Genomic DNA, 115,343 nt, shown 5'->3' with positions numbered 1-115,343 from the left:
CCATTGAAGGACACATCGATATCGGGAGTGGAGAGCGAAACAGGACAAGAGTGTATGTAAATGAAATGATGGCAAGAATCGAATCGCTCGGAATGGAAGCGAAAATCAAGCCGGATTCCATAGTTGCCAGCAGTTACGCCAATCGTTATACAAAGTAATGGACGGTGATGATGGATGTATCAAAAAGCCGTGACCTCTTGTGTGTTGGGGATCATGTCCATCTTTCTTCCCTTTGTCGGCCTCATCCTTGGATGGATCGGTCTTCTTTTTGCAAATCAAGCTCTTGGTGACCTTTCGAACGAAGCTCCTGGGTACCGTTTTGCCCTGGGCGGTAAAATTTGCAGTATCCTCGGGCTCTGCCTGCAGTCTTGCATCCTTATTTTTATCCTTGCTGCCTATTTCTTTTTTATGAACTTGAATCTCTTTATGTAAAATAAGCACGTAAAAGGAAAGCGCCCTCTGTATGAAGAGGACGCTTTGTTTTTATTTGTTTATTTTTTTCAATTCCTCAAGAACCTCAGATGGTTCAGCTCGATCTTTATAGTCAGCCTTCGTATAATCGTACACAATGCTACCATCTGTGTTGATAATGTAAGTCGCTGAAACAGGCAGGGTCCACGTTTCATCGCCATTATGTTTGTCCACTTCCAGCCCTTTTTCTTTGTACACATCTACAAGATAATCAGGTAATTGATACACTAAATTGTACTGCTTAGCCACTTCATTTCCAACGTCGCTTAACACATGATAGTTCAGTTCATTTTTCTCCTGAGTCGTCAGGGACTGATCAGGGGTTTGTGGACTGATCGCAATCAATTCTGCACCTTCTCCATGAATTTCTTCAAGGATTTGCTGATATGCTCTCAGTTCCATGTTGCAATAAGGGCACCAGCCACCACGATAAAATGTAAGAACGACCGGGCCACGTTTCAACTGTTCATACAGCTCAACCGTTTCTCCCTTAGCGTCTGGCAAGTCGAAGTTCGGGGCTTTCACTCCCGCAGACAAGCCTTCTCCATCATCTGAAGCTTCCAGTTCATCAATCGCCTGCTTCATTTTTTCTTGAGTTTCTTCGGAAGCTGCTTTCTTGAATTTTTCAATATACTCGTTAAAATTTTCTCGCATTTCTGTCTTCATGAAAAAACTCCTTTTACAATAGATTCACTTTTCATTATAAAGAGATAAGAAACGTGAAGAAAATGATTTGCTTTCTCTGGTCATCCATAGAGCAAGACCTACCGCTAACAGCCCTGCTGTTAGTTTTCCAATCAATACAGGTAAAATCATGTCCTTTTCTACACTAGCGACAAACGCAAAATGGCTGCCGATGACAAACGCACCGCTGACAGCGAACGCTGCATTGACCGTCTTTCCTCGCACATCCATATCTTTCATCGTCGCTAACATTGGTAAGTGATGAGCCGTAGAAGCGATCAGACCTGTTAACGAGGTAGAATTCATGCCCCATTTTTCACTCAGCCGTCCAATGAATTTCTCTCCCCGCTGATTAATGAATGCGACCAGAGGGTAAGCGCCTGCTAATGTGACCGTAATCCTCCCGACAATGACCACCCCTTCGGATAAAGGAGCCATACCCGGTAAAACAACAACCCCCGTCAATGTTTCAATAATAATGAGAGCAAGACCAGTAATGATGATGATTTCAATTGTTTTTCCGAAATAAGAAAACAATCGGATGGTTACGTTGGTGAACAACCATAAACCCGCTCCTATAAAGACCGAAAGCAAAATAGCCGGTGTCAAATTACGTACCATCCACATCGCTTCATATCCTGCTACCGCCCCGCCGACGAAGCATCCGATCGGAACCGTAACTAAACCAGCTAGAATTCCCTTGGAAAAGTAAGGCCGGTCCTCCTTTTTAACAATCGTCAGCGCGACTGGAATGGTAAAAACAAGTGTAGGTCCCATCATCGTTCCGAGGAATGCCCAGGAAAAAGTGGCCGCTCCCTCTTCCATTGCCAGGGATTCAGCCAGCGGGTAAGCACCCATATCAATCGCAAGCATCATGGATGCAAACATGGCAGGATCCGCCCCGAACCATAAAAACAGAGGGCGGATGACAGGCGCAAGCCACTGGGACAGCACAGGAGCGAGGGAAATAATTCCCACCATGGAGAGAGCAAGCGGCCCCATCATCATGAAGGCTTCATAAAAACGCCATCCGAGAGAAAGACGATGATTGAGCACATAATAATCAAGCGCTCCGATTACCATAAACATGCACATGACCATTAAAATCGCATCATTTACCCACAAAGGCCCAGCCCCTTTCTTACGTTTTTCTATCCATATTCACCTGAAATTCTACGAAGGGTAGGGGTGATTCTAATACGGTTTTCTCCCCTGTCATTTCTCTAGTTACTAGTTTATCATTCAGATCCCCCATTGCCCCAACCTTTTGGAACATGCTTTGCTGCAGTCGTTAAACAATGTTCGGTGTGGGTTTTGAGAATATGTATCCTGTTGCCATGGCCAGCCTTTTTGCATAGCTTAAATCAAAGAATCGGCATCCTGCTTCAACAATATGGCAGTTTTCTTGAAGACTTGATTTCGAGACTTTTGTGGGAGTTTAGGGGCTCCGGGAAAAGGTTCGCTTTCCGTGGGCGAGTGATGAGCCTCCTCGAGCTAAAGCTCTGCGGGGTCTCATCTACCACGCACTTCCCACAGGAGTCTCACCGTTTCCCTCCGCCCTCTTTGCCAAGGAAGATTCTCGAAATCACTTCTGGAACAAGCAGCTTGAATGACTGAGGAAAGTAGATCATATAACCTCTCCACAACAGGCATTCAGAATTTATTAGCTTGATACAGAGCGCTTTATGCCTGCCTTTGGGGGCGAAATGGGAGACACTTCCTCTAGGTATAGGGGTTCGTTTCTCCTTACTATGAAAGGGGTGAATGGGAAACTGCGAGACTCCCGTGGGAGAAGGAGATAGGCGAGATCCCGCAGGACGCAGTCCGAGGAAGCTCGGCGCTCATCCACAGGAATGTGTTCAAATGCGGAATCGCCCTGGTAGACACGACTGGCATAAGCAGAACAGCAAAGGCATGTGTCCTTTCATGCCTTTGCTGTTCTGCTTATGACGCGAGTGTCTGGGCGATGGTGCTAGACGAGTTGCTTCCCAGCCACCCCTGACGCTCAACAAGGCAACGAACCCCGAGAACATCTCGAAACTGAGTCTTCCACAATCGGGAGCTTTAGTGGGATATTATTACACATGTAAAAAGGACCCTTGTTAGAGGGTCCTTTTGTTATTAGCCAATGGAGCATGCGGCAGAGCCGTGCTTTTGTAAATATTTCTGGTGATACTCTTCAGCTTCATAGAAGGTGGATGCTTCTTCTACATCTGTAACAATCGGACGTTTGAAGATCCCTTTTCCTTCCCACTCTTTGATTTTTTCTTCTGCAATGTACTTCTGACTAGCATCCGAATAAAAAATGACGGAACGGTATTGGTGACCTACATCCATTCCCTGTTTGTTACGGGAAGTCGGGTCGTGAGCTTCAAAAAAGATATTCACAAGTTCTGCATAGGTGATGACAGTCGGATCGTAGTTTATTTTGACAGATTCCGCGTGTCCACTTTTACCTGCTTTGACTTGTTCGTATGTTGGGTTATCCAGGTGGCCGCCAATATAACCGACCTTTGTTTCTGTAACCCCTTCGAATTTCTCAAAAAACGCTTCTACTCCCCAAAAACATCCTGCACCGAAAATAGCTGTCGCCATATATCATCTTTCCTTTCCCTTAACGCAACTTCTATCGAGAGCCTTGACGGTTATGGTGCTTACACGAAAAGACCCCTTTTCTTATCCAGTAAGAAAAGGGGTCGCTAATATCCGCACGATCCTCTCATCTCTTAGAATGTTAATACATTCTACAGGAATTGGCACCGTTCTTGTCAATCCGTAGATTGATTCGATGGTTGCCGGGCATCAAAGGGCCAGTCCCTCCGCCTCTCTGGATAAGAAGTTTCCGTTATTTATTTTTGTTAGTACCCATAGTACTACGTATTTGTAACGAAGTAAAGGATAACAGGTTAAAAATCTCTAATAAAAGCACATAATGTCTTTCTTTTGATTTTATTATATTCAAAGACTACCATGCTCATGCCTGTCTGTAAAAAAATCCGCTTCTGTTTAGCTCTGTCCTGTTGTGTAAACTTCCTCAAACGGCTGCACGATCACAAACCCATCTCCTTCAAACTCCATTTGAATGGATTCCCCGCTTCCACGTCCAATCAGCGTTTTAAAACTGATGTCTGTTTTGAAGTTTGGTTCCAAGTGTCCGGACCAGGCAACAGTAGCATGCGGGTCGGTAATGACAGGTTCCCCTGGACGTACCAGCAAGGTCAATGGTTCATAGTGCGATGTGATAGCGACGCGTCCACTACCACTAAGGGTTACATTAAATAAACCACCAGAAACCATTCCGGCTACTTTTTTCATTAGTTTGATATCCCAATCAATGCTAGGTTCAAAGGCAAGAAGATCGTTGCCATTCACTGTGATGGTCTCATTATCCAGATCAAAAATAGTAATTTTCTTCCCCTGATCCGCAAGATAAAGACGACCACGACCTGTAGCCTTCATTAAAGAACTCCCTTCGCCGGTCATTGCTTTTTTAAATAAGCGACCAACGCCATGTTCAAGGATGCCCTCTCTTTCAAATTTGATGTTTCCATTATAGGAAATCATCGCGCCCGCCTTAGCCCACACTTGATCAAGTAGATTCACCTCAAGAATTCTCGGGGTTTCCAGCTCAAAATAATCATTCTCTGATTCATCCTGCTTTGTTTTTCTAATAAATTCATCAATGGAGTAGTCGCTCATCATCTGTTCCTCCTTATCGTCTTCTATGGTTATTTATACATCTATTTCATTCTATACCACGAACCATCCGTTTTGACTCTTACAGTTACTCCTATAAGTAGAGGGACGATAGAAATTACACTACTTTTCGTCCAAATGAGAATCAAACCATTGCAACACTTCAGGGGCATACGCCTTGAAATGCAAGCTCAGACTGTGGTCCCCATTCTCATATTCCATGTACCGATGAAGATCATGCTCACGTTCCATATGATCTGCAAACATTCGCGCCTGCTCAACCGGAACGGTCCGGTCTCTTTCTCCGTGAAGCATCAATGTGGGGACATCCATGTCTTCCACCCAATGGATTGGAGCAAGTTCACGATACCAATCCTGATCACCCCGAGGCTCTCCTAATAACTGTTCGATTTGCTCTTGAACAGGTTCTGGTTGAGTTAGGTACAATTGTTTCAAATCACTAATGGCTCCAACCACAGCAACAGCATCAACCTCTATGTCTTGTTGAACCGCGAGCATGCTCATCCATCCACCGCGGGAGTACCCAAGCATGACCGTTCGTTCGTCATCGACATGATCCAACTCTGCCCCCACCTTCTTTAAATCCATCACATCAAGGACAAAGTCTTCCTTATTGGATGGCTCAAACTTTCCTTCGGCATTCTCCCTATAATGAGTCGCTAGTACTACATATCCCTGTTTTGCCCAGTAGGAAAGATTTTTTAGCTCTTGAGCATCTGTCAACGAACTTTCTCCCAACCCTCCACGATTGTGAATGAGTAACGGAAGACGGCCTTCTTTTTCATCTGGCTCAATCCAGAGACCCGGAATTTCAGCTCCACCGCTAGTGTATGTAATGGAATATCCTGTAACACCTGGTACACCAATTTCTACCTCTTCCTTACTCCGCAGAACAGTATCTTCTTTAGCATCTACAAAAAATACAACAGCACCTATGAAACAAAGAAAAGCCAAGAAAGCTCCAACCAGCTTCTTCACCTTATCCCCTCCTTTATTCGATTGGAATAATTTGTATGACCTGGTCATGCAATATTTTCCTGTTCTTATCTTTACGATAGGTGGTGTGAAAGGTTTCAACTTTGGAGGAGCTGGGGAGAGAAACTTTTACTAGAGTTGTGATAGACTCGAATTAACTTCACTTGAAAGGGAGAATTTGTATGTATGGCTTAGATGAGAAGAGAAGTGAACTGCTCCAATTTGTTGAACAAGTTTCAGAGCAAGAAGCATCCGTTAAGCCTGAAGGAAATCGCTGGTCCATCCTTGAAGTTTTAGAACACCTATACTTAATGGAACAATTAATTGTTTACCAGATCAATCAGTCGCTCAAACAAGGGGATACTCAACAAGCGACAAAAAAACCGATCCATAAGACAACTAACCGCGATTATAAAGTCGAGGCACCAGAGGCCGTTCAACCAAAAGGGGAATTCAATTCATTGGATGATGCGAAAGAAGGCTTGAAAAAGACGCGAGAAGCGACTCTATTCCTCATCCACAATAAGGATGAAGAAACATTGCAAAACCGTGTATATCCTCACCCCTCTTTCGGTGATATGAACTTAGAACAATGGGTAGAGTTTATCGGTTGGCACGAGCTACGCCATTTGGATCAAATGAAAGAAGTAAAAGCCCACATTCATGCATAAATGAAAACAACCCCCTGAGTCTATGACTCGGGGGTTACTTGTATCTTATCTTTTTACTTATTAAAATCTGCCGGCTTTACTTCTTCTCCGTTTTCACCGGTGTAACGAAGTCCCCAGCCTGTCCATGCTGCAATGAACATGACAATCAATAACAACCAGCCCTGAAATACGAAGGGAAAGACTTCTCCGGGACCGACAACCGGAAGGAAATCGTACTGATCGGCAGCTCCCTGGACCGTAGCCCATGCGAGCAGGACACCTCCACTCCAAGGAAAGATATAGCCAAGAGAAGATGTGACCGTATCCAGCAAGTTTGCTCTTCGGTATGCATGGATTTTCATTTCCGTTCCTAACTTACGAACGAACGGTGCCGCAGCAATTTCAGCCGCTGTGTTGATGGTGATAAACACGTTCAAGAATGCGACAATTCCGAAAATGGAAAGTTCAGCACGTCGAACGACATTATTGATCAGCTTCAAGAAGAAGTTCTTAATGACATCCATTGTACCTGCAACATCCAAAAGGTAAGCGGCAGCTAATATGAAGAGAATCAAAATAGCCATATTGAAATAGCCACTGATTCCATCAATCAACGCGCCTTCAATCACTGCTTCACCGGCATCGTTTTTATGGATATGCAATACTTCCTTCAAAGAATTTCCGGAAAGGAAGATGAACACAGCTGCTGCCAAGATTCCGTAAGACAGTGATGTCAAAAGATGATGACCGCTTAAGGCTAAGTATAGGACGAGTACAAAGGGTGCCAACATAAGAAGCCCTTCAGGTGAAACTTCATTTTGAAGGTCAGTGACCACTTGCTGACTGCCCATATCTCCACCACCACCAAAAATCACAAATAAAATGAAAGCTGGAATGGCTGCTGTGATGGAATATTTGAAGCGTGAACGCACAACTCCCGGAACATCAGCATCCTGTGTTGTCGCAGAAACAATTGTAGTGTCTGATACAGGTGCCAGATTATCCCCAAAGACGGCTCCACTTAAAATGGCCGCAAGCAGAATGACAGGATCTGCTCCTAAAATCACGCCCGCAGGATACATCAAGACTCCAAATGTCGCTACCGTACCGTAACCCGTACCGACAGCAGTGGAAAACAATCCCGCTAAAAGAAAGGTGATTCCTACAAAAGCTCCCCCTTCCAACCCGGATTGAAAACCGGCCCATATAAGACCGTCCACTAATCCACCAGCGGACAACATGTTTGCAAACATCCCTGCCCAAAACCAGGCAAGAATCGCAACGACTCCTACAGGCTGGGCCATGCCGGAAATCAAACTTTGAGCATAGTCGGACCATGTGGATTTACATAAAAATAGACCGATGGCAATTCCAATGACCATCCCTAAAACTAAGGCCTGTTCTGTCACAAGGCCTGTGACACTTAATACAATCGCCCATATGATGAAAAAAACTAAAGGAATGGTAGCACTAAAGACACCACCACGAAATTCTAACTTCCGGATGTCTTTTTCTCCTACCGCTTCATCTATGACCTGTTCTTTTTCTTTATCTGCCACTAGATTCCCTCCTTTACCAACGTTAACTTTACAATAGATTATCATCCCATGTGTATAGATGTAATGTCACGAGTTTTTTCATAATTTTTCAATAATAGTGTATCATCGATAAAAAAGCTAGGAAGGAGATGGAACATGCTGCAATTAATCCCTTTTCAAGAAGAAGATTTCCAAGCTTTAATCAATTGGATTGATTCACCAAGATTTCTCATGCAGTGGGGAGGGCCGATGTTCGACTATCCATTAACCCACACACAGCTCATGGATTACAAAGATGCAGAAGATCGACGGGCTTTCCAAGTCTATGATCCGGAACTAAATAAAACCATCGGTCACCTTTCCATCGGCCGGATCAATAAAGACAAAAAGGAGGGACGAATCGGAAAAGTGATTGTATCTCCTGAGTATAGAGGGAAAGGTTATGGAAACCATATGATCCAGCTGATATCCACGTACGCCTTTCAGACACTCGAACTTGAAAAGGTCACTTTAGGTGTTTTTGACTTCAACAAAGGAGCGATACGATGTTATGAAAAAGCCGGTTTTACCACAGACTACTATTTGAAAAACCATCGCCCTTTCAAAGACGAAACCTGGAGCCTTTATGAAATGAGTCTCGATAAATATGCATAACCCTCAAAGAGAAGAGAACGTCATACATTCTTTCCTCTTACTTTTTCATACTCTCCCCATTCCTATACACCCATCCAGAGGAAGGCTGTCATGCCCCTTGTTTTTGTCAATCATTGGGCGACCAGGTCTTACACATTCTTCCAAATAGTACATCGAAGATTTTCATTTTGTGTTTTTTGGGGAAAGAATTTAAAATAGAAGAAGTATGTTTATGCAACTTTATAAGTTAACGCTTACATGTATTGTCATTCTTGTGTTTGCCATATTCTTCTGGTGAGTAGAATGGCATAACTAATGATGGTATCATGGTTCGAAGTGTTTGACTATGCAAATTATTCTGATAACATTATGAATCACATAGGCAATTTTATCTTACTTAACTGACAGGAAGGTGAAAGTATGACTACTGTAAAAAACTCTAGCGATCATACAACCCCCTTACGCCGGGACATTCATGCATTAGGGAAAATGCTTGGAGATATTCTCGTCCACCACGGCGGAGAGGAACTACTGAACAAAGTAGAAACGATCCGACAATTAACGAAAGATTTGAGGAACAGTCATGATCCCTCAACTTATAATCAACTGAAAAATGAAATTCAAAACCTCGAACCACCGATGCGCTCCCAAGTGATCCGCGCATTCTCAATTTATTTCCACCTCGTTAACATCGCTGAACAAAATCACCGCATTCGCCGTCGTCGCGAGTATCAATTACGCGAAGATCATGGGGCTCAACCATTTTCGCTCGAAAGCGCTGTGCAGAACCTGAAGAACAATAAATTTTCTAAGGAAGACATCCAGGAAGTCTTGAACAAGCTTTCATTGGAGCTGATTATTACCGCGCACCCGACGGAAGCTACAAAGCGGACCGTTCTTGAAATACAGAAGCGTATTGCAACGATTCTTAAAAAGCTTGATCATCCTCAATTGACGAAGAGTGAAAAAGAAAGCTTACAGGACAGCCTGCAAAATGAAGTGACCGTTCTTTGGCAGACAGACGAATTACGCGAACGTAAACCAACCGTTATGGATGAAGTACGCAACGGTCTTTACTATTTTGACGAGACTTTATTTGATGTGTTGCCGGATATCCACCAGGAGCTCGAGGCCCGTTTGGAAGATCATTATCCAAATGAAGACTGGACCGTACCGAACTTCCTTCGCTTTGGTTCCTGGATTGGCGGAGACCGCGATGGAAATCCGAACGTAACCCCTGAAATCACGTGGCAGACGCTGCAAAAACAACGCAAACTTGTGTTGAAGAAATACGATGAAGTCCTCGTTGAGCTGATGAAACGCTTCAGCCACTCTTCATCTCAGGTGACGGTCACCGATGAATTGAGAAATGCGATTGAAAAAGAAGAACCGATGCTTCCGAAAGGTAAAAAATGGCGTGTCGACCGCGAAATCTACCGCCGAAAATTCGCCATTATCCTTGAACGCCTGCGTCAAGTAGGTAAATCTGATATCGGCTATGGTTATGCGGACGAACTACTCGAAGATTTGCGTCAAATTCGAGAAAGTGCTCAAACACACCAGCCAAACAAAAGGGAACTGAAGAAGCTGCGTAAACTGATTCGCCAAGTTGAACTATTCGGCTTCCACCTCGCTACACTCGATATCCGAAACCATAGTGGGGAGCACGAATCAGCCATTACAGAGCTTCTGCAAAAAGTTGGGATAGTCGAAGACTATTCTTCCCTGAAAGAAAAAGAAAAGCTTGAAGTTCTTCAAGATGTATTGAAGGATCCACGTCCGATTTCATTATTGAATGAAGACTATTCAGAATCGACTCAAAAAATGTTGAATGTATTTCAGATGATTCGCAAAGCGCACAAGGAATTCGGTCCGCGTTCAATCGAAGTCTACTTGATCAGTATGACGGAATCAGCAAGTGACCTCCTTGAAGTTCTTGTCCTGGCAAAAGAAGCGGGCATCTACCGTCTACACGCTGACGGCACAGTAGAAAGCAATATTAACGTGGCTCCGCTCTTAGAAACAGTGGATGACCTCGTCGCAGGTCCTGACATTCTGAAGACCCTTTTTGAAATGGATGTCTACAGTAAACACCTGGACAAGCATGGCAACCACCAGGAAATCATGCTTGGATATTCGGATGGAAGTAAAGATGGAGGAACACTTACAGCGAACTGGAGACTATACAAAGCCCAACAAGAAATTCACGATATGGCTATTGAATACAATGTTGGCCTGAAGTTCTTCCATGGTCGTGGCGGCTCGCTCGGCCGCGGGGGCGGTCCATTGAACCGAAGCTTGCTTTCTCAACCAGTGGAAACTCTAGGAGAAGGTGTTAAAATCACTGAACAAGGAGAGGTCCTTTCTTCTCGTTACTTGTTGAGAGATATCGCCTATCGAAGCCTTGAGCAAGGGGCTTCCACTCTCTTAGAAGGTGCCATGAATATTTCCAAAGAATCTGAACAAGGCCATCATCGGGAAGATCTATGGGAGCAGGCGCTTGAAGACATTTCTGATGTATCCTTGAAGAAGTATCAATCCCTTGTATTCGGTGATTCGGACTTCTTAACCTACTTCAACGAAGCAACACCGTTACAAGAAATCAGTGAACTGAATATCGGTTCTCGCCCAATGAAGCGTAAAGACAGTTCCAAGTTTGAAAACTTAAGAGCCATCCCATGGGTATTTGCATGGACTCAAAACCGTCAGCTCATCCCAGCATGGTACGCTTCAGGAACAGGACTGGCAAGTTATGTTGAAAAGGACAAGGATAATCTGGCTATTCTCAAGCAAATGTATGAGAACTGGCCGTTCTTCCGCTCCACGATCAACAACTTGCAGATGGCACTGACGAAAGCAGATATTCAAACGGCTAAAGAATATAAGGCCCTTGTGAATGATCAAGAGCTCGGTGAACGTATTTTCCAAAACATCGTGGAAGAATACGACCGCACGAAAGACATCCTCCTCCAAATTACAGGGGATGCGGAGCTTCTTGACCACCAGCCGACAATTAAAGAATCTGTACGACTTCGAAACCCTTATGTCGATCCATTGAACTTCCTTCAAGTGGAACTCATCAAGGAATTGCGTCAAGTTGACGATCACGAAGATATCTTAACAGAAGTGCTGCTCACCATCAGTGGAATCGCAGCCGGCCTTCGTAACACAGGCTGATGAATGAATACCAAACCGAGGATAACCTGAACAGGTTTCCTCGGTTTTTTTATTTCCGTTTGGCTCGAGCTTATCTCACAATCTTTGTGTGATGGTCAGTTATAGATAGCTCCTTCGTTATAAAGAGCAAGCCTACTCTACCCACTCGCAAATTTCTCTAAACTGTCCTTCCACAAACAAAAGCTCACTTATTAAGTTCCTATGATTCTGTATGGAATCCCTCATGTATTTGTTGGTTTTGGACAAAGTAAAACAGATATCAAACAAAGTGAGGGATTCATCATGATTAGTATCCTAGTTGGACTTGTATTACTTATGCTTTTGGCTTATCTTGGATGGTCCATCATTTGGATTGCGCCACTCGTATCAGGTATTGTCGCAATATTGAGCGGAATGGATATCCTTCCCGCTTATACTGATACCTATATGCAGGGATTTGTTGACTTTGCAAAAGACTATTTTCCGATTTTCCTTTTTGGTGCGATCTTTGGAAAGTTAATGGAAGATACTGGAGCTGCTCAATCGGTTGCTCATAAGATTTCGAACGTCATTGGAAAAAAACGTGCGATTCTTGGAATGCTATTATCTGCAGCGATTCTTACGTATGGCGGAGTAAGTTTGTTTGTCGTCGTTTTTGCTGTGTATCCCTTGGCAGTAGCTATGTTCCGTGAGGCGAACGTATCTAGAAAGTTGATTCCATCAACATTCGTACTCGGAGCGTTCACATTTACGATGACTGCGCTACCGGGAACACCGCAAATTCAAAACATCATTCCGATCAACACCTTTAAAACAGACACGATGGCCGCTCCAATTTTGGGTGTTGTGGCTGCATTAATCATGGCTGTCGGCGGTTACTTTTATTTGAAATTCCGTGAAAAACAGCTGGACAATAATGATGAACAATTCACAGAGCCTGAAGGCGACAACCAAGTAAAAAGTGTGAATGAAGAAGAGCTGCCTAACTGGATTCTCTCTACCATTCCGCTTATTGCAGTTGTGTTGACGTTGAACCTCTTTGACATCAGTATATTAGCTGCCTTGCTCATTGGGATCATTTTAATCATGGTGTTTAACTGGAAAGAGTATAAAGATTTCATCAAAGCAATCAACGGCGGCGCATCGGGATCGGTTATGGCTACCATTAACACGAGTGCGGCTGTTGGATTTGGTACTGTCGTTACAGCGTCACCCGGCTTTGATTCGGTAAAGGAATTGATTTTCAGCATCCCGCTAAGTCCATTTTTCTCAGAAGCCTTTGCGGTTAGTCTACTTGCGATGATTACGGGGTCTGCCTCTGGCGGAATGGGAATTGCTCTTGAAGCCCTCGGACAAGAATATTACAATATTGCTGTCGATCAAGGGTTGAGTCTTGAAGCTTTTCACCGTATTACATCAGTAGCCTCTGGAGCTTCCATTCTCCCTCATAACGGTGCATTACTAACATTGTTCACAGTTACAGGATTGACACACAAGGATTCATACAAGGATGTTTTCGTTGTTGGTCTTCTTATTCCGATGATTGCAACCATTGCGATTATCTTCCTTGCTATGATGGGCATCAACTAAATAACCAAAGCTTCTCTCATAACGAGGGGAGCTTTTTTATTTGCTGGAACAAATAAAAAAACACGCCCTACATAATGAGACGTGTTTTCCTTCGTTATTGAACGGTATAGCCACCATCGATGACCGCTGCTTGACCTGTGATGCTTTTTGCTTTTTCACTAACAAGAAAAATCGCATAGTCTGCAATTTCTTGAACTTGCAACAAGCGATTTTGGGGGACGAGTGGATAAATAACCTCTTCCAACGCTTTTTCCTTATCGATGTTTCTCGATTTCGCCAGGTCTTCTAACTGGTTTTGAACAAGAGGTGTATCGACATATCCCGGGCAGATGGCGTTTACCGTAACACCGTGGTCCGCTCCTTCGAGGGCAGCTACTTTCGTTAAACCGATAACCCCGTGCTTGGCACTGTTGTAGCCAGCTTTCCCAGCAAAACCGATCAGTCCATTAATCGATGCCATATTTAAAATGCGACCATAGCCTTGTTCCTTCATGTGCGGGAACGCGTACTTCGTGCCATAGAACGGACCTTTAAGCATGATATCCAGAATCAATTCGAATTTTTCACTAGGGAATTCTTCAATGGGAGCAACATGCTGGATCCCTGCGTTATTGACTAGAATGTCAATTTTGCCAAATTTACTGACCGTTTCCTCAATCGCATGTTTCACATCTTCTTCTTTCGCTACGTTGGCAACAACCCCTTCGGCTGTATGTCCTTGGGACCGCAATTGTTCCACGGATTTGTTGAGGGTCTCTTCATTGATATCATTGAGCATGACTTTGGCGCCTGCTTTTGCAAATTCTGTGGCAATCTCAAGTCCAATCCCCTGACCAGAACCAGTAATTAACGCTGATCTTCCTTCTAGCATTGCAACTCCTCCTTTTTAATAAGCACTCTTCCTTTAATTTTCCCTTTTCCAAGAAAATATGTACAAAAAAACTCAGCCTGACGCGAGGCTGAGTTTTTCAACTTAATATAGTTTTCCTTGACGGTACATAATTGTGGATAGTTTCATGACTGAGTGGATGTAACAGTTTTGTCTTAATGGGAACGGATCACCGAAAAATTGCGGAAGAATCGTATCCATCGTATGTTTCAGCTTTTCAAAAAGTCTTTCGTACACTTGATCCTCCGTCATAAACTGCGCCTCTCTGCCCTGCACCCATTCGTAGTAAGAAACGATAACCCCGCCAGCATTGGCTAGGATGTCTGGAACGATCAATACTCCTTTATCGGCAAGATACCGATCCGCTTCTTCTGTAATCGGTCCATTCGCACCTTCTACGATAATCTTCGCTTGAATATCCTTCATGTTATCTTTGTGGATTTGATCCTCCAACGCTGCTAAGATCAGAACATCGACATCCATTTCCAACAAGTCATCACGCTCTTTGATCTCTGCGACAAGCTCATGTTCGTTCAGTTCTTGTTCTGTTGAAGGCAGGTCTCCCCCATGCTCTTTCGCAAACTGGACGAGACCCGGGATGTCGAGACCATCAGCATTGTGCAGCATAACATTGGCATCGCTCACAGCAACCACACGGTTTTGCAGATGGTCGCAATGATAAGCTTCTAGAGCAGCCACAGAACCGAGGTTACCGAATCCTTGGACGGCCATTTTCAACTTTTTATCTGCGTGGTCCAGAGCCGTATGGGCAAAAATGTTTTCTGTATCCCCTAACCATTTTCTATTATCATTGACGAAGTTATGCATCATGTACCGGAACGTATAATAGACCCCTTTTCCGGTGGATTCCCTTCTACCAAGGGATCCGCCGTTCACAATGCTTTTTCCAGTAAAACTGTTTCGGTAAGGTTCACCGGGATGGATATTTTTGAATTCTCCCATCATCCAATCCATTTCACGCTCCCCTGTCCCTACATCCGGAGCTGGAATGTCCTTGTCCGGTCCGAGGATATCATTGAAGTATTGGACATATTTTTTGCAGATCAAATTGAGTTCTTTGACGCTGTATTCTTTCGGGTTGATGACTACTCCACCTTTACCTCCACCAAAAGGAAGTTCATGCAGGGCATTTTTCAAGGTCATCAGTTTCGCTAAATTGGATACTTCCCCTTCTTCAACGGATTCATGAAAACGAATGCCGCCTTTATAAGGTCCCACGGTATCGCTATGTTGGACGCGGAAGGCCGGAATCCTTACAATTGTTCCATTTTCTTTGGCGATGCGCAGGAAGGATTTGTGGATATGATTCGGGGTCGAAAGCAGAGCTACCAATGATTTGTAAGCTTGCTCCCGTGTCTGAGCTTTTAAGTCTGGAAGAAAGTCTTCATCTTCCATGATGGCTTTTAATGATTCTTCGATAATGGTTTGTTGTCTTTGCATAATCCAATAACCTCCGTTCTCCTGAATTGGTCCTGTGCGGATTTCCTTATCTAAGAGTCCATTCCCCAAACAAAAGCTATGAAACGTTTTCAACAAAGAAAAAGTCCCCATGTTACAGGGGACTTTTTACATTAACCTAATATATTGTAACCAGAATCAACATAAACAATTTCACCTGTCACTCCACGGGACAAGTGACTCATCATGGCCAGGGTCATATCCCCGACTTCTTCCTGTGTCACATTCTTTTTAAGCGGAGCAGTTTCCTCAATCTTGTGTAGAATTTCATTGAAACTTGGAACCCCTTTGGCGGCAAGTGTACGAACCGCTCCGGCTGAGATCGCATTGACTCTGATTTGATTCTTTCCTAAGTCAGACGCCAAATAACGGACCGTTGCTTCAAGAGATGCTTTCGCGACACCCATGACGTTGTATCCTTCGACCACTCGTTCAGCTCCAAGATAACTCATGGCAATCATGGATCCACCTTCCGTCATATATGGTTGACTTGCTTTCGCTACCGCAATAAGAGAATACGCACTCGTATCCTGTGCAAAGGCGAACCCTTCACGGGAAGTATCAACGAACTTTCCTCTTAGATCCTCTGCATGAGCAAAAGCGATGGAATGACAGACACCATGGATGACTCCGACTTTCTCACCAATTTCTGCAAAAGCTTCCTGAATACTTTCATCACTGTTCACATCACATTGAACGATGGCTTTCGCATCCAATCCACCTTCTGTAAGCATCTTCTCAAGCTTTTTATAACTTCTTTCTTTCCGATATGTAAAAATAACGTTGGCTCCTGCCTGATAAAGGGATTTAGCCACACCCCAGGCAAGGCTTCTTTGGTTTGCCACTCCCATGACAACGATGTTTTTATCTTTCATCTGTAAAATATCTTCCATAGTAACCTCCAACATGTGTTTTCTTAGTTATACCTTATTCCGAAGAGGGTTGTCTACTTTTCATTTATTTCCACATGAGAAAACCTTCCACTCCATGTGTCGAATCGTTCCCCTTGTTGAATCCTCAAAGATCTATGAAACATAGGGCCGTCATATACAAATGTGTGAAATTCACCATGTTCTCCACATGGGTCGATTTCATGAGGCAGGGAATTCAAAAACTCCTGATCATAAAGGACCCCCGCAAACCTTTTATCAAGTTTCTCCTTATCAACAGTAGTGACGACGGCCTGAAACCCTTGTTCGATGACCTCTGACGCCACCTTGTGTGCACCCATTCCCCATAAGGGATAGACACCTTCCATCGCATACTTCGTTAATAATTGGTCACGAAACGCCCGAATGTCTTCGAGGAAAAGATCCGCATAAACTACCTTATAGATTTTTCTGTCCTTGAAGCCTTGAAACGTTCGGTTCATGATGTTGTCATAAACTTCATTAGAAGCATTGTCCGGAAGCATGACAATTTCATACGGTAGACCAAGCGCCTCCGCTTGCTTCTTAAGCAGATTTACACTGACTTCATGCACAGGTAACCGCAAAGACTGTTCAGAAACGGTTGAAAAAAGACCCTCGACTTCATATTTTTCATCATTCATGACCATATGCAAGGCTAGAGCAGAATCCTTGCCTCCACTCCAAGAGACCATGACTTTCTCAGGCATCTTTCTCCCCCTCCATTATTCTTGTAAATGCAACGCCTTGTGGCTTTGTCATCGCTTCCCACTCCAATAAGCGCCGTCTTCCATATGAGCAAAAGGAATATCGGTATCTACTTCCCCGTCAATCTTTTCTTTATCTACAGACGCCCCATTCACCCAATCAGAGAAATCAAACTCCACTGGTTCCTGATCCCCGCCTAAAGCAAACCAGGCTTTGCTTTCTTTTGGCAAGTATCCAGAAGTATGAATCGTCCCAGCCCAGTTGCTGTAGAGCTTCGAGAACACGCCACGGTCGGTATCATTCATCAATCGGAAAGCGTCATAGGCGCCCTTGATGTGGTTTCGATTCGATTGAATGGCATCCATACGCTTCATAGAATCCACAAGGTGATTTCGGTTTTCCTTTTTCAAAATCTCAAAATGATTCGTACAAACGTCCGCTTCTCTTACCTCCACTCCACGTGGAGAAGCTTCCACTACATACGTCACATTGCTTTTATCGAAAACTGTGTAACTGAATGAATGGCGATGAGGAATCTCACGCAGCATTTGAACAGCTTCAGTTACATTTGCACAGGACTCAAGGACCATACGTCCAATCATACAGCAGATAAACCCATCCCCTGGACGTTTCCGATGCATGAAATTATAGCCCATCACAAGACCTTTTTCATTCATGCCATCCATCCGTCCGGTAATGCGTTGAGTCGGCCCTATGATACTGTAGCCTTGATCCGTTGGTTGAAACAGACTGTACCGCCCTTCATACGTCTTCGGCATGTAATCATAATTACGAATGAAATAGCCGTCTCCAGTCATGATTGAACATCCACTCCGTTTATAGTCGATGCGGTATCCGCCAAATTCCATCATCACTTTTTCCATCGACCATTCCAAAGCATCCCTCAACCCCAGAAGCTCGTCCCATACCCCTGGTGCGAAGCGTGTAATGGCGTCCTTTACTTCCTGTTCTTCAACAATGAAACGGGGTTTCCTGACGCGCCATTGCTTCTCTCGATTTTTCACTGTCCACGAATCTTTCAGCAGCTTTCCTTGATAAAACCCAAAATCATAATGCGTGCCTCTGAATTGTAAAAGATCGCTATGTATTTTTTTCATCATCGTTTCCTTTCTATCCAGTCCTGCCCTCAATGTACCAGATTCCACATCAAAATTGAACTATCCCTTAACATAATTCTAGGATAGCGAGAGACTCGATTTCGAGATGGTTTTTGAGTGGATGTCGGACTTCGACCTGTGGGGTCTCACCAAGCACTCTCTTCCTCTTCGATATCCGGTTCCAGCGCCTAGCGGCTAGTGAGACTTCCCTCGCTTCTGTACGATAAGTCAACATCGAATCACTACGTTCTTCGTGTTTCCTTTATCTCCGCCAGCTCAGTCCAGTCCATACGCCCCTGACCAAGGCGCCTCCACACTTAAGATAGGAGTCTCGCCATTCCCCTCCGCCCCTTTGCCATATATGTGTCTCGATACCACTTACAGAATTAGGTTCTTCCTATACGTATTGGGAGCTATAATATAAATCTCCATCGTATAATAGAGCTCATAACTGCTTGTTAAAGGGCGCTATCTCGCTATAGATAGTGATGGTGGATGGTGCTCCTTCATGGTAAAGGGGTTCGTTTTTCACATGATCGAATGGGGTGGCTGGGAAGCTGCGAGACTCCCGCGGGAGAAGGAGACAGGCGAGATCCAGCAGGACGTAGTCCGAGGAAGCTCGGCGCTCCCCCACAGGAAAGTGTTCAAATGCGGAATCGTCCTGGGAGACACGACTGGCATAAGCAGAACAGCAACGGAATGTGCTTTTCATTCCTTTGCTGTTCTGCTTATGACGCGAGTGTCTGGGCGATGGAGCTAGACGAGTAGCTTCCCAGCCACCCCTGACGCTCAACCAAGCAACGAACCCCGGGAACATCTCGATACTGAGTCTTCAAGAATAAAGAGCTTATGTGAAAGAAATTGTTAAGGATGTGCGTATTTAGACTTTTAAATATTTTTGGATAGGGAATCGAATAATAAGGAAAGATGAGAGAATTTGCTTAATCATTCTAGTTTTTCCCTAGTAATTTTGGTACTCTAAAAGTTGTAACAATCAGAAAGCGTTTTCGATAAGGGATCAAGAAAAAGGTGGTGGAACAAAGATGAAAGAAGTCGTTATTTTGGGGGGCGGCTACGGTGGTATGAACACATTGCATGGATTGCTCGATCAAATCCAGGAAGATGTACATATTACTGTCGTCGACAGGAATCCATACCATTCATTAAAAACTGAATTTTACACGATAGCAGCAGGCACGGAGTCTGACCGCCATGCACGCGTCGACTTCCCGAAGCACGAGCAAGTCACTTATGTGTTTGACGAAGTGGAGAAAATCGACACAGAAAATGAAACCATTATTATCAAAGGTGGAGAAAAAAGTATTTCTTACGATTATCTATTAATCGGCCTTGGCTGTGAAGATAACTATCATGGCATCGAGGGAGCACGAGAATTCACGGAAAGTGTGCAGACATTCTCAAAAGCAAGAAGTGCAGGCTTTGCAATTAACAACCTTGGAGCCTATGGGAAGGTGACCGTTGTCGGAGCTGGACTTAGTGGAATTGAGGTCGCTTCAGAAGTCCGGGAAAGCAGGCCTGATTTAAACATTCGCCTCTTGGATCGTGGCGATACGGTATTAAAAGCCTTTGATTCTAAGATTCAAGATTATGTGGAGAAATGGTTTAAGGATAATGACGTTGAAGTCATCCACGGGGCGAACGTCGAATATGTCGAAAAAGATGGCGTTTGTAACAATGGCGTTTGCTATTTGAACGATGTGACTGTTTGGACCGCAGGGGTTCGTCCGAACTTTCTTGTGAGAGAGCTTCCTTTTGAAAAGGATGACCAGGAAAAAGTCATCATCAATGATTTTTACCAAGTGCCGACTCATCAAAATGTCTATGTTGTAGGTGATTGTGCAGCATCTGAACACTCCCCTAGTGCCCAGCTTGCCGGCCAACAAGGAGAGAAAGTTGCCGATGTACTAAATGCTGTCCTCAAAGGCCGCGTACCTGAACGACCATCTGAGGTCAAGCTAAAAGGTGCCCTCGGTTCTCTTGGGAAAAATGATGGATTTGGCAATATGCTTCAAAAACCGATGACAGGGGTCCTACCTCGCCTTGCCAAATCAGGGGTTCTCTGGTTAAGCAAGCGCCACTAAAAAAGATCGATCACATCCATGTGATCGATCTTTTTGTTATACGTGTGCCTTTTCTAAAAGGCCACCAAGGTATTTCGCCAGCTCAAGCATTCCATAAGTTCCTGCTTTTGATTCTGCATCAGAATTATAGTTTGTATTCGTGTTCACATCATAGGTGTACATGCGACCTTCTTTATCCTGAATGGCTTCAATACCAGCAACATCAATATTATTTTCCTGTAAGAACTTTTCATAATCATCAACGATAGATGGGCGGTAATTTTCAAGTACTTCAAACTTTGCTTTAGGCGTTTGGGGTTCTGCATCCGTCGGGCAATACAAATCTTCGATCGAGCATGCATCCGCCGGGCACAGTTCAAAACCTTCAGACGTGTCGACTTTCACCCCATAAACAAACTTCCCTCCGACAAACTCATGCCGAACAATATATGGCTCTGGAGCTTCAATATATTGTTGAATCAATGTGATTCCATCGACGGGTTCTTCAAAAGATTCACTATCTAAATATTCCCGCAACGCTTCCGTAGAATGAAAGAGCTGGACTCCCTGACCTTTTCCAGCACGGTTGTGCTTCGTTATGAACGATTCCATGTCCAACTGCCGGGCAGCCTCTAGTATGTTCTCTTTTCCTACAGCCGTGATTGTTTTCGGGGTTTGAATGCCAGATTGATTTAATGCCATATATTGATTGACCTTGCTGACTTCTAGCCTTAATGCACGGCTGCCATTTACTATGGTGCGGTCGTGACGTTCGAGCCAAGCAAGGACTGCTTCAGTAAATTCAGGTGCATAACGGTGATTCCTTGTATGAGAGGAAGCACTGATGCGGTTATAAAAAATCCCTTCCGGGGGCTCACTGGTCAAATCAAGCGTTCCTTGATCTAAATGCCAAAGCTCATATGGCAAGTCGAGCTCTTCTAAACGTTCTGTCAAATGATCGGTCCATTCGTCATTTTCATGGAGGATATAAATTTTGCTCATCGAACCGACTCCTTTCCATTTCTTCTTGTTACTTATCATATCATAAAAAACCGATAAGGTTACTAGGAATAAGCTCATTATCAGCAAATTCCCTCTCCCTCTAACGCTCCCGATTGTGGAAGACTCCGTTTCGAGATGTTCCCGGGGGTCGTTGCCTGGTTGAGCGTCAGGGGTGGCTGGGAAGCAACTCGCTTTCCTGCGGGGATGACGGCAAGCCTCCTCGGACTTCGTCCTGTGGGGTCTCGCCAGCCAATCCATTCCCGCGGGAGTCTCGCAGCTTCCCAACCACCCCTTTCATAGTAAGGAGAAACGAACCCCTTTACCTAGAGGGAGTGTCTCCTCCCACTTCCCCTCCTAAGGCAGGCATAAAGCGCTCTGTATCAAGCTTATAGATTCTGAATACCTGCTTGTGGAGAGGTTATATGATCCACTTTCCTCAATCTCCTCAGTCATTCAAGCTGATTGTTCAGAAGTGATTTCGAGAGTCTTCCATGGCAAAGGGGCGGAGGGGAATGGCGAGACTCCTATCTTAAGTGTGGAGGCGCCTTGGTCAGCGGCGTATGGACTGGACTGAGCTGGCGGAGATAAAGGAAACACGAAGAACGGAGTGATTCGATGTTGACTTATCGTACAGAAGCGAGGGAAGTCTCACTAGCCGCTTGGCGCCGGAACCGGATATCTACGAGAACAAAAGTGCAGGGTGAGACCCCACAGGACGCAGTCCGAGGAGGCTCACCGCGCTCCCGCGGAAAGCGAGTCATTCCCCGCAGCCCCCATCCACTCAACAAAAGTCTCGAAATCAAGTCTTCCACAATCCTGCCATTATGTTTAACAAGAAATAAAACTGAAAGCCGCTTGCCCATGGGGGCTAAGCGGCTTTCTGGATTATCCTGCTTTTGATGTGATAACAGTATCTTCTTTCCCGACTTTCTGTTTAATTACTTGCCATACGAACCATGTCACTACGACTAGCCAAATGATGGAACCTAAGATCATGGATGTGGAATACTCCAAACCGAATCCTTCAGGTGCGTAGAAAATATAAGTGGCAACCACAGCTGTCATGAACAACGCTGGAACACTGCAGATCCAGTGGAATTTTTGATTCTTCAACAAGTACATAGCACCTGTCCAAAGCATGACTGTTGCAACGACTTGGTTGGACCACCCTACATATCTCCACAAAAAGCTGTAATCCATTTGAGTCAACAGGAACGTAGGAACTGCAACAGGGATCGCAAATAGCAAAGGCGTCCATTTGCCTTCGAACTTCCTTTTACTAACCTGACGCGCAAAATCAACAAGCATCATACGGGAAGATCGCAACGCTGTATCTCCCGTAGTAATTGGAAGGATAATAACACCAAGAACGGCCAGGATGCCTCCCAGCGTCCCAAGAGTCGTACTGCTGATTTCGTTAATGACTCCAGCGGGCCCGCCTTCTGCAAGTGCTGTTTGCAGACCGCCCGTACTACCGAAGAATGTCATGCCGGCAGCTGCCCAGATTAAGGCAATGATTCCTTCGGCGATCATTGCGCCGTAGAATACTTTTCTTCCTTCGCTCTCTTTTTTCAATGTACGAGCAAGGATTGGGCTTTGAGTACTGTGGAACCCAGAGATAGCTCCACATGAAATGGTTACCATCAACATCGGCCAGATCGGCAGTTCATCCGGATGTAGGTTGCTGACTGTCAAATTTGGAATCGGGTGGTCAAAGAAGAACATCCCTACGCCAATTGAGACCGCCATAAAGATTAGAATTGCACCGAAAATCGGGTACACTCTTCCAATAATTTTGTTAATGGGTAGAAAAGTCGCAATGAGAAAATATGAAAAAATAATGAGAACAGATGTTATAAACCCTAGAGGCGTGATTTCCGCCATCAATTGAGCCGGGCCAGCAGTAAAGGCTGCGGCTACTAAGACCATAAGCCCAATGGATAAAAGATTGATCACGGACCGTGCAGGACGGCCTAAGTATTTTCCTACAAGTGTCGGGTATTGAGCTCCTCCATGACGAAGGGAAAGCATACCTGAGAAGTAATCATGAACAGCTCCTGCAAAAATGGAGCCCACAACGATCCAGATAAAGGCCACTGGACCATACAATGCTCCCAAAACGGCTCCGAATATAGGTCCAAGCCCAGCGATATTTAATAGTTGGATCAAACTCGCTTTCCACCAGCTCATCGGCACGAAGTCAAAACCATCGTTCTTTTCATAGGCCGGTGTATCCTTTTGATCATTGATCACAAAAATTCGTTCAACCACCTTTGAATAGATAACATATCCGACGACAAGTAAAACAATAGATGCGATAAACGTGACCATCGCTGAGCCTCCTTTCAAAATTGAATGTAAAGAGTATTCTAGCGATGATTTTGTCGATTCACAACCCGTTTTCTGAAAATTTATTTTTTTATCTTTTTTTTCTTTAAAATAAAGCGATTCCATATCGAAATATTCCATGGTCCCCTCACTAAGTCTGGAACCTTTTTACAAAAAAGTGGTGCCTGGCACCACTTAATAGGCCAACAAAATTTAGACATAAAAAAAAACTTCTGCAGAAATCACAGAAGGTCCAAGTTTTTTATATAACCTGCCATCCTATAGAAATGGTTAAGTTTCCCGCAGTCGTATCGTTTGCAAGGATGGCATTGATTTAAAGATACCATAGCATCTTGAGGGATTCAAATACATATTTTCCCTATGTACTCTTACCATCTTCATTTATTTGGAATATTGGTATCGTCTTTCTTTACTAAAACGATTTAACAAGTCATCAAGCTCTTGAGAAATTTTCAGAAGTTCCTCATCTGTTGGGTTATTATTATAAATTTCATACATCCGGGTTCTTAATTCTTCTATTTGTTTTTCTAACCGTTCTTTATAAGGCATTTTTTCAGCTCCTTCACTCTTTCCTTACCCTATATATATTACTCTAAACAATGATCTTGAAATAATTCTATTGACAGTTATAAACACCTATATACACAACCTACACCTATTATATCGGACAAAACTCTCACGAAGTAAACTTTTTCCATAATTACCTATTATTTTCACATAATTCTTAGATATATTGTCGATATTTCCCGGGTAATCATTCAGTTTCTCTATTTCAATAAACGTGATAGGATGAGTGAAAGCGTACATAAAGGAGTGGTAGTCATGTTCAAAGCTATTTCAACGAATCAAGCACCGAGTGCGATCGGCCCATATTCTCAGGCCACAGATCTTGGAAAGATCGTTTTCATTTCCGGGCAAATCCCTCTGGATCCAGTGACGATGGAATTTGTTTCTCATGATATTAAAGAACAGACAGATCAAGTAATGAAAAACATTGGTGCAATCCTTGAAGAGGGGGAACTCACATTCAAGAATGTAGTGAAAATGAACATTTACCTTAGTTCTATGGATGATTTTTCAGTAGTGAATGAAATATACGCTAGTTATTTGAGCGAGCCTTATCCCGCTCGCGCAGCTGTCGAAGTTAGTAAGCTACCTAAAGGGGCAAAAGTGGAAATAGAAGCCATTGCAACGAGAGATTAACCCCACATTTACAACATTCGGAAATCACATTGATTTTCTGTCACCTTGACGTGAAAAGAAGCAGAGCTAAAAAGAGTTCTGCTTCTTTTTTATTGTTTTTTTAATCTTCATCTTTAACATCCGGGTCCTCTGGGAGAGGTTCACTGAGATATTCTTGAATCATTTTTTTGTAATTTTCCATCTGTTCCAGATGGTTGTGGAATTGATTTTTGTTAATCAGATATTGCTCACCGTCATGTATAGCCTTAATTTTATGATTCAAGATTAAATGCCTAATGTAGTCTTCAGGAAGCTCAAGATATTCCGCTGTTTCAGCAACTGTTAAGTACATGATCCGTCACCTTTCTTTCTTTTCCATTGTATCATTTCTTTTGAACTGAAAGTTTCTTTTTCTAAAGACGCGGGAAATATGTAAGAAACTATTCCAGCGAATGAGAGGGATTTCACATGGCTACTACGATGACAACAAACAAAAACAAACGCTCAGAAACAAGCGAAGAAATCAAACCATGGGTGCGAAGGTTCGGAAGGATCGGCTTCATGGCCAAAGGGGGTGTGTATGCTCTTATAGGAGTATTGACGTTGATGGCCGCTCTCGGGGTCGGCGGAAAAACTACAGGCACGACAGGAATGTTCCGTTCCCTTGCCGGGGTGGCGTTTGGAGAAATCTTACTATGGATTATTGGCATTGGTTTAATCGGATATATCTCCTGGCTTTTGATTAAGGCCATCCTGGATCCTCACAATAAAGGAACAGATGGAAAAGGATTGATTACTAGGATCGGTTACATTGTAGGTGCTATTATTTATGGTTCCTTAGCGTACAATGCTATGAAAATAGCGGTCCATGCGGGATCCAGCAGTGGAAATTCAGAGCAGACACTATCAGCTAAACTCTTGTCCCAACCTTTTGGTCAATGGCTTGTCGGAATTGTTGGCGCCATCATCATTGGCTACGGCATTTATGAACTGTATCACGGTAGTACAGGTCGCTTTATGAAAAAGATGAATACAGGAGAAATGGACCGTCATAAAAGAAATGTAGCAGAAAAGTCCGGTAAATTCGGGTTAACCGCAAGAGGGATCGTGCTCGGGCTCATCGGTTTCTTTTTTATTCAGACTGCCTTGACCGCAAACCCTGATGAAGCGAAAGGTCTGGACGGAGCACTCTCTGAAATTGCTCAGCAACCATACGGACAAATATTACTAAGTGTTGCCGCCATTGGGTTGATCTTGTATGGTGTCTATCAAATCGTACGTGGGCGGTACACACGGATGAATTTCGGTAAAGAATAATAACCATAGAAAAAAGCCTTTCCTCTGGTGAGGAAAGGCTTTCGATTTTTGTCGCGAATATACCGACGACCACATTCGTCGTTTAGCTTTATAAGAAAGCATGTACTTCGTCTTACACAAACAGCTCATCGCTCAATTAATATACCACGATCCTGCTTAAAAAGCAACAAGGCGTTCTGTTGCTTGCTTGTGCTATACTAGGTCTACAAAACACACCTCTGGAGGATCCTATGCTGACATTTGAAGAAAAACTGAACATCATTGAAGAATTTCCTGAACTTGAAAAGAAAGAGATTTCCCTTGGAAGAGTGAACTTCCATTATGAAGAAAGCCTGTATGATAAAAAGATCGTCGTTTACCGTCTCCACCCGAATGGCAACGGTTTTGTATATGCAGGTGAAATAGAAGGCTATCCTACGGACGACAAAGGGATGGTCAACATTAAGGAAATGGGTGCCGATGAACTTCGTACACTAGTCCAGGACTCAATCGAATCCTTGTCCCTCTCTCCTGCGGAAAAAAATCCCGTTATGGAAGAATGGCTGAACGACAACGACCAGGCTCTTGTCCTAATGCGCGAAGATGATGGATTCAATGTGTATGCAGAAGAACAACTGGAAGGTACGTTCAATTCCTATGAAGAAGCCGTCAACTTCCTTGAGCAAGAAGGCTTCAGCCGCCTTTAATGTACCAGGAGCCGTTCATACGGCTCTTTTTTTATTAGGTACATGACTGTCACGCCACCTCGATCCTGCATATGGTATGGAAAAAAGGTGGCGTTCTTTATGTACACATACCCCTATTACTACAGGCAGCAAAAGCCTTCAGCAACTTCGAATATCCTCTCCTATGCCAAAGGGGATGTTAACGGGGACTTTATAGAAGATCAAGTGTTTCTAGTCGGCGAAAAAACGACGGACAGTCCGTACATCGTGAACATCACCCTGGTCATTCAGGATGGAAAGACGAACCCCTTCTACAGTATTCCATTGAAAACAAACATGGGATATCAACCACGCCTTTTCCTCGGCGATTTCACAGGTGACGGCGTTGATGACATCTTGATCAGCGTGGATTCCGGTGGTAGCGGTGGTTATGGCTATTACTATTTGTATTCCTTTTTAAACAACCAAGCGCAGATCCTTTTCAATTACGAAACGTTCGATGCAGCCTATGATTATGAAGTCACCTATCAAAATCAGTATAAAGTGGAAGTGATAAACAAAACACTCGGACTTTCTTTCATGATCGACCTCAGCAACCGAGACTCAGAATACCTGGCAGATATTTATCGTGAGGACGGGACATTGAAAGCACCCCTGCAAGGTTCTGTATCTGGTTTGAATACCCTCTACCCCATCGACTTTGACGGTGACGGGATTTATGAATTGTTCGCCTTTCAACGGATCATCGGTCAGTATAATGCTGATGGATTAGGTTTGGTGCAAACCCCTCTGACCTGGAAGGAGAGCCATGGATTTGTCCCCTATTTTGATAATCAATATGTGGCTGTCTTAGGAATGAGTACAAACGATTAAAATGGTATGCCTTTTCTTTAGTGCTGCTTATCTTTAGAGGTACCTGGTACCAAGCGTTTTCTCTGTGTACCTGGTATCTTATTCGTATGTTATGGTTCCAGGTACACTAACAAGGGCCTTCACTACATAGTTTTGATCCTAATCATGCTCCATTTTTTGCGAACCCCATGAAGTTGAATGAAATTTTTCCATTAATCGTTATACTAAGATAAAATAGGGTATAAGAAGAACTAACGTTAATGGAAGGGGTAAGTTATGGATCGCTTAAATGAACGTTTAGCAGAATACTTTGAAGAAAACCAAACAACATTAGTGAACGAGTTACTTCCAAAAACCTTGGATAAGTTGCAAATCAACTACACGGATCAAGATTTGAATTATCATTTCGAAATGCTTCGTCTACTTCTTGACCGTGTAGGTAAAAGCCTCTTGCAGCATCCTGATGAAATAAATGCCGCTGCCATCGGTTACGACACCGAAAATTACCTCTATTCTAAAGGAGTCTTATTAAAACAGACGGTCGATGTGTTAAGCGTATTCCGCCTTTCTCTTATGAAGCATATGAGAAAGTCTAACTTGATCCAGGAGGCCGATATCGAGGAAGGCTTCGTTGTGGCTGAAGAAGTTGTGGCAGCATTTGACGCAGCCATTCGAGCAACGACTGACAGTTACAACCGGACGAAAGAAAGAGAACATGAAGAAATGGAGAATCATTTGAACGCTGTCTCCACTCCTGTCGTACTCATCGATGAGTTTCAGGCCGTTCTTCCACTGGTCGGAGAATTTACAACGGAACGTTTCGATGTAGTCAAAGATCACACGTTACATAAAGTCAAAGAGCACGGATTGAGGCTTTTATTCATTGATTTTTCAGGAATCGCTACGTTCAATGAGGTCTTCATCAATGATCTGTTCAACTTAACAAAAACCATTAAGCTGCTGGGCACAAGAACCGTTCTGACCGGAATTCGTACAGAGATGGCCATTGCAGCCATTCAATCTGAAATGAATTTTGAAGAACTGGAGACTTTCAACGACCTAAAGCAGGCACTGATTACTATCAATGAAAAATAATAAGGAGCTGGACAAATGATTCGTGTTGCGTTATTAAGCAAGTGGCATGTGCATGCCGTTGACTATGCACGGGAAGCTATTGAGAATCCCAATATTCACATCTCGAAAGTTTGGGATGAAGACATAGAGCGGGGGAAATTGTGGGCGGAAGAACTCGAGGTCCCTTTTGATGACCAACTCGAACGAGTACTTTCAGATCCGGATATCGATGGCGTCATCGTTACGTCTCCTACAAACCTCCACAAGGATGTCATCTTGGCAGCTGCCAACCATGGAAAACATATTTTCACAGAGAAAGTCCTCTCTTTCAGCAGCAAGGACGATGATGAGATTTTCTCCAGCATGGAGAATGCAGGTGTGAAATTTATGATTTCTTTACCTAGATTGACTTCTCGTTATTATCGATATGCTCAAGAAGTCATCGATGAAGGAGTACTCGGAACCGTAAATATGATTCGCTGCCGTGTGGCTCATAATGGAGCCGTCCCTAACGAGAATCAGCCAAATGGCTGGCTCCCTGAGCGTTTTTTTGACAACGACCAATGTGGAGGCGGGACGTTGATCGACCTCGGTGCCCACCCCATTTATTTAGCAAACCGACTGGCTGGAAAACCAATGGCCGTATCCGCCCGTCTGCACTCGCTCATGGGCCGAGGCGTAGATGACCACTCTGTCGCTACGGTAGAATATGATTCTGGTATTCTTGCCGTATTGGAATCCAGTTTTGTTTCATCTGGCAGCCCTTTTCAGCTCGAAATTTACGGGACGGATGGGACACTTTTAGTTGAAGGGGAAGAAGTGCGGGTCAAAAGCAGCACTCACGGCATGGACGAATGGACGTCACCCGAACTTCCTTCAGCCTTCCATTCTCCGTTGGAACAATGGATACAAGATATCCTCAATCAAGAAAAACCGAACATCAAAAAAGAAGATGCTCTTCAGTTGACCGCCGTCAACGAAGCAGCCGCCCTTTCTCACAAACACGAAAAACGAATGACGATATAATAAAATCGCCTGTCCATCATAGTCGTGATGGACAGGCGTTATTTAGCTCTTTTTTCAATGTAACCAATGATCTTGACTTTCCTCTGAACCATTCTTCTGTAACTTCTCCTGTGGGCACAAAACCGTTCTTTTCAAAAAAGCGTAAGCTCCCCGGGTTATCCTCATATACTTCGGCAAAAATGTTCTTCATACCAAATTGGGCATGGACCTCTTCAAGGAATAAATGCAGCGCCTCCGTTCCTACCCCACAATTCCTGTTTTCAGCGATCACCATTCCGATAAAATCTTTTTCTGGTGTCCTGAACAATTCCACCTTCCCGATTAAGCGACCATCCAGAATGACAGCTTTCATGAATAAATTCGGTTTTTCCCCCTTAAAGTAGGCTTGATACGCTTTATAAAATTGCTCGTATGTACGCGGGACATCTACTCCTGTTTGAACTTGTAATTTTTCGTCCATTTCCCATTCATGCAACACCGTAACATGGCTGCTGTTGATCTCCTCGATGGAAACTTCCATAAATCAATCTCCTCGTTAAGAATGATCCTTGATTAAAAAATCAGTACCAGGCCAATCACCTGGTACTGTCAATATTCCCTATGCCATCATTTTGAATCCATTAATTTTGAACGGTAAACTTCGGAAAACGCAGCAAAATGGCTACAATTCCCGAAATAGCGAGTAAGATTGGATAAAAACAGAAGGGAACAATACTCACGGGTGATATACTAGCTACCCCCGCTACAGACAAAATTTGAGCACCATACGGCAGCAGCCCCTGGACGGAGCTGGAGAAAATATCCAACAGACTCGCTGACCTTTTAGAGTCAATCTGGAACCGGTCTGAGATTTGTCTAGCCAGTGGACCCGCGGTCATGATGGAGATCGTATTGTTTGCCGTAGAAACGTTCACGGCACTTACCAATCCTGCGATACTGAATTCTCCGCCTCGATTGGAGTGAGCACCTCGACTTATTTTGTGGAGGAGAAAGTCGATCCCTCCATTTTTACGTATCAATTCAACGAGTCCTCCAAGCAGGATGACAAGCAAGGCCAATTCCTGCATGCCAGCAAATCCATCTCCGATCAGAGTCACGAACTCCATTCCTGAAAAATCTCCCATGAAGAGACCAATCAAGCCTGCAAAGCCGATTCCCCCCATAAGGACATAGATGACGTTGACACCCATCACAGCAAAAACAAGAACCCCGAGATACGGCAGCACTTTCAGGATGTTGAACGGATGGTCATCCTGAAGCGTAGACGATGCATCTGCGGTAAGCACTCCAAAAATAATTGCCGTGACAATCGCCGCCGGAAGAACGATAAAGAAATTCGCTTTGAACTTGTCCTTCATTTCTGTTCCTTGCGTCCGAACAGCGGCAATCGTCGTATCAGATATAATGGAAAGATTGTCTCCAAACATCGCACCACTGACAATCGCCCCCATCGTCAGTGCGACCGCTACATCTGTCTGTTCTGCAATGCCCATCCCTACTGGCGCAAGAGCAACAATCGTTCCGACAGAGGTCCCCATGGAGATGGATATGAAACAAGCGATGATAAACAATCCAACGATAAGCAAATTCCCAGGCAATATGCTGAGACCTAAGTTGACGGTAGAATCAACTGCTCCCATCCCTTCTGCAACTGTAGAAAAGGCGCCGGCCAATAAGAAGATGATCACCATTAAAATAATATTGGAGTGACCCCCACCTTCTGTCAATTGCTGCAATTTCGTTTGGAAGGCCGTTTTTCTATTCATAAAAAGGGCAACGAGAATGGCGGCAAAAATGGCGACCAATACGGGCATTTGATAAAAGTCCCCGGTCAGGAGCCCTGAACCGATGAACAGCAAAATAAATACCCCAAACGGAATCAGCGCCCATCCGTTCCCCTTATTCAATTCTTTCGTTTCCATAAGTATCCTAGTCCTCCTTTGTCAGGATTTATTCATAAGATTTAACACATACACATGCCTTTATAACTCTTTCATACTCTACAACACTAGAAGATGCGATATCAAGTTATAAGAAGTTTTCGTACCTAATGGAAAACCGTTCTTTCCCTGATGATCATCCAGGTCAGCTGCCAACTGTTCACTAGATCGAGAAAAATTCAAAGTGAACGCTTATACCAAAAAATCATCTATGTAAAACCCCCACAAAGAATAATGGACAGGCGAAACCTATCCATGTAATGACCTCCCCTATTGTAAATAAACGAGGCGTAGCTGAACATTCAGCTACGCCTTTTTATTTCCCTATCCATTCTGAAAATCCAGTTGGAGAATCCACCTGCATGAATTTCTCTTCTCTTATAAAAACATTCCTTTTCATTATTAAAAGAATAATAGATGAGCAAGTAGGGCTGCAATCGGTAGAGTAATGACTGTACGTTGCAGGAAAATCACGAAAAGCTCGAAAAAGTTAATCGGAATTTTGGATTTAATCAATAGAATCCCAATCTCAGACATGTATATGAGCTGCGTCAAGGACATGACCCCGATAATGAAGCGAGTCAATTCTGATTCGATTCCACTCCCCACAACAGCGGGCAGGAACATATCCGCGAACCCGACGATCATCGCAGGAGCAGCCTCTGCAGCTTCTGGAATCTGCAACAAATTCAAGAACGGAATGAACGGGTAAGAAAGCCATGTGAATATGGGTGTGAATTCTGCGATGACAAGTGCGATGGTACCAAGAGCCATCACGAGCGGAATCAGCCCAAACCAAATATCCGCTACATTAAAAACCCCTTTTCTTACGATGGAACCGGCACTTTTCACTTGATCCGCTTTTGCCACTGCCTGGTCAAGACCGAATCTGAATGTAGATGTCCCCTCTGGTACAATTTCATCAATCTGTTTTCCTACCGGCTCATGGTAGGTTTCTTTCTTCCAGGAAAGTGGTGGTATTCTTGGACAAATGACTGCTGCTAAGACCCCACAGACGACGACCGTGAAATAAAAGGATACAAACATATGATCAATCGATAAGAATTTAGCAATGACAAGACTGAACGCAATGGAAGCAATGGAAAAGTTACTGGCAACGACGGCTGCTTCTCGTTTAGAGTAGTAGCCATTTTCGTATTGTTGGGTCGTCAACAGTACACCTACCGTTCCACTCCCCATCCACGAAGCCATAGCGTCAACAGATGATCGACCTGGCAACTGGAATAACGGATGCATCACTTTTCTTACGACTGTCCCTATTAAATCCATCAAACCGAACTCTAGCAAAAGAGGCATGAATAGACTTGCAAATAAAAACCAGACCATCAGAACAGGGATCAAATCATAAAGCACGACGCCCCCTGTCAGTTCAGACCCAATGTAAGACGGCCCCGCTTCTAGAATGGTCAGGACAGCAAAGGCTGCTCCAAGGAATCGTAAAACAATCCAAAACGGCCCCACATCAAACACGTTCGCAATAAATGGATGATTTCTTAGATTGTCAGGTGCCCCTTTGATTGCCACACTCCCAAATGCGGAAATTGAGATGACGATGGTCATGAACAAAGGAATCCATGGACCAATCGCAGCTTGGAGCCCATCAGCCATCAACCCGAGTCCAATCGTTACACGACCGTCGACAGAGATTGGGACGAGGAATAATAAAACCCCCACCAAAGATGGAAGGAAAAATTTCATCCATTGCTTCGTTGTATAGGATGCTGATTCTTGAATGTTGTCTACTTTTGTTTGTTGAATAGCCATGATTTATTCTCCTTCGTCATTTTTATGCAAAATTAAGTATAAATAAACAATGTGTGATAGTTAGTAACTATACATTTTCATGCATGAAAATTCAATAGGTTTTCAGATTTTTTCAAACGCGGTTTACCATCCTAAAGAAAAAGGAATGAAGAAGACTATGAGATAGATAGTGGAGGAGGCTACATATTGACAGTTAAAGTTCCTAAAGACAAAACCATCGACCATACGCTCGCGATATTCAAAGACGGGTACAACTTCATACCCAAGCGTGTGCAAAATCATCATTTGGATGTATATGAAACAAGAGTTCTCGGGGAAAAAGTAGCTTTGCTTAGTGGAATCGAAGGAGCAAAATTGTTTTATGACACCAATCGTATGAATCGGAAAAATGCTCTTCCTAAGAGGGTTTTGAAGACTTTATTTGGTGAAGACGCTATACAAACGATGGATGGAGATGCACATACCCACCGCAAATTGCTGTTCATGTCACTGATGACTCCGGAAGCCCTGCAGGAATTGTACGAGATTACCACGAAAAACTGGGCTCGTTTCACGAAAAAGTGGAGCACCATGAAAAAGGTAACGCTATACGATGAATCACGCGAATTGCTGTGCCGCACCGCGTGTGAATGGGCCGGCATCCCATTGGAAGAAAAGGAAGTGAAAAAAAGAACGCGGGATTTGAGCAACATGATTGATGGGTTCAGTGCTATCGGCCCGAAACACATGGAAAGCCGTAGAGCACGCAAACGATCCGAGGATTGGATTGAGGATTTGATTTTACAAGTACGACGAGGGCAGCTTAAAGCTGAACACGGGAAAGCCATTCATGAAATGGCTATGCACGAAGACTTGGACGGTCAGCCATTAGATGCAAGAATGGCGGCCATTGAAGTGCTGAATGTGATTCGACCTCTTGTAGCCATTTCTAAATTCATTGCGTTCGGTGGGGTAGCGCTCCATGAACACCCGGAAAATTTAACACGTGTGGCTCTTGATGATGAATATTTGTTCCGGTTCGCCCAGGAAGTCCGCCGCTATTTCCCTTTCGTCCCCTTCCTTGGTGCGCGGGTAGACCATGACTTTACCTGGCAGCAATATCCATTCAAAAAAGATCAATTGGTCATGATTGACATATACGGCATCAATCATGACCCTAAGATTTGGGAGAATCCCGATCAATTCAACCCTGATCGATTCATCGACTGGGATGGAGGTTTGTTCGACTTGATCCCTCAAGGCGGAGGCGGATACTATAAGGGACACCGTTGCCCCGGGGAATGGCCGACGATTGAAGTATTGCAGGCAAGTTTCCGCTATATGGCGAAACACTTAGGCTATGATGTTCCCAAACAAGACTATACCTACAGCTTGAAAAAGATGCCTGCACTACCGAAGAGTGGATTTATCATCCATAACGTCCACTTTAAAGATTGAACATAAGCTAAAAAGCGTCCAGGTTTCCGTGTACCTGGACGCTTTTTTATTCAGGAATGATAAAGCCGGTAAAAATCATACCCGTGTTTCAGCAATACTTTCAAAACCGAATAGGCAGGGACTGCGATGATCATCCCGACAACTCCATATAACGGGGCTGCTACAACAAGTAAAAGAATGACCGTTAGCGGGTGGATGTTTAAGCGTTCGCCAAAGATCAATGGAGCAATCAAATTACCTTCTAATTGTTGGACGACAATAAATGTGATGATTACATAAATAGCCATGGAAGGCTCCTGCATAAGAGCCACAACAATCGCAGGAATCGCACCAATAACAGGTCCGACAAATGGGATGACACACGTGAACATCACAAATATCCCCAGGATCAAAGCATAATCAATCCCAATGATAAGATAACCAATATACGTAAGGACGCCATCGACAGCAGCAATCGTCGCTTGTCCGATAATATAAGAAGAAACCGTGTAATCCAAATCTTTGAGGACTTTTTCGCCCCGTGGTTTATGCTGCTCAGGTAAGGCTCTTTTCAAGAAAGGGACCAGTTTGTGTCCATCTTTCAAAAAGAAGAACAAAACAAATGGGACGATAATCAAGATGGTCGTTGCGCCTGCAATCGTTGAAAATACACCCATCATGTGTTCACCGATCTGCTGGGTCAGACCCCCGAAATACTCCGTTACCCTTTGTTTCACAGATGGTAGGGACACCATCCCCATATCGTTTTCTTCTATCTTTTTCCCCGCTTCTTCTGCTGTCTTTTTTATTCTCTCAGGTAATTCAGAGATATTCGTAATTTGCTTTTGAATCGTACCTGCCAAAAAACGGATCCCTCCATAAATAAGACCACCAATGAAAGCAAAGACAAGTAAAATAGCAGCAGACAAGGGAATATATTTTGATCTAGCCATGAAATGCACGACGGGGCGTAAGATATAAAAAAGGAATCCCGCAATCAGCATAGGGTAGAACAACGTTCCAAAAATTGTTTTGACCGGATTCAATAGCTCTAGCTTTTCTAAGAAGTAGTACAGGATCAGGATAAGTATAGCTGCTGTCGTGTACTTAAAAAATGAATGTTTGATCCACATGTTCCTTCACCGTCCTTTTACCTCATTCATTCACTTCAAAGACGGATGATAAACTAAAGATCAAAGACAATTAAAATCCAAACAACCTCATGATAGCTCCCGATTGTGGAAGACTTAGTTTCGAGATGTTTGGGTGAGTTTAGGGGCTACGGGAAACCGTTCGCTTTCCATGGGGCGGGCGGTGAGCCTCCTCAGGCTACGCCTTCCGGGGTCTCACCTGTCCCACGCGTCCCATAGGAGTCTCACCGTTTCCCTCCGCCCCTTGACCATAAGAGGATCCCGAAACTACTTCCAGGATAAGCTGCTTTACCTACAAGGAGAGGAGGGTGTTAATCATTATTCCTAACACCAATGTAGTAGAGGACACTCTTCCCTCCTACGCTGGCATGAAGCGCTATGTATCGAGCTTTTAGGTCCTAAATACCCGACGCGGAGAGGTTAATATTCTCCTCTTTATTCAATCATCCAAGCTGATTGTTCCAGAAGTGATTTCGAGAGTCTCCCATGGCAAAGGGGCGGAGGGGAATGGCGAGACTCTTATCTTAAGTGTGGAGGCGCCTTGGTCAGCGGCGTATGGACTGGACTGAGCTGGAGGAGATAAAGGAAACACGAAGAACGAAGTGATTCGATGTTGACTTATCGTACAGAAGCGAGAGAAGTCTCACTAGCCGCTTGGCGCCGGAACCGGATATCTACGAGGACAAAAGTGCAGGGTGAGACCCCACAGGACGCAGTCCGAGGAGGCTCACCGCGCTCCCGCGGAAAGCGAGTCATTCCCCGCAGCCCCTACCCACTCAACAAAAGTCTCGAAATCGAGTCTTCAAGAATCCTGCCAGTTAGTTGAATAAGCTCCTGAAAAAAGACCTGCCTGGTGGCAGGTCTTTTATTAGGAATCGTGTTGGATGATATAGCGCAATCCTGCATACGTATTTTTGAAAGTTTTCATCCCTTTGTCGAAGTATTGGAACGACAAGGCTAGCTTTGGTGTAATTCCTACCACAAGGCATTCAGTCCCCACTAATTGCAGCGACTGATTTAATTGCCTCAAATGTCTGCTGAACTGATCATTGAATTTATGGATCCCACTTAGATCGATCAAGGCATATTGAATATTCTCTTCTGTACACTCTTTCAATAGAGAGGAAATCAGATGGTCCACTCTTTTTTCATCTAGATCACCGATAAGCGGGATAGCCACGGCATGGTCCCACACTTTTAAAATAGGAATCGAAAGCGACTCAATAAGGTGGTCCTTTTGTTCTTCTTCCTCTGCTTTCGTCGTTACATCCATCAACATAATGATGTAGTAACTGTTTTCTCCTTTTTTATTTTTCATTGGTGTAATCACAATATCTGCGACAAACCTATCCTTTATGTTGATCCTCACTTGATGTTTTTGAGTTAGTTCCCTCATACATTCTCGTTGCCAGGCCGGATTAGCATGAAAGTTGTCCATATTCTTTCCAATTAAATCATCCGCGTGCTCGTATCCGTATAACGGAGCAATCTTCGTGAAAAGACTTCTGGCCTCGTCATTCATCCACACCAGATCGTAATTGAGGTCTGCAAGTAATATATTTTCACCTATGCTATTAAGCGCATCAGTCATCGTCAGATCTGAGGTCGTCACAGCCATCCATTTTCCCACCTTATTCAATTATTTTACATTTATTATATAATCATTTCTCTATATGGTATAGAGGGAAAATCGTCGAATGTTTTCATGTCAGGAAATATAACCAATTGAAATTTATATGTCAGATTTTCTAACATAACAAGTGACATTGGTTTCGTTTTCCGATATTCTATATTCAATAGAATGAATAGGAGGAGATCATGGACCTTTTTGTAAACCTTCGACCTGCTGTTGAGTCCCTTCGGATCATCCATTACACATTTGGGAGTGAACCTTAATGAAGAATCACTTGAGGACAGCCGTTGAAAGTATGAAAGAACATTACATTCAAAAGCTCATTGATGCAGGAATCTATCAAGCATCTGATGAAATGCTCCAGTCATTGACATTGACGGAGCTGGAAGCCCTGGCCTCCCGGGTCGAACGTCCATAAGGAGGCGCAATACCGAGGAGGAGAAGTGATGTCATCTTACAAGCACAAAAAAGTCATATCGATTGGTACAGTCAATGAACTCACAGGTCTCTCCCTCAGGCAGATTCGTTATTATGAGGAACGAGAACTCATTTATCCTGAGCGTACGAAAAGAGGAACACGCAAATATTCTTTTTCTGATGTTGAAACCTTATTGGAAATTGCTGATAAACGAGAGGAAGGTGTGCAAACGTACGAAATCCGAAAAGATTTACAGTCTTCCCATAAAGGCAAGGTCATGGAACGAATGCTACGCGGGCAGCTGAATGCCCATTTTCGAATGAACAAATGAATCCATTACAGGCAGCCCGGACACCCCTAGGTCCAGGGCTTTTTTTTGCTGTTTTTTCGCACACTTTAAATATCTCGACATAAAATATCTTGACTTCAAAATAAATAGAATGTATAGTTTTATTTAGAATTCAAACTATTTTATTTCAAGGGGGAGTACAGTATGACAAATTTAACATTGGATCAAGTGCACAGCAGCTTGAATTTTCAAATCAAACATATGATGGTATCAAAAGCAAAAGGAGAATTTGAGTCCTTCGATGTAGCGTTCTCTGGTGACCTTAACGACTTGCCTTCTGCACAAGTGACGGTCACGATCCCCGTCACTTCAATCAATACAGGGAACGAACAGCGTGACGGACACCTTCGTTCTGGGGACTTCTTTGAAGCAGACGAATACCCAAACCTAGTTTTCCGCAGCACGTCCATTAAAAAGATTTCGGATAACGAATTCGAAGTGACCGGGGACTTCACGATAAAGGAAACGACTCATCAGGAAACCTTCACAGTGGAATACAACGGCACTTCCAAAAACCCGATGGACGGAAGCACAGTTGCAGGATTTGATGTGAGCGGAAAAATCGATCGTGAAGCTTATGGATTAACGTACAATGCTGCTCTTGAAACAGGCGGCGTTCTTTTAGGGAAAGATGTGAAATTCGAAGGAAACTTTGAGTTTGTGGTTGGAGAATAAATCGCAACTTTCTAAGAAAGCTGAGTCTAAAATTAGACTCAGCTTTTCTTCATTTAAGATCAGACCCCTTCATCACAAGACTTCTTCAAGCAGTCCAGTCACTATCAAGAAAGTTCGTACACTTGGAGTCTGATTTAAGTCACTTTCACATTGAGTTAGGAAACGATTCCTTACCTGAAATCTATCCCTTCCTCTAAAATGAATAAAACCGCCCACACAGATGGACGGTTACATCTCAAAATATAAAGGATAATGCAGGCGGCAGCCTTCATTGAAACCATGCTGACAAACCGGACATTGATAGGATTGCATATAGTCCTGAATGGTCAGCTCATGACAACAGTTTCCACAGAGAATGGCACGCTCATCCCACATGCTCCTAGGCCAGCGGCTCGGTTCATGATCTGCATGTTCCTGATGACATGAATAACACGCAAAATATTCATCGCAGCAGTGAAAACGAATAGCGATGATATCAACATCACTATGATAGTGGGCACACCTCGTTTGACGATCTACCTGATTCCCTTTCACTAAAGGTGCCTTCCCCATTCGACTCTCTCCTTTAATTCTCTCATCTATTATTCATATAGAACGATTATAACACGGTCATTTACCAAAAAAAGGTGTACCAGTTCATCCATATTATGGATGAACTGGTACATCATTCGCTTCGATAAAGTGGTAAGAAGACGAATAGAAGGAGTAGCAGGAAGGTTACACTCAACACTCCTGTCCATTGGTAATTTTCCCATAACGATCCGGTGGCTGTACTGCCGATCGCTACGCCTAAGTAATAGCTGATCAAGTAGAAACCTGATGCCCCGCTTTTATGATGGGTGGCGGATTTGCTGACAAGGGCAGCAGCCATGGAATGCGCGACAAAGAATCCCATGCAAATGAGAGACAGTCCCACAAGTATTAACGGTCCGGATGGAATCCCTGTAAGAAATGCACCAACGATGAGAACGGTCACCCCTGTGAACATCACTTTTCTCAGACCAACCACATCCGAAATGCGGCCCGCAAGAGGTGGTGCAAGTACTCCAAAAATATAAGCAAAGTACGTAAGGGCAATCCATTTCAGCGACCAGTTGAATGGTTCTCTCTGTAAATGGAAGGGGACATACGTCCATATAGCCGTAAAGACAATTTGAAGCAGAACCCCCATCATGAACAAAACCAGCATCGAACGGCTTTTCAAATGGACAAGCATCCCTTTAAGATCATCCACGATTGCTACATCGGTATTCTCGAAAAAACGCTCCTTAGGAAAAAGAAAGAAAAATAGAATAGCAGAAAGCAGTCCGAATGCAGCAAAAATGAACAAAGTGGACTGCCAGTTGAACAAATCTGTCACGTACCCACCTACTACTCTCCCCCCCATGCCTCCGAGGGCATTGCTGGATATGTACAAGGTCATAGCAAGTCCCAAGTGCTTATGGGCGACCTCGTTCCCTAAATACCCCATCGCCGCAGCAGGGATTCCGGCTAAGAAGAATCCTTGGATAAACCTCAACGCAACGATCCCTCCAAATGATGGAGTGAATGGCAAAAGAACCAGTGTCCCGGCCGTGATGAACAGAGAAACTTTCATAACCGCACCACGTCCGTATCGATCAGCAGTAAAACCAAGAACGAACAGCCCGATCACCATCGCAATCACACTGGCCGACATGAGTAAACTGGATTCTGTAGCGGAGATTTGGAATTGGTCTGTAAACACAGGGAGTAAAGGCTGAAACACATACAAGGTAGAGAAAATGGATAAAGAAGCCAGCATCAAAGTCAGGGTGGCCCGCCAAAATTCACTTTGATGTGGTGTGTACGGTTGTCTGCTTTTTTGTACGGCTTCCATATCCATCATCCTCTACTTATGAGTTAAAACGGTTTGGGAATGACTTTAGATCAATTCCCCAAACGAACGGCAGATAGAAATAAATCGCTACTGTAATCAAAACGATGGCTGCAACGTTTAACCACAGCCCTGCTTTAGCCATGTCTGGAATTCTCAAATATCCACTTCCGAAAACGACGGCGTTCGGAGGCGTCGCGACAGGAAGCATAAAGGCACAGCTTGCCGCTACACCAGCAGCAATCATCAAGCTGTATGGGTGGACCGAAATAGCGCTGGCAAGAGAGGCCATGATCGGGAACATCATCGTCGCAGTGGCTGTGTTGGATGTGATTTCCGTTAAGAAAATGACTAGCGCAGCAACGATTACAACAATAAGAATGAGATGGATCCCTTCTAAAATCGTTAGTTGTGTGCCAATCCACTCAGCGAGACCCGTTTCCTGAAATCCAGCAGCAATAGCAAGCCCCGCTCCAAACAGAAGCAGTATTCCCCAAGGGAGCCCTTTTGCCGTATCCCAATCCAAGAGGTAATCCCCTCTCTTGTTTTTAGAAGGAATCAAGAATAGTAGAATCGAAGCACTCATCGCAATCATCGTATCGTTGATATTTTCATTGATGTGCACGAGTAAAAAGGACCGAGAAATCCATGCCACTGCCGTTACCGTAAACACGGTCATGACGATTTTTTCCTCTGTACTCATCACTCCAAGTGCACGCCTTTCTTCTCCAATAACTCTTCTTCCACCAGGCAATTCTTTAATTTTCATAGGATAAGCAATTTTGACTAAGTAAAACCATGCGAGTGCTAGAAATAGAATTGTCAAAGGAACACCGAACGCCATCCAACCAGCAAAACTAATTTCTATGCCGTAGGTTTGTTCGACGACAGCTTTGAAAATCGTGTTAGGTGGTGTTCCAATCAGTGTGGCAAGTCCTCCGATGGAAGCACTATAGGCGACTCCGAGCATAACTGCTTTTCCGAAATTAAAATTTTCGTGATCCACCGCTTCCCCTTTTTTCTTCAATTGTTCAGAAGCTTGATAGATGACGGCCATGCCAATCGGGACCATCATCATCGCTGTGGCTGTATTGGATATCCACATGGACAATGTTCCCGTCGCAACCATAAATCCAAGCACAATTTGTTCTGTGCTTGTTCCAACGGAGGCGATAATGAACAGAGCCATCCGCTTATGCAGATTCCACTTTTGCATAGCAAGGGCAATGAGGAAACCGCCCATAAACAGGAAAATCGTATTATCTCCATAAGAAGAAGCCGTCGTTCCACCATCCAGCCCTCCCGTTAGAGGAAAAAGTATCAATGGCAAAAGGGATGTCGCAGGAATCGGGATCGCTTCTGTAATCCACCAGGTAGCGATCCAGATCGTGCTGGCTAAAACAGCCACGGCACTTTGTGATAATCCATCCGCTTCCAAAAAAATCAGTGTAAGCGCAAACAAAAGTGGACCTAAAAAAAGACCTACTTTTTGACGCGTATCAAAAGACGGGCCAGGGTCGTGACCTTCTGCCTCTTGATTGTTCATTACGCCTGGTGAACCGCCAGAGCCACCAGTAACCGTAAACCTCAATAAATCCTTCGCCTCGTAATGCAACTTCCAAAGGCGACTCCAAACACCCGTGAACGTTGATTGTGCACCCATATTCATCCCCCTCTTCCTAATTATCAAATATGTATGAATATTTACAAATTTTATCATAAATGGTCTCATCTTGTAATAAATTCGCATCCACTTAAGAACAATGATCTAAAAAATGGGAAAAATAAACACACCAGGTCATCCATAATATGGATGACCTGGTGTGTAAAAATATTCCTTATCCATCTTATTTCTTCTTATAAAGGAGGTAGTGCTTCCTTACTTTTTTGAATTCTTTGAGCTCATCTTCCCATTGGTCTCTCATGTCTTCGACAGACTCTCCGCTTTCTATGGCTTCCCGGATCCAACCATTACCAACTAAAAGGTCAAAGAAAGAGATACCCTCCGCATTTTCAGCACGGAATTGGAATTCTTCCGGGTACATGTCATGAATGGTTTTCACGAGATATACCCCGGTCTCAACAGCATTGAATTCTTCACGATCGATGACATGGATCTGCACCCCATGCGTCAATTCCTTTGCATGCTTCGAGAAAGAAGGGGTAAAGGATGCGGCTCTGAACCTTACTCCTGGTAAGTTGTACGCGTTCATCTCTGTAGCTAGCTCTGTACTATTGATAAAAGGGGCTCCGATCAATTCGAAGGGTCGTGTCGTTCCGCGCCCTTCAGAAACATTCGTCCCTTCCATCAAGGCCGCACCTGGATAAACGAAAGCTGTGTCCACGGTCGGCATGTTCGGTGAAGGAGCAACAAATTCAAGGCCTGTCTCCTCATAGTCCATACTTCGCTTCCACCCTTGCATTTCCACAACCGTCAAATCTGCACCAATCTCAAACTCATGATTGAACAACTTCGCAAGCTCCCCAACCGTCATCCCATGGCGAAGCGGGATTGGATAGTTTCCGACGAACGACTTGTAGTCTTCATCTAAAACGGGACCTTCCACTTTTTCTCCACCCAGCGGGTTCGGGCGGTCAAGCACGATGAAAGGAATGTCATTCTCCTTTGCAGCTTCCATTGCATAAGCCATCGTGTAGATATACGTGTAAAAACGTGTTCCTACATCCTGAATATCAAACAGCAACACATCAATATCTTCTAACATTTCTGAAGTCGGTTTACGGGTCTCTCGGTAAAGACTGTACACCGGTAATCCTGTTTTTTCATCAGTATAAAACTCGACATATTCTCCCGCCTGAGCACTGCCTCTGACTCCGTGTTCCGGTCCATATAACGCCGTCAGGTTGATATCTTCATCGTTGTGTAACAAGTCTACGATGCTGTTCAAGTTTTGATCGACTCCGGTAGGGTTTGTGATCAGCCCGACATTCTTACCTTGTATGAGATCTTTTTCTTCATCTAAAAGGACTTCCACCCCAAGCTTGAACGGTTCTCCTTTTTTATGATGTCCTTTGTGTTTGCCTGGATTTCCGTTATGGTCCGCAAAAACAACCGAGAATGTGGACCACGTCATAATTAAAACGACCGCAATCATCCACCACTTTTTCAAAGTAATCCTCTCCCTTTTGATTATTTTGAAGAAGGGCGCAAAGCCCCTCTCCCTAGAAAATCGCTACTAGTAACTCAGCCCCGAACCATATTTGAACAACACGCCATCTTCGGATCCTGGAATCGTCACAGGCAATTGGCCGCCCGGGTTATTTTCACCGAAAATGGTGGCGGCGGTAGCTTCAAAACTCGCCTTTCTGAAACCGTACTGTGCAATATAAGCATCCACCTCCGGATAAGCCATGATGTCATAAGGGTTACGGATTCCGACGCCGATCACTTCCGCATTGGTATTCGTCATCACATCTTGCATCAACTGCATTTGAGGATGACTTTCGGAACGAGTGTACACATTGTACGTGTACGTTCCGAAGATGACTTTGTCTGCTTCAGACACCATTTGTTTTTGCTCAGCTGTTAATTCACGTTCTTTTGTATTGATTAAAGTCGTGTTTGGATGATGGGCGGCTACAGCATCCGCAAGACTAGAAATAAACCTGTTTCCAATCACCACAACCTGGTCATTTTCTGAGGCGTCTACAGGCAGAACTCCCTGATTTTTCACGAGGGTAATTGAACGCTCCGCCGCTAGTTTCTCCACAGCTTTATGTGCATCCGATCCGACCACTTCTTCCGCTTCTGCGATTTTCTCATCGATCGGTTGAGGCGTTTCTTCTTTGATGATTCCCCGGTTCAATTTCAATGTAAGGATCCGTTCAACAGAATCTTCAATCGTAGCCATTGGAATTTCCCCAGACTCTACAGCTTCATAGACACCAGAAGCAACTTCTTCTAAACCTACAGGCATAAGCGCAATGTCTGTACCGGCATTGATCGTTCGAATAACGGCATCGACCGGTCCGAAATGTTCAGCGATCGCCTTCATATTCAAAGCGTCTGTGACAACGACTCCTTCATAATTCATCTCTTCACGCATCAATCCCGTTAGCACTTTTTCTGAAAGGGTGGCTGGGAGCGCAATTTCAGAACCATCCTTCTGAGAAGTCACTTTTGTATCATCGATTTTCGGGAAGGTAATGTGTGCAGTCATAATCGCATCGATGCCCGCATCCATCGCCTGTTGGAAAGGATACAACTCTACTTCTTTCAAACGCTCGAGGTCATAAGGAACTTCAGGTAGACCGAGGTGGGAATCTGTCGCCGTATCCCCGTGACCCGGGAAGTGCTTGGCAGTCGCTGCTACCCCGTGTTCCTGCAGCCCTTTCGTGTAGGCTACGCCCATTTTCCCGACCAGTTCGGGATGTTCTCCGAAAGAACGAACACCAATGACAGGGTTATCAGGGTTGTTGTTCACATCCATAACCGGCCCAAAGTTCATGTTGATCCCAAGAGATGATAATTCAGCTCCAATGACAGAACCTACATCCTGAGCGAATTCTTCGGAACGTGTTGCACCTAAAGCCATATTTCCAGGCATATCCGTTCCTGATTGAAGACGTGTCACAATGCCGCCTTCCTGGTCAATCGTCATAAGCAATCCATATTTTTCAGAGGCCGCTTGATAATCAGACACAAGCGTCGCTGTCTGTTCGGTTGTCACCACATTTTCTCGGAATAATATAACGCCGCCCAAGTGATATTTTTGAACTATCTCCTCAATCTCCGGGAGCATTTCCGTTACGTTCTCCCCGTCCCATTTTCTAAAATCCGGCATAAGCATCTGACCGACTTTTTCCTTCATTGTCATGTTGGAGAGTGCATGTTGGACAAGGTCGTACCGTTCCCCTTGCTGCTTTTTGATGGTCGGTTTGAAGTCACGCTTCTCTTTCTTTTTCTTTGAACGATCCGGCTTGTAATCAAGGGCGATTCGGTCTTTGAATGAACCATTGGATACCGTCACCCACGCTCGTCCAGGCTGCCCTGTGAAAGTGACCGTACCGTCATCCGTGATCGTAGCAACGTTTGGATTTTTCGATTTCCAAACGAGTCCTTCATTCACCTTTGTAAAATGTCCATCTTTATACACGTTCAGGGCAGATAGAGTAAACACATTCCCTTCCATTGTTACATCTGCCTGCGGAACATTCTCAAAGATAATCAAGTCTGATTGCTCACTCTTTTCAGCAGCATCCACCTCTGCTCCCATGAACCACGACGGCAGCATCATGTCGATGGTCAGTGTGAAAATGAACACCCATTTGCCTGCTATTTTCATTCGACACTCCTCCTTTATTTATCTATTTGTAAAAGGCGCCTACCTATCCAGGAAGATCCTTTTGCAAAAAATTTCGTAGAGTAGTACCCATGCAGAAGACAATTTATTGTAAACGTTTACATATTGTAATAAAAGCTTATCGGAAATAGGTATAGTCGTCTATACCACTTAAGGCCCTAATCCTCTTCAGAACCTTTCATTCCCAAAACTTTCCTACTGATTCGATAGACTTATTTTGAAATTTCATGTCAGTATATTTAGAAACAAATAAAAAAAGAGGACACCTGATCAGGTGCCCCCCTCTATTAAGATGCGCTCTTGAATACGGCCTTTCCTTTTTCTACGGTAAATTTCGGATATCTAAAGGCGATGGCTAACAGACCCGCCACCATTGTAAGTAGAGGGTAAATGCAAAATGGAACAATCGCGACTGGAGAAATGCTGGCGACACCCGCTACCGCCAAAATCTGTCCGCCATAAGGGATGATCCCTTGAACGGAACTGGAAAAAATATCGAGGATACTTGCTGAGCGCCTGCCTTCGATGCCATATTCATCAGAAATCTGCTTGGCGAGCGGACCGGCTGTGATGATAGAAATCGTATTGTTCGCTGTCGAAAAGTTGACGGCCGTCACAATACCTGCAATGCCAAGCTCTCCACCACGATTGGAATGGACTCTCCCGCTCACGGCTTGCAGTAGAAATTCAATGCCGCCATTAGCCCGGATGAGTTCCACTAGACCACCTAACAATACGGCAATCATCGCAAGCGTCTGCATGTTCGTAAATCCATCCCCTACGAGGGTGACGAATTCCATGCCGGAAAACTTCCCAAGCACAAGTCCAACCCCACCGGCGAAAACAATGCCGCCGATCAGAACATAAATGACATTTACTCCGGCAATCGCGAATCCGAGTACCCCTAGGTAAGGTAAGATCTCAACAATGTTGTACGAGTAATCATTCTGCAGGCTGGCCGTTGCATCGGCGGTCATCACACCAAAAATAATGGCTGTTATGATGGCTGCTGGAAGAACGATGAAGAAATTCGCTTTGAACTTCTCTTTCATTTCTGTTCCTTGTGTACGGACAGCTGCTATGGTCGTATCGGAAATGACGGAAAGGTTGTCCCCGAACATGGCACCACTCACAATCGCCCCCATCACTAAGGCAAGGCCGATGTCAGTCTGCTCGGCTACACCCAATCCGATGGGAGCCAGGGCAACCACCGTACCTGTAGACGTTCCCATAGAAATCGAGATAAAACAGCCGATGACAAACAATCCGACGACCATCCAACCGCCAGGCAAGTAGGTCAAGCCTAGATTGACGGTCGATTCAACGGCCCCCATGCCGGATGCTACGGAAGCAAATGCTCCCGCTAGTAGAAAAATGATGACCATTAAGATGATGTTGGGGTGTCCGCCCCCCTTGGTCAATTGGGATATTTTTGTTTGGAAATCAGTCTTCCGGTTCATCGCTAAAGCAACGAGAATTGCCGCGAATAAAGCGACAAGGACAGGCATTTGATAGAAATCTCCTGTAGCGATTCCCGAACCGATGAAAAGTAAAATGAAAATCGCAAAAGGAATGAGTGCGAAAGGGTTGCTCAATGATTTTGCCATGATTGGACCTCCTAAAATATTTTAAACTCATCAGAATAGTCGGTTTTATCCCGAGAAGGATGAATGGTTCAAAGCGAAGAAAGCGGCAAATAAAAAAGAGCCCTCTTATATAAGAAGGCTCTCTGAATCGTATCCGTTCATTCCTTCTTATCTCTCAAGTGATCAACACTTGCTGGAATTAGCACCGGCCAACCGATGTTGGTGGTTGCTGAAGCATCACAGGACCAGTTCCTCTGCTTCTCTTGATAAGAAATATTCAATTGAGTCAATGGTAACTTTACAATAAAAACCATTCGATGACAAGCGTTTTTTTCATTCTCACCTTTCGTAGCGGCCGATCACTTCCATCGCTTTTTCAGAAGCGGAGGTATCGATGGCATCATTGAAGTCAATATCCCCACGTATAGCGCCGTTTGCGTCATACATCTCAAACTGTTTCTTAATATCATCGATAAACATTTCCCCGTTCGGGTCGAGTCCTGTCACACCGACTTTTTTCCAAACTTCTGTGTCCTTCAACGCTGTATGCTTCGTCATGATCTCAATCACTTCATCCAGCCCCTCATCATAAAGGAACGCGTCATTGTAATCGCGCACCCCCTTCAAGTAAGCGGCCATAAAGCGGACGGACACGTCGGTATCTTTTTCAATGAAATCAGGCGATCCAAGAACCATGGCAATTTGTGCATCGGGAGCGAAATCTGTGGCATCACGGAAGCGGACGTGCAGGTTCTGTGCTTCCCCTTGAGTGATCAGTGGTTCAATTTGAAGAGCGGCGTCAATCGACTTGTTGCCCATCGCGGCAAGCATATTTCCAAAATCGGACATGAGCACGAACTCGACATCCCCTTCGGTCAGCCCTGCATGTTGAAGCATCCGCTGGAAAATGTAATCATCCACGGCGTTTCTCGATGACACGGCAATCCGCTTCCCTTTCAAGTCACTGTATTCTTTGATTTCATCCTGCAGATCTTCACGAATGGCAAAGCTGAAATACGAGCTGCCATCAAAATAGTGCCCTTTATCAGCAATGATTTTTACATCAATGCCTTGAGCGATAGCATTGAAAAAGGAAGCTGTAGATACGCCACCGGCAATGTCCACTTCACCTGCCGCCAGGGCTGGTAGCATATCATCACTGTTTGCGAACGTCGTGAACTTGATATCGATGTTGTAGTCATCAAAATAGCCTTTTTCCTCAGCGATATAAAAACCGGCCCCAGAAGCAGCACCATCTTCGGCAATGACTACCGTTGTTTTCTTATTTAATGGAGCAAAATCACCATCAGGAGTTTCCTTATTCCCCTGGTCCTCCCCACTCTCGCCAGAGGAACAGCCGAACAACACAAAAATGATGAACAGAAAAGAAAACAGATGACATACTTTTTTCACCATGGGATTTTAATCCCCTTTCTTCTGCTATTTTCGCGAACGCTGCACTTCATCCTGAAGATGGTTCCAAATCTCTACAAAATGTTCCGCCATCACAGGATCCGCACGTACCTGCTCCATGTTTCTCGGTCTCGGCAGACGGATTCGTTTCTCATCAATGATGGTACCGGGCTGTGAACTCATTAAAAGGATCCGGTCACTAAGTAGGAGCGCTTCATCTATGCTATGGGTAATAAATAAGACCGTTTTCTTCGTCTCCGACCATATATTCAATAGTTCTTCCTGCAAAATGAATTTATTCTGCTCATCAAGCGCGGCAAAAGGTTCATCCATGAGGAGAATCTCAGGGTCATTCGCAAAAGCTCTGGCAATGCTTACGCGCTGCTTCATTCCACCGGAGAGCTCTTTCGGATAAAGTTGGGCGAACTTCCCGAGGCCTACTTTTTCCAAGTAATACGTGGTTCTTTCCTTGATCACATCCTCAGGTAAATGCCTCATCTTCAATCCAAAACTGACATTGCCCTCAACCGTCAACCACGGGATGACGCCGCGTTCCTGGAAAACCATCGATTGCAGCGGCCGTTCTTTCTTACTTTTGGCAATCGAAAACGTTCCCCCGCTCGGCTTTTCTAAGTTAGCTAAAATCCTTAAGAGGGTCGTCTTCCCACAGCCGCTCGGCCCGACGAGGCAGACAAATTCCCCGTCCGCAATATCAAGCGAAATATTTTCCAGTGCCGTCACACGGTTTTCTTTCTTATAAAACACTTTCGTCAAATCTTTGATTGATATTTTAGCCTCCATCCCCTGTCGCTCCTTTCATCAATTAGCGCCATGGCAGCAGTTTGGCCTGCAGTCCCCGGAGAATGATCGAGAACAAGTAGCCGAAGAACGAGATGAGCACAAGTCCGACAAACATTTCTTTCAGCAGGAAGGCTTTATACGACGTCCAGATCAAATACCCGATCCCGGAGTTGGCTCCCATCATTTCCGCAGCGACGATCGTTAACAGCGCAATCGCCTGCCCCATTTGAATCCCTTCGAGCATAACCGGCAAAGAACCGGGCAAAGCAATTTTGAAGAAGAACTGCTTCGAATCGGCGCCGTAATTCTTGGCCACATCCAAATAAATCCGGTCAATGTTCACCACGCCCGCAACGGTATTAATAACGACTGGGAAAAACACACTGCCCGCAATCGTCACCACTTTTGAAACTTCACCGACACCGAATAAAATGATGATGATCGGCAGAAGCGCAAGCGTCGGGATTGGCATCAATGCCATAATGAGCGGCGAAAGAAAATGCCGAATTGGACCGTAAAGCCCCATCAAAAGACCAATCACGATGGCAGGGATGACACCAAGGAGAAACCCTGCAAAAATCCTGAACAGAGAGATGCCGATATGATGGAACAATTCTCCGCTCATCCCCATCGCCCAGAACGTGCCGACGATTTCTGTCGGAGGTGGGAAGAAACGCGCATCGATCAGCCCCGTTCGTGATAAAAACTCCCATAGCAATACAATGAAAATCGGTGATGCGATCGTCAACATCTGCTTCAGGCGATGCTGCATCTGCCGCTTTTTCCATTCTTGTTTTTCCATTTGTAAAGGGTCGATCACAGATTCCCTTCGGCCGTCTTTCATACTCACCACCTCTACCGCTAATTTATGAGCGAACGCCCAATTGTGTGAAATTCACAGGTTTAAATAGCCAGAATAAGCTTGGGTGCGCACAAAAAAAAACGCCATACAGGCGTTTCTTATGATGGATTCACTCTTATGAAGTCATGATCATCACCTACGAGATCTGCCCCTTCAGGAACCCGGATATACAGAGCACTTCCATTCCAATGGGAAACCGTTGTATCGTCCCACATGGATGCATGATTTTCATCAAACATACGATAAGGAAACTCAGAACCGAACATATGGTATTTCAGGTTCAATTTCTCCCCTGGATGAATCGATAGTGTCGACCTTTCCATATGCACCACCGGCGTGTACTTCTCTTTCACTTCGTATCCGTTAATCATTAGTGGTGTTTGATAGAAAATCACCTCGATGTCCTTTGTAAGGTCATCTGTACGTTCGACATAAATGTTGATTCCGTCCACATCATTGTTTGAGACTTCCAGATTCATTGGATCACCGTTATAGGGAAACACCCATCCTTGAATTTGCCATTCCGCCAGCTGATCGGTATTTCCATTTGACACTGCATCATAGAATTGCAGAGACTTCTGTTCTTCCTCTGCGTCACTCATTTGTCCTTTCAACTCTGTATGGTTTAACGGAATCAGTAGAAATACGACCATCGAGAGGATAAGCAGGACAGAGTAACTGGCGACCATCCACAATCCCACCTTCCTTCTCCCCAAGCCGAACCGTGAACTTTTTTTAATGAGAAGGCTCAAAGCAATCAAGACCGCAAGTATAATTAAAATCGGTACGAAAGCGACGATCATCATCCTTTCACCTCCAAACGATTGGATATCAACACGGCTAATGAGTAGAAAATCGTCGTCGCAGCGAGCGTCTTAAGTGTAAACAACCACGCATGGCTTTCTTCAAAAAAGAATTGAAAGAAATACACTTGCGCTGGAAATCCGCCACTCGCTAACAAAATCATCAACCCAACGACAACAACCGGCAGAACAATGACGAACATTTTGTTCAACTGAATAATCATCCCAGCCAAGTAACCTAAGCTGCTGAACATGAAAACGAGAAGAATGGCGGCCAGTATTCCCAACAGCCATGTACCCACATCGCCAGTCCCCTGAGTAAGCAGCATTTGCTCTCCGCTCATAAAGACAGAAACGAACAACTTTAACGCAAAACTAGAGAGTAATGCGGTCAAGGCACCAGTGGTACAAATGATGAACAAAAAAGCAATCGTTGAGAGTGTGCTCGTCTTCCTGTTCGTAACAAAGGCGAAATCATCTTCTCGATAAGCTCTCGTGGTCAAAAGAAAAGCCGTCAGAAACCCCCAGAAGATGGTGAAACCGAGGACGATGTCTGCGGTAAAATAAGTGATGTTCACATCATACCCTGTTCTCCCACTGCTCATCTGACCCGAACCGTTCAAAGAAAACAAAAGCCCGAGAAGCTGGATGATCACAAGAGATGTGAATACGCCGGAGTAAGCTCTCCATTTATAGCCGACTTGCCGTTTGATGATTTCAGACGCCTGCACTTCGATCAAAGACATCATCCACACTCCCCTTTCCATGTCGATTTTCCGTCAGATAGATACAAAGATCATTCACCTTCACAGGCGAGACTTGCACGTCTGCTTGTTGTAAGCTTCGGTAGGCATCTTCCTTAAGATCATTTTTTATAACAACATAGCAGGTATCAAACGCCTGCTCTTGGTTCCATAGAATCTCTTTATCTTTTAATAATGGTGCGACGGCGTCCTTTTTCCCCGAGAGCCCTACCGCATATTCTTTCAAATCATCCATCGACATTTGCAGCGTCAAGGCCCCTTCGTGAATGACCAGCACCTCTTCTAACAGGTCTTCCATTTCTTCTAAATGATGAGTCGACAGGAGAATCGTCCTTGGATGGGCTAAGTAATCCTTCAGCAACGCACGATAAAAATCTTTTCGAACCGCTGCATCCATTCCTGTGGTGGGTTCATCAAAAACCGTCAACGGGGATCTTGATGCAAGACCAACAATCATATTGAACGTACTCTCTTTTCCTTTCGACAGCTCGTTGTGATGCTGCTTTGGATCGAATCCAAAATAATCGAACAAACGCAGAGCCAAATCGTGATCCCAATGATGGTAGAAGCGCTTCCCTTCCTCGAGGATCTCCTTCAGTGTAAGTGCTGTCGGGAAGTTCATAGCATCGTCGATATAAATGGTATTGGCTGAGACGAACAAATTGTTGAACGGCCTCCTCCCGTAAACCTCGACCGTCCCTGACTTTTCTTTCATTAAGCCTGCGATGATTTTCAGCATCGTCGTTTTCCCTGCTCCATTTCTGCCGATCACTCCGACAATTTTGTTTTCTTCAACAGAAAAAGAGAGGTCGTTCAATGCGTTCTTCCGATAAAAACGTTTGGTCAAACCTTTACATTTAATCGCCTTCATCCTTGTTCCCCTTTCCAAGCATCCCTGACGAGTGTAATCGTGTCTTCCTCTGAAAGCTCCAAACGCGCGGCTTCTGTTACAAGATCTTCGACTAAGTTTTTCAGTGTCTGGTTTTTGCGTTTATCCACAATAATCTGTTTGGCGTTGGTAGAGACAAACTTTCCAAGTCCCCGCTTGTCATAAAGAATCCCTTCTTCAGCAAGCTTCGTCAGACCTTTCGCGGCTGTAGCGGGATTGATGTTATATAAGTCGGCCAGTTTGTATTGTGAATACACTTTTTCATCTGCCTTAAAATTCCCATGTAAAATTTCGCTTTCCAGCCATTCGGCAATTTGAATATAGATCGGCTTCAAGCCGTCGGTATCAAGAATCAAACGATCGCCCTCTCTCTGAATGGGTGCATTAGTGTTGTAATGTAGTATATGGCTTTTTCTAACATTTGACAAGGGAAATCTTACAATTAGACTTGAAATTTTCTTACTACTCATAGACACTTAATGTGATGTTTGTAAGCGATTACATATTTGGGAGGTTGTTACGGATGCTTCGAGGAATAACGAATTTTTTCGACCGGATGGTGCAGCGGTATTTGCCCGATGCATTTTTGTTCGCCATCATTCTCACACTCGTCGTTTTTGGTTTAGGGATTCTCTTTACAGGCAGTTCCCCCGGGCAAATGGTTCAATTTTGGGGAGATGGTTTCTGGAACCTGCTCGCGTTTGCGATGCAAATGTCGCTCATCGTCGTTACCGGATACATATTGGCCAATACACCACTCGTCAAATCCGCTCTATCTAAGCTAAGTACACTAGCTAAAACTCCAGGACAGGCAATTTTACTAGTAACTTTCGTTTCTGGAGTCGCTTGCTTAATCAACTATGGCTTCGGCCTTGTCGCCGGTGCGCTGCTTGCCGTCCATGTGGCTAGACGTGTACCGAATGTAGATTATCGTTTATTGATGGCTAGTGCTTACAGCGGGTTCATTCTTTGGCATGGAGGATTTTCAGGATCCATTCCTCTGACGATCGCGACAGAAGACCATTTCTTAGCGGATTCAATCGGTTCCATCGCTATTACAGACACATTGTTCAGCGGAATGAATCTATTCATCATCGTGACCTTACTTCTTTCTCTGCCCCTGCTCAATTGGTGGTTGCTGAAATCCAGTGGTGACTTGAGCAAAAACAATCTCGATTTTTTAAAAGACGAAGATACGACCGAACAGCAAATGGCCGCTACCACCGCAGACCTGACCCCTGCAGAGCGGATGGAAAACAGCAAGATGATTTCGCTGTTGATCGGTGCGCTTGGATTGGTCTTCGTGGTCTATCACTTTGTCCGAAATGGGTTCGACCTCAATATTAATATTGTGAACTTTATTTTCTTATTCCTCGGCATCCTTTTCCACCAGACACCAAGAAGATTTTTGAACAGCGTAAACGATGGGGTGAAAAATGCAGGAGGAATCATCATCCAATTTCCTTTTTATGCGGGGATCATGGGGATGATGGTCGCTTCTGGTTTATCTGAACAAATGTCCAGTTGGTTTGTCAGCGTGTCAACAGAATTTACATTCCCTGTACTCGCCTTCATCAGTGCTGGCATTGTCAACTTCTTTGTCCCCTCCGGTGGTGGGCAATGGGCGGTCCAGGCTCCCATCATGATTCCAGCAGCTATGGATCTTGGCGTAAGCACGGCTAAAACGGCGATGGCTGTGGCCTGGGGTGATGCGTGGACAAACATGATCCAGCCGTTTTGGGCCTTGCCGCTGCTGGCAATTGCGGGACTTAAGGTTAAAGACATCATGGGCTTCTGTGCCATCATCTTGTTTTGGAGCTTCATCCCAATCTCCATCGCTCTTCTATTTTTCAATTAAGTGTACAACTTCATAAGTTAGCAGGATTGCGTAAGTTTCAGTTGTAAACTCAGTTGATTAGCATTTAGTAGCTACGGAAAAGATCGGGGAATTAAAAAGGATCGCCGTCCAATTGCTGGACAGCGATCCTTTTGAGTTAACCTGTTTTATTATTCTTACGACCCTGCTCGTGTATCATTTGCTTCAGTTCATCAAGATCATTCATAATCTTCGCCATATCTTTACTTTCTTCCTCCGCATGTTCGGAAAGCTGCTGGGCATTGTTGACGATTTCACCAATAATCAGATTCAAAATGATGAATGCAGAAACAACAATAAAAGACACGAAATAGACCCAAGACCATGTGATTTCAGCAAAAATCGGACGGAAGACACCGCTTGCCCAACTCTCTAATGTAAAAACCTGGAATAATGTCAACGTACTAAGGCCGACATTTCCAAAGTATTCAGGAGCAATGTCTCCAAAGAAGGTGACCCCGATAATCGCATACACATAAAAGATGATGCCCATCAGAATCATGACAGACCCGATAGCAGGAATGGCAAGAAACAAAGCGCTCGTCAGTCTCCTTAAAGAAGGGACAACGGAAATCGTCCTCAATACACGGAGCACCCGTAAAATCCGTAACACGCCAACGAAGTGAGTGTTATAAAGGACAATACTTCCAAATACGATGACAAAGTCGAAAATGTTCCAACCATCTTTAAAGAAGTGGCTACGGTAAACGACGAGCTTTAAAATAATTTCAATTGTAAAGATCGATAAAACCAAAATGTCTAAAAATATGAATAACGACTGAAAGTTTTCATAGATTCTGTCATCTGTAGAGATTCCGATAATGACAGCATTGATCAAGATAACCGCTAATATAAAGCGTGAAAAACTTTTATGTTCGATGAAATGGCGTAACTTGATTCTCTTCTCCCCACTTTCTCCCCTATAGGACTCTCTCGTCTTTTATATAGGATTTAGGCTCAGCCGTCAATCCCCTTTATGCCCACTTTTGGACATCGACACACAATTGCTGATAAGCCTTTGATTCATCCATCATCTGTTTATCGGCATACACTTTCGAAAGCCACCTTAGCGGTTCCGGTGTACTCGGTTTGAGTTCCATTTCCATTTGGAAACATTCGATGGATCGATCAAGCTGATGAAATCCATAGTATAGTTCTCCAAGCTCCTGCATACAATCAAGATCTTCACGAATTTCGTTCATCCGCTCCACTTTTTTCATGAGAGAGCTCTTCTTCGGAAATGTCTGCAAGGAGTTATGGACATCCTCAAGCTCCTTCGTTTCAAGCAATCGTATGACAAAGGCGTCCAACAGATCAACAGTCTCTTCCGGGTACTCCGCTGTGAACCGTACCATGAATGGTAGCAGCTCCCCAGGATCCTTGTGAAACCGGTCTTCTTCAAGTAAGGCCTTCACCTGCTTGTGTTGGGCAGCATTCAGATTAAGCTCACGATCTGTGTAAAAATGTGCTACGGCGGTTACATTTTTATTCATCAAATGGTGTTGGAAAAGATCTTCCGTCACGGGTTGGAAGGATGGAATCGCTTGAGACAGTTGCTCAAGTAAAAAGGTTCGGCTCTCGCAATCGAAATGAGGAGTGAGTGAATCTCGATACGATTGGTAGCTTTCTGAGGTCGGCTCGTTGAAAAAAGATGATAACAAATGAGAAGACGCTTCGATCCAGCGGTCTTCTTTTTTCAAGAGTTGTTGGTGGTCTTCAAAGGATGCACACTTTTCCTTAAATAGAGGGTCACGTTCCATGAGCGTATGCGATTGCTCTAAGTAATGATCGGCAAGTTTCTGGTAAGAGAGGTCATTGGCCATTTCGTTAACAAATCGGTTCTTCGGTGCAAAGTCACGCATCACCCGGATCACGCGATATGCTCCGGACAAGTTCCCTTCACGTCGGTATTGATAAAATAACGATTTCATATCTTGGAATAGTTGTTTCTTAGGAATGAAAGATTCAAAGTAGGTAAGGATTTTCGTTTGTTCCTGTCTGGAGTACAAATGTGTGATGTTCTTCTTCAGCTGAGGATAGCTGATTTTTTGCAGCGGGGTGTTTTGTTCAAGCAAGGCATGTATGAAGGGGTGCGGTGCTTCGTACACCATTCCCTTTTTGAACGCACGGGCTACATAGGAGTGAAGCTTCAGCCTTGTCGTCCGGACGGCAGTCAGATATTTCTGTTTATAAAAGAAAAGCATGTAACATTCAGATTGATCGTCGAAAGCTTCCACCAGTTGCATCTGTTCATAAAAGACCGCACGAGATGGAACGAGAGATACATTGTTCTTTTGCTGCTTCACTTGAATGGTCATTGGTTTCATATCATCCGCCTCCCTCTTTCCTCCACTATACCACACCGGACGTCACTGTAAAAAACAAGTATATATGTAGAATATTTTGAATGATTTGATTATAATGGTTCTAAAGATCTATAAAAAGGGGTGAGAAGGTATGAGCGCTCAAATACTATACATCATCATAGGTACCTTCAGCTGCATATCGGTGATGAAATTGATCCTGGTCGTTAATCCAGGGAATGGAAAACAACAACTGAATGAAGTGGGCCTGTCTCTCATCCTTGCCTTCATATGTGGATTCCTCCTCACATGGATCCCCACACTTGCATTAGTGTTTCAACAAACGATTCCTTTCACCACCCAATCTTTGCTTCTTTTCGGAAGTCATATTCTTGTTTTTACCATTTTCTTATTTCTTATCTTTCTTTCGATGAGCTACATCGGGAACAAGAAGTTCAGAGCCGAGCCTCTTCACCAACATAGTCTTGGATTGCACCTGTTCTTGAGCTTTGTCATCAGCAGCTTCCTGTTATTTTACACGTATATCCTGACCAGCTTTTATACCGACACCCATGTCCTTAATGAAGAAAACGTGATTTCTTCCCTGCTTTTGTTGATTGGAACGATTTATACAGCGACAAGAATCTTTGAACATATACATATTGAAGAGATCATCATAAGAAAAACGAGGTCTTCCTTAACGACTCATGCTTTGTTCGGTTTGATTAGCATTGCTCTTTGTTCTATTCTATATGCTTTTATTGAACGTCTCTTCTTAGGAAGCAGCTTATTAATGTCCGCCATAGAATGGACGAGCGTCCTTACCTTATTTACAATTACGATCACCTATATTGAGCATCAATTTACCCATCAACAAAATCAATTACAAAGGAAACATGAAGAACTGCAGGAACAGGAACAAAAATACCGATCCCTTCATGATTATAATCCTGATGCCATCTTCCATTTAGATATGGAGGGCCGTTTCACATCGTTCAACCATTACGCCTATGAACTGACCGGTTATCCTCATGAAGAATTGATTCAGCTCAGCATTCCCGATTTAATCGTACCCGAGGAAGCTCAGCGAGTGGTCCATTTTTATGAACGGGTCAAAACAGGAGAAACAGCCAACTTCAAGTCCTCCTTATTGACGAAAGAAGGAGAACAGCGGTACATCCTTGTCACTGGCATCCCTATAAAAGTCCAAGGCCGTGTAACCGGGGTGTACGGAATTGTGAAAGATATTACAGAAGAACGAATAGCCCAGGAAAAAGTCAATTTCCTCGCCTATCATGATGAACTGACATCTTTACTCAACCGCAGGGGGATGAAAAAAGAAATTGAAAAGCTGACCATGGATGAACAGCGTCCTTTAGCGACCGTACTGATTGACATTGATCTTTTCAAACACATCAATGATCACCTCGGCCATATGGCCGGGGATGAGCTTCTCCAAATGGTAGCCGGACGGCTCAAAACTATTGTCAGGGAAAATGATTTGATTGCCCGCATCGGTGGAGATGAATTTCTCCTCTGCTTCCCTGAAATAGAACATCGACTGTCCGTGCGTCAAACCATTGAAAGCATCCATGAAACGATGAAAGAAATCTTTACCATCGGTGATTTTTATAAGGACGTCACGCTAAGTGTCGGCGTTTCCTATTTCCCTGAAGACGGAAAGGATTTCGACGCGCTCATCAAGCACGCAGATATGGCCATGTATGAGGTGAAGAGAAATGGTCGGAACAACTATATGGAATACGCCGCCGCTTTTGAAGAGAAAAACGTCTCTGAAATCGTCTTACTCGAAGAGCTGAAGACCGCAATCGACAAAGAAACCTTCCACCTCCACTATCAGCCGAAGGTTCATCTGGATTCGGAAAGATTCCAAGGAGTGGAGGCTCTCATCCGCTGGAACCACCCGGAGAAAGGAATGATCAGTCCTGGGTGCTTCATTCCACTCGCTGAACGGAGTGATTTGATCATTCCGCTTGGATCTTGGGTTTTGCGGGAAGCTTGCCGGCAATATGTCGTATGGGAGAAACAATACGACATCGACTTTCATTTGTCCGTCAATATCTCAACGAAACAGTTCTTACACCCTGACTTCACTCAGATGGTGCTTGACACCCTTGAAGAAACGGGCATGTCCCCACATAAACTCGACCTGGAGATTACCGAAACCCTGGCGATTGAAAACACAGAAGCAACCATTGAAAAAATGCGTATCCTACGTGAGGTCGGCTTGCAAATGACGATGGATGACTTCGGGACCGGGTACACATCCCTCAGTTATCTTTCGATGTTCGAACTGGACCGACTCAAAATCGACCGCTCCTTCATCAGCAGTTTATCAAGCAACCGAAATCATGCGGTCATCGTTCAATCAATCATTTTCGTTGCAAAAAACTTAGGCATTACCGTGACTGCAGAAGGTGTAGAGACCGAGGAACAAGCAAACATCCTGAAAGAATGGAATTGTGAAGAAGCACAAGGATTTTACTATAGCACACCTCTCCCAATAGAACGGTTAGCCGAGGAACTGGAAAAGGAATCCGTTCTTTCCTCAAGGCTTTAATCTCACGCTAATCTTTGTAACGATGGTGTCATACTCGTAAAAATAAGACCTTTCTCAAAGATCTGTCAACCCAGTAAAACTAGTAAAATATTTATCTTGTGGTTTTTTGTTCCAACAAGAGAGTTTGAGAGAATTTTCAAAAATCCCTGCTGTTGAAAGGCTTATCATTCTCTTTCGAATCTATTCATCTATCTCTAATCCTTCTATGGAAATATCATCCTCCTTTGTTACAAAAGTTCAGTGGTACGATGGAGTCGTTCCAAAAAACAAAGGTTTCAAGGAGGAATTTTCAACATGATGAAAAAATCATTGATTGTATCAGGAGCGCTCGCTCTATCCTTACTAGCATCACCAGCCACTTCCCTGGCATCGACAGGTGAAGTGCAGCAAAATGTACAAGTAGAAACAAAGACCATTCAAATAGATTCCGGTCAATTGAACGACTGGATCAGTAAAAATGAAGATGCATTGAAGAACAACAACCTTCAAAAAGTAGATTTCCAATCTTTCTTTGATCAGTTCGCTCAAAAATATCAACAAGCTCCAACTGAACAACCAAAGCAGGAAGAACCAAAATCAGAAACACCAGTAAAAGAAGAACCTAAACAAGAAGCACCAGCTCCGCAACCTGAAAAAGAACAAAAGCCAGCACCAGAACAGCCAGCTGAAGAAGACGTCCAAAAAGAAGAAAACACACAAGAAGAAACAACATCTGAAGTATCTGCCTTTGAAAAACAAGTCGTTGAATTGACGAACCAAGAGCGTGAAAAGCAAGGACTAGCGCCACTGAAACTGGACACAGAACTAAGTGCCGTTGCTAAAGACAAGTCTCTGGATATGCAGCAAAACAATTACTTCTCTCACAACAGCCCGAAATACGGTTCACCATTTGATATGATGAAGTCTTATGGCATTGAGTACCGTACGGCTGGAGAGAACATTGCCATGGGTCAAACCACTCCAGAACAAGTTGTCGAAGGCTGGATGAACAGCCAAGGTCACCGTGAAAATATCATGAACCCTAACTTCACTCATATTGGTGTGGGGCATGCTGAAAACGGAAACTATTGGACGCAAATGTTCATCGGTAAATAATAGTTTTATAGACACACGCCACCGGAATTTCCGGTGGCTTTTTTTATTGAAGAATATGGCAGGATTGTGGAAGACTTGATTTCGAGACTTTTGCGGGAGCTTAGGGGCTCCGGGAAAAGGTTCGCTTTCCGTGGGCGAGTGATGAGCCTCCTCGAGCTAACGCTCTGCGGGGTCTCATCTACCACGCACTTCCCACAGGAGTCTCACCGTTTCCCTCCGCCCCTTTGCTATATGAGGTTCTCGAAATCCCTCTAACCGTAACCGGACAAGTTATGTAATGAAGACCTGCTCATCCACGCCGTTATAGAGTCGTTTTAACCAAGCGTTCTGCACGAATAAAGCAAGGAAACAGGGTCCGGGAAACGTCCGCATGAAAACCGCATGGAGACACGAACGTGTGTGTCTTTCTACGGACTGATCCAAAACATTGCAAATCGTCGTTTCCCTGACCCCGTATCCATGGCCAGGAATTGTCATTCATTATTTCAACAAGGCAAGGCTCCCTACATGAATGCGCGGTGTGTGCTCACCGCCCGCCCCATGGAAAGCGAACTGTTTCCCTCCGCCCCATCCACTCAACAAACGTCTCGAAACTGAGTCTTCAAGAAAAGGGAGCGATTGTGGTAGAGAGGATTTTGATGATAAAGGTAGGCAATTTTCACGAAAATGTGAACGTAGGACTTTTTTTCTTTTTTATTTGTCCAATACCTATTGCAATTAGTCTGAATATTCCATAAAATCAATCATAATTTAACTATATCAAATTAAAAGGAAGTGTTCTTTTGAATACAAAAACGGTGAGTCATCTTTACAACGTTTGCCCCCTTTGCCACGGAACCGGAACTTATGAGGAATACGATGACAGCAAGGCCAACATGATCATGGACCACTATAGCCGAGTGAATCACGCAAGCGAAAAGACTGCTTGGAAGATGGCAGTTGAAGAAACGAGTTACAAGACGGAGTGCGGAAAGTGTCATGGGAATGGTCATGTGCTGAATGATGAAGGAGAAGAAATGTACCGCGCATTAAAGCAGTTTGCATAAGAAGAGGATCATCTCCACAAGAGATGATCCTTTTTTATTTCTCTCTTTATCCTCCTACAAGATCGGTGTTGCTTTCACTAGTTGCTGGAACATACTGCCACAACCTCTCTACCCAACTGAATCTTCATAACGATAGCCCCTCTTTTATGCAGACCGCTATAAAGGCTTTCCCTTTCCACCTCTAATTTCTTTATATAGTCCTGTTTAATTTCACTTTCAGTATAATCTTGTGGAAGTTTATAGAAATTATCGAGGTTGGGTAGCCTAAATATGTCATCCATGAGCATTTACTTTGAAACTGAGATAGTTTGAACGTATGCTTGAAGATGAATACATCAGGAAAGGTGGATAAACTCATGCTATTTGATTCTTATCATCTGGATAGTAAACAACTAGATAACCGATATGTGGTCGCACCCATGACTCGTATCAGCGCTGAAGCTGACGGACGTGCGAACGACCGCATGAAAAAATATTATCAGCGTTTTGCAAAAGGCGGCTTTAGTGCCATCATTTCAGAAGGCATTTATACCGATATGACCTTCAGTCAGGGGTACAACAATCAGCCCGGGCTTGCTTCAGATATTCACGCCGATGCCTGGAAACCTGTGGTTAACGCTGTTCACGATGAAGGAAGCATCATGATTGCTCAGCTTATGCACGCTGGCGGCCAGAGCCAGGGCAATGCTTACACAAATGAAACCCTCGCCCCTTCTGCCATCGCTCCAAAAGGAGAGCAGTTAGGATTTTATGGAGGATCCGGACCATTCCAAACGCCTCGCGCGATGGATGATCAGGACTTCCTAGAGGTGAAAAAAGATTTTGTTGCGTCAGCTCGTCGTGCAAAAGAAGCTGGTTTTGATGGCGTGGAAATCCACGGAGCGAATGGCTATCTTCTTGATCAATTCTTGACGGATTATTTGAACAAGCGTGAAGATGAATACGGTGGATCTGTGGATAATCGCCTGCGTTTCGTTCTAGAAGTCGTGGATGAAGTTCTTGCAGAAGTCGGAGAAGATTTCATTATCGGGATCCGCATCTCTCAAGGGAAAGTCGCAGACCAAACCCATAAATGGGCTGGCGGCGAAAAAGAAGCCGAGCAGATTTTCGGAGCCTTAGGAAAGACGGGGCTCGATTACATTCACGTCACAGACGGTGATGCAACCGCTCCTTCCTTCGGTGAAGATTCCAAAACACTTGCTGGTGCCGCCAAGACTTATAGCGGGATCACAGTCATCGCCAATGGTCAATTGCAGGATCCTGACCGGGCAGATAGCCTTCTTGAATCAGGACAAGCAGATCTTGTATCCATCGGTACCGGTGCATTAGCCAATCCTGATTTACCGAACAAAGTGAGAGACAATGTAGAACTTTACGCTTTCGATTTCGAGAAAATCCTGTTGCCACAGGCGGAAGTGAAAGACGACGAAATCAATGCTTCCATAAGAGAATAACCATAAGAAAAGCCCCGCTCCACATGCAAGTGGAACGGGGCTTTCCTATCTTTTCAAACGCTAAATCACTTGATGATCTGTACCTTTCGTACCATCCGACCTTCGATTTCCAAAACTTTAAACGTTAGATGGTCTTGTTCCAAAACATCCCCTTCATTAGGAAAATCATGAAATTCCTTAATCAGGTAACCTGCCAAGACATCTTCCTCTTCCGGGATATCCGTATCAAAAATAGAATTCAGACGACGCAACGTAATTTTCCCATCACAAATCACTTCGGTTTCTGAGATTTTATCGATAATGGCATCTCTCGCGACATCCATTTCGTCTTCAATTTCCAGGCCAATCATCGCTTCGATGACATCTTCATGGGTTAGAACGCCCTCAGTGCCACCGTACTCATCCAAAACAATGGCCATGTGTTTTTTCTCTTTCGTCATTTTTCTAAACACCCATTCAATCTTATGGAATTCATATACGACTAAAGGATCTTTGTATGCATAATCCATAAACGGCTTTTCCGGTTCCATGGCCCATGAGATCAAATATTTGGAGTGGAAGACACCGATGATATCGTCAATATCCTCGCCATAGACTGGATAACGGGTGAATGGGTGTTGAATGACCATATCACGGACTTCCTCGAAGGTAGCTTCCCGATCGATGGCAATCATGTCAACGCGAGGGGTTTTCAGGACGTCTTTCACATTCAAATTATAGAAATCAAGCACACCTTTAATACGGTGGGACTCTGCTTCATTAAACGTACCCTCTGAGTCTGCGATGTCGACCATCGTACGTAATTCTTCCTTCGAGATGGAAGATTCTTTCGGCTGTCCTTTTGATAAAGCTTTCGTAATCAATCCTGTTAAGCGGTTCAAAACAATCGTAATCGGTTTAAAAACGATCACAAAAAATCGGATGACCGGAAATACAATCATGGCGATCCGGTCGGGGAACGTAGCGGCCACCGATTTCGGAATCACCTCTGAGAAGATAATAATTAATACCGTTAAAATGGCAGATGCCAGCCCCACACTGAATCCATACTGAATGGCCAGAGTAGTTACCAGCGTTGGTAAGAGAATATTGGCGATGTTGTTTCCAATTAGAATGGTTGTGATAAATTCACTCGGTCGTGAGAGCAGATCTAGCAATTTGCCTGCTTTTTTATCGTTTTTGTTCGCTCTCGATTGGAGCTTCATTTTGTTTGCTGCAGTAAGAGCCGTTTCACTTCCTGAAAAGAAAAGCGATACGAACATCAATACTATGATCGCGATGATCACGGGACTATTCCTCCTTGAATGGTGGGTACAATTTTTAAGTAAGAGGGATAGAACATGACCTCCCTCTCCCTTGTTCACAGTTTACATTTTTTCAGTCTCAATTATATATACAAAATGCCAGTATCACCTATTGTACACTACATCCTTTTCCCTTAGAAGAAATATGAAAACTACACCTTCCGTTAACAGCCGGAATCCACCTTGAAAACCCGTGGATGCTTTTCTATGAAACCTTTATTGAAATGAAACGTAAAAGATAAGGAAAGCAGGTGACGTACATGAAAAAAATATTATGGAGCGTGTTTTTGTTTATCCTTCTCTTAATCATCCCCACTCAAGTATTTGCGGTCGAGTTTACGATTGAAGAAACGAACATCCATGCAACCCTGAAGTCAGATGGTTCCGTGGATGTGAAAGAGAGGCACAGATATGATTTCAGCGGCGATTTCAACGGCATCACCCGTACGCTGATCCCGAAAGAGACCTCTTCCATTACAGATGTAAAGGCTATCGAAAACGGCTCAGAACTCCCCGTTGAACGAGAAGAAAACCTCTATAAAATCTACCGGAGCGGCTCAAATGAAACCGTAACCATCGACCTTCAATACACGATCAACAATGGTGTCGAGGTGTTTGAAGATGTCGGTCAGTTCTATTGGCCCTTTTTTGATAAAAGCAATGAATCAACCTACGAGAATTTAACCATTACGGTTGAACCTCCGAAACCAACGGAAGTTTTGGCCGCTTACGGATTGGATGCTGCTTATGGTACAGGATCCACTTCATCGGATGGAACAGTCAACTTTCGTTTAGGTAAGGTCAGCGATGGTACAAATGGAGATATCAGGGTCGCTTATGAAGCATCTCTCTTCTCTGAAGCTCCTGTCACAAGTTTTGAACCCATGTTAGAAAAAATCCAAGCCGACCAATCAGAGTTGGATCAAACCATAGCAGCAAGAACAGAATCGGAAAACTGGTGGGGAAATTTCGCCGTGTATTTTCATAGTGCACTCGCTCTCCTTGCATTGGGACTTTTCATTTACGCCCTCTGGCAAAGAAATGAAACGGGCCGTGAAGCAGAAAGGCAAAAAAGCAGTACGGGCAGCTTTCCTAAAGAGAAAATGAGTCTGCCTGCGATGATGCTTTTTACCAATCATGGACATTTGCCTACCTCCGCATTGACAGCTGCTCTGTTGGACCTGGTGCGTAAGGGAAATATCAAAAAGATATCGGATCAAGAGTTTAAACTGAGTCATAGGCATACAGATTACCCACACGAACAACGGTTGATTGAATGGCTTTTTGATGACATAGCTGATTCAGACGACCTCCATTTAGTAGACATCGAAGCCTATGCAGAGGAAAAGGCCAATCATGAGAAGTATCGTTTGAACCTGAACGCATGGCAGGAGAAAGTCAAACAAGAATTTCGCGAGTACGAGGTTAGGGAAAAAGCACACGGACCTCGCTGGGTAGCAGGTGCAGCCGCCTTTACGACGCTTCCATTCATCGTATTGTTCCCGTTTTATGGCTTGTTCCTATGGATGTTTGCTTCGATCCTCCTCTTCATCTTGTTCATCAGCTTCAGCATTGGTTACCGTCCTCTGAACGTGGAAGGACGCAAGCTAAAAGAAGAATTAATACCATTAAAAATCAGTAATCAGTGGAAAGAATGGGAAAAAGAAGATCAAACCCTTGCCCTTCTGTATCAGGTGGGGATGGGAAAACGCAATCTAACCCATACCTCCGCTACTCCCCTATCAACCTCAAACGACGATTGGGTCATGTTCCTGATTCTCAGCGCAGCGGTGCAAACGAGCTTTGAAAGGGCTGATGAGCACGCCTCTGTTTCCGCCTCTACAGGCGACATTCATGCTGGAGGTGGCGGAGCAGGAGTTGGTGGCGGTGGTGGGGGATCAGGTGCCTTTTAAACCAGAAATGTCTCTACTTTTTTCAAGTAGGGACGTTTTTTTAATGTAGATCAATCCCTGCTATAACCTTCAAAATTAGACCGTCTTCTATTTCCATTTAGAATATTTAGTATATTAGAACATTACAATAATGTCTTGTCACGTTCTTTTTGGTCTGCTAGAATTCCAAACTATCAACTTCATACGGATTCCTTATATAAATGTGGAAATATGGTCCACAAGTCTCTACCTGGCTACCGTAAATGGCCGGACTATAAGGAAAGATGCTTTCAGGCTCTTTAATATGACCTGTTCTACCTCTTTCCTTTTTACTATGGAAAGAGGTTTTTTATTTATATAAGGTTGTCAGACATCCTACCTCCACAAGAAGGAATCCGTAAATTATTCCAAGGAGGAACACATCATGAATATTCTTACAGGACTACTCTCGTTACTTGCCATCGTTGGTTTAGCTTGGCTGCTCAGCAGCAACCGAAAAATGGTGAAATGGCACACCATTCTCGCCGGTTTAGCTTTGGAAGGCGTATTTGTATACACCATGCTCAATGTTTCCGTCGGTCAACAGTTGTTAAAGAAAACCGCTCTCTTCATCCAAAGCGTGATTGATTACAGCTCTTCAGGTATCGAATTTGTTTTTGGTCCTTTATTTGCTCAAACAGATATTGAGTTTTTGTTCGCGATCAACGTGTTAGGTGCACTCATTTTTATATCTGCATTGATTTCTGCTCTCTATCATCTACGTATTTTACCTTTTATTGTGAAGATCTTAGGAACGATTGTCGGAAAGCTATTAAAAACATCCAAAGTAGAGTCCTTCAGTGCTGTCGGAAATACATTCCTCGGAGTAGCAGAGGCCCCGTTACTCGTGAAGCCATACTTGGCTAGAATGACTCGCTCTGAAACTTTTGCGATTATGGTCGGAGGAACAGCTTCAGCCAGCGGTGCCATCCTGGTGGGTTATGTAGGAATGGGAATTGATTTGAAATATCTATTAATCTCTATTTTCAGCGTACCATTCGTGTCACTAGTTGTTGCCAAGCTCATCGAACCTGAGGTGGAGGAATCCGAACTGGATGAAAATGTCCGGATGGCCGGTTCAGGTCACGCAAATGTGTTTGAAGCGATCTCTGATGGTGCTGTAAATGGTGTGAAACTCGCTTTGAACATTGGAGGACTCTTGATTGCTTTCATTAGTATCATTGCATTGGTAAATGGATTGTTGGGTGTCGTTAATACCGACCTGTCGACGATTTTCGGACTCTTGTTCTATCCATTCGCCATCTTGATCGGCATTCCAATTCCTGATGCTTTTCAGGCCGCTTCATTAATTGGGACTAAACTCGCAGCCAACGAGTTTCTGGCTTATCGGGACCTGCAGCAAATGGTGAATCAATTGTCACCAAAGACAGTGGCCATTATGTCTGTTGCTTTATGTAACTTCGCGAACCTGTCATCCATCGGTCAATTGATTGTAGGGCTCGGATCTTTAGCACCCAACAAGCAATCCCAAGTCGCTAAACTCGGACTAAAAGCCATCATCGGAGGAACACTCGCAAGCTTCATCACAGCCACCTTCGTATCCATGTTCATTTAAAAAATGTAATAATATGTAAGACCTGGTCACCCATAAAATGGGTGACCAGGTCTTACATAATCATCCAATTACGCGAAAAATACATAAAAAAACCAGACCTTTATAAAGGTCTGGTTTCTTGTTGTTTTATAGATTAACTGTAACGTCAGCTTCTTCGCGAAGGTTATCGACGAGCTTTTGTGTCGCTTGTCCTTCGTTTTGACGAGTCAACTGTTGTTCAATCGTTGGTTTTGCTTCTTCATAAGATGGTACTTCTTGTTCCGTATCCATGCTTTCTTGTTGTTCTTTCATTTTGTCATAAGCTTCTTTGATTTCTTCTTCTGAAGGTTTTACATCACCAATTTCTTCAGCGACCAACTTGTCAATTTTCACTTGAGTCTGTACTTGAGACCTTACTTCTTTCTCACTCATTCCTCGCTCTTCAAGAGCCTTAAGAAATTCGTCAGCAGAACCGACTTGCTGTTGCTTAGCCAATTCTTCAAGGGTCTGGTTGACTTCTTTTTCAGACGCTGTTAATTCACGATTATTTGCTTCTTGCATTAACAACTCTTGTCCTACCAAGCTTTCTGCTACTTGTTTCTTCAATTGATCTTGATCAAGCTCTTGACCTGTCATTTGAGACTGCATAGCCGCTTGTTGGAACTGACTTTGATACGTCATTTCGAATTCTTCTTTTTTGATTTCTGTTCCGTTTACTTTGGCAACAACCTCTGGAACACCTTCAAGATCTGGTTCCGGAGCTTCTGGCTGCTCACCAGATTCAGCCTGTTCCTTTTCTTCTTGCTTTTTTTCCTCTTGATTATCAGAAGCGCCTTCTTCGCCATTACCGCAAGCAGCTAGTAAAGAAACGAACGCTACAAATAGTAAACTTAGCAACCACTTTTTATTCAATGTCAATTCTCCTTTATTCATCGTTGTGATAGCCATTGTAACACGGAACCACCGTCTGTAAACACTACACAAACGCTCTCATTCCTTCCTTTACACAATTTTAATTTCCAGAACACTGTCATGACAAGGCTTCTTCAAGGAATATTTTGTCTTTGCTACAAATGTGGAAAATTTGTGGAAAGGAAGAAAAGGATTTCATCAGCGGATGACCGGTGAACGTACCCCTTTCATCCAATCAAGAATAAAGGGTGCCTGATGAGGGTTGAGGAGATTTTCTTGGATCTCATCCGCATGGAAAAGAGCCTGCTTCTTACTTTCTTGATTCGTAATAAGCGTTCCCTCATAGCACATACTTCGAAAAATAATTTGGACACTGAACACTCTGTCTCCATTTTCATAGGTAGCAAATCCATTTTCGCCAGAGTATAGGCCAAACAAGTCGAGCTTTTTCAAATCAAGCCCCGTCTCCTCCTTCACTTCTCTTTTAACAGTAGAATCGAAGGTCTCTCCAATTTCAAGAAGCCCACCTGGGATGCCCCAAACACCATGATCTGAACGTTGTTGAAGGAGAATACGGCCTTCGTCGTCTTCAATAATCGCTCCACAACCGACCGTAAGCAAGGTTTCATGACCGATCATTTTCCGCATCGTCTGTATATAATCATTCATAACCTATCCCCTTTCCCACCTTTTTGAGCATATAACAAATGAAGAATGGAGTTGAATTGGTGAGTTTTCACCTCATAGCCGTGGTCTTCCCACCATTGATCAAGCGCGAATGGTCTGCGTAATACTCATCTTCGATTGCCTCAACCGCCTCTTCGTTTCCTAGTTCTTGATAGTTACGGAGGACGTTCTTTCTTTCTGACTTATCCTTAAACATCAAATCAGCAATCGCCACTCGCCCATAGTCGTCTAAAATTCAATGTATCTCTTTAAGAGCAAGCTCTTTATCCTCATCTAGTAAATGATGAAGGGCATAACTCGAGACGACGAAATCAGCCTCTTTATCGTCGAAGGGCAGTGAAAGAAAATGGCCGAGACGTGTTTCCGTTTGAGGATGTTTCTTTGCAAAGACCTTCAGCATCTCTTTCGCCGGATCAACCGCTACCATAGAAATCCCTTGCTTAAGAAAACGTTCGGTCAAGTTCCCCGTACCGGCTCCAATATCTACACCTTTCTCCCCTGGCAATGCATTCACCCACGCATTCACTCCTGCAAGAGCCTCGTCATAATGCTCATGAACATTAAAGCGGTACCCTACCGTTTTAATATTTTCATCATAATCTTCTGCTTGGTTGTCAAAATTCCAGCGATCTTTCCAGTTGGTCCGCTTCTCTTTCTGTTCTTTTAACTCCCGGGCCAGCTCCATCATCTGTTCCTCCTCACCTGTCTTTCCACTTAGCTCGATCATTCGGTCAATCGTTGCCACCATGTCTCTGATTTGAAGCATTTCTTCATAAAGGGATGAACGCTGAGTATGTAAATAACCCATAAAGTGATCGTTCTGTACCCTCGCATTCTTTATTTCAGCTGTAGACAGACCAACTTCTCTCAGAGCTAATATGGCGCGCAAGTCCGTTACATCTTCGTTCGTGTATGTACGATAACCATTGCTCGCTTTTTCTGGTGAAATCAATCCTTTTTCTTCATAGAAACGAATCGTCCTTGTTGTTGTATCTAACTTCTTCGCTACTTCAGTAATCTTCATGAAGAAATCCCCCTTTTCAAATCCCACTATAAAGGGTAACGTTACGTAAAGGTAAAGCGTTTTTTCAATCATCTTCCGTTTCAAATGATACTCACTCAACTCAAAAAACGACTAATAATCTAGTTCACAGGGTCATAAGCTTTATAGATTAAGTGAGAGAGTGTCATAATTTTCGGATAGCAGTTGAAAATCGTTGTAAGCTTTTATAGTATAATGGTAACAAACAGTTTCATAGCTTTGATTTCCGTAGAGGAGTGAGCAAATGTTAAAAGAATCTGACTTTCCCACAGAAGAATTAAGAGACCAATGGATAAAGGTGCGGAATAAGAAACTGGAGGAAATGGCCCAGTTCATCCAACGATACTTCCATCTCACAAAAGTCAGAGAAAACCCGGGCAGTTATGAAGTTCAGGGATATTTCTATCAACCTGGATTTGGTGAAGTCCGCATGGCGTTCGAATTCAGTTACGAGAACGTCGCTAAATTTACAGATTTATTTGATGAACCCATTGAAAAATAAGAAATTAAAAAAGACCCAGATGCTGGGTCTTTTTTTGTTCCTAGATTTAGAAATTACCATTTTGAGCTCAAACCTGTAGTCCCATTGGTTAGACTCTGTCTCTAATCATGGATCGTCTTATTTGCGTAAACGGTTGGAGTTGTTTCTGCTTGGGCTACAAGGACAGGCCACCAGAACGGGTTCCCTCGCCAACCCTGCTCTTTTTTTCCTTCCTGGCGAAGCATGATCAACGCGGGATGTTGTTGAGCTACTTTTCTAGCTACCGTCAGCTCCCCCGTTCCTTTCCCTGGGGTATCTGGAGAGTTTTCGAATTTCCCATCCTGTTTGAAGCGACGAATGTGCCTGTTTGTCTTCGTAAGCAGCCAGACAAAACCATCGTCCTGTGACTCAGACCCCAAGTAATCAAGGATGCCTTCGTATTCATCAAGATGAAAATCATGGCCAGGTTCCATTTCCAGCGTCTCATGGACAAGTCGGAGCATCTGCTTGGCCTTCTTCACTGGAATGAGGTAAGCCCCGTCCCTGGAGGTTCGTGCGTTCTTGATGGCTTTTTCAGCAAGCTGATCGATCTGACGTATCGTCTTTTCGATATGCGTTTTGTATCCCGTCTGAAATCCGACAGGCAGTATCCGTTTGTGCGGTTTTACCATCGTAAGACTGGATAATAAAATTTTGTTCGGGTTACAAGGCAATATGGTGTCGTTAAGATCTCTTTGAATAAAAACCACACCTTTATGATGCCCGCCGCGTTCAAAGGCGTTCCTCAGTTCCCGGTCGAACTCATGGATCCGTTTCATGACAGCATAAATCTTTTGTGTGGTGTAAAAACGGGTAACAGCAAGGTCTGCGACGGGCCTTGCTCCATACATTCGGGAGTGTTGCAGCACGGTATCCTGCTGGAACGATTTCGGATTTCTTCCATAGAAAAAGCCGATCAAGTTGTGAATCGTCACCCCACGGTCAAGAATCTGCCCACCGATAAAAATGTTCATAGGAGCTCGAAGCTTCAGCTCCCCCTTATGATCCAGCAGCTCGGTGACATCTTTTTCCGAATTGACCACGCTGCTTACCATGTATTCTTCATCCAACGAATGACGCACCTCTTCATAGACATCTTCGAAAGTCGGCGCAGGACTCTTTTTCAACGTACTTACTGAACGGATCAAGTCGTCATAAGATTCACGAATCAATGTATGGAACTCCTCCGACTCTGACCGGGAGCCCTGAATCAGTAACGTTTCAAATCCCTGAATCAATTCGGCCTGCCATGCATGGGCATTCTTCCCGCGTTCGGTATGAATGATAAAGGAATACTTTTGCTCCCGTCGTCCTTTCATCCGTTGCTGAAAACGACGGATGCTTGCTCCAACGATAAAATTGACAACCGCCTTTCGGATGTTCGTAATGTTTTTCTGACTCAACAGACGGTCCATCTTCACACGGCGGCCGTCCATCTTTTTCATGACCTCGAGCTCCTTTTCCTCGACCTCATGGTATAGGTAGGAAGCTAGGTGACCGTCTTTCTCACTTTTATCAAAATAAACATTTCCACCGATATAACGATCGTGAACAGGGACAAGCTCTGTAAACGCCGGGCGGATCGGTTCACACACTTTCCCTTCATGGACCTTCATCTCTTCCGGCTGCAGATAAAGGGAATAAGGCGTTGCGGTTACTTGTAGAAAAGCTGGGCGGTCGAGCGCTTTTCTTAAGCTATTGATCTTTGATGCAATCACCCGCATATGTTTGACGTTCTGTTCGCGTTTGTATTCGTAAGCGACACTTGCGAAGTCCGCTTCATCATCAATGAAGAGCACGCGTTTCTTTTGTAGAGACGGGTATTTTTCCATCACCGCTTGTTGCAGACGGTCAAGGTTGTGCGTCTCCTTTTTCACGATAAGGGCCAGTTTTTGAGATAATTCATATTTTCGAAGGTTATCAGGCATGTTCATAATATCGAACACTTGCAAAGCATCATGGTCAATGGCCCCTTCGAACTCTTCATGAAGACGCGCATACGTCTGTTTGACGAGTGCATTCGTCCCTTTCGTCAAAAGGATCACCATATCAAACCCATGATCATAGGCAAGCCCCATCACACCGATGAAGGTACGGGTCTTCCCTGATTGGATTTTCCCAAGCAGCATCCCCGGCCTGTGCTCCGTCGTATTTGTATCTTGAAGTTTTGCCATCGTCCGCAGCATACACTCACGAACAGGCTGCTTATATTGATTCTTTTTATTCAAATACTTGAAAAAAGCTCCGTTCGTTTTCAAGTTTTGGAATGTTACAGTCATCGTATCTTCTCCCTTTTACAAAACACGCTTATTATACATGATTGTTGAACATGAAAAAAGCAAGGAAACCTGGAAATGGTCTCCTTGCTTACTCTTCTTTTTGTACCGGAACATCCAAATCTTCTTCCTCGATCTTGCCGTCAAAAAGTTTGGACAGCCTCGACTTGGCCTGTTCTTTCACACGTTCATCTATATGGGATATCACTTGATAGACAGCATAAATAATGACTGCACTATCATCTGTAAAACCAACCACTGGGATGAAGTCGGGAATGACATCAACAGGTAAGATCAAATAACCTAAAGCCCCTGCAATGGTCAGTTTAGCTTTTTTCGGAGTATCAGGACTTTTGAAGGCATAATACAACAGCAAACTGTAGTAGACGATTTTTGTCCCCATCCGACTGCTGTATGTGCGGAGCTTTTCTCCATACTCATTCTCAGAGAAATAAGCTCGTCCCCATTCCACCGCTTTACGAGGGTCAAGGTTCTTCAAACGATCCTGATAGGTCTTTTGTTTTGTCATAGGCACCTTCCTTTTATCGGTACTATACTTTTTACTAAAATCCCTTCTTCTAAACTTCTAACCAAAATAATTCGTGTTATTTCCCAGGAAATCGACTCCATATATAGAGTATTCGACAGGGCTTTTTGGTTTGGTATTTGTAGAAGAAACACTAGTTTTGTCGAATGCGCGAATAACGCTTACAGTTTTTAGCCTATTCTGATACTTTAAGAGTAACAGTGTCAAAGTTTCCTATACTTATATTTTCACTGACAAAGGAGAGGTTCGAAATGGATCTAGATCAACTTGAATTGAATGCGACTGTAGATGAGACGGTTAAAACAAAACCGTATTACACGGCTTTAGTCGGCTGGAGTGTGCAAGCGATAGAAGTTGCCGCGCGCACGAACCGTCCATTCGTCGTTGTCGGACCTGCAGAATTTGCAAGCTATGCAGAAAAACACGAGATTCCTTTTGTAGGATGGGACTTCAATAAGATCAATGAAAGCTCGGATCATCTGTATAAACAGTTGAAGGACATGGGCGTCGAGCTTGCTGTTCCTTTATATGAAGAATGTGTGGAATGGGCTGGTGCCCTGAATGCGCGCTTCCGTGAAGATCCGCGTGTCTTCAACCGTTCCTTATTGCTTCGCGACAAAGGGATGATGAAACGTAAAGCACAGATTTCAGGCATCAAGGTCGGTGTTTTTGAAGAGGCTCACGACAAGGAAGACGTCCAGCGCTTCTTGAAGCGTGTCAACGAAGCTTTGTTGAAACTAGAAGGAGACCATCTCGATCCGATTCACGTCAAACCTTTGGACAAGGCAGGATCTGTCGGTCACTTGGCCATCTATAATAATGAAGATATTGAACAAATCCAGGATACGGACTTCCCACTATTGATGGAAAGTCACCTTGATGGACAGGAGTTCTCCTGTGAGGCATTCGTCCATAAAGGAAAAGTACGCTTCCTCAACATTACGGAGTATGTGAAGCTGGGCTATTCCAACTTCGTTCCCGCTTCTCCAAGCTTAGAAGAAAAACGCCCTTTGATCGAACGTGCTGTTCAGCAACTCGTCGACGCTTTCGAGATCGAATACGGCGTCATCCATCCGGAATACTTCATCACCCAGGACGGAACGCTACACTTTGGAGAAGTGGCGGCACGTGTGCCTGGAGGACATATTTTCGAGTTGATCGAGCGCGCCTATGGATTCAGTGCCTATGAAGCCCAAATCCTTTGCAGTGATCCAAATACAACAGAGGAAGAAATCCGTGAATTCTTCCCTGATCCCTACGATTATCAAAACTATGCCGGGTGCCTGATGGTCCACCCGAATGTTGATTATGTCGAAGATCTGAAGATTCCTGAAGAGCTTGAAGACCATCCATACTTTGAAAAACACGATATGTTCACGCCTCCTCAAGGAAAAGTAGCTGAACGTATCGGTTTCGGAAATCATTATGGAACCATCTTTTTCTATGGCCGTGACAGTGAAGAAATGACCGATTTGCTGAAGACCTACGAGCAATACAATTTCTACGTATAAGCGCAAGCGATAGAGAAAGGAGAGGTTTTATGCCTCAAACGACGAGTGCCCTTGTCGAACGTTTCATCTATGCTTTAGACGAATTGAATAAAGCTCCATCTTTTGCAAAATCAAAGTATCAGACAGATGTCTATCAGGAAGCGAACCGATTGATCGAAGCTGAAGACGGCTTCGAGAATTTATTTCAGCATGCCGGCCGTTTTGAAGAAGCAGGTGTATTCCAAGATGGTCCGTGGGAAACAGCAGAAAAACTGCAACCTCCTCTAGTAGGTGGTTCCTTGAAAGCGAAAGGGCTTCCGATGATCATCGAAGTCCTCAGCGAACTCCGTATGCTCGCGATCGCAAAAGGAAAAGCGACCAACCCGAAAGTTACACCTGAAATGGCTGAAGAGTTCTTGAACGAAGTGATGGTCTTGAATTTGAACCTCTTGTTTCCGGATGCCAGTGAGGTTTCCAGGATTGAAAAACATGAGAATGATGAGAAAGCCGGAAGGTTGTTTCAATTCTTATCCAACCACCTGTCATCAACGGCTCTGATCCAGACCCTGATTCATGAGATCAAGCGCCTGACAGCCCAACGTCCAATTATGGTGAAGCGAATAGTATCCATGATTAAAATGGCGAAGGAAATGGTCGATCAGGATTCGGAAGAGCAAGGGAAGACAGAATTGAAACAATTCATCGCAGCGATTGAAGGGCCTTCCAAACTGAGTGCTCAATTCAATGATGTCCATGCGTACCGCTCCCAGTTGAAGACACTGACACGGACGGACCTCATCTCTGAAAGTGTCGCACTTGCTCAATCCATGCGTGAAACAGGACTTGTAGCTCCGCATCATGCGACATTGATCCGCTTTTTGAGCAAAAGAAATCCCGCACTTCTTGCCTACGCGCTGAATTTGAACAGCAAAGGCAGTGCGAACCTTGAAGAGCACAGAGAACTAGTGATCCAGCTGATTCGGGCTTCCATTTTCCCGGGAACACGTCAGGCGATTTACGGCCTTTCCATGTTGCTTGAGCGTGGCGTGTTGTCTCACTCGCCAGTAGCCCCAGGGTTAAGACGCCTGGTTGAGCTTGATATTCGACCGGATGTACGAAACGCGCTTTATTCAACGACGAATACAGGCGAAGGGGTAACAGCGAACAGCATCCTTGTCGCCGGTACCATCCAAGTCCTCGGACAGCCACTAGGCGTAGGTCAAGGGTTCAACCCGACATGCCAGGCAGCCCGTGGCATCAGCTTATGGGCTCAGCACGCACCAGGTTTCTTACTCGAAATCATCCCGCGTGCGGCACGAGATGGAGATTTGGACTTCACCTTTGAAGGAACACCGATTCATTCAAAAGAACTCACAGGCGGACTTGCACCAGACCTTGATAAAGAGCTCGATCCTGTATCCCTGGTCCTCGTTCCACACTTGGACAAAATCTACAGTGAAATGATGACTCGTGTTGCTTTAAGAGGCGAAGACGGTCACCGCTGGGTGAACCCCGCTTTTTATGGAAACTGGGTACAGAAAGGATTCAGCTCCGTATTCGATCCAATTACCGGATACGTGCTCGACTATCCTGGTTTCGTCAAGCTTTTCTATGCGACACACCATACAGACTATAACGATGATTACGAATTGATCTATCCGAACCCTGTCGGCATTTTCATTACCAACGTGCACGGCAAACTGCTCGGTCTTCACGCCGTTTCAATTACAAGAATCACGAAAGACCCGAGTGGTGAGGAAAGAATATATTTCTATAATCCAAACAATGACGGCTCCCAAAACTGGGGACAGAACATTGAACCAAGCGTCATCGGGAATGGCGAAATGGAAGGCGAAAGCTCTCTTCCTTTCCACCAATTTGTATCCCGGCTATATGCGTTTCACTATAACCCTTACGAGCAAGGGGATGCCTACGCCGTGGAGAATTCCATCGTCGATGGCGTCCGCCAGCTGGCTCAAGAAAGCTGGGGGAAAGATTATACGTGGGTGTAAACGGAAAGAAGCCAGACTCTTTATGAGAGTCTGGCTTTTTTTGGAGCTGTGGAGTGGGTCTTATTAGCAGATTCTCGTTCTATCAGTGACTTTTGGCCGTTTATCGGTGGGTTTCCGCTATTTATCAGTGGGTTTGTAACACTTATCGGTGGGATTTGTGTTTTTATCGGTGACTTCCCCAATAAATCAGTATCTTGCAATAAAAAAAAGACTTCCGAACGAGTCGGAAGTCTTTTGGTCTTACTTATTTTTGAACGTTAGCCGCTTGTGGGCCACGGTCGCCTTCAACGATTTCGAAAGAAACTTGTTCGTTCTCTTCTAGAGTTTTGAATCCTTCGCCTTGAATAGCAGAGAAGTGTACGAATACGTCGTCTTGACCTTCTACTTCAATAAATCCGAAACCTTTTTCTGCGTTGAACCATTTAACTGTACCTTGTAACATGTTGTTACCTCCTGCGTGGATGACGATCCACATTGTATTACTATAATTGCTCTGCCTATTCATTCAAGACGAAAGTCACTTTCAAGTTCCTTTAGCTTTCATTCCTAACCGAACAAGAATAATTAACTTTATTATATACCCATTCTTAGCCCACGTCAACCTTTCACCAATTTTATTTTTTACTAATCAACGGAACGTCTTTCATTGCAAAATACACTCGCAGCAGCTGCTCAAGCTTGACGCCGGGATATTTCGTCTCCAGCTTTTCTTCAAAATCCTTTAATGACAATTTTCTTTGCAAATCCAAAGCGTATGCACTCACATCCATAAAGTCAGCCAGTGCCGCAAGCTCTTCATAGGAAAGTGGAGCTGTGTAAATTGTTCCTGCTGCTTCCCCTATGCTTTCACACCGGATCCGGAAAGCCTGAAACAATTTATGAAAAGGGGCCCTTTCAAAATACTCCACCGCATCGAATACATTTTTCATGCTCATCGTTCACTCTCCCCACACCTAGACCTACATGTTATATAAGTATGGCAGCAGTTAGAAAAACGTCCAGCTTTTCGGCTGATTCGGTTGTTGAAAAAGATCTATCTTCCGTCCACTGCTGACAGCCGCTCCACTTTTCAACAAAGTCGAAAGAGACACACAGCCCATCATCAATGAAGAGAAATTGGCGATATCAATCTCTATGGTCACTTCAGCCTCTTCATCTGTCGCCTGAGGTTTTCCTTTGATGAAATGCCAAACCGATTCATACGTCTCATTTAAAAAAGTATCCTGCACTTTCCAGCCAATTCTTATAGTATCCGTTCCGAAGCAGACCTCTCCCACTCTCTCTAGAAAAGCAGGAATGTCCAAGATCCGATACATCAGCCCCCGGCCTTCTTCGCTGACTTTGTGGTAAATGGAAAAGATGAGTTGTTCGTCGACATGGACAGGGTCATTCAGCAAATAAGCAAATTCCTGATCGAACGTCGGGAATAAGATGGACTGCACCTGATCTTTTTGAGTATGTAAAAAATAAATAAGTGAGCGATAGGCTTTTGTTGATGTATAGAAAAAGTTTTTTACATGCAAATCGTTTTGTAGAAAGTGATCTCCCTCTTTGAATTCAAAGGTGACGTATCCTGTTATCTTCCCTTCTTCCCTCACTCCGAAAGTGTGAAGCTCTTTCTTTTCAAGGAAAGCGAATCCGTACGCAGGGATGGCTGTTGCACCGTGCGTTTCTTTTGCCCACGTATCATAACATTCTTTCACTTCTTCCTGATCCTTGGCACTCAGCACCTCAACCTTCTCACCTTCATCACAGGCAGGGAGCTGTGAAGGATGAAATCGATACGTCGACAACCGAGGCCCTAACCCAAATCCCATTCGTTTATAAAACGCAGGCTGGAATGGATACAAATGTGCGACGATCTGCCCTTTTTCCCGGGCTTTCGTTAAGAATTCCTGAATGATCCTTTTTGCATGGCCTTGTTTTTTGTAAGGAAGATCGACTGCCACCGTACCGATTCCACCGGCTTGTAATTGCTGCCCATACACATTCATGACGTGGTCATAGGCAATATACCCACCTAAGAGCTGTTCTTTTTCATAAAGTCCAATGGTGTGAATATCCTCTTTTTCAGCCATTTTTCTCCGGTGTTCCGCGTATCTCTCCAGGTCCTCTTGCGTATGTAGTTTCATGCCCGGATAACACCGCCGTGATAAGTCTATGAATGCAGTGAAATCTTCCACCTTCTTAAAGCCCATTTCATCTCCTCCTTCGTATAAAACTAAGTCTAGCATACCAATAGTTCAGAGATTATGATGATACAAAAAAGACCCCTGGCTGAACAGGAGTCTTTTCCATCAAACTGCTGGAGGTCCGAATTTCCCTTTTCGGAAGTCGTCATACGCTTGCTTAATTTCTTCCATAGAATTCATGACAAACGGGCCGTGCGGGACGATTTCTTCACGGATTGGTGCCCCCGAATAGACAAGCACCTTCGTACGGCGCTTCTTGGATACCAACTTCAAATCACTGGTGCCGTCTCCATCTTCGCAGAAAGATAACGTACCAACGCCGTGCTTTTTCAAGTTCACGTCATTTCCCCCTGCCACAATCTCTCCTGCAAGGACATACAAAAACGCATTGTGGTTCTCAGGGAGATCAAGGGTGCAAGAGGCTCCTTCAGCTAAAGTAATCTCACTGAGCGTAATCGGAACCATAGAGTTCAACGGCCCTTCTACGCCGGCTACATGGCCAGAAAACACTTTGACCGATCCCCCTTCAAGAGGAACGACAGGAGCGTCTTCACCATATATATTTTGATAGATGGTCTCGGAGTTCTTCTTGTTTTTTGGAAGGTTCAACCATAACTGCAGCGTATGTGCGACATCGTCTTCCACTCCGTCTTCCGCATGTCTTGCCGCCCAACCGGCATTCATGTATTGGACATCACCAGGCTCAAGAATATCACGGCCACCTGCATTATCCTTGTGTTCCAATCTACCATCGATAACATAGGTAACGGTCTGGAAACCCCGATGCGGATGATCCGGGAACGTCCCTTTTTTGAACCAGTCTTCCGCCATTAGAATAAACGGATCGAAATCGCGCCACCGGTCAGCGGGCAGGACCCATCCTTTTTGAATCGCAGGAAAACCCATCTCTTGATATTGAACGTACCAATGATCGTTCACTTCTCTTTGAAAGTTTGCCATGTCAACCACCCTCTCATTTAGTTGCTATATCTACTATTTGGTTAAAAAAAGGGCTCCTCACCCTTCAATGTTGTTTTGCATTTTCGTAAGGAGCCGGTCCAATTCTTCCAGTTCTTCTGTTGACATCCCTTTTGTTACCACATCGTTGAATGCTTCCGCGACAGGAACCACTTGTTCTTTCAACTCCTGCCCTTTTTCCGTCAAATAGAGTTCAAGTGATCGTCTGTCTTCTGTACTAAAGTTGCGCTTGATGAACCCTTTTTTTTCAAGATTGGAAGCCATCCGGGCAATGTTTGTCTTGTCTTTTTTCAAATGATAGGCAAGCTGATTCTGCGTCATACCATCCTTTTCCCAAAGCAGCATCATGATCAAGTTCTGTTCTGGTGCAAGGTTATACGGCTGCAACTGTGATTTCACATAGCCCGTCAGCTTTAAATCTGTCTGATGTAGTTTGATGCTGATATAATCTTGAAAACTTAAATTCATAGGCGATCTCCTCAAATAGTTGCTATACATACTATTATATTCTGACAAAAGTCCCCTGTCAAAAGCTCTGACCATAGAATACCTGGCACTTCTCCCATACCTTTAAGCTCGAAAGAGCAGAGATTCTGATTGAATCCCGCTCATCTACCGTTCCGCTTTATCCAATCCGAATCAATTGATATTAAATCGGGTTAAGTCACTTTCAACTGAGGCGTTTTATTAAGTCCCGCAGAAGGTCCGGTAAGGTTGATCTGAAGGTTCAGGTAATTCAGCATAAGCTTGCTGTTCTTCGGAATAAGCATAAGGGTCCTCCAAAACATAAAGCAGTTTTTTCACTACACTGAAATCCCCCTCTTCCACCGCGGCTTCAAGCGCTTCCTCTACCCGGTGGTTACGCGGAATAATAGAAGGATTCGATTTCCTCATTAAATCACGAACCTCTTCTTCACTGCTTTCCTGACGATCCAATCGCGCTTGCCACTGCTTATACCAGTTGGTAAACGCGGCCTTTCCATATACATCCGTTTCATTTGGGCGACCAAGTGTCAGGGCACGGAAGGTATTGGTATAATCCGCTTCGTTCTTCTCCATGATCTCTAATAAATCTTCAATCAATGGTTCGTCCTGAGCTTCCTCTGTCGTCATCCCCAATTTTGCCCGCATTCCGTTGAGCCAGTAGGTGTGGTAATACTTTTCATACTTGGCATGAGCTTCCTGAGCCATTTCCACCGCTTTTTCCTGTTCTTCATGGAATAGCGGGATAAGCGTTTCTGCAAAACGAGCCAAATTCCATGCTCCAATCGGGGGCTGGTTCATATAGGCATAGCGTCCTTGGCGGTCAATTGAACTGAAGACGGTTTTCGGATTGTAGGTGTCCATAAACGCACACGGACCGTAATCGATCGTTTCTCCACTAATGGTCATATTATCAGTGTTCATGACGCCATGAATGAAGCCGACGAGCTGCCACTGAGCGATCAAAGAAGCCTGCCGCTCAATCACTCTTTCAAAAAATGACAAGTAAGGCTGATCTGAACCAAGAAGGTCAGGGTCATGGCGTTCGATTGCATAATCGGCGAGGGCCTTCAGCTGGTCGTGATCCTGAAGACCGGCAGCGTATTGGAAGGTACCGATTCGTAAATGACTGGAGGAAACTCGAGTTAGCACAGCACCAGGAAGAAGATCTTCCCTCTGGACATATTCCCCGGTGGTCACAACAGCGAGACTGCGATTCGTAGGAATTCCTAATCCATGCATGGCTTCACTGATGATGTATTCCCTAAGCATCGGACCGAGAGTGGCACGGCCGTCCCCACCTCGAGAAAAAGGGGTGCGTCCAGATCCTTTCAACTGGATATCGAACCGCTCACCCTCAGGCGTCTTCTGTTCTCCAAGCAAGACAGCTCTTCCGTCTCCAAGCATCGTCAATTGGCCAAACTGATGGCCGGCGTATGCTTGTGCAATCGGCTCCGCTCCTTCCGGTACTTCGTTGCCTCCGAAAACATCGGGGTTCGGTTCCGTACTTACACCCAGCTTTTTTGCAAGCGCCTCATTATAGAGAACAAGTTCTGGCTGCTCGACTTCAGAAGGGGCTGTTTTTCTATAAAAAGCATCTGGGAGTTCAATATAACTCTGCTGCAAATTCCATCCTGTATGGTTTTTCATAACAATCTCCTTTATCGCTTCCGTCGTTTCTTCTACCATATCATAAGTGTTCCCCCGTTTTCTTTCCCTTAGGCACTATTAACCCTCATCATTCATCCTCACAAAAGCTCCCTTTTCTTGAACACTCAGTTTCGAGACTTTTGTTGAGTGGATGGGGGCTGCGGGGAATGACTCGCTTTCCGCGGGAGCGCGGTGAGCCTCCTCGGACTGCGTCCTGTGGGGTCTCACCCTGCACTTTTTTCCCGCAGGAGTCTCCCCATTCCCCTCCGCCCCTTTGCTATATAAGTGTCTTGAAACCACTTCCAGAATTAGCAGCTTTCCAGTATATTGATAGTTCGTCAATCCAACTAAATACAAGCAGTCATCTGTACTATAAGGCTTGCTATGAAAAGACTTTTTTTACTGTAAAGCAGTGTTAATGCAAAACGCTCCATTCGTGTAAGTGGGTTCGCTGCTCTCTCTCGAATGGGGTGGTTGGGAAGCTGCGAGACTCCCGTGGGAGAAAGGAGATCGGCGAGATCCTAGACGATTGGCTTCCCAACCACCCCTAACTCTCAACTCAGCAACGAACCCCGAAAAGTCTCGAAACTGAGTCTTCCAGAATCCTGCCATTTAGTAATATAATTCAAAATAAGACCTACACCCTTATAAAGGACTAAAGAAGAAAACCCGCCCCTGATCCAGGGGCGGGCTGTTTCACATGAGCTTTTCAATCTTAGGAAAAAGGCGGCAGGCGTTTTGATAAAAAACATCTTCCACATGCTTCGAAGGAATAAACGCACCGATGAACTCGGCGTAATCCTTGATCGCGACGAGCGGCCAATCGGAACCGAAAAGCAACTTCTCGTAATGATCACAATAGGTCAACGCATGACGGACATGGTCGAAATGGTTGTCGACAAGCCGAGCATCCAGTTCTTTTTTCGTTCCGACGAGCCATCCGGATAAATCGGCATACATGTTGCGGTTTTTATAAACCACTTCCGCTCCTGTCAAAACCCAGGGATCCCCAAGGTGGGCCATCATAAAGTTGACGTCACGCCTTGTAACGGCGACTTCGTCCAGTGTTAACGGGTGGGAATACTTCAGCAATCCCCGTTCGGAATACGTATCTCCTGTATGGAAAACAACAGGAACATTATGATAAGCGGCAAGATCGTACACGGGTTGATAAATGTCGTCATAGGCATAAAACGGGTAGTAGCCGAGATAGATTTTAATCCCGACGACCTCCGGCTTTTGAAGCTCGGTTTCCAAACGGTCCAGCGCGCCCTGATCCAGAGTAAACGGATTGATTCCTGGACATACTCCCAATGTCGATGGCAGCTCTTCGTCCAGGTCAAGCCCCATCGGCGTCTGGACTTGGCGGTCTGGAAAGCCTTCTCTTCCTTCGGTCACGCCCATGCCGATGGCAAAAGCAACATCACCCGCTTCCATCTCTTTACGCAATCCTGCTTTTGTATAATCGACACGGGATAAGTCCTGTCCTGTGTCTTTGAAACTTTGGATATTGGAAAAATGGATGTGTGCATCAATGATCTTCATTCTACTTCCCCTGGAAAGAAACCCGGTGGAAGGGGTGCTGCTTCCATGGCTGTTCATGTTCACCTATGACAAAGAATGTAGGCGCAACAGACGCTACTTTGTCTGATGAAGCCGACCATTCATGAACAGACTCCACGAGGAAAATATCCTGATTCATATACATTTCTGCCTGTTTTCGTGTTTGGGATTGGACCATCATCAGGTGGTCCTTTTTCCCATCAGAACCGATAACAACAGAAGGACCGACTTCGAGATCATACTCTTCCACTCCGGCATAATACGTATGGAAGACTCCTTCTGTCGGGATACGGGCAAAGCATGAAGATAAGCCTTCATCCGGTTTCAAGAACGTTTCCAGCGCTATTTTCTCAGCTGAAAATGTACGAGGTGCACGTTGTTCTATTTCTGCATAAACCGCTACAACCGGCACTTCCTGCAGTGTGAGGGCGTATTGTTTCAAAGTTACACCTTTCATCTTTTCATGCTCCTGGAAGGTTGTGCTCATACATATCCCTGTCCAGGAATTGCCTTCCTGATCTTGCTTCGAGACGGCCTCCACATTTGTTTCTTCTTTCATCATCGAAAAAGGACTGACCCCGTCCAAGGCATAGCGCAGCCCTCCACCCCATGGGTTCCACCAGCTTCTCGGGCCAGCTTCTGGATATTGATGATCAAGAAACTCTCGTCCCTCATGACAGAGAGAATAGATCCCAGGAAAATAAGAAGGCGCGGCTGTGAACGACACCACTCCGTTGTCTACGGTCCAGCGATCTTCTATTTGACTGACGTTTACCTCTCGCTCTCCCTGGACGAGCTGATAGGTCATGAAATCAGCCTTTCTTCCTTCAGAACGGAAGGTCCCGGCTAAAGCAGCCAATCCTGGGCGCTCATGGACGACCGGAACGTCGATGGCGGTGACACCGTCTTCCCGCTTCACTTCTTTTCGATACGTATTCCCGTCATTCTGGACAGTCAATGCACCATACAAATAAGGTGTCAGTAAAGAACGGAACGAATGAGTCACTTCATGTCCTGCTTTTGTTACAAGACCTTCTTCTGGTACCATCTCAAACAAAGGCTTCTCTGGGAGTGGGGTTGCCTCCCCTACGACCATTTCACGCCAGTCTGACCAGTGAGTGGTCACATTCACACCCACTTGGATAGGTCCGTGACATTTCTTTTGTCCGGCAGGAAGGTGATCGAGTGTATACTCAAAAGCGAACCGCCAGTCATCTTTCCTCCCTGTCGCATTTTCCGGCCATGCCATCCCGAATGTTTCTCCAGCACGGTTCGTCGTATATAACCATCGCTCCGCAAGATCCTTGTCACGTAAGTATTCGGTGAAAGGAATCAACGCTTCCGTTCCGATTACCACGCCGTCTTTTTCGGGAAGAGCCAGCGCTTTATATTTCGGGAATACAGGCTGCAGCAAATGCAGACCTTGATAATCCTTCTCCCCGTTATTGATCAGTTCATGATGGACCTCGACAAGCCCGTCTCCGTAAATCTTGTAATAACTGTTCAACATGATTTCCGGAAAAGCTTCAGACTCCAGGGATGTTTTTATGACAAAGGCTTCGGCCAGTTCGATGTACTCGATTTCTGTCGCCGTTTTTTTCGAGAACTCCTCACTGAATGGACGCCCAAGCTTTGGAGTCATGAGGATCAGAGGATCTTCTTTCGACCGTACAGATCCCACAGATACCATATGATTCCGTTTCTCAATCATCACAAAATAAGGACCGTTGTAGCCATACCATTCCGTATCGGTATCTCCGCCAAACTTCCCTCCGAATCCCGGAAAAGCAAGGGAGATTTTCGTGCGGAAGCTAAACGAACGCCCATCCACTGTGCGTCCTTCAACATCCACTTCATCATTCAGAAATCCATTCTTCAACAATTCTATTGAAACAGGTAGGGTAGCGCGTCCTTTGGCCTCTACCTCTATCGCCACAGATGGATCCTCCCAATCGACAACCTTTTGATCTGGCCATTTGATTGTCCACCTCGTCTTTTCATCCATACGGCTTTCCACATCCAAATAAAGCGTTCCTTTTTGGTTCGGCCGCCAATTTTTCTGAACCGTACGAAGATCCAGCTTGCCTGCCTGGAGAGGGAAAACTCCCATTCTCATTGGAATACAATCGCCATTGAGGAAAATGTCCGCTCCGATGACGGGGTGGGTTTTCCATGGGCTCGGTTCTTGGTCAGGAACGACAACTTGGACGTTGGATGATGCCTTCCAATCCGACTCTACGACCACTTCTTCCTTCAAATGTTGTTTTACAAGCGGTGAGGAATCTCCGTGTAAGGAAACGTCCATCGCCTCATTCGTGGAATTCTCCACTCGGTAGGTCACCTCGTAGTCCTTCTTTTCTAACAGTTTGAATTCCGGCAGTTCCATCTCTACCCGCCAATCGTTCGTTTCAATGAGACGGACACCACGTCCGGTGCGTTCAAACTGGACGCGCACATACTCGTCTCCCGCTTCCCAACAATACTCAAAGAATGTAAACCCCTGCTCTTTGATCCCGTCTGGCTTGATTTCAATCGGGTTCACATTCGTCTTGTACCAATCATGCTTTTTGAAAAACGGCTGCAAAGCTTCGATTTGGAGCACTTGCGGCATGAAGTTCATCAAGTGAGTCGCATCATCCCGATCCTCCCAGAAAAAGCCGCATTTCTTATAAAGCGGCACCGCCTTAGTGTTTCCCGGCCATGTAAAAAGATCAAGCCGCGGCCACCCATATTCGACGGTTTGATCAATAGCACGGAGCAGCAGTTTCTTACCGATCTTCAACCCTTGATACCCGGGATGCACATTCAAAAGTGGAACGTAAAGGGCCCCTGTATCTTCCTTATACTCTGAAAGCCCGCAATACCCGACCACTTCTTCTTCGATTACTGCAAGGAAGAGATGGAGATTCGTAGATTTCGCTTCCTTTTCTACAACGTCCTCGGCCGACATGACAACTGCGTCTCCACCCCAGTTATCACGGCTCTCATTCCACATTTTCGCTACCCCTGCAGCAAACTTTTCTTCATATTCTACAATGCTTACACGCTCTAATGTCTTCATAGCATTTCCTCCAACGTATGTAATGGAAAATACTTGCTCATTCACAGTTTATGAGTTTATAAGTAGGAAGTAAAGAATATTCAAACAAATCTCTTACCCGTAATGACCTCACTGTGGATGATAGCGACTTAACGATCAAAGAAACCGCCTGTTCGAAAACAATGAACAGCTTAAAACTGAAAGGTAACGCCCTAACAAGGGACAGGGAAATTCGACACAAAAAAAGCCAGGCAAGAATGCCTGACTTTATTTGCGTATTCGGTTTAAGAACTGCTGGGTACGCGGTTCTTTCGTTTGTTGGAAAATTTGCTCAGGCGTCCCTGCTTCGACAACTTTTCCTTGATCCATAAAGATGACCCGGTCAGCCACTTCTTCCGCAAAGCTCATTTCATGGGTGACGACGACCATCGTCATCCCTTCTTCTGCGAGCTCTTTCATAACATCAAGGACGTCCCCGACCAGCTCTGGGTCGAGCGCGGAGGTCGGTTCATCAAATAAGATGACTTCCACTCCGGTTGCCAGCGCACGAGCGATTCCCACTCGTTGCTGCTGCCCGCCTGAAAGTTGATGCGGATAAGCATCCAGCTTCTCGCCAAGGCCCACTTTCGTCAAGATATCCGTCGCTCGTTCACGGGCTTTCGCTTTGGATACCTTTTGGACGGTCACAGGCCCTTCCATCACATTTTCGAGTGCGGTGAAGTGAGGGAATAGGTTGTGGCTCTGAAACACCATGCCGGTCTGTTTTCTAAATTCGACGACCTGCTTTTTCTTCAAAGGTTTGGAAAAATCCATCCTTTGTTCTCCGATCGTGATTTCCCCTTCTTCTGGGGTCTCTAAAATGTTCAATGACCTGAGCAGCGTCGTTTTTCCAGAACCCGAAGGACCAATGACGACGACCACTTCTCCACGTTCCACATCCATTTCAATATCTTTCAGTACGTGCAAATCTCCAAAGTATTTATTGAGGTCTTTGACGGTAATCATAGCTGCCTCCTATTTTGCGACATATTGATCCAACCTGTTCTCTACACGATCCTGCACAAAGGAAAGACCGACACAAATGATCCAGTAGATCACCGCGGCTTCTGTGTAGACAAGTAGAAAATGATAGTTGGTTGCCGCGATTTCCTGTGCTTTTCGGAACATTTCCGTATACGTAATCGTCGATGCCAGTGATGTATCCTTAATCAAACCGATGAAGGAGTTTGACAATGGCGGGATCGACACTCTCGTCGCTTGAGGAAGCACGACTCGGCGCAGGGCCTGGAAATTGGTCATTCCAATCGAGTGCGAAGCTTCCCACTGCCCCTTGGGGATCGACAAAATAGCCGCACGAATAATTTCAGAATTATATGCTCCCATGTTTAAAGAGAAACCGATAATCGCGGAATAGAGCGGGTTAATGGTCACTCCGACAGACGGGAGTCCGAAAAAGATGATAAACAATTGCACAAGCAAAGGTGTTCCCCGGATGATTGACACATAGGTCCTGGCCATCCATTGAAGCACTTTCATGTTCGAAAGCCTCATGAGAGCGGTAATCACCGCCAAAACTAAACCGATCGCAAACGTAATCAGCGTCAGAGGAATCGTATAATAGAAAGCCCCTTTCACCAAAGGGAGAAAAGAGCTCACAATAATATCGATATATTTTTCCATTTCAGGGTCTGTAAAGATATTACTTAGATACATCTTCACCAAACCACTTCTCAGAAATTTCTAGATACGTGCCGTCGTCTTTCATTTCCTGAAGAGCTTCATTGACTGCTTTGACAAGGTCATCATTGCCCTGACGGAAAAGCAGGCCACTTTGAGAAGCATCATCTTGACGTGCAGCGATTTTCACTGGTGCGTCTTCACGGCTGTTCAAATAGTCAAGCACAGACAAACGGTCGTTGACTGTCGCTTCAACACGCTTCGTCGCAAGCAGCTGCATCGATTCGTTGAATCCTTCCACACTTGTAATTTCTGCTCCATTTTCACGGGCAATATCTGCATAATTACTCGTCATGGACTGGGCAGAATTGACACCTTCCAAATCTTCAAAGCTTTGAATGGACTCGTTGTCTTTGTGAGTGACAATGACTGCGGAAGATTGAATATAAGGATTAGAGAAAGAGTATTCTTCCTGGCGCTCTTCCGTAATTCCGACTTGGTTCGCGACCATATCAAAACGTTCAGCGTTAAGACCTGCAAACATAGAATCCCATTTTGTTTCGTTGAATACAGGCTTGACTCCAAGACGATCAGCCACTTCACGGGCAATCTCTACGTCAAAACCAGTCAGTTTATCGTTTTCATCGTGGAATGTGTATGGACGATACGTTCCTTCTGTACCGATCACCAATTCTCCACTTTCCTGAATTTGTTCAAGCAGCGTTTGTTCAGAAGCGTCCGACTCTTTTTCTTCACCGGAAGAAGCCTGATCGCCTTCCTCACTAGTTCCGCAAGCAGCAAGAACCATCATGACAAAACCTATTGATAAAAGCAAAACGAACTTTTTCATTATTGTATCCTCCTTAAAACCAAGTAAGTTTATATGTTTTAATGACTTTTTCGATATTAAAGGATAAAGGGGAGGATGTCAACTAGGAAGTCTTGACATAAAAAACCTGACTAATGAACGTCAGGTTTTCCACTCCTTAGTGTTTAATGGTTTGTGGTGGTTCCTCCATCCAACCATGCTCAATCATAAGCTTAGCTCCTTCATGAGCGTACTCAAAGATATCTTTCATGAAGACAGATAATTTCGCAGGCAGGTCATTCCGTAAACTGAATGCCGTCCCTAGAGAATTCCCACCTAAAGAGAAACTGCAAAACAAGCTGATGCAGTACATCATGATCTTATCGGAAAACGGTGGAATCTTGGAAGTCGTAAAATTGCCCCCTGCAGTTGAAGGGACTTGAAGGTCATTTTGCAAAAATATTTCACCCATCTCTTTGACAAGACCTTTAGCCAGTTCTCCCCCTTTGTAAAAATAATCGCGGGCATCTTTGTGTGTCGCGCATTGAGCGAACCCATAAATCATCTGCATCCCAGTAATATTGGATTCAATCGCATGGTGGATGTGGGCAATTTCAACGGTGTTCAAAGCCCGCTTCCCTTTCAAGGGATTGAACATTCCTATATAATTCGTTCCTTTCGCATGCTCCACCTGTTTTTGTACAGATACGTAAGGAGATTTCGGAAGGTACCCTTTGGTCAATAAAAATTGTGTACAATCGTCATAGCATTTTTGGGTGATTTGCGTCAGTTCCTGATAGAACAACGTGACATCGGGACGGTAGGACATCGTCAAATTCAAGGTGTGCATCCCCATACTGATTTCTTTTACCAATCGCAGAAACATAATGTCAAACCCATTATCGTAAAGCTTCGGGACCCCTTTATTCACATCATCCTTTGTAAAACCGACTGGAACGGGGATATCTTCCGCTTGAAACATGGACTCGACTTTCGTTACGTAGGGTTGTATATCCGAAGTTAAATTCGTCATGATCTGTTTAGCTTCATGATCGTCCGCTTGCTCTATGAAATATTCAAGCATTGTAAGAAGCATCGTCTTCTGTTGATAGGTCATCCATAAAGTTCCGATTTCAGATGAGGATAGACGCGGGCTTTCGGGCATGTTGAACTCCTCCAATTTGGATTGCATTCAGTTATTCACTGCAAAATCCGTGCTTTTCCCTTAGTCTTATCAACCTTTTCCGATTCATTCATGGATCAGGACAAAATGTCAGACATACGAATAGGAATCTTGGAGAAATTAAGAAGGAACCATTTGGAGGTGGATGATGATGAGTAAAAATAGCGAAAGCAGAAAGAAAAACAACCCAAAAGGCAGAGACCGTGGATCGGCGAACCAAAAGCTGCAGGCAGCTCTTGAGGGTCGCAGCAAGGAAGATGACCATTTATCCGCGGCCTATATGAACAACAATACAGCAGCGGTTGATGTAAACGAAGAACAATAAGACGCGGACAACATTTTATCCTTTCAAAAACAAAAAGGCCTGCCCGTAATCGGACAGGCCTTTACCTGTTATCCTTTTTGATTTTGTTTGAGCGCAAGCCTTTCTCTTACCTGATTGTAGGAAAGACCGGATTGCTCATTTCGACGTTTCACTTCACTCACATTCGTTCCAGAGCTCGCAAACACATCTTTACCAGGATGGTTCGATTTTTGCATACGAATCACCTCCTGGCCTTACGTTACGCTCATTCGGTTTTCTTTATCCTTCAACCCTTGCAGAAAAATAACCAAGTGCCGCTCCAAGCAGAGCTCCACCCAGGACTTCGATCGGCTGATGCCCGAGAAGCTCTTTCAATTCTTTGTCACGCTCAACGAATTGAGAACTCGGAAAATCACCGGATATGGCGGCAAAGTTGTCTTCAAGATCATTGACCAGTTGAGCGATTTCGCCGGTGTGACGGCGGATTCCCTGCGCATCATACATGACGATAACTCCGAAAATGGCAGCAAGAGCTGTTTCCGTATGCCGGGATCCTTTGTTGGCAGCAATATAAGTAGCAAGCGCTGACACTCCCGCCGAGTGGGAGCTAGGCATTCCACCTGTCGTCGCTACCTGCTTCACATCCCATTCTCCCGACACCTTTTTATGAGTCACAATTTTTAAAGCTTGTGCAATTCCAATGGCCGACAGGGCTGTAATGACCCCTCGATTCATTTTCTCCATCTTTGACCCTCCAGTTCTTGAACATCTATATATGTTCATACCCTCTGTGTTCGGTTTTATTCAGAAGGATGTAAGAATCATCTGTATTCCCACAAGAAAACAGGCGGATCCTTTGAAGGGTAAGCCCTAACGATACATAGAACTCAGCACTCCTTGAACAGTTCAAGAAAAGTCACTCCACCGCTTTTCCTTTACAGATCCTCAAAAATGATCAAGTCATAAAAAAAGACTGCGAGGCTTGACTTCCGCCTGGCAGTCTTTTTCTTTAGAATGTATTATAAATGACATCACATTCCCCTGAAGCCGGCTCATAGAAACAGTGGGACTTGTAACGACCGACCTTTTTCTGATCATACCACGTAGGCGGGCAGTCTCCGTCTGGTCTGAAATACCACAAACTATATTTCGCCGGCCAACTTCTATAGCCTTTCACGTTCCTCCGCGCTAAACGCTTTTCACTTTCCCGCGCCCTTCGGTAATACATGCCATGCTGCAATGCTTCAAATGCTTTCGGCTGGTTGATGACCGCAGGGAGTGTATTCAGTCCTTTGAAATCTGAACAATTCACTCGTGCACGGTTTACGGTCACTGCCCCAACATACAACATACCCTGCTTGCCTTCTCCAACAGCCTCCGCTCGCAGTAATCGTGCCAACATGTCGATATGTTTGCTTGGAGCTTTAATTACAGCCATGTTGTCGCCCCCTTTTTCGCTCATTCTTATTTATATTCACAAAAACGGGACACATGAAAAAACGCGGGATTATGACATCTTCTGTCTCCTCCGCTGGTGCCATAAGGTCACTTCAAGGGCAGTGAGACAAATGAGAAGCCACGCGATACCAAACAAATAACCCGCAACGATGTCTGTAAAGAAATGAACCCCCAAATAGACACGACTTAGGCCGATCAGCAGCATAAGGAGGGACAAAACAAGGTTGATGCTCCACTTCCATTTTTGTTCAAGCTCACTGATTACGAAAAGATAGATGATGAAACCATAGAAAACGAGGGCACCGGAAGAATGACCGCTTGGAAAACTGGAGGTCGCGCCGTGATAATCACCTTTGAACGTAGGTCGATCGCGATTCGAGAATGACTTCAATCCTGCCGTGAGTCCACTGACGCCTCCCATGGCCAGAATGAAATACACACCAACCCATCGGCTAAACGGGGAAAAGAACAGCAAATAGACTACCAGCAGGAGGGAAACAATTACCATAAAGACGACCGAACCTGCCTTAGATATGGCTTTGGCGAACAGTTCTGCTCCTTCAAAAGATGTGGCCCTTACCACGTCGAAAGCCTGTTGGTCGATGGCGAATTTTTCTTCCTGTAGAATGCTGTTCGTTAAATCAATAAAAAAATAAATGCTGATTCCTAGCGAAACAAATCCAAGAAGAATCAGCAATACAGATGTCTTCGATAAATCCGATACTTTCGTTCCAGAAAATAGCATACAGTCCTCCACCTTTGTTCTCTACGTCGTGATGGACCATTTCCCTTATTTATTGAAAGTAAACGGAAAACCATTGATATTCACTAGGACAAAAAAAGAACCAGACCCTTTAGGGAGACTGATTTCTTCTAAACCTATTCTTCATAAGGAACGTCATTGTCTTTACACCATTCCTTAACAACTTCTGCATACCAACCTGTCTTATCCTTGTACCAATCACCAGCAAGCCATGATATTCAATATGCTCACGGAAGCCACGGAAAGCCCCGCGGCCATGGATCGTCTTCAAAACCCGCCCCCTCACTTGTTCATCTTTAATAGAATAAGAGAACGCCTCGATGACTTCGTACTCATGAATGTCCCATTGATCAGGTAGGGCTTAGAATACTCATTGAGATGTATGGATCCAGGTGTTTATCATACTTTTTTCACATCATTAAACGCTCAAATATGTTATCCTTGAATCCATTACCACTAACAAAACATGACCATTGTTACGGATCTGGAAATCTTTCATTCTAGTATGAACCAATCATTGATTGCGTAGACACATGAATGAAACATCGGAGGAGCTAGACAACATGAACATTTTAATTACAGGAGCTACTGGCTTCTTGGGAAAACAACTGACATTGAAATTGTTGGAAGAAGGTCATCACGTCTATGCCTTAGTAAGAAGTCTCCGTAAAGCGGAAACGCTTAGGCAGGACGTTGGTAGAGATGCCAAAGGAAAGCTCCACGTCATTGAAGGAGATCTATCTCTTGTAAACGCGGGAGTTCGTGAAGAGCAACTCCTTGATCTGAGAAACAACATTGACACCGTTTATCATAGTGCAGCCTTTCTATCTTTTGATGAGAACGAACGGAATAAAACCTTTAAAGTCAATGTAGACGGGACAGGGAATGTTCTCAACCTTGCAAAAGACATCCATGCGAAAAACTTTTATTATGTCAGCACGGCTTATACCTTAGGGATGAAACGTCACGCATCTGAACAATTGCATGAAAAGGACCAGACGTTTGTGAACGCCTACGAAGAGAGCAAATGTCACGCTGAACACCTCGTCCTCCGTTATGAGCAAGCACTCAACATCAAAATTTTCCGCCCCTCCATCATTATTGGAGATTCAAAAACAGGTGAAGCGGAGACAACCTTTGCCTTGTATGGAGTCATTCGCGGTTTGGAGATTCTCAAGAAACGGACAGAACGCAAAAAAGAACTCCAAAACCAAACGTTCAAGTTTTTATGTACAGGAGAAACGAGTCAAAACTTCGTCCCAGTCGACTATGTCGTCGATGTTCTTACAGCAGCTCTGAAAACCGATCATCCAAAAAACATTTATCACATTACGAATCCTCACCCACCAACCAATCGCACGTTATTTGAAATGATCAAGGAAAAACTCGACTTCCCTAATATCGAGATGGTTCCGTCTGATTATGATGGTGAGCTGACTAAAGAAGAACAGGTATTCAATGCTCCTATGCGCGTGTTCAGGCCTTATTGGAATAAAAACATCAGTTTTGATGATACGAACACCCAGGAACTCCTAAGTAAAAACGGGATCGCCCATCTAAATATGGACAAAGCGATGATCGAACGGATCCTTCACGGAAACAGAACACCAGTGAAGCAATAATACAAAAAATAACCGAGGAAGCTCTAGCTTCGCCCCGGTTATTTTTTATATAAAAAAGGAATATACAGGGAATGATCGAATGGTTTAAATGGTACATCTTAAAAAGATCAGGAGGAATCAATCTTGCTATACTTCCCGCAACCCGACGTGGAACAATTTTTTCAAACCTATGGAATAGAAACATTCGCTGTAAGCCCGGATGAATCCCAACTTGTCTTCAGCACGAATTTGAATGGCAATTACAATCTATGGGCAATGGACTTGCCACATACATTTCCTTACCCATTAACGTTCCACAATCAAAGCTGTGAGCACATCACTTATGACCCTAAAGGTTCGTTTGTGCTTGCCGTCGTGGATGAAGACGGCGATGAAAATGGACAAATTTATGCCATCCCGCCTGAAGGAGGGGCACTCCAGCCTGTCAGAAAAAAAGAAGGTGCTCGCCACATCCACCCGTTTCTATCTGAAGATGGTACGCAGCTGTATTTTACGTCCACCAAGGATGATGAAACATTCATGAAAGGCTACCGTTACGATATGGAAACTGAAGAGGAAGAAGTAATCATTCACGGTGAAGACGGCATGACCATTCTGATCGATAAGAGTCCCGAGGAAAAGAGCTTCCTCTATATGAAAGCTTTTTCGAATACATACCGCTTGTTTTATGTAAAAAACGAGTCGAAAGACCTTCCTCTGACCCCTGATGCTGAGGTACAGCACACGGTTTCCGAAGCGGTTTTTGTTTCCGAACAGGAGATTTATTTACTAACCAACTACAAGAGCGACTTTTCCTACCTCGCCCGCTTCGACCTTAAGACGAATACTTTTGAAAAAGTCTTACATGTCGAGTCAGAAGACTTCTTGCAAATGAAATATAATCATAAAACCAATACATTGTACCTGGTCAGTGAGAAAGGCGTTCGTGACCATCTCTATCGATATCAATTGGATGACCACCAACTCGAAAAGCTGGAATCTCCAGTCGGTGTCATCGATCAAATCGTGATTGCGGAGTCCGGGAATGTGTACCTTCGTGGGGACTCCGCCACTGTACCAGCAAACATATTCAAACAGACCGAAAATGGCTGGGAGTCTCTGACCAAATATAGCGTTCCTGGCGTGAAACGTGAGCATTTAATACAACCTGATTATGTCACCTATAAATCTTTTGATGGGCTGGAAATCGAAGCCTTACTGTACCGACCGAAGCCTGAAAGAGATAACGGTCATATGATCCTTTGGCCGCATGGCGGGCCCCAAACAGCAGAACGTGATTCCTTCCGTTCGCTCTTCCTGTTTCTCGTTCATGAAGGTTACAGCCTTTTCACCCCTAACTTCAGGGGTTCGACGGGATATGGCCAGGCATTTGAAAAAATGATCGAGGGCGACTGGGGACATGCGCCAAGGCTCGATAACATCGCCGGTCTCGACTGGTTGATTGATCAGGGATACGCCAAGAAAGACCGCCTGCTACTGATGGGCGGAAGCTACGGGGGTTACATGGCGCTACTTCTTCATGGCAGGCACCCGGAGTATTTCAAAGCAGTCGTTGATATCTTCGGTCCATGCAATCTCTTCAGTTTCGTCGATTCCGTCCCTGAACATTGGAAACCTTTCATGACACAATTCATCGGTGATCCTGATAAAGATAAAGAAAAACTCGAAACAGACTCCCCGATCAACTACCTTGATACGATGACGAAGCCCATGCTCGTGATCCAAGGCGTAAAAGACCCTCGTGTAGTAAAAGAAGAATCGGATCAAATCGTCGAAGCTTTAAGAGACAAAAACAGAGAGGTCAAATACATCGTCTTAGAGGATGAAGGACATGGATTTTCTAAGAAAGAAAACGAAATTTTTGTGTACAGGAAAGTCCTCGATTTCTTTAATCGTTATATTTGATTGAATCACCATAGAAGGGGCGACAAGAGCGTCCCTTCTTTTCTATATCGTTTCCACTTCTCTGCTTACTAACGAAAATTATTGCTTCATTTTATAGAATGTCTGGGATTGGTCAATATTTGCAAATGGATACATTGGTTTTCTTGATATGTAAATTACGCTCTAACTACTTTTCATTTCACATAGATCTAATCATCTATCGTTAAAATAAATCGAATATATAACAACATCTTTAAATTTATAACAAAAATGTTACAATGCACAGTGGAATATTAACACGTAGTTCGTAGATCATTCACGCTTATATTATAAATACACGAGAGGAGCAAATTACTATGAAGAAACTATTAACTATTATTTTCGTTTTGTCTATTGCTACATTGTCTGCCTGCGCTTCAGGCGAAGAAGCAACAACAGTAGATGAACCTAAACAAAACGAAACCAAAGAAGAACAAGACCAAGCAACTGAAGAAGAAGGAACGGGTTTAGAAGTCCTGGAAGAAAAAGGTGCGGAAGGGATGACAGAAGAAGACTGGGAAAAAGTCGATCTCTCTAAATCCCAATTTAAAAAGCTCCTGAATAGGTTAACTGAGCCAAATGAAGAAGGTGACATCACCTTGAGTGAGGCTGAAATGTCTGATGATCAAACAATCAAACTTACACTAAACAATTCAGATGGTGAAACGATGGAAAATGCCATGATGGCACCTATTCTAGATGCTTATTTAAGGGAGATGTACAAGCACTCTGATTTTTACAATGATGAAGAACCAACCATCATCGTAGAAGATTTATCTGGTTTTAAAGTCTTGAATAACAACGAACCCCTGGAATTTGAAGAGGGTCAAACTTCTAGTAGTCTAGGGACATTCGATCTGGGTGAAAAAGTAGATGTGAACGGAACAGTTATTACACTCACAGAAGCTTCTTATACAGATGAACGAAATGAAGTAACAGACAAACAACCAGAAGAAGTGCTTCAAATAAATCTGAAAGTCCAAAATTCAACCGATGATTCCCTTTTCTTTAGTGGCGGGGATTTTGACGTTTACGATGCTCAAGGAACCCAAATGGAAACCTATCCATTAGATACCCTAATGACAGAGTTGAAACCTGGAAAAAACACTTCCGGGAAAGCCTTTTATGGGGTTAGTGGCAATGGACCTTATGAAGTGTACTACACGGATATGATGACTGATATTGAAGCGAAATGGATCATTGAAATAGAATAAATGAGAAAAGACCATCTTAGATGTTTATACATCATAAAGATGGTCTTTTTTAACTAAAAAAGGTGTTTTCTCATATAATTAAGCTCTTTCCAGTCACTACCAACCCTTCTTACGGCTTGTATTTTTTTCAGTCCTATTTTACCTTCCAACTTAGAGATTTATGTTACTAGAACTAGTACTCACTCCCGTTTTAATTCTTTAAAGAACAACAAATCAAAAAGCCCCCTCCTTTCATCAGACAAGGAGAGGGCTTTTTTTCTACTGTATTTCTTGTTTTTTCACAAACTCAGCTTGTACGATAAAACGCTCAGGAGCAGAGCCGATAAAGTCAAAAGGATAACAAGTAGTCAAAGTCAACGTCGAAGAAGATTTAGGGACTAGGACCGACGTATCTTCAGCGTCCGTCACCCAGATTTTGTTGATTTGGTATTCATACTCGATGTTGTTTTCCGTTAGGTAGATGAAGTCCCCTTCCACTAAACCATCAAGACCGACAAAAGTCGTCTCCCTGTGACCGGCAAGGGCGGTATGCCCGCCTTCTGAGGGGAGGGTGGTGTAAGGTGTATCGTACATCCCTACGCCTTTTTTCAAAGTCTTTTGATCGGAACCAAAATAGACAGAATACCGTTTGCCCAGTTTCGGAATCGTTAGTTCTCCGATTCCATCGCCGGTTTCATACGTTTCTCTCGTTTCAGCAGAAACATAATCTTCGGTGTTGACACGGGATTCAGGATCTTTAGAAACCTCAGAGCTTTGGTGCATCTCCGTCTGCAAGTCGGGATCATAGAAAACCACCTGACTTTCAATCCACCATTGGTAACCGTTCCACAAAACCATCATCAGCCCCATAGTTATGAAGATGATGCTAAGCTTCCTTATCATCAGACTTCATCTCCTTTGCGTTCAAGTAAAGGTTTAAAAGTTTAGACTTCTGTGTTTGTGGTTCTTCTTCTGAAGAACAGAAGGATGCCTGCTCCTGCTACAAGGGTACCCATCAGTATACCGATCGGGTAAGCCGTGCTCGTATCCGCAAGTGGTGCCCCTTCTTCGTCTGATTTTTTCAGACCCAACAGTTTGAAAACATTCTCCGCTTGGTCCGTATTGTCAATAAATCCTCCGAACATCTCAGAACCAGGACCGTAAGCATACACAGGAACATCCTCCCCAGTATGACCGTCCGTTGTCCAGCCTGTTCCGGAACGCTCATTGAAGATGGCTTCAATTGCATTATCTACTTCCGTCATCTTTTCTTCTTCTGACGCGTTTTCCATCGCTTCTTTGACAGAGGACACTTCTTCTTCTGTCACGTCAAATTCGATGTTTTCATTCAATGTCTCTTCCACTGCTGCGCCTTCTTCTACGATTTGTTTTGCCATGTAGTCAGGCGTTCGCTTCGCGGCATGAATGACGTCAGGGTCCCACTTGTATGGTCCGCCTTCACCGATAGAGAAGCCTCCCGTGGAGTGGTCCGCCGTTGTGACGACGAGCGTTTCGCCATCTTCTTTAGCAAACTCGATCGCTTTCTTGTACGCGTTCTCGAAATCTTCCATTTCACTCATAGCTGATACAACATCATTGTCATGGCCAGCCCAGTCGATTTGACTTCCTTCGATCATTAGGAAGAAGCCTTCGTCATTTTCGCTCAATGCATCAAGCGCGGTTGTCGTCATTTCTTCCAACGATGGCTGTTCTTCAGGACGGTCGATCGCCTTGTCCAAACCAACAGGAGCGAAAAGACCTAGAATTTGATCATTATCCGCTTCCTTCAACTCTTCGGCCGTCGTTACATAATCGTATCCGTCTTTCTGGAATTCCTCTGTCAGGTCGCGGTCATCTCTTACGAAATAGTCCGTTCCACCACCAAGTAGTACGTCTACTTTATGTTCTCCATCGACCTTGTCATCATAATAATCATCCGCAATCGCGTCATAGTTGTTTCGGTCTTCATCATGCGTTCCAAAAGCCGCTGGTGTCGCATGGTTGATTTGCGAAGTAGCTACAAGCCCCGTAGACAGCCCTTTTTCTTTTGCTGCTTCAAGAACCGTTTTGGTATGTTCCTTTTCCAAATCTACAGCAATTGCCCCGTTGTAGGTTTTCTTACCTGAACTCATAGAAGTTGCTGTAGCCGCAGAGTCCGGAATGTTTTCTTTTTCATCTTCTTCTCCACCATCATGGTGTGGATCTGCAGAATAAACCGACTGCATTCCAACTAAATGAGGATCGAAAGCTGTGTCTTCCATTTCAATTGTTTCCTGATCATCTTTCATATAACGATATGCTGTGGTGTAAGAAGGACCCATTCCATCCCCAATCAAGAAGATTACGTTTTTGACATCTTCGCTATGATCTGACGCACGAACAGAGTCACTTCCGGACACTCCCGGCATAGAACTAAAAAATAGGCAAGATAAAGCCGTTACAGACAATACTTTTTTCGCAAACCGCTTGTTCAATTTCATCCCTCCGAAAATTTATTACATGCCTCATGGTAGTGACCTTTTATTAACAGAGTGATAAGAGGATATGACAGAGATGTAAAAGAATGTAATGGATATATGAAGAAGAACACAGAAAGCGCCTTCTTCCTACCACTTTTGCTGTTATAGAAAAAAGGTGCCACAATCCTTAGAGGATCCGGCACCTTTTTATAGGTTCTATTCTTATTGTTGTTCTTCAATATTCTTACTCAACAATCCATTCTCTAAACAAACGTCAAGCAACAGCTCTTTGTAACCAGCGTCTTCAAATTGAATGCAGATCTGGTCTGTGTCATATTCCTTGATGACTCCAGGACCGAATTTGCGATGGACGATTTCTCTCCCCATTTCCACTTCATCCAAACGGAGCAGCCGTTCATCCGATAAATCAGGAGTCACCCGCTTCCGTTTTTTCAGAGACTTCTTCTCCCCTTCCGGATGAAGGATCTTTCTCACATTCATCACGAAAATCGATTCGGTGACACGTTCACTTCCTTTGTAGTTGTACGTCAACAACTCAAGGTTCGTCCTTGCTCGGGTCATCCCGACATAGAAAAGACGGACAGCCTCTTCCATCGGTCCTGCCTCTTTATTGCGGTACGTTTCCATATCATCTTTCGACGGGATGACTCCATTGACGAGGTCGATCATATACACATGGTCATATTCAAGACCTTTGGCACTATGGAAAGTCGTGAGTGTCAGAGAACTTTTGCTTTTATTGTACTTCGACGTTTGAAGCAGCTTCTCAAGCTCCTTCAAACGGTCAGCAAAGCCTTTTAAAGAACCTAACCCCTCGGCAATCTTTTCTAATGTGTTCAGAATGTTCATGAGGTGTTCAGCATTGAATCCGAATTTATCCGACATCTTCTGGAGCGCATGATCGTAGCCCAGCTTTTCCCTGATCGTACGGATCGCCTGGGCTGGCTCCATTTCATTAATGTCTTTGAACAGCTTTTTCGCTTTTTTGATATTCTTCGATTGATAATCAGGAAGATCCCGCTCCAGCAGTGTATCAAAAACAGAGGCTTGGACCTTTTTCTTTTTCAAAAAGAAGATCTGCTTTTTTGAAATGTACGCATTAAACTTCGTATGAATCCTCTCGAGGATATCCACGCGGCGATCATTGTAGGAGAATCGCATGAAGTTTAAGATGTCTTCCACAACCCAGTGCTTAAAGAACTTAGGGTCAATGTCTTTCATATAAAAATCGATCCCTGCTTTATCGAGCTGATCGGCAATCGGTACAGCGGATGCGTTGTTGCGGTAAAGAACCGCCACTTCTTCACCCGGTCCTCTCTTTTCCAGCTGTTCCGTCAAGTACTTCAGCTGTTTTTCATAGTTGCTCAAGTTTTTGATATCAATCGGTGTGTGTGCTTCATTATACGTAAACATTTCTTTCGCAAACCGTTTCTTATTACGTTTAATGAACTGGTTGGATACCTTTACAATATCCTCGGATGAGCGGTAGTTCTGAGCCATCGTCAGTACCGTTCCGTTTGGGTACGTCTCTTCAAAATCTAAAAGTTTGTCGACATCTGACCCGCGCCACATAAAGATCGACTGATCATCATCCGCTACAACACACAGGTTGTTTTGCGGTTTCGCCAACAATTCGATGATTTCATGCTGAACCAACGAGTTATCCTGACTTTCATCCGTCAACATATACTCAAACTGACGTTGGTAGTTGGAAAGGATTTCCGCGTCATCCAATAATATTTGATGACAGTAGGTGAGCATATCATCAAAATCAAGCAACAGTTTATACGGATCCTTCTTCTTAAAGGCTTCATACGATTGGTAAATGGCTGATGCCTTTTTCACCTGACAAGGCACACGATCGAGTTCTTTTCCTTCAATCATCCGGTTTTTCACAAAACTGATGAAACGCATCAGCTCGTCCATCTCATCATCCGTCATCTGCACACCATTCGCATCTTCATATAACTTTTTCAAAATAAACTTCTTATGAAGAGGAACTTCCGGCCCGTCCCAACCTTTTTTCAATTCTTCCTCGCTGATGTTCCCTTCGATCAGTTGGAAGTCCTGGGCGTTCTTCCGTAATGACTCGCGGACCACTTTGTATGCGAAACTGTGGATGGTGGAAAAGTGAACCTTCTTATCCGTCAGTCCGGAAAAGAAATGATCGAAACGCTCCGACATGTCCCGTGCCGACGCTTTACTGAACGTGACCGCCATGATGCGATTCGGGTCCACATTCTTCTCAAGAATCAAGTATCCAATCTTCATATTCAGGGTCGTCGTTTTTCCTGAACCCGGCGACGCCAGCAAAAGCAGCGGTCCGTCTGTGTGTACTACGGCCTGCTGCTGAACATCGTTCAACAGCACGCCCGTCTCCTTTTCCATCCGTTCAAAAAAGTCCATCCTTGTCTTCCTCCTTCCATTCGACGTACAACGAAAAAATAGATGGAAGAAGGCCCGCAAGCTTCTTCCATCTATTTTTTTCAACTTCACTTATTATACCTTGGATTTCGTGTCGTTTCTAGATGATTTTTCATCACTTTCTTACATGAGAAGCTGTTATTCGTTTCATACTAAGAATGGAAACGGAGGTGAACGATTATGGCGAAAAGAGCAAAGAAACAAGATGCGGAACAAAAGAACAAAAAGGGTTTTGACCCGAAAAAAGCGGACACTGAATTCTCTCAGGAATTCGGTAGTGCGGCTGCTAATGAAGCTCACAAACAAGAAGCTCAAAAAGCACGTAAATCTAAAAAAGCAAAACAAGACAACTAATACAAAAGGGTTCCTGAATTCAGGGACCCTTTTCCCATCCTTGCAATAAAAAGTTTTTCCTTTAATAAAAGAAAAACAGACTAAAAAACATTACAAGTGTCCAAAAGTAAGAAAGGTGTACCGTCCGTTTCGGAGACTGTACGAACCGTTTTCTCTTATGCTCAAAAGAAAAAATAAAAACAAAGATTAAAAATAAGAAATATGCGAGGAACACATAAAAAAGAGAACGCACCTGTTCGATCCATCCCCCAAGAGGCCCCACTGTCCCTCCCAATATAAACACCACAAAAGAAGCCCCTCCATTCGCGATACATAAGGACGGCATATATGTCCAAATGGTCTGCTGAAAGTTATGTCCTTTCTTCGCTTCCAATAAAAAAATAATGTAAAAACCCGTGATCAAAAGTGCCAGAACAAAAAACGTCATAAACGGAGAATAAACGGCTGCCCCTCCGCCGAAAAGTTCCACGCTTGTATTAACATGAATCACAGACTCGAGCACCCACATAAATACAGCCATTCCACACATCACTGACATTTGATAGATTGACCATTTCATACTTTAACCACCTTTGTCCTTGTTACGTATAGATCCGTTCATTTGTTTCATATCCTGGGTCGTTTGTATTTTCTTTGTGTTAAAATAATAGCACTAGACAAGGAATGATCAATTTAGGAGTGAACGATGGATGGACAAAAAAGACATCGCCGGGATCCGCAGGCAGCTGAAAGTGGACAATGACTTATTGAAGATCAAAAACATCTTCAATGTCTATATCATGAAAGAAACGACAGAAATTTATCATCATCAAAGCCAGCCATTCGAAATGCTGGATAAAGACCAGCAGGAGCTTTATATGAACAATTTCAAAAAGCTTCTCACCGGGCAGCTCGATGAGAAATTGTTCGAACTGAAATTCCAACGGGAAGCCGAAGACAATACCCAGCTTCTATTACATAAAGGCCTTTTGAGCAATCATGTGGACGACTGGAAAGAACAAATGCTTCAGATGACAGAAAAAATCATCCGCGACCATCCGTATGAAAAGGATGTCGTCATCTCCTTCATCCGGGCTGAATACATGAAGCCGACGAGACGCCCGAGTGAAGAGTCAGAGGAAAGCAGTCGTGACGCTGTTTATTCAAACCCTTTCATCTTGTGCAGCATCAACAAGACGGAAGACCCGAAAAAAGAAATTCAGTTCGACTATATCGAGAAAGAATTTAAGTATAAGATTGAAGTCGATCCCGTCATCGACTTGAAAAATCCCATGACCGGTTTCCTTTTCCCAGGGATTACAGACGGGGCTTCCGATGTGAACCACATCCTTTACTCTGCAGGAAAAGCGAATGAACCGGACTATCGCTTTATCGAAGACGTATTGAACGGCGAAGAGATCATGACCGCTAAAGAGGACAAAGCCATTTTTGAAGAAGTCATCCGGGACGTTGTCGGAGATCAATTGAGCCCCTCCACCCTCGCCAATGTGTATGGAGAAATCAACCGCACGGTGGAAGAAAACGAAGACGATACTCCTCCGAAACTCGACTACAGAGATGTCGAGCGCGTATTAAAATCAAGCGGAGAACAGGTCGATTCTGAAAAAGTAAAGCACGCCTTTGCTCAAATCACCGACAATGAAGGCTATGAGCTGAAAGCAAGTAGTATCGTCCCGAAATACAACTCGAAGTCGATTAAAATCAATACAAAAATCGCCAATATATCGATCAGCCCCCAAGACCTGCAATATGTGAGACAGGTCAATTACAAAGGCAAGCGCTGCATCATGATCGAAGTGGAAGAAGATGCAGAAGTGGATGGATTCAAAATGCTGCCGGAGGCGTTCGGAGAATAAGTGTGAAACGGCTAAATGATTGACCGGAACGGAGAGCTTTGATTGATATATCTTAATTTCAATCGATATCTCACAGCTTTAATTGTTATCCTCAGTCATCCTGTTGATATCTAAATGATTTAGTTTCGTATGCACTAAAAAGCCCGTACATGATGTGTACGGGCTTTTATAATACCTGATTCTCTTCTTATGAAAAGCCTTCATCATTACGCTTTAGACAAGACTCACCCAAGGCTCTCATGCTCTCCCTTTCCGATACGAGAAAAAGTTCCACAGCATGTAGAATAAAGTTTCGTTATTTTTCTCAAAGGTTAAGGGCAGAACATAGATAGAAAAAGGAGGTTCACCCATGACTATCACACAAGGAATCTTACTCTTATCCATCGGCTTCATCATCTTCACCATCGACAAAAAACAAGAAAACGTACCTGTGCCTACGGTCCTTGTTTTTATTGGAATCGGGTTATCCTTCATTCCATTCTTTTCTTCCGTCCAAGTGACGGAACATATGATTTATCATGTATTTCTTCCAGCACTCTTATTTGTTTCTGCCTACCGTTTTCCAGCGGATCAGTTTAAAAAGCATATGGGATTCATCCTTTTTCTAGCGACCGCCGGCCTTCTTTTGACGGTTGGTATTTTAGGTGGGCTGATTTATGCTGTCAGCGGACCTTTCCTTTCCCTCTCTTTGATCGGTGGTTTGCTGCTCGCGTCCATCCTAACGCCGACGGATCCTGTGTCTGTCGTATCCATATTAAAGCATTCTTCCGACGATGAAAAAATCGCGGATGTCGTCGAAGGGGAATCTCTCCTGAATGACGGGACGAGCATCGTCATGTTTTCCGTTCTCCTCGGCATCTATGCGAATCGCGAGGATTTTTCATTCTTATCATTCACGAGTGAGTTCTTAGTCGTTTCCTTAGGTGGGGCTGGTTTAGGGATCGCATTTGGCTGGTTGGTGAGTAAAGGCATTCACTACACCCACAACAAAGAATACCAGGTAATGCTAAGCATTGTGGTTGCCTATGGAATCTTCAATCTGGCAGAAGCAGTAGGATTGTCAGGTGTTATTGCGACGGTCTCTGCCGGTCTTATGCTCTCTTTCGAATACGGACGAACCATCAAGGAAGAGCATTTCAAAGAATCGTTGGACGGTTTTTGGGGAATCGTGGAGATTTCGCTGCTTTCCCTCTTATTCTTACTGATTGGCATCAAGGCCGCTCCCTATTTGAGCGCACCTGTTTGGGGATTTGCTTTTCTTGTCTTCCTGCTTTCAATGGTTGTCCGGTTCCTGATCATCGCAGGCAGCACGACCCTCTTCTCGCAATGGAAAAAGGAGATTTCCTGGCGCGAATCAGCTGTGATTGCATGGTCTGGTCTTAAAGGTACGATGTCTGTCTTTCTTATTTTAAGTTTTCAAGTGCAGCAATCGGGCGGTCATGAAATGTTTTTATCCTTAGCTTTTGCTACGGTGTTGATCTCCCTTGTGATTCAGAGTCTCGGCGTTTATCCGTTAACAAGGAAACTGTTACAAAAAAGCTGATCGGAAGGATTTCCGATCAGCTTTTTTTCACGACGTTATTTAATAAACGAGCAGTGTTAGCAACGAGATGCCTATCCCTAAGAAACCCAGCAATATACTATACGGCAGGTTCCTCAGAACGATCTGATACGGATTCATTCGTAGAGCTACAGACGTGATGGTGACAATTAACCCATAAGGTGCAGAAGGGACGGTCGCAATCGCACATGCAGCAAGAAGAATCGTCAGCGTCACTTCCGGGAACGTTCCGATCAACAATTCACTGACACCACCGAAGATCCCCATCGTTGCAATCGGGTGAACACCTAATAGAGTCATCACAAGGAAAGCCGCCTGGATAAAAAGCATGATTAGAAGCGGACTGCCTGCAAGCGCAACAATCGGATCCTGTAAATACTTCAAGTATGGCGATGCGTTCAATGTTTCCGTCAAAAAGGAAAGCGACAGCAGAAGAACGATGAAGTTGCTCAAGTGGTTCGTTTTCCACTTCCATGTCGGCCAACCGATCTGTAGGAAACTCTTTCTCCGCTTCACAAGGACCGCCCAAACGAAAGCGAATGGAAAAATCGACACGGTTACGGCAAAGAGAAAGTTCAGCTGAATGACGTTGCCTAAAAAGACGACAACGGCTAGGAACAGAACGAGAGCAACAATAAATTGAATCAGTTTCTTCCGGCTATCCCCCGCCCCATTTTCTAAGGAAGAGGCTGCTTCCATCTGGTGGTTGCGAAACATCATCTTTCCAATCAGTGAATCCATGGTAATCCCAAGGATGGCGATCAACAGCATCCATGGCAGCACTTCTAAATAATTGGCTCCTGTAATAAAAATGGACGTCGCAAGCAGGATCTCAAGCGGACTCCACAATAAAGCAAGCGAATACCCTCTTAGTGTCGCCATTAATATGAAGCTGTTCTTCACCTTCGTTTTCACATGTTTCAACTGTTCCTTCAACAAGTCTTGGGAAATCGTCGCAGAGGACAAGTTCAAAAAAGCGGCGAGTGAAACCATAGTGACTTCACTTCGGACGTACAAGGAACCTAACTCTTTCGTATTACTGCCGAGCAGGGATTGCAGCAGTTTGTTGTACCTCCCCGCTTTCACGACACTGTTCATCCATGGAAGCATGGATAATAAGAAAAGAAGTCCAATGTTCCCCGCAAAGAAAGAAGGGATTTCTCCGAATGTCGTTTCACTGGAGAAAAAGAAAAACGCCCCTGCAATTAGAAGGACGACACCTAAAATTTTGAACACACGATCGGATCGTGGAAAACTGATCGCCAGCATGACGATTCCGAGCACTCCAATGGCCGTGTACAAGGTTGAATTCTTCCAAAAGACGTGAACAACATTCAAGGCAAAGACGAACGAATAAAACATGTACAAATAACTGGATATATGACGCACAATCATTCCCCTATCTCATTGGCTGGATTTCTATGTTTGCTATGGTGCATCGTTTCGTAGAATCAATGATTTCATCCTATACACAATAGGAAGATTTTTCAATGATTATGGATTTGAAGATTTTAAGTCTATGCTTCGTTCTGTGCGTACGTCCTTTCCGTTCTCTGGAGAAGGTTTCGCCATCCCTTCCTATCTATAAATAGCCAAAGTAAATCTATTAAAATATGATTCACTTTCATGCTCTATAAATGAAATGAAATTTTTCCAGGAAATCAGAGGGTTCTTCCTTTCAATATTTACTCCTTTTTATTATAATTATAATCTAAGACCGATTATAATTTTTTCACAAATACAGGAGGGTGACCTAATGGACAAGAATGAAATGCACGACAGCCAAGCTGGAAAATGTCCCGTGTCCCACGAAAAAACAAAAGAAGAAAGTGCCGTTACGACGACAAAAGTTGGGACAACCAATAAAGACTGGTGGCCCAACCAGCTGAACCTGCACATCTTACGTCAGCATGATAAGAAGTCGAACCCGATGGGAGAAGACTTTGATTATGAAGAAGAATTCAACAAACTGGATTACTATGCCCTGAAGCAGGATTTGCATGAGTTGATGACTGACAGCCAGGACTGGTGGCCGGCAGATTATGGACATTATGGTCCCCTCTTCATTCGTATGTCCTGGCACGCCGCAGGTACGTATCGGACAGGTGATGGGCGCGGGGGTGGCGCTACAGGTACCCAGCGTTTCGCACCACTGAACAGTTGGCCGGATAATGCGAACCTTGATAAAGCCCGCCGCCTGCTGTGGCCGATCAAACAAAAATATGGCAATAAGATTTCATGGGCAGACTTGCTCGTACTTACTGGAAACGTTGCGCTTGAATCGATGGGCTTAAAGACTTTCGGTTTTGGTGCTGGACGTGAAGACGTGTGGCATCCAGAAGAAGATGTCTATTGGGGAAATGAAAAAGAATGGCTTGGAGATAACCGTTACTCCGGCGACCGCGAACTGGAAAGCCCACTCGCTGCTGTGCAGATGGGACTCATCTATGTAAACCCTGAAGGACCAAACGGCAACCCGGACCCGCTGGCAAGTGCACGCGACATCCGCGATACGTTTGGCCGGATGGGGATGAATGACGAAGAGACCGTTGCCCTTGTCGCTGGTGGTCACACATTCGGAAAAGCCCACGGCGCAGGCGACCCTGACAAAGTCGGGGATTCACCAGAAGCGGCTGACATTGAAGATCAAGGATTAGGATGGAAGAGCTCTTACGGAAGCGGGAAAGGCCGTGACACGATCACAAGTGGCGTCGATGGCGCTTGGACGGCGAATCCGACCGTTTGGGACAACGGTTACTACGATCTTTTGTTCGGCTATGAATGGGAGTTGACGAAGAGTGCAGCAGGTGCCAATCAATGGGCGCCGGCCAACCCTAAAGAAGAAGACATGGCACCAGATGCGGAAGATCCATCAGTAAAAGTCCCTACGTTTATGACGACCGCCGATATGGCTCTCCGTATGGACCCAGATTATGAAAAGATCTCCCGTCGCTTCCATCAGAATCCGGATGAATTCGCCGATGCTTTTGCACGTGCCTGGTTCAAGCTGCTTCACCGTGACATGGGGCCAAAAGCAAGATACCTCGGACCAGAAGTTCCAGAGGAAGACTTGATCTGGCAGGATCCAATCCCTACGGTTACTTATGAATTGAAAGATGCTGACGTTGCAGAGTTGAAAGAGAAAATCCTCGACTCCGGCCTTTCTGTCAGTGAACTTGTGAAAACCGCATGGGCGGCTGCGAGCACGTATCGCGGCTCTGACATGCGTGGCGGTGCAAACGGTGCCCGGATCCGTCTCGCCCCACAAAAAGACTGGGAAGTGAACGAACCACAACAACTTTCCAAAGTGCTTGCGGTTTATGAAGGCATTCAAAAACAGTTCGATAAAGAAGTCAGCCTCGCGGACCTGATCGTCCTTGGCGGAAGCGCAGCTGTAGAAAAAGCAGCCAAAGATGCTGGTGTCGACGTGACCGTTCCATTTGCGTCCGGCCGCGGCGATGCGACACAAGAACAAACCGACGAAGAAAGCTTTGAAGTACTAGAGCCGATGGCGGACGGGTTCCGTAACTATGAGAAGAAAAAGTACACATTGAGCCCGGAAGAACTGCTCGTCGATAAAGCGCAGCTTCTCGGTCTCTCTGCACCGGAAATGACGGTCCTGATCGGTGGTATGCGCGTACTCGGTGCGAACTACAACAACACCGACTACGGCGTATTCACAGACAATGTCGGGACACTGACGAACGACTTCTTCGTGAACCTCTTAGACATGGGGATCGAGTGGAAGCCGAGTGACTATAACGAATACGAAGGACGCGACCGCAAGACAGGTGAACTCGTAAGAAAAGCAACGCGTGTCGACCTCGTCTTTGGTTCCAACTCTGTCCTCCGTGCGCTTGGCGAAGTATATGCTCAGGAAGATAACAAAGAGAAATTTGTGCACGACTTTGTTGCCGCATGGGTGAAAGTAATGAACGCGGATCGTTTTGATTTGAAGAAGAAGAAAGATTTGGCTTATCATAATGCATAAGGAAAAAGCAGGAGGCTCAGAGTCTCCTGCTTTTCTTCTTTTATATCTACTACTCTTACTCCCTCCCTATGGAATCCGGCTATGATTTCAATGCCGCATTTCCATCAAGAGAACAGACCACGTTTTCATAGACATCTGCTATCATGTTAGAGTGTAGAAAATCATCTACTGCTAGAGTAACTGACATAAAAAACATTCCACTTACCAAGGAGGTATGCGGTGTGGACCGGAACCATGAAGAAGAAGTGATCCGTAATTATCAAAAAGGCGAAAAAATGATGATCTTGCTTTTCGCTCAGTGGTGTATCAACCATGACCTCGATCCTGTAGCCCTTTATAAAGAGGCTTATCCCTATCAGGAGGAAAATAAAGAACTGATCGATGCCCTGGATCTGACCGTACCAAAGAAAGAGTCCGATCACATTGATTCTGAGACGATCCTTGAGGTGTTGTCTCTCTATGGGAATGACGACCTCGCTTTTGTAGTATCAGAATTAATTAGCAAAGGAAATTTGAAGTAAGAAAAGCAGGAGGTGATTCAACTTCCTGCTTTTCTTCTTTTCCCCTCCATGATCTCCACGTTTTATTGGTGTTTTTTAGGATGTTAATTAAGGAGACTTCCGATCAGTCTTGAAGAATATATATAGAAAAAGTCTTTCATGACATAAATTTTAAAGGAGATGACATTATGCTGGAATCTGTGGATCTTTCCTTAAGCATAGATAAAAAACAATATAAAAAGGAAATGAAACAGACACAGCTGAAGTTGCTCCAGTTGCAGCGATCCATCTTTGATCACCAGTTAGGCGTTATCGTTGTGTTTGAGGGCTGGGACGCTGCTGGAAAAGGTGGCGCGATTAAACGATTGACCAACGGGCTTGATCCGCGCGGCTTTGAGGTGCATGCGATCGGCGCTCCTTCCACGAATGAGAAAAGACATCATTATCTCAAACGTTTTTGGACGAAGATTCCACCCTACGGGAAAATAGCGATCTTTGACCGTTCCTGGTATGGCCGTGTTCTTGTGGAAAGAGTCGAGAATTTTGCTTCTGTTCGGGAATGGAATCGAGCCTATAACGAAATTGTCCAATTTGAACATCTCCTTGCTCAAGACCGGTACGTTGTCATTAAGTTATGGCTGCACATTTCTAAAGAGGAACAACTGAAACGATTCCAGGAAAGAGAAGCTGACCCATTAAAGAAATGGAAAATCACCGATGAGGACTGGAGAAATCGTTCAAAGTGGGAGATGTACGAAGAAGCTGTAGAGGATATGTTTCAGAACACGTCTCATCCAGAAAGTAAGTGGCATATCGTAGAAGGAGAAAATAAACATTACGCCAGAGTCAAAACCAATCACATCATTATACAGGAGATCGAGAACAAATTAAGGCAATTAGAATCTTCTTCGTCGTAACCCTGTTTCTGTCATTTAACATCTTAGGGAACCCTTTTCCGGTACATAAAAAAATCCCTGGCACTAAAGAATGTGCCAGGGCGAAAGTAAACAACTTAGGTGACCCAACCATGTAAGAATCATCCTTGATCCTACACATTTTTTTGGATTCCAGACTTTCTCGAAGGACAATTCTAGTGAGAATTCGTTTCCTTTTCCGGTTAAGTCCAATTTTCCTTCCCCTTCTTCTTTATTTCAAAAGAAGAGAGGAAGCACCATTAATGGGAGTGGCCTTTGTTTACTTACTCAACCCTCAATCAACTTTCAAAAGGGAATCGTCTTACAAATACTCCCCCCACTACCTACCATCTGTAGGTGGGTGGATCACCTGCCCTTTCCAGACTATTTTTCATCCTTAACAAACGGATGAACATTCTATCATTGGCTGTGATTTTCGTTCGTTTGGAAACGAACTCGCGATGGTTGAGCCACCTAAGTTGTTTATTTGTTTTTGTTTTCTTCTTTACACTCTTATTATATCACCCTTTTCTGATTGTAACGGAGGAAGTTGTGTCAACTTTGTAAACGTTTACACGAAAACTAATGAATTAGAATGATCGTTCCTTCTTGTGATCTTAAGACAACCTCTCCCCTCTTCGCTGAAGGATTTTACAGATCGAGGCAAACACTAAAAAACATGGGATTCTCTCCTAACTCTTTCATTCCTTCTTCATAATCTTTCTCCCCCCTTTTACCAAAGTCTTTGCACATTTACTTACCATGGATCATAATCCTCATATTATGATCCATAATAATGAACAGATTAATGGAGGTTCCTACCCGTTTCGTACATAGGTAAGCCCATTTGGAGAACCGTCTTCGTTAAGTGCCATACCTTTGAACGACGGTTATTAATTAAGTAACTACTTAATTAACTTGACACTTAATTAAGTATGCGCTAAATTATAGACATGATGATCATTCAAACTATACATTCGTTATCGGTACCGACACGTCTAGAAATCTTGGAGCTTTTGAGAGATCAGGAACTGACATCTACTGAAATTGCTTCCCATTTCAGTATTTCGGCCCCTGCGGTCTCTCAACATTTAAAAGTCTTAGAAAAATCCGGTTTAGTGAAAGTGAGAAAAGAAGGAGTAAGACGTTATTATCAAGTAAGGAAAGAAGGCTTTGTAGATTTAAAAAATTTCATTGATCAATTTTGGGAGGACAGTCTTATCCGTTTAAAAGAGGCAGCAGAAGAGGAGGAACGACAAAACCATGAAAACAGAAACGATTAACAAAGAAATATTCATTGAATGTCGTCCTCAGACACTGTTTTCGTTTTTTATTGACGCTGAAAAAATGCAGAAGTGGATGGGCAGACAAATTCTCATGGAGCCCAGGATTCATGGCAGATTCCGCATTGATATTGATGGAGACAACATCGCTTTAGGAGAGTACAAAGAAATTGTCCAAAATGAAAAGATTGTGATGACCTGGGGATGGGAAGGTTCTGACATCATGCCTCCTGGAGCAAGCACAGTAGAATTTCTGTTAGAAGAACAGGATAATGGAACGTTATTAAAATTAACTCACTATGACATCCCAATCGAAAAAATCCATTCCAACAACGACGGTTGGACCCACTATATGGAACGCTGCAAAGGAATTGCAGAGGGGGTAGACATCGGTGTGGATCCGTGGTCTATCAAAAAATACTAACTAGAAGGAAGGAAAGTAATCATGAATAACCAAATAAAAGAAGAAGTGCTATTTAAAACAACACCAGATAAGTTATATGGTGTATTAACAGATGCTGATCAATTTTCAGAGATGTCAGGAGGCGCACCCACAGAAATTCAACCAAATGAAGGAGGTTCGTTCTCCCTATTCGGCGGTATGATAACGGGAAGAACAATCGAACTTTCTCAAAACCAACGAATTGTCCAAGCCTGGAGGGCTGGGAATTGGGAGGAAGGAAAATATTCGCTCGTCTCCTTCGTGTTTGAAGCTGTAGAAGAGGGAACACTCTTACATTTTGAGCATATCGGATTTCCAGAAGGACAAGGAGAACATTTGACT

Annotated in this window: 104 protein-coding genes and 3 riboswitches (2 of these 107 cut by a window edge); of the genes, 40 read left to right on the top strand and 64 right to left on the bottom strand. The window is 44.2% G+C overall.

The window, feature by feature from the left end:
* Together ACXACN_RS18820 and ACXACN_RS18815 are read left to right on the top strand one after the other, a co-directional pair.
* Window positions 1–158 carry the 3' portion of a ribonuclease H-like YkuK family protein gene (locus tag ACXACN_RS18820; protein WP_474966920.1) on the top strand. It extends 325 nt beyond the left edge of the window, so 158 of the gene's 483 nt are visible here — the last part of the coding sequence; its start codon lies off the left edge, out of view; it ends in the stop codon at window positions 156–158.
* A 16-nt stretch (window positions 159–174) separates the two neighbouring features.
* Window positions 175–432, top strand: coding sequence for a DUF4190 domain-containing protein (locus tag ACXACN_RS18815; protein WP_474966527.1), 258 nt, complete (start codon window positions 175–177; stop codon window positions 430–432).
* Between the two features lie 51 nt (window positions 433–483).
* On the opposite strand, the gene ACXACN_RS18810 is transcribed toward ACXACN_RS18815, so the two are convergent.
* From ACXACN_RS18810 to ACXACN_RS18790, 5 genes are all read right to left on the bottom strand, one after another.
* On the bottom strand, window positions 484–1,137 hold the full coding sequence (locus ACXACN_RS18810; RefSeq protein WP_474966525.1) for a peroxiredoxin-like family protein: 654 nt from the start codon (window positions 1,135–1,137) through the stop codon (window positions 484–486).
* Window positions 1,138–1,161: 24 nt separating this feature from the next.
* A complete protein-coding gene (eutH, locus tag ACXACN_RS18805; protein WP_474966523.1) occupies window positions 1,162–2,280 on the bottom strand; it encodes an ethanolamine utilization protein EutH in 1,119 nt (372 codons plus the stop codon).
* A 996-nt stretch (window positions 2,281–3,276) separates the two neighbouring features.
* Window positions 3,277–3,750, bottom strand: coding sequence for a peptide-methionine (S)-S-oxide reductase MsrA (msrA, locus tag ACXACN_RS18800; RefSeq protein WP_474966521.1), 474 nt, complete (start codon window positions 3,748–3,750; stop codon window positions 3,277–3,279).
* Between the two features lie 121 nt (window positions 3,751–3,871).
* A riboswitch (SAM riboswitch) is annotated at window positions 3,872–3,993 on the bottom strand.
* A 168-nt stretch (window positions 3,994–4,161) separates the two neighbouring features.
* A complete protein-coding gene (locus ACXACN_RS18795) occupies window positions 4,162–4,854 on the bottom strand; it encodes an AIM24 family protein (protein ID WP_226594024.1) in 693 nt (230 codons plus the stop codon).
* A 120-nt stretch (window positions 4,855–4,974) separates the two neighbouring features.
* Entirely contained in the window at window positions 4,975–5,850 is an 876-nt protein-coding gene (locus tag ACXACN_RS18790) for an alpha/beta hydrolase family protein (protein ID WP_474966520.1), read from the bottom strand.
* Between the two features lie 179 nt (window positions 5,851–6,029).
* Between ACXACN_RS18790 and ACXACN_RS18785 the strand changes: the two genes are divergently transcribed.
* Window positions 6,030–6,518 (top strand): DinB family protein, encoded by a 489-nt coding sequence (locus tag ACXACN_RS18785; RefSeq protein WP_474966519.1) that lies wholly within the window; start codon window positions 6,030–6,032, stop codon window positions 6,516–6,518.
* Between the two features lie 53 nt (window positions 6,519–6,571).
* Here ACXACN_RS18785 and ACXACN_RS18780 read toward each other — a convergent pair whose 3' ends face one another.
* Complete coding sequence (locus tag ACXACN_RS18780; protein WP_474966517.1) at window positions 6,572–8,056, bottom strand: Na+/H+ antiporter NhaC family protein; 1,485 nt, start codon at window positions 8,054–8,056, stop codon at window positions 6,572–6,574.
* 135 nt (window positions 8,057–8,191) lie between these two features.
* Here ACXACN_RS18780 and ACXACN_RS18775 point away from each other — a divergent pair, with 135 nt between their 5' ends.
* From ACXACN_RS18775 to ACXACN_RS18765, 3 genes are all read left to right on the top strand, one after another.
* Complete coding sequence (locus ACXACN_RS18775) at window positions 8,192–8,689, top strand: GNAT family N-acetyltransferase (RefSeq protein WP_474966515.1); 498 nt, start codon at window positions 8,192–8,194, stop codon at window positions 8,687–8,689.
* A 399-nt stretch (window positions 8,690–9,088) separates the two neighbouring features.
* Window positions 9,089–11,845 (top strand): phosphoenolpyruvate carboxylase, encoded by a 2,757-nt coding sequence (gene ppc, locus ACXACN_RS18770; RefSeq protein WP_474966514.1) that lies wholly within the window; start codon window positions 9,089–9,091, stop codon window positions 11,843–11,845.
* Between the two features lie 282 nt (window positions 11,846–12,127).
* Complete coding sequence (locus ACXACN_RS18765; protein WP_474966512.1) at window positions 12,128–13,414, top strand: GntP family permease; 1,287 nt, start codon at window positions 12,128–12,130, stop codon at window positions 13,412–13,414.
* A 94-nt stretch (window positions 13,415–13,508) separates the two neighbouring features.
* On the opposite strand, the gene ACXACN_RS18760 is transcribed toward ACXACN_RS18765, so the two are convergent.
* The 5 genes from ACXACN_RS18760 to ACXACN_RS18740 form a co-directional block, all read right to left on the bottom strand.
* Window positions 13,509–14,285: a 3-hydroxybutyrate dehydrogenase gene (locus ACXACN_RS18760; RefSeq protein ID WP_474966511.1), complete on the bottom strand. Its 777-nt coding sequence runs from the start codon at window positions 14,283–14,285 to the stop codon at window positions 13,509–13,511.
* 102 nt (window positions 14,286–14,387) lie between these two features.
* Window positions 14,388–15,764, bottom strand: coding sequence for a Glu/Leu/Phe/Val family dehydrogenase (locus ACXACN_RS18755; protein WP_474966510.1), 1,377 nt, complete (start codon window positions 15,762–15,764; stop codon window positions 14,388–14,390).
* Between the two features lie 131 nt (window positions 15,765–15,895).
* Window positions 15,896–16,675, bottom strand: a complete 780-nt coding sequence (gene fabI, locus ACXACN_RS18750) for an enoyl-ACP reductase FabI (RefSeq protein WP_474966508.1) — start codon at window positions 16,673–16,675, stop codon at window positions 15,896–15,898.
* Between the two features lie 53 nt (window positions 16,676–16,728).
* Window positions 16,729–17,400, bottom strand: coding sequence for a Dph6-related ATP pyrophosphatase (locus ACXACN_RS18745; RefSeq protein WP_474966507.1), 672 nt, complete (start codon window positions 17,398–17,400; stop codon window positions 16,729–16,731).
* A gap of 48 nt (window positions 17,401–17,448) precedes the next feature.
* A complete protein-coding gene (locus ACXACN_RS18740; RefSeq protein WP_474966505.1) occupies window positions 17,449–18,516 on the bottom strand; it encodes a C45 family autoproteolytic acyltransferase/hydolase in 1,068 nt (355 codons plus the stop codon).
* Window positions 18,517–19,559: 1,043 nt separating this feature from the next.
* On the opposite strand from ACXACN_RS18740, the gene ACXACN_RS18735 reads away from it, so the two are divergent.
* On the top strand, window positions 19,560–20,618 hold the full coding sequence (locus tag ACXACN_RS18735) for an NAD(P)/FAD-dependent oxidoreductase (protein ID WP_474966503.1): 1,059 nt from the start codon (window positions 19,560–19,562) through the stop codon (window positions 20,616–20,618).
* A gap of 36 nt (window positions 20,619–20,654) precedes the next feature.
* Here ACXACN_RS18735 and ACXACN_RS18730 read toward each other — a convergent pair whose 3' ends face one another.
* From ACXACN_RS18730 to ACXACN_RS18720, 3 genes are all read right to left on the bottom strand, one after another.
* Window positions 20,655–21,599: an ATP-grasp domain-containing protein gene (locus tag ACXACN_RS18730; RefSeq protein WP_474966501.1), complete on the bottom strand. Its 945-nt coding sequence runs from the start codon at window positions 21,597–21,599 to the stop codon at window positions 20,655–20,657.
* An 885-nt stretch (window positions 21,600–22,484) separates the two neighbouring features.
* The gene (locus tag ACXACN_RS18725) at window positions 22,485–23,930 is read right to left on the bottom strand and encodes a carbon starvation CstA family protein (protein WP_474966499.1); all 1,446 of its coding nucleotides are present in this window, start codon (window positions 23,928–23,930) and stop codon (window positions 22,485–22,487) included.
* Between the two features lie 399 nt (window positions 23,931–24,329).
* A complete protein-coding gene (locus ACXACN_RS18720; RefSeq protein WP_474966497.1) occupies window positions 24,330–24,497 on the bottom strand; it encodes a Spo0E family sporulation regulatory protein-aspartic acid phosphatase in 168 nt (55 codons plus the stop codon).
* Between the two features lie 273 nt (window positions 24,498–24,770).
* Here ACXACN_RS18720 and ACXACN_RS18715 point away from each other — a divergent pair, with 273 nt between their 5' ends.
* Window positions 24,771–25,151 (top strand): RidA family protein, encoded by a 381-nt coding sequence (locus tag ACXACN_RS18715; protein WP_474966495.1) that lies wholly within the window; start codon window positions 24,771–24,773, stop codon window positions 25,149–25,151.
* A gap of 100 nt (window positions 25,152–25,251) precedes the next feature.
* Here ACXACN_RS18715 and ACXACN_RS18710 read toward each other — a convergent pair whose 3' ends face one another.
* Window positions 25,252–25,482, bottom strand: coding sequence for an excisionase family DNA-binding protein (locus ACXACN_RS18710; protein WP_474966494.1), 231 nt, complete (start codon window positions 25,480–25,482; stop codon window positions 25,252–25,254).
* A gap of 116 nt (window positions 25,483–25,598) precedes the next feature.
* On the opposite strand from ACXACN_RS18710, the gene ACXACN_RS18705 reads away from it, so the two are divergent.
* From ACXACN_RS18705 to ACXACN_RS18685, 5 genes are all read left to right on the top strand, one after another.
* Complete coding sequence (locus tag ACXACN_RS18705; RefSeq protein ID WP_474966492.1) at window positions 25,599–26,447, top strand: DUF1206 domain-containing protein; 849 nt, start codon at window positions 25,599–25,601, stop codon at window positions 26,445–26,447.
* Window positions 26,448–26,677: 230 nt separating this feature from the next.
* Window positions 26,678–27,133 (top strand): hypothetical protein, encoded by a 456-nt coding sequence (locus ACXACN_RS18700; RefSeq protein ID WP_474966490.1) that lies wholly within the window; start codon window positions 26,678–26,680, stop codon window positions 27,131–27,133.
* A gap of 99 nt (window positions 27,134–27,232) precedes the next feature.
* The gene (locus tag ACXACN_RS18695; protein WP_474966488.1) at window positions 27,233–27,985 is read left to right on the top strand and encodes a VCBS repeat-containing protein; all 753 of its coding nucleotides are present in this window, start codon (window positions 27,233–27,235) and stop codon (window positions 27,983–27,985) included.
* 255 nt (window positions 27,986–28,240) lie between these two features.
* Window positions 28,241–29,059 carry an STAS domain-containing protein gene (locus ACXACN_RS18690; RefSeq protein WP_474966486.1) on the top strand — a complete coding sequence of 273 codons (819 nt, stop codon included), beginning with the start codon at window positions 28,241–28,243 and terminating at the stop codon, window positions 29,057–29,059.
* 15 nt (window positions 29,060–29,074) lie between these two features.
* Window positions 29,075–30,064, top strand: coding sequence for a Gfo/Idh/MocA family protein (locus ACXACN_RS18685; protein WP_474966484.1), 990 nt, complete (start codon window positions 29,075–29,077; stop codon window positions 30,062–30,064).
* 16 nt (window positions 30,065–30,080) lie between these two features.
* Here ACXACN_RS18685 and ACXACN_RS18680 read toward each other — a convergent pair whose 3' ends face one another.
* From ACXACN_RS18680 to ACXACN_RS18670, 3 genes are all read right to left on the bottom strand, one after another.
* Window positions 30,081–30,584 (bottom strand): GNAT family N-acetyltransferase, encoded by a 504-nt coding sequence (locus tag ACXACN_RS18680; RefSeq protein WP_474966482.1) that lies wholly within the window; start codon window positions 30,582–30,584, stop codon window positions 30,081–30,083.
* Between the two features lie 100 nt (window positions 30,585–30,684).
* A complete protein-coding gene (locus tag ACXACN_RS18675) occupies window positions 30,685–31,986 on the bottom strand; it encodes a Na+/H+ antiporter NhaC family protein (RefSeq protein WP_474966480.1) in 1,302 nt (433 codons plus the stop codon).
* A gap of 420 nt (window positions 31,987–32,406) precedes the next feature.
* Window positions 32,407–33,789, bottom strand: coding sequence for a YjiH family protein (locus tag ACXACN_RS18670; RefSeq protein ID WP_474966478.1), 1,383 nt, complete (start codon window positions 33,787–33,789; stop codon window positions 32,407–32,409).
* A 186-nt stretch (window positions 33,790–33,975) separates the two neighbouring features.
* Between ACXACN_RS18670 and ACXACN_RS18665 the strand changes: the two genes are divergently transcribed.
* Entirely contained in the window at window positions 33,976–35,226 is a 1,251-nt protein-coding gene (locus ACXACN_RS18665; RefSeq protein WP_474966476.1) for a cytochrome P450, read from the top strand.
* Between the two features lie 50 nt (window positions 35,227–35,276).
* Here the strand turns inward: ACXACN_RS18665 and ACXACN_RS18660 are convergent, their stop codons facing one another.
* Together ACXACN_RS18660 and ACXACN_RS18655 are read right to left on the bottom strand one after the other, a co-directional pair.
* A complete protein-coding gene (locus ACXACN_RS18660) occupies window positions 35,277–36,338 on the bottom strand; it encodes an AI-2E family transporter (RefSeq protein WP_474966475.1) in 1,062 nt (353 codons plus the stop codon).
* Between the two features lie 886 nt (window positions 36,339–37,224).
* Window positions 37,225–37,974: an STAS domain-containing protein gene (locus ACXACN_RS18655; protein WP_474966473.1), complete on the bottom strand. Its 750-nt coding sequence runs from the start codon at window positions 37,972–37,974 to the stop codon at window positions 37,225–37,227.
* 277 nt (window positions 37,975–38,251) lie between these two features.
* Between ACXACN_RS18655 and ACXACN_RS18650 the strand changes: the two genes are divergently transcribed.
* From ACXACN_RS18650 to ACXACN_RS18640, 3 genes are all read left to right on the top strand, one after another.
* Window positions 38,252–38,407: a Fur-regulated basic protein FbpA gene (locus ACXACN_RS18650; protein WP_474966471.1), complete on the top strand. Its 156-nt coding sequence runs from the start codon at window positions 38,252–38,254 to the stop codon at window positions 38,405–38,407.
* A gap of 28 nt (window positions 38,408–38,435) precedes the next feature.
* The gene (locus tag ACXACN_RS18645) at window positions 38,436–38,738 is read left to right on the top strand and encodes a MerR family transcriptional regulator (protein WP_474966469.1); all 303 of its coding nucleotides are present in this window, start codon (window positions 38,436–38,438) and stop codon (window positions 38,736–38,738) included.
* Between the two features lie 162 nt (window positions 38,739–38,900).
* Window positions 38,901–39,431 (top strand): YceI family protein, encoded by a 531-nt coding sequence (locus ACXACN_RS18640; protein ID WP_474966467.1) that lies wholly within the window; start codon window positions 38,901–38,903, stop codon window positions 39,429–39,431.
* Between the two features lie 228 nt (window positions 39,432–39,659).
* On the opposite strand, the gene ACXACN_RS18635 is transcribed toward ACXACN_RS18640, so the two are convergent.
* From ACXACN_RS18635 to ACXACN_RS18575, 13 genes are all read right to left on the bottom strand, one after another.
* Entirely contained in the window at window positions 39,660–39,983 is a 324-nt protein-coding gene (locus ACXACN_RS18635) for a CHY zinc finger protein (RefSeq protein ID WP_474966465.1), read from the bottom strand.
* 112 nt (window positions 39,984–40,095) lie between these two features.
* Window positions 40,096–41,289 (bottom strand): MFS transporter, encoded by a 1,194-nt coding sequence (locus ACXACN_RS18630; RefSeq protein ID WP_474966464.1) that lies wholly within the window; start codon window positions 41,287–41,289, stop codon window positions 40,096–40,098.
* A 16-nt stretch (window positions 41,290–41,305) separates the two neighbouring features.
* Window positions 41,306–42,949 carry an SLC13 family permease gene (locus ACXACN_RS18625; RefSeq protein WP_474966462.1) on the bottom strand — a complete coding sequence of 548 codons (1,644 nt, stop codon included), beginning with the start codon at window positions 42,947–42,949 and terminating at the stop codon, window positions 41,306–41,308.
* Window positions 42,950–43,133: 184 nt separating this feature from the next.
* Complete coding sequence (locus ACXACN_RS18620; RefSeq protein WP_474966460.1) at window positions 43,134–44,417, bottom strand: exo-beta-N-acetylmuramidase NamZ family protein; 1,284 nt, start codon at window positions 44,415–44,417, stop codon at window positions 43,134–43,136.
* A 66-nt stretch (window positions 44,418–44,483) separates the two neighbouring features.
* Complete coding sequence (locus tag ACXACN_RS18615; RefSeq protein ID WP_474966458.1) at window positions 44,484–46,592, bottom strand: glycoside hydrolase family 3 protein; 2,109 nt, start codon at window positions 46,590–46,592, stop codon at window positions 44,484–44,486.
* A gap of 305 nt (window positions 46,593–46,897) precedes the next feature.
* Window positions 46,898–48,217, bottom strand: coding sequence for a Na+/H+ antiporter NhaC family protein (locus ACXACN_RS18610; RefSeq protein WP_474966456.1), 1,320 nt, complete (start codon window positions 48,215–48,217; stop codon window positions 46,898–46,900).
* A gap of 144 nt (window positions 48,218–48,361) precedes the next feature.
* Window positions 48,362–48,469: riboswitch (SAM riboswitch) on the bottom strand.
* A 66-nt stretch (window positions 48,470–48,535) separates the two neighbouring features.
* The gene (locus tag ACXACN_RS18605) at window positions 48,536–49,612 is read right to left on the bottom strand and encodes an ABC transporter substrate-binding protein (RefSeq protein ID WP_474966454.1); all 1,077 of its coding nucleotides are present in this window, start codon (window positions 49,610–49,612) and stop codon (window positions 48,536–48,538) included.
* 24 nt (window positions 49,613–49,636) lie between these two features.
* Window positions 49,637–50,410, bottom strand: a complete 774-nt coding sequence (locus ACXACN_RS18600) for an ABC transporter ATP-binding protein (protein ID WP_474966452.1) — start codon at window positions 50,408–50,410, stop codon at window positions 49,637–49,639.
* A 22-nt stretch (window positions 50,411–50,432) separates the two neighbouring features.
* Window positions 50,433–51,254 (bottom strand): ABC transporter permease, encoded by an 822-nt coding sequence (locus ACXACN_RS18595; RefSeq protein ID WP_474966450.1) that lies wholly within the window; start codon window positions 51,252–51,254, stop codon window positions 50,433–50,435.
* 116 nt (window positions 51,255–51,370) lie between these two features.
* The gene (locus tag ACXACN_RS18590; RefSeq protein ID WP_474966448.1) at window positions 51,371–52,078 is read right to left on the bottom strand and encodes a hypothetical protein; all 708 of its coding nucleotides are present in this window, start codon (window positions 52,076–52,078) and stop codon (window positions 51,371–51,373) included.
* Window positions 52,075–52,821 (bottom strand): hypothetical protein, encoded by a 747-nt coding sequence (locus ACXACN_RS18585; protein ID WP_474966446.1) that lies wholly within the window; start codon window positions 52,819–52,821, stop codon window positions 52,075–52,077. Before ACXACN_RS18585 ends, ACXACN_RS18590 begins: the two co-directional genes overlap by 4 nt.
* Window positions 52,793–53,710, bottom strand: a complete 918-nt coding sequence (locus ACXACN_RS18580; protein WP_474966444.1) for an ATP-binding cassette domain-containing protein — start codon at window positions 53,708–53,710, stop codon at window positions 52,793–52,795. The genes ACXACN_RS18585 and ACXACN_RS18580 overlap by 29 nt, the downstream gene beginning before the upstream one ends.
* A complete protein-coding gene (locus ACXACN_RS18575; protein ID WP_474966442.1) occupies window positions 53,707–54,084 on the bottom strand; it encodes a GntR family transcriptional regulator in 378 nt (125 codons plus the stop codon). Before ACXACN_RS18575 ends, ACXACN_RS18580 begins: the two co-directional genes overlap by 4 nt.
* Before the next feature lie 167 nt (window positions 54,085–54,251).
* Between ACXACN_RS18575 and ACXACN_RS18570 the strand changes: the two genes are divergently transcribed.
* Entirely contained in the window at window positions 54,252–55,586 is a 1,335-nt protein-coding gene (locus ACXACN_RS18570) for a short-chain fatty acid transporter (protein WP_474966440.1), read from the top strand.
* 136 nt (window positions 55,587–55,722) lie between these two features.
* Here ACXACN_RS18570 and ACXACN_RS18565 read toward each other — a convergent pair whose 3' ends face one another.
* Both ACXACN_RS18565 and ACXACN_RS18560 read right to left on the bottom strand, forming a co-directional pair.
* Window positions 55,723–56,502 carry an ion transporter gene (locus tag ACXACN_RS18565; protein WP_474966919.1) on the bottom strand — a complete coding sequence of 260 codons (780 nt, stop codon included), beginning with the start codon at window positions 56,500–56,502 and terminating at the stop codon, window positions 55,723–55,725.
* 76 nt (window positions 56,503–56,578) lie between these two features.
* Window positions 56,579–57,931, bottom strand: a complete 1,353-nt coding sequence (locus ACXACN_RS18560) for a hypothetical protein (protein WP_474966438.1) — start codon at window positions 57,929–57,931, stop codon at window positions 56,579–56,581.
* A gap of 130 nt (window positions 57,932–58,061) precedes the next feature.
* Between ACXACN_RS18560 and ACXACN_RS18555 the strand changes: the two genes are divergently transcribed.
* The 4 genes from ACXACN_RS18555 (at window position 58,062) to ACXACN_RS18540 (ending at window position 64,083) form a co-directional block, all read left to right on the top strand.
* A complete protein-coding gene (locus ACXACN_RS18555; protein WP_474966437.1) occupies window positions 58,062–60,488 on the top strand; it encodes a putative bifunctional diguanylate cyclase/phosphodiesterase in 2,427 nt (808 codons plus the stop codon).
* 297 nt (window positions 60,489–60,785) lie between these two features.
* Window positions 60,786–61,583 (top strand): CAP domain-containing protein, encoded by a 798-nt coding sequence (locus ACXACN_RS18550; RefSeq protein ID WP_474966917.1) that lies wholly within the window; start codon window positions 60,786–60,788, stop codon window positions 61,581–61,583.
* Window positions 61,584–62,365: 782 nt separating this feature from the next.
* Window positions 62,366–62,629: a hypothetical protein gene (locus ACXACN_RS18545; RefSeq protein WP_474966435.1), complete on the top strand. Its 264-nt coding sequence runs from the start codon at window positions 62,366–62,368 to the stop codon at window positions 62,627–62,629.
* Between the two features lie 356 nt (window positions 62,630–62,985).
* Entirely contained in the window at window positions 62,986–64,083 is a 1,098-nt protein-coding gene (locus ACXACN_RS18540; protein WP_474966433.1) for an oxidoreductase, read from the top strand.
* A 65-nt stretch (window positions 64,084–64,148) separates the two neighbouring features.
* Here the strand turns inward: ACXACN_RS18540 and ACXACN_RS18535 are convergent, their stop codons facing one another.
* Window positions 64,149–65,369, bottom strand: coding sequence for a hemolysin family protein (locus tag ACXACN_RS18535; RefSeq protein WP_474966431.1), 1,221 nt, complete (start codon window positions 65,367–65,369; stop codon window positions 64,149–64,151).
* A gap of 278 nt (window positions 65,370–65,647) precedes the next feature.
* Between ACXACN_RS18535 and ACXACN_RS18530 the strand changes: the two genes are divergently transcribed.
* Window positions 65,648–67,300, top strand: coding sequence for a DUF2207 domain-containing protein (locus tag ACXACN_RS18530; protein WP_474966429.1), 1,653 nt, complete (start codon window positions 65,648–65,650; stop codon window positions 67,298–67,300).
* Window positions 67,301–67,472: 172 nt separating this feature from the next.
* A riboswitch (purine riboswitch) is annotated at window positions 67,473–67,574 on the top strand.
* Window positions 67,575–67,703: 129 nt separating this feature from the next.
* Window positions 67,704–68,894, top strand: coding sequence for a NupC/NupG family nucleoside CNT transporter (locus ACXACN_RS18525; RefSeq protein WP_474966427.1), 1,191 nt, complete (start codon window positions 67,704–67,706; stop codon window positions 68,892–68,894).
* Between the two features lie 126 nt (window positions 68,895–69,020).
* Here the strand turns inward: ACXACN_RS18525 and ACXACN_RS18520 are convergent, their stop codons facing one another.
* From ACXACN_RS18520 to ACXACN_RS18505, 4 genes are all read right to left on the bottom strand, one after another.
* A complete protein-coding gene (locus tag ACXACN_RS18520; RefSeq protein ID WP_474966425.1) occupies window positions 69,021–69,785 on the bottom strand; it encodes a SurA N-terminal domain-containing protein in 765 nt (254 codons plus the stop codon).
* A 198-nt stretch (window positions 69,786–69,983) separates the two neighbouring features.
* Window positions 69,984–70,454 carry an NUDIX hydrolase gene (locus ACXACN_RS18515; protein ID WP_474966423.1) on the bottom strand — a complete coding sequence of 157 codons (471 nt, stop codon included), beginning with the start codon at window positions 70,452–70,454 and terminating at the stop codon, window positions 69,984–69,986.
* Window positions 70,455–70,521: 67 nt separating this feature from the next.
* The gene (locus ACXACN_RS18510) at window positions 70,522–70,671 is read right to left on the bottom strand and encodes a hypothetical protein (protein WP_474966422.1); all 150 of its coding nucleotides are present in this window, start codon (window positions 70,669–70,671) and stop codon (window positions 70,522–70,524) included.
* Window positions 70,672–70,707: 36 nt separating this feature from the next.
* Window positions 70,708–71,496 (bottom strand): MerR family transcriptional regulator, encoded by a 789-nt coding sequence (locus ACXACN_RS18505; RefSeq protein ID WP_474966421.1) that lies wholly within the window; start codon window positions 71,494–71,496, stop codon window positions 70,708–70,710.
* Between the two features lie 262 nt (window positions 71,497–71,758).
* Between ACXACN_RS18505 and ACXACN_RS18500 the strand changes: the two genes are divergently transcribed.
* Window positions 71,759–72,016: a hypothetical protein gene (locus ACXACN_RS18500; protein ID WP_160914068.1), complete on the top strand. Its 258-nt coding sequence runs from the start codon at window positions 71,759–71,761 to the stop codon at window positions 72,014–72,016.
* 101 nt (window positions 72,017–72,117) lie between these two features.
* On the opposite strand, the gene ACXACN_RS18495 is transcribed toward ACXACN_RS18500, so the two are convergent.
* Together ACXACN_RS18495 and ACXACN_RS18490 are read right to left on the bottom strand one after the other, a co-directional pair.
* Complete coding sequence (locus ACXACN_RS18495) at window positions 72,118–74,313, bottom strand: Z1 domain-containing protein (RefSeq protein WP_474966419.1); 2,196 nt, start codon at window positions 74,311–74,313, stop codon at window positions 72,118–72,120.
* Window positions 74,314–74,401: 88 nt separating this feature from the next.
* A complete protein-coding gene (locus tag ACXACN_RS18490; RefSeq protein WP_474966418.1) occupies window positions 74,402–74,839 on the bottom strand; it encodes a YkvA family protein in 438 nt (145 codons plus the stop codon).
* A 269-nt stretch (window positions 74,840–75,108) separates the two neighbouring features.
* On the opposite strand from ACXACN_RS18490, the gene ACXACN_RS18485 reads away from it, so the two are divergent.
* Window positions 75,109–76,368, top strand: a complete 1,260-nt coding sequence (locus ACXACN_RS18485; RefSeq protein ID WP_474966417.1) for an ATP-grasp domain-containing protein — start codon at window positions 75,109–75,111, stop codon at window positions 76,366–76,368.
* Between the two features lie 29 nt (window positions 76,369–76,397).
* A complete protein-coding gene (locus tag ACXACN_RS18480) occupies window positions 76,398–78,359 on the top strand; it encodes a hypothetical protein (protein ID WP_474966415.1) in 1,962 nt (653 codons plus the stop codon).
* 244 nt (window positions 78,360–78,603) lie between these two features.
* Here ACXACN_RS18480 and ACXACN_RS18475 read toward each other — a convergent pair whose 3' ends face one another.
* From ACXACN_RS18475 to ACXACN_RS18420, 12 genes are all read right to left on the bottom strand, one after another.
* A complete protein-coding gene (locus tag ACXACN_RS18475) occupies window positions 78,604–78,801 on the bottom strand; it encodes a cold-shock protein (protein WP_089651440.1) in 198 nt (65 codons plus the stop codon).
* 172 nt (window positions 78,802–78,973) lie between these two features.
* A complete protein-coding gene (locus ACXACN_RS18470; RefSeq protein WP_474966414.1) occupies window positions 78,974–79,294 on the bottom strand; it encodes a hypothetical protein in 321 nt (106 codons plus the stop codon).
* Window positions 79,295–79,345: 51 nt separating this feature from the next.
* The gene (locus ACXACN_RS18465) at window positions 79,346–80,557 is read right to left on the bottom strand and encodes a GNAT family N-acetyltransferase (RefSeq protein WP_474966412.1); all 1,212 of its coding nucleotides are present in this window, start codon (window positions 80,555–80,557) and stop codon (window positions 79,346–79,348) included.
* Between the two features lie 99 nt (window positions 80,558–80,656).
* Window positions 80,657–81,511, bottom strand: coding sequence for a pirin family protein (locus ACXACN_RS18460; RefSeq protein WP_474966410.1), 855 nt, complete (start codon window positions 81,509–81,511; stop codon window positions 80,657–80,659).
* 57 nt (window positions 81,512–81,568) lie between these two features.
* The gene (locus ACXACN_RS18455; RefSeq protein WP_474966408.1) at window positions 81,569–81,997 is read right to left on the bottom strand and encodes a MarR family winged helix-turn-helix transcriptional regulator; all 429 of its coding nucleotides are present in this window, start codon (window positions 81,995–81,997) and stop codon (window positions 81,569–81,571) included.
* 219 nt (window positions 81,998–82,216) lie between these two features.
* Complete coding sequence (locus ACXACN_RS18450; protein WP_474966407.1) at window positions 82,217–83,662, bottom strand: protein adenylyltransferase SelO; 1,446 nt, start codon at window positions 83,660–83,662, stop codon at window positions 82,217–82,219.
* Between the two features lie 696 nt (window positions 83,663–84,358).
* Window positions 84,359–85,207, bottom strand: a complete 849-nt coding sequence (locus ACXACN_RS18445) for an amidohydrolase family protein (protein ID WP_474966406.1) — start codon at window positions 85,205–85,207, stop codon at window positions 84,359–84,361.
* 1 nt (window position 85,208) lies between these two features.
* Window positions 85,209–88,286: an N-acetyltransferase family protein gene (locus tag ACXACN_RS18440; protein WP_474966404.1), complete on the bottom strand. Its 3,078-nt coding sequence runs from the start codon at window positions 88,284–88,286 to the stop codon at window positions 85,209–85,211.
* A 246-nt stretch (window positions 88,287–88,532) separates the two neighbouring features.
* Window positions 88,533–89,270 (bottom strand): amino acid ABC transporter ATP-binding protein, encoded by a 738-nt coding sequence (locus ACXACN_RS18435; protein WP_474966402.1) that lies wholly within the window; start codon window positions 89,268–89,270, stop codon window positions 88,533–88,535.
* A 9-nt stretch (window positions 89,271–89,279) separates the two neighbouring features.
* Window positions 89,280–89,978 (bottom strand): amino acid ABC transporter permease, encoded by a 699-nt coding sequence (locus ACXACN_RS18430; protein ID WP_474966400.1) that lies wholly within the window; start codon window positions 89,976–89,978, stop codon window positions 89,280–89,282.
* The gene (locus ACXACN_RS18425) at window positions 89,965–90,792 is read right to left on the bottom strand and encodes an amino acid ABC transporter substrate-binding protein (RefSeq protein WP_474966398.1); all 828 of its coding nucleotides are present in this window, start codon (window positions 90,790–90,792) and stop codon (window positions 89,965–89,967) included. Before ACXACN_RS18425 ends, ACXACN_RS18430 begins: the two co-directional genes overlap by 14 nt.
* A gap of 136 nt (window positions 90,793–90,928) precedes the next feature.
* Window positions 90,929–91,915, bottom strand: coding sequence for a DUF3231 family protein (locus tag ACXACN_RS18420; protein ID WP_474966397.1), 987 nt, complete (start codon window positions 91,913–91,915; stop codon window positions 90,929–90,931).
* A gap of 169 nt (window positions 91,916–92,084) precedes the next feature.
* Here ACXACN_RS18420 and ACXACN_RS18415 point away from each other — a divergent pair, with 169 nt between their 5' ends.
* The gene (locus ACXACN_RS18415) at window positions 92,085–92,258 is read left to right on the top strand and encodes a hypothetical protein (RefSeq protein WP_474966395.1); all 174 of its coding nucleotides are present in this window, start codon (window positions 92,085–92,087) and stop codon (window positions 92,256–92,258) included.
* Window positions 92,259–92,326: 68 nt separating this feature from the next.
* Here ACXACN_RS18415 and ACXACN_RS18410 read toward each other — a convergent pair whose 3' ends face one another.
* From ACXACN_RS18410 to ACXACN_RS18390, 5 genes are all read right to left on the bottom strand, one after another.
* Window positions 92,327–92,473, bottom strand: coding sequence for a hypothetical protein (locus ACXACN_RS18410; RefSeq protein ID WP_474966394.1), 147 nt, complete (start codon window positions 92,471–92,473; stop codon window positions 92,327–92,329).
* A 43-nt stretch (window positions 92,474–92,516) separates the two neighbouring features.
* The gene (locus ACXACN_RS18405) at window positions 92,517–92,981 is read right to left on the bottom strand and encodes a divergent PAP2 family protein (RefSeq protein WP_474966392.1); all 465 of its coding nucleotides are present in this window, start codon (window positions 92,979–92,981) and stop codon (window positions 92,517–92,519) included.
* Between the two features lie 265 nt (window positions 92,982–93,246).
* A complete protein-coding gene (locus ACXACN_RS18400) occupies window positions 93,247–93,675 on the bottom strand; it encodes a cell wall hydrolase (RefSeq protein WP_474966391.1) in 429 nt (142 codons plus the stop codon).
* A 69-nt stretch (window positions 93,676–93,744) separates the two neighbouring features.
* Window positions 93,745–94,440, bottom strand: coding sequence for a phosphatase PAP2 family protein (locus tag ACXACN_RS18395; RefSeq protein ID WP_474966389.1), 696 nt, complete (start codon window positions 94,438–94,440; stop codon window positions 93,745–93,747).
* A gap of 109 nt (window positions 94,441–94,549) precedes the next feature.
* Window positions 94,550–94,729, bottom strand: coding sequence for a hypothetical protein (locus tag ACXACN_RS18390; protein WP_474966387.1), 180 nt, complete (start codon window positions 94,727–94,729; stop codon window positions 94,550–94,552).
* Between the two features lie 292 nt (window positions 94,730–95,021).
* Here ACXACN_RS18390 and ACXACN_RS18385 point away from each other — a divergent pair, with 292 nt between their 5' ends.
* The 3 genes from ACXACN_RS18385 to ACXACN_RS18375 all read left to right on the top strand — a co-directional run bounded on the left by ACXACN_RS18385 (window position 95,022) and on the right by ACXACN_RS18375 (window position 99,217).
* Entirely contained in the window at window positions 95,022–96,080 is a 1,059-nt protein-coding gene (locus ACXACN_RS18385) for an SDR family oxidoreductase (protein WP_474966385.1), read from the top strand.
* A gap of 123 nt (window positions 96,081–96,203) precedes the next feature.
* On the top strand, window positions 96,204–97,985 hold the full coding sequence (locus ACXACN_RS18380; RefSeq protein WP_474966383.1) for a S9 family peptidase: 1,782 nt from the start codon (window positions 96,204–96,206) through the stop codon (window positions 97,983–97,985).
* A gap of 335 nt (window positions 97,986–98,320) precedes the next feature.
* Window positions 98,321–99,217, top strand: coding sequence for a DUF4352 domain-containing protein (locus ACXACN_RS18375; RefSeq protein ID WP_474966381.1), 897 nt, complete (start codon window positions 98,321–98,323; stop codon window positions 99,215–99,217).
* 258 nt (window positions 99,218–99,475) lie between these two features.
* Here ACXACN_RS18375 and ACXACN_RS18370 read toward each other — a convergent pair whose 3' ends face one another.
* The 3 genes from ACXACN_RS18370 to ACXACN_RS18360 form a co-directional block, all read right to left on the bottom strand.
* Window positions 99,476–100,099 carry a sortase gene (locus ACXACN_RS18370; RefSeq protein WP_474966379.1) on the bottom strand — a complete coding sequence of 208 codons (624 nt, stop codon included), beginning with the start codon at window positions 100,097–100,099 and terminating at the stop codon, window positions 99,476–99,478.
* 41 nt (window positions 100,100–100,140) lie between these two features.
* Window positions 100,141–101,676, bottom strand: coding sequence for an alkaline phosphatase (locus ACXACN_RS18365; protein WP_474966377.1), 1,536 nt, complete (start codon window positions 101,674–101,676; stop codon window positions 100,141–100,143).
* Window positions 101,677–101,877: 201 nt separating this feature from the next.
* Complete coding sequence (locus ACXACN_RS18360; RefSeq protein ID WP_474966376.1) at window positions 101,878–104,082, bottom strand: ATP-dependent helicase; 2,205 nt, start codon at window positions 104,080–104,082, stop codon at window positions 101,878–101,880.
* A 198-nt stretch (window positions 104,083–104,280) separates the two neighbouring features.
* Here ACXACN_RS18360 and ACXACN_RS18355 point away from each other — a divergent pair, with 198 nt between their 5' ends.
* Window positions 104,281–104,454, top strand: a complete 174-nt coding sequence (locus ACXACN_RS18355; RefSeq protein WP_474966374.1) for a hypothetical protein — start codon at window positions 104,281–104,283, stop codon at window positions 104,452–104,454.
* 61 nt (window positions 104,455–104,515) lie between these two features.
* On the opposite strand, the gene ACXACN_RS18350 is transcribed toward ACXACN_RS18355, so the two are convergent.
* Entirely contained in the window at window positions 104,516–105,013 is a 498-nt protein-coding gene (locus tag ACXACN_RS18350; protein WP_474966373.1) for a hypothetical protein, read from the bottom strand.
* Between the two features lie 130 nt (window positions 105,014–105,143).
* On the opposite strand from ACXACN_RS18350, the gene ACXACN_RS18345 reads away from it, so the two are divergent.
* Both ACXACN_RS18345 and ACXACN_RS18340 read left to right on the top strand, forming a co-directional pair.
* Window positions 105,144–106,310: a DUF4317 domain-containing protein gene (locus ACXACN_RS18345; protein ID WP_474966371.1), complete on the top strand. Its 1,167-nt coding sequence runs from the start codon at window positions 105,144–105,146 to the stop codon at window positions 106,308–106,310.
* Between the two features lie 349 nt (window positions 106,311–106,659).
* Complete coding sequence (locus ACXACN_RS18340) at window positions 106,660–107,853, top strand: cation:proton antiporter (RefSeq protein ID WP_474966370.1); 1,194 nt, start codon at window positions 106,660–106,662, stop codon at window positions 107,851–107,853.
* 39 nt (window positions 107,854–107,892) lie between these two features.
* Here the strand turns inward: ACXACN_RS18340 and ACXACN_RS18335 are convergent, their stop codons facing one another.
* Window positions 107,893–109,266, bottom strand: coding sequence for a hypothetical protein (locus tag ACXACN_RS18335; RefSeq protein WP_474966369.1), 1,374 nt, complete (start codon window positions 109,264–109,266; stop codon window positions 107,893–107,895).
* Between the two features lie 361 nt (window positions 109,267–109,627).
* Between ACXACN_RS18335 and katG the strand changes: the two genes are divergently transcribed.
* The 6 genes from katG to ACXACN_RS18305 form a co-directional block, all read left to right on the top strand.
* On the top strand, window positions 109,628–111,862 hold the full coding sequence (katG, locus tag ACXACN_RS18330; RefSeq protein WP_474966367.1) for a catalase/peroxidase HPI: 2,235 nt from the start codon (window positions 109,628–109,630) through the stop codon (window positions 111,860–111,862).
* 221 nt (window positions 111,863–112,083) lie between these two features.
* Window positions 112,084–112,383: a hypothetical protein gene (locus tag ACXACN_RS18325; protein WP_474966366.1), complete on the top strand. Its 300-nt coding sequence runs from the start codon at window positions 112,084–112,086 to the stop codon at window positions 112,381–112,383.
* Window positions 112,384–112,550: 167 nt separating this feature from the next.
* Entirely contained in the window at window positions 112,551–113,279 is a 729-nt protein-coding gene (locus ACXACN_RS18320; RefSeq protein WP_474966364.1) for a polyphosphate kinase 2 family protein, read from the top strand.
* A gap of 950 nt (window positions 113,280–114,229) precedes the next feature.
* Window positions 114,230–114,559: an ArsR/SmtB family transcription factor gene (locus ACXACN_RS18315; RefSeq protein ID WP_474966362.1), complete on the top strand. Its 330-nt coding sequence runs from the start codon at window positions 114,230–114,232 to the stop codon at window positions 114,557–114,559.
* Window positions 114,540–114,983 (top strand): SRPBCC family protein, encoded by a 444-nt coding sequence (locus ACXACN_RS18310; RefSeq protein ID WP_474966361.1) that lies wholly within the window; start codon window positions 114,540–114,542, stop codon window positions 114,981–114,983. Before ACXACN_RS18315 ends, ACXACN_RS18310 begins: the two co-directional genes overlap by 20 nt.
* 21 nt (window positions 114,984–115,004) lie before the next feature.
* On the top strand, window positions 115,005–115,343 hold the 5' portion of the coding sequence (locus tag ACXACN_RS18305) for an SRPBCC domain-containing protein (protein ID WP_474966359.1). The gene runs 54 nt beyond the window's last position; 339 of the gene's 393 nt are visible here — the first part of the coding sequence; the start codon lies at window positions 115,005–115,007; its stop codon lies off the right edge, out of view.

This window comes from Halobacillus sp. AWM4_238 (assembly GCF_056158265.1).
This window is presented reverse-complemented; position numbering and strand designations above follow the sequence as displayed.

Excerpts from the sequence above, each read along its gene's own strand:
- ACXACN_RS18815 (WP_474966527.1), top strand. The coding sequence starts at position 175 with ATGTATCAAAAAGCCGTGACCTCTTGTGTGTTGGGGATCATGTCCATC.
- ACXACN_RS18810 (WP_474966525.1), bottom strand. The coding sequence starts at position 1,137 with ATGAAGACAGAAATGCGAGAAAATTTTAACGAGTATATTGAAAAATTC.
- msrA (WP_474966521.1), bottom strand. The coding sequence starts at position 3,750 with ATGGCGACAGCTATTTTCGGTGCAGGATGTTTTTGGGGAGTAGAAGCG.
- ACXACN_RS18795 (WP_226594024.1), bottom strand. The coding sequence starts at position 4,854 with ATGAGCGACTACTCCATTGATGAATTTATTAGAAAAACAAAGCAGGAT.
- ACXACN_RS18785 (WP_474966519.1), top strand. The coding sequence starts at position 6,030 with ATGTATGGCTTAGATGAGAAGAGAAGTGAACTGCTCCAATTTGTTGAA.
- ACXACN_RS18775 (WP_474966515.1), top strand. The coding sequence starts at position 8,192 with ATGCTGCAATTAATCCCTTTTCAAGAAGAAGATTTCCAAGCTTTAATC.
- ppc (WP_474966514.1), top strand. The coding sequence starts at position 9,089 with ATGACTACTGTAAAAAACTCTAGCGATCATACAACCCCCTTACGCCGG.
- ACXACN_RS18765 (WP_474966512.1), top strand. The coding sequence starts at position 12,128 with ATGATTAGTATCCTAGTTGGACTTGTATTACTTATGCTTTTGGCTTAT.
- ACXACN_RS18760 (WP_474966511.1), bottom strand. The coding sequence starts at position 14,285 with ATGCTAGAAGGAAGATCAGCGTTAATTACTGGTTCTGGTCAGGGGATT.
- ACXACN_RS18755 (WP_474966510.1), bottom strand. The coding sequence starts at position 15,764 with ATGCAAAGACAACAAACCATTATCGAAGAATCATTAAAAGCCATCATG.
- fabI (WP_474966508.1), bottom strand. The coding sequence starts at position 16,675 with ATGGAAGATATTTTACAGATGAAAGATAAAAACATCGTTGTCATGGGA.
- ACXACN_RS18745 (WP_474966507.1), bottom strand. The coding sequence starts at position 17,400 with ATGCCTGAGAAAGTCATGGTCTCTTGGAGTGGAGGCAAGGATTCTGCT.
- ACXACN_RS18740 (WP_474966505.1), bottom strand. The coding sequence starts at position 18,516 with ATGAAAAAAATACATAGCGATCTTTTACAATTCAGAGGCACGCATTAT.
- ACXACN_RS18735 (WP_474966503.1), top strand. The coding sequence starts at position 19,560 with ATGAAAGAAGTCGTTATTTTGGGGGGCGGCTACGGTGGTATGAACACA.
- ACXACN_RS18730 (WP_474966501.1), bottom strand. The coding sequence starts at position 21,599 with ATGAGCAAAATTTATATCCTCCATGAAAATGACGAATGGACCGATCAT.
- ACXACN_RS18725 (WP_474966499.1), bottom strand. The coding sequence starts at position 23,930 with ATGGTCACGTTTATCGCATCTATTGTTTTACTTGTCGTCGGATATGTT.
- ACXACN_RS18720 (WP_474966497.1), bottom strand. The coding sequence starts at position 24,497 with ATGCCTTATAAAGAACGGTTAGAAAAACAAATAGAAGAATTAAGAACC.
- ACXACN_RS18715 (WP_474966495.1), top strand. The coding sequence starts at position 24,771 with ATGTTCAAAGCTATTTCAACGAATCAAGCACCGAGTGCGATCGGCCCA.
- ACXACN_RS18710 (WP_474966494.1), bottom strand. The coding sequence starts at position 25,482 with ATGTACTTAACAGTTGCTGAAACAGCGGAATATCTTGAGCTTCCTGAA.
- ACXACN_RS18705 (WP_474966492.1), top strand. The coding sequence starts at position 25,599 with ATGGCTACTACGATGACAACAAACAAAAACAAACGCTCAGAAACAAGC.
- ACXACN_RS18700 (WP_474966490.1), top strand. The coding sequence starts at position 26,678 with ATGCTGACATTTGAAGAAAAACTGAACATCATTGAAGAATTTCCTGAA.
- ACXACN_RS18695 (WP_474966488.1), top strand. The coding sequence starts at position 27,233 with ATGTACACATACCCCTATTACTACAGGCAGCAAAAGCCTTCAGCAACT.
- ACXACN_RS18690 (WP_474966486.1), top strand. The coding sequence starts at position 28,241 with ATGGATCGCTTAAATGAACGTTTAGCAGAATACTTTGAAGAAAACCAA.
- ACXACN_RS18685 (WP_474966484.1), top strand. The coding sequence starts at position 29,075 with ATGATTCGTGTTGCGTTATTAAGCAAGTGGCATGTGCATGCCGTTGAC.
- ACXACN_RS18680 (WP_474966482.1), bottom strand. The coding sequence starts at position 30,584 with ATGGAAGTTTCCATCGAGGAGATCAACAGCAGCCATGTTACGGTGTTG.
- ACXACN_RS18675 (WP_474966480.1), bottom strand. The coding sequence starts at position 31,986 with ATGGAAACGAAAGAATTGAATAAGGGGAACGGATGGGCGCTGATTCCG.
- ACXACN_RS18670 (WP_474966478.1), bottom strand. The coding sequence starts at position 33,789 with ATGGCTATTCAACAAACAAAAGTAGACAACATTCAAGAATCAGCATCC.
- ACXACN_RS18660 (WP_474966475.1), bottom strand. The coding sequence starts at position 36,338 with ATGTGGATCAAACATTCATTTTTTAAGTACACGACAGCAGCTATACTT.
- ACXACN_RS18655 (WP_474966473.1), bottom strand. The coding sequence starts at position 37,974 with ATGGCTGTGACGACCTCAGATCTGACGATGACTGATGCGCTTAATAGC.
- ACXACN_RS18650 (WP_474966471.1), top strand. The coding sequence starts at position 38,252 with ATGAAGAATCACTTGAGGACAGCCGTTGAAAGTATGAAAGAACATTAC.
- ACXACN_RS18645 (WP_474966469.1), top strand. The coding sequence starts at position 38,436 with ATGTCATCTTACAAGCACAAAAAAGTCATATCGATTGGTACAGTCAAT.
- ACXACN_RS18640 (WP_474966467.1), top strand. The coding sequence starts at position 38,901 with ATGACAAATTTAACATTGGATCAAGTGCACAGCAGCTTGAATTTTCAA.
- ACXACN_RS18635 (WP_474966465.1), bottom strand. The coding sequence starts at position 39,983 with ATGGGGAAGGCACCTTTAGTGAAAGGGAATCAGGTAGATCGTCAAACG.
- ACXACN_RS18630 (WP_474966464.1), bottom strand. The coding sequence starts at position 41,289 with ATGGAAGCCGTACAAAAAAGCAGACAACCGTACACACCACATCAAAGT.
- ACXACN_RS18625 (WP_474966462.1), bottom strand. The coding sequence starts at position 42,949 with ATGGGTGCACAATCAACGTTCACGGGTGTTTGGAGTCGCCTTTGGAAG.
- ACXACN_RS18615 (WP_474966458.1), bottom strand. The coding sequence starts at position 46,592 with ATGAAAATAGCAGGCAAATGGGTGTTCATTTTCACACTGACCATCGAC.
- ACXACN_RS18610 (WP_474966456.1), bottom strand. The coding sequence starts at position 48,217 with ATGGCAAAATCATTGAGCAACCCTTTCGCACTCATTCCTTTTGCGATT.
- ACXACN_RS18605 (WP_474966454.1), bottom strand. The coding sequence starts at position 49,612 with ATGGTGAAAAAAGTATGTCATCTGTTTTCTTTTCTGTTCATCATTTTT.
- ACXACN_RS18600 (WP_474966452.1), bottom strand. The coding sequence starts at position 50,410 with ATGGAGGCTAAAATATCAATCAAAGATTTGACGAAAGTGTTTTATAAG.
- ACXACN_RS18595 (WP_474966450.1), bottom strand. The coding sequence starts at position 51,254 with ATGAAAGACGGCCGAAGGGAATCTGTGATCGACCCTTTACAAATGGAA.
- ACXACN_RS18590 (WP_474966448.1), bottom strand. The coding sequence starts at position 52,078 with ATGATGATCGTCGCTTTCGTACCGATTTTAATTATACTTGCGGTCTTG.
- ACXACN_RS18585 (WP_474966446.1), bottom strand. The coding sequence starts at position 52,821 with ATGTCTTTGATCGAAGTGCAGGCGTCTGAAATCATCAAACGGCAAGTC.
- ACXACN_RS18580 (WP_474966444.1), bottom strand. The coding sequence starts at position 53,710 with ATGAAGGCGATTAAATGTAAAGGTTTGACCAAACGTTTTTATCGGAAG.
- ACXACN_RS18570 (WP_474966440.1), top strand. The coding sequence starts at position 54,252 with ATGCTTCGAGGAATAACGAATTTTTTCGACCGGATGGTGCAGCGGTAT.
- ACXACN_RS18560 (WP_474966438.1), bottom strand. The coding sequence starts at position 57,931 with ATGAAACCAATGACCATTCAAGTGAAGCAGCAAAAGAACAATGTATCT.
- ACXACN_RS18555 (WP_474966437.1), top strand. The coding sequence starts at position 58,062 with ATGAGCGCTCAAATACTATACATCATCATAGGTACCTTCAGCTGCATA.
- ACXACN_RS18550 (WP_474966917.1), top strand. The coding sequence starts at position 60,786 with ATGAAAAAATCATTGATTGTATCAGGAGCGCTCGCTCTATCCTTACTA.
- ACXACN_RS18540 (WP_474966433.1), top strand. The coding sequence starts at position 62,986 with ATGCTATTTGATTCTTATCATCTGGATAGTAAACAACTAGATAACCGA.
- ACXACN_RS18530 (WP_474966429.1), top strand. The coding sequence starts at position 65,648 with ATGAAAAAAATATTATGGAGCGTGTTTTTGTTTATCCTTCTCTTAATC.
- ACXACN_RS18525 (WP_474966427.1), top strand. The coding sequence starts at position 67,704 with ATGAATATTCTTACAGGACTACTCTCGTTACTTGCCATCGTTGGTTTA.
- ACXACN_RS18515 (WP_474966423.1), bottom strand. The coding sequence starts at position 70,454 with ATGAATGATTATATACAGACGATGCGGAAAATGATCGGTCATGAAACC.
- ACXACN_RS18505 (WP_474966421.1), bottom strand. The coding sequence starts at position 71,496 with ATGAAGATTACTGAAGTAGCGAAGAAGTTAGATACAACAACAAGGACG.
- ACXACN_RS18500 (WP_160914068.1), top strand. The coding sequence starts at position 71,759 with ATGTTAAAAGAATCTGACTTTCCCACAGAAGAATTAAGAGACCAATGG.
- ACXACN_RS18495 (WP_474966419.1), bottom strand. The coding sequence starts at position 74,313 with ATGACTGTAACATTCCAAAACTTGAAAACGAACGGAGCTTTTTTCAAG.
- ACXACN_RS18490 (WP_474966418.1), bottom strand. The coding sequence starts at position 74,839 with ATGACAAAACAAAAGACCTATCAGGATCGTTTGAAGAACCTTGACCCT.
- ACXACN_RS18485 (WP_474966417.1), top strand. The coding sequence starts at position 75,109 with ATGGATCTAGATCAACTTGAATTGAATGCGACTGTAGATGAGACGGTT.
- ACXACN_RS18480 (WP_474966415.1), top strand. The coding sequence starts at position 76,398 with ATGCCTCAAACGACGAGTGCCCTTGTCGAACGTTTCATCTATGCTTTA.
- ACXACN_RS18475 (WP_089651440.1), bottom strand. The coding sequence starts at position 78,801 with ATGTTACAAGGTACAGTTAAATGGTTCAACGCAGAAAAAGGTTTCGGA.
- ACXACN_RS18470 (WP_474966414.1), bottom strand. The coding sequence starts at position 79,294 with ATGAGCATGAAAAATGTATTCGATGCGGTGGAGTATTTTGAAAGGGCC.
- ACXACN_RS18465 (WP_474966412.1), bottom strand. The coding sequence starts at position 80,557 with ATGGGCTTTAAGAAGGTGGAAGATTTCACTGCATTCATAGACTTATCA.
- ACXACN_RS18460 (WP_474966410.1), bottom strand. The coding sequence starts at position 81,511 with ATGGCAAACTTTCAAAGAGAAGTGAACGATCATTGGTACGTTCAATAT.
- ACXACN_RS18455 (WP_474966408.1), bottom strand. The coding sequence starts at position 81,997 with ATGAATTTAAGTTTTCAAGATTATATCAGCATCAAACTACATCAGACA.
- ACXACN_RS18450 (WP_474966407.1), bottom strand. The coding sequence starts at position 83,662 with ATGAAAAACCATACAGGATGGAATTTGCAGCAGAGTTATATTGAACTC.
- ACXACN_RS18445 (WP_474966406.1), bottom strand. The coding sequence starts at position 85,207 with ATGAAGATCATTGATGCACACATCCATTTTTCCAATATCCAAAGTTTC.
- ACXACN_RS18440 (WP_474966404.1), bottom strand. The coding sequence starts at position 88,286 with ATGAAGACATTAGAGCGTGTAAGCATTGTAGAATATGAAGAAAAGTTT.
- ACXACN_RS18435 (WP_474966402.1), bottom strand. The coding sequence starts at position 89,270 with ATGATTACCGTCAAAGACCTCAATAAATACTTTGGAGATTTGCACGTA.
- ACXACN_RS18430 (WP_474966400.1), bottom strand. The coding sequence starts at position 89,978 with ATGTATCTAAGTAATATCTTTACAGACCCTGAAATGGAAAAATATATC.
- ACXACN_RS18425 (WP_474966398.1), bottom strand. The coding sequence starts at position 90,792 with ATGAAAAAGTTCGTTTTGCTTTTATCAATAGGTTTTGTCATGATGGTT.
- ACXACN_RS18420 (WP_474966397.1), bottom strand. The coding sequence starts at position 91,915 with ATGCCCGAAAGCCCGCGTCTATCCTCATCTGAAATCGGAACTTTATGG.
- ACXACN_RS18415 (WP_474966395.1), top strand. The coding sequence starts at position 92,085 with ATGAGTAAAAATAGCGAAAGCAGAAAGAAAAACAACCCAAAAGGCAGA.
- ACXACN_RS18410 (WP_474966394.1), bottom strand. The coding sequence starts at position 92,473 with ATGCAAAAATCGAACCATCCTGGTAAAGATGTGTTTGCGAGCTCTGGA.
- ACXACN_RS18405 (WP_474966392.1), bottom strand. The coding sequence starts at position 92,981 with ATGGAGAAAATGAATCGAGGGGTCATTACAGCCCTGTCGGCCATTGGA.
- ACXACN_RS18400 (WP_474966391.1), bottom strand. The coding sequence starts at position 93,675 with ATGGCTGTAATTAAAGCTCCAAGCAAACATATCGACATGTTGGCACGA.
- ACXACN_RS18395 (WP_474966389.1), bottom strand. The coding sequence starts at position 94,440 with ATGCTATTTTCTGGAACGAAAGTATCGGATTTATCGAAGACATCTGTA.
- ACXACN_RS18385 (WP_474966385.1), top strand. The coding sequence starts at position 95,022 with ATGAACATTTTAATTACAGGAGCTACTGGCTTCTTGGGAAAACAACTG.
- ACXACN_RS18375 (WP_474966381.1), top strand. The coding sequence starts at position 98,321 with ATGAAGAAACTATTAACTATTATTTTCGTTTTGTCTATTGCTACATTG.
- ACXACN_RS18370 (WP_474966379.1), bottom strand. The coding sequence starts at position 100,099 with ATGATAAGGAAGCTTAGCATCATCTTCATAACTATGGGGCTGATGATG.
- ACXACN_RS18365 (WP_474966377.1), bottom strand. The coding sequence starts at position 101,676 with ATGAAATTGAACAAGCGGTTTGCGAAAAAAGTATTGTCTGTAACGGCT.
- ACXACN_RS18360 (WP_474966376.1), bottom strand. The coding sequence starts at position 104,082 with ATGGACTTTTTTGAACGGATGGAAAAGGAGACGGGCGTGCTGTTGAAC.
- ACXACN_RS18355 (WP_474966374.1), top strand. The coding sequence starts at position 104,281 with ATGGCGAAAAGAGCAAAGAAACAAGATGCGGAACAAAAGAACAAAAAG.
- ACXACN_RS18350 (WP_474966373.1), bottom strand. The coding sequence starts at position 105,013 with ATGAAATGGTCAATCTATCAAATGTCAGTGATGTGTGGAATGGCTGTA.
- ACXACN_RS18345 (WP_474966371.1), top strand. The coding sequence starts at position 105,144 with ATGGACAAAAAAGACATCGCCGGGATCCGCAGGCAGCTGAAAGTGGAC.
- ACXACN_RS18340 (WP_474966370.1), top strand. The coding sequence starts at position 106,660 with ATGACTATCACACAAGGAATCTTACTCTTATCCATCGGCTTCATCATC.
- ACXACN_RS18335 (WP_474966369.1), bottom strand. The coding sequence starts at position 109,266 with ATGATTGTGCGTCATATATCCAGTTATTTGTACATGTTTTATTCGTTC.
- katG (WP_474966367.1), top strand. The coding sequence starts at position 109,628 with ATGGACAAGAATGAAATGCACGACAGCCAAGCTGGAAAATGTCCCGTG.
- ACXACN_RS18320 (WP_474966364.1), top strand. The coding sequence starts at position 112,551 with ATGCTGGAATCTGTGGATCTTTCCTTAAGCATAGATAAAAAACAATAT.
- ACXACN_RS18315 (WP_474966362.1), top strand. The coding sequence starts at position 114,230 with ATGATGATCATTCAAACTATACATTCGTTATCGGTACCGACACGTCTA.
- ACXACN_RS18310 (WP_474966361.1), top strand. The coding sequence starts at position 114,540 with ATGAAAACAGAAACGATTAACAAAGAAATATTCATTGAATGTCGTCCT.